Consider the following 115,343-nt stretch of genomic DNA (forward strand, 5'->3'; position numbering starts at 1 on the left):
GTAGATCTCCCTCAGAGAGCAGAAGCTTATCAGCGTGTAGGACACGCGATGCCGCAACCAGTTCCACTGAACGGAGATCGATTTCGTTATTTTCCCGGAGATTACCCATCTTCAGTAGACCGTAATTCGCGGCATCTTCGCTCGCACCGCGAACACCCACACCGAGCAATGGCTGGAATTGCAGAGCAGAGAAGCACGGAGTCTCCCAATCAGTAGGAATCCAACCCAGCAACGATGACTTGTAGAGATGAGGCGCCTCAGACTGCGGCAGGCGTAGTTCGCCATTGGCGTCGATGCCCCGCGTCAGCAGGTCGTGCAGCAGGCCCTGCTTGACGGCCTTGAGCTTGACGATCAGTGCCTCGGTTTCGTGGATGGCGGTGTCGAGGACCTTCAGGACACTCCCAATAACTTCTTGCTGAGGCAGCGGAGGCAACGCGAGCCAGCACAACTTCATATCGCTAGGCTTGATGAAAGGCTGTGCGGAGCCGGACCGAGGCCAGTAGTCATCGCGATTAACTCTGTAATGCAAGAATCTGGCGCTCGCCTGCTCGGCGCTCGGCACCACTGCTTGCACATTGGCGAGCGTTGTCCAGTCCCCACTTGCCAAGAAGCAGCGTCCGCAGTTGGCGCCGATAGCTGAAAGAATAACTGCGTCGGTGTCATGGAACTCCGGGACGTCAACAAACCCGTCCTGCCCCGCTGCGCTGAACGCAGGAAATCCGCTGCTTAGATAGTTCTGCTTTGTCAGCCCTTTGCGTCCGCCTTGGATGAAATCACAAAAGCTCTTCAGTTGCAGCGCCTGCCAACCCTCGGGTAGGTCCTCTGGATGAATCGGCAATGTTCCCGGACCAAGACGGACCTCAGACATACCCCAACCCCTTCAAGAACCCTTGCAACGCTCGCGCCGCCTCATCGCGCTTGCCTTCGATATCCGCCAGCGTCACCCGGTACTTGTCCCACCACGTCTCGAACGCGGCCACGACATCCTTGCGCTGCGCGGCGACATAGCGCTCGACAATGGCGCGCATGTCGTCGTGCAGGATGGTCAGCAGCAGCGCTGCGGCTGCCGCGTCGTCCAACGCATCGACCTTGCGGTCGAGCTCATTCGTGAAGCTGTCCTTCTGGACCTTGAGCTGCTTCTTGACTGCAGCCAGGTCTTTCTTCCAGGCCTTGAGCTGTGCCTCATCGAAGGTATCTTCGTTCTCGTCCGCATCGGCCGGTTCGGTATCGCCGTCCTCGCCATCGGCGTCTTTCGATGCTTTGGGGTCGGCCGCCTTGATCTGGCTGTCCAGCTCGGCCTTCTTCGCCTCCAGTTCGGCGATGGCTTCGACGAACTCGGCCATCAGGAAACGCACCAGCTTGTGGTCCAGCGGGTTGTCCTTGCTGGCCTTGTCCTCCAGCGCGGTGACGATGCTGGTGCGCCAGGCGTCGATGACGCCGCGGGCGCCGCGCGCCATCAGGGTCTGGAATTCGTAGCGGCTCTGTACCCAGAAGCCGGCGATGATGCCGCGCACCTGGAACGGATCGAGCAGGCCAACGGCTTCCAGCGCGTCGCTGAAGCTGGCCAACAATTCGTGGCGTAGCGCGACCAGCGCAGCGGCATCGTTCTGGCGCCCGGCCAGCGCGGTGATGCGGGTGCCGTGGGCCTGCCACCATGCCTCGAACACGTCGCGCAGCGCCGCCTCCTTCGCTTGCAGGCCGGGATTGCCTTCGACGGCGGGCTTGAGCTCGGCGCGGGCGGTCAGCATCGGCGCAAAATCGAAATACGCCGCGTCACGCACGACGAATAGCTCCTGCGGGTCGAGGCCATGCGCAGCGAACAGCGCGGCCTTGGCCTGCACCTCGGCTTTCGGCACGCCGCCAACCAGATGCGCGCGCACGTCGTGCGGTTCCGGTGCCGGGGCGTTGTCGGCATACCGGCGGATGTTGAGGTTGCAGCCGTTCTCCAGCAGCGTGGCGTTATCGACGATGGCGGAAAAGCCGTCGATGGCCCGGAATTCGTCGAACGTGGTGACGATCTTCTCGATGTGCTCGGGCAACAGGTAATTCTGCGCACGCCCCTCGAAATACTCTCGGTCGGCATTGATGAAGAGCACCTTGCCCTGGCGCTGCACCGGCTTGCCGCTGACGCGGTTGCCACCATGCTGCACCTGTTGACGCAGCACCAGGATGCAGGCGGGGATGCCGGTGCCGTAGAACAGATTGGGCGCCACGCCGATCACCGCTTCCAGCAGGTCGTCGGCAATCAGCCCGGCGCGGATGCGTGCCTCATCACCACCGCGAAACAGCACGCCATGCGGCATGACCGTGGCGATCATGCCGCCATCGCGGGTCACGGCCACCATGTGCTGCAGGAACATCAGGTCGGCCTTCTTCGCGCCCAGCGGCACCTGGCCGTAGCGGAAGCGTTCGGGGAACTTCGGTGCCCAGGCCGGCGTGCCATCGGCGTTCTTGTCGGCGGTGCCCCAGTTGATCGAGAACGGTGGGTTGGTCAGCACGCGGTCGAAGCGCTGCAGCTCGCCACCGGCGACATGCTGCGGCTCGGCCAGCGTATCCTCGTTGCGCAGATCGGCGGTGCTGATGCCATGCAGCAGCATGTTCATTTGGGAGATCGACCAGACCGTGCCATTGAACTCCTGCCCGAACAGATTGGCCTTGCGGCCGTCGCCGCCATGTTCGTCAATGTAGTCCTTGGACAGGATCAACATACCGCCCGATCCGCTGCAGGGATCATAGATGTCGTGATGCTGCTCGGGCTTGAGCAGCTGCACCATCATCCGAACCACCGAGCGGGGCGTGTAGAACTCGCCGCCTTTCTTGCCGGCGGAGTCGGCGAATTCGCCGATCAGGTATTCATAGGCCGCACCCAGCAGGTCGGGAAACTCGAAATCCTCGTTGCGCAGGCGATGCAGAGCGAAGTGGGTGATCAGCTGGCGCAGCTTGATGTCGGGGAGCTTGCTCTGGCCAACCTTGCGGGTGAAGTCGATGTGCTCCAGCACGCCGTCAAGGCTGTTGTTGGTGTCTTCGATCCCGGACAGCGCCTTGTTCAGCGCGTCGCCCACGTTCTGGTGGGCATCGTTGACCAACGTCTGGTAGCGCGAAATCCGCGGAACCCAAAACGCACCTTCGACCTTGTACCAGCGCGGATTTTCGGCAGAAGCGTTGGCTTGCGCATCGCTTTCACCGGCGCGCTTGCGCTCGGCGATGACCTGCTCGCGGCGCTGCTCGAACACATCGGAGCAACGCTTGAGGAACAACATCCCGAAGATGTATTCCTTGAATTCGGACGCATCCATCTTACCGCGCAGGATGTCGGCGGCCTTGAACAGATGGCGTTCCAGCTGGGGGAGGGTCAAGGGCATGAATCAAACGTCTCTTTAAGTAATGCTTAAATTCGAGTGAAAGATTGGCATCAGTTTCGCCTCTCAACGCGGATCGACGGCGCCAGATGATGGATTTTTTACAGACAGCTCACTGAGACCACCAGCTTTCTTCGCAGGGCTTTTGTCAGCTTTCTGGAGCAAGGAACCAAACCGGCTTCAATGGCAGTTGTGTGCGGGCAGCGTCACTGAGCTGTGCATAGTGCGTGGTCCATAGCTCCACCAACTTCCGCGCATCAATCAGATTGATGCGACGATGCGACTGCCGCGCCTCATAGTCGGCGTCCTTGGTGAAGCCGGACAGCGCGACGTACAGCCCGACATCACCCTCCCCCAGAACCGCCATAAAGCTGCGCAGGCCTGTTACATCAATCCGCGGTGAGTTGGCATTGCGCTTGACCTGCACCTTGATGCGCGGCGGGCGGGTGCCGAGTGGGTCGTTGTAGGCAATGATGTCGGTGCCACCGTCCTTGCCGGGTGGTGCGACCCAGGCGACGTGGTAGCCCATCGCCCGTAGCAGCGACGCCACGAGTTCCTGGAAGTCATACGGCGGCATCGCAGCAAGGTAAGCCTCGATCTCGGCCCATGCCATTTCTTCGGCTTCTTCCAGCGTGATGCTGGCCGATTCCTCGGTAAGTTCGCCTTCGGGATCGTCGACCTCGTCGGCAACGGGCTGGGCACTCTTCCATTTCTTGTACAGCTGCCCAACCGCACGGATGAATTGCTCCGGATCCGGGTAGGCGTGCAGCGCCGCTTCCCCCTCTGGCGTGAGGGTCCAGATGCCTTTGTCCTTGACCAACCAGCCGGCCTTGACCGGCGCCACGGTGCTGAAGCGCACGATCTTCTCGAAGCGACGGCCGCCGGTTTCGTAGTCGCCCGCTTCGTACTCGGTGAGCACGACCTGCTTTTCCAGTGCGGCCAGCGCGTCTGCGGCGCGCATGCCCTCCGGCTGGGTCTTGAGGATATGGAACAGCGCACGGGTCAATTCCCCCGTGCGGCGCCTGCTGATATTGGCCATCTACTTCCCCTGTGGCGCGACGTTGGCGCTAACGCCGTGCTTAATGATAGTCGTCTTCACGCTGATGCCTGACTGCCAAAACGGTGACGACCTGATCGCTCTCAACCTCGAACAGCAGCACGTAGCCGCTGGCACCGAAGCCGATCACCAGCTCCCGCAAGAACGGATCCGCCACCCTCGCCTTGCGGCAGCTCAACGGCGCCAGTTCAAGCACGGTGACGCCATCGCCGATGGCCTGCAGCGCACGCTCGGCCACGGTGAAGTCGCCTTCGGCACGCTGTAGCAGCCAGTCGTAAAGGCGCGCGGGCTCGTTGCGCGCTTGATGAGTGAAGCGGACGGAAAATCCCACGCTGGCTCAGCCCTTGCGCGCCTTGTCCAGTTGGGACTGCAGCCCGGCCAACACATCCTTCGCGTCGATGTACTGGTTGGATGCCTTGGCGCTGTCACGCGAGGCCAGCCCGCGCGCAATGAAGGCTTCCTGCTGCTGACGCTGCTGCACCTGGGCGCGCACGGAGTGCTCGACGAAGCTGGACAGCGTCTCGCCCTCCTGCAACACGGCTTCGGCCGCTACGCGCAGCGCCGGATCTACGCGTAGCGATGGAAGAGATGCGGATTTCATGGCGGACCTAGTGCGTTGCAATTGCGATGCATCATCGCAAGCGGGCGGCGGTGCTTCAAGGTTTTCTTTGCAGACCTAAGCCGACGATGCCGCAGCTACGCTGATGCAATGGTGCGTAGACGCTGAAGCACGATGCTTGCGCGCTGCGGGTCGGCGACCAATCCCGGCAACGCGTTCACAAACGCCGGGTTATACACTAGCCCCGCAAACACGTCGGCAACCCACTGCCGAAGGTCTGCATGCTCCACGGCAAACTCTTCCACCAACTCGGCCCGGCCATCGACGACATTGAGGACGTCCTCCAGGTCGTGACTGGAAAGGAAGTCGCTGTTGCCTCGGGTAACGAAGGCTTCGAGCTTGGTCGCCACGAATGCAGTCGCTGTCACCAAGCGGATGGAAAGGCGATCGCTCAAGGCCACCACTTGGGCCGTCTCTACAGCATGGGCGTACCAGCGGTTGGAGAAGCCAAGCACGCCGGCATCCACCGGCATCAGGTCGAAGATGACGCCCGACGCTTGGTGTACCCAGCGGCAGACGACACCGCTGCGCATCTCGCGCGCAAAGCCCTGCGACTCCACACGCGCCTCGATACCGCGGAATCGTGCCCAATCAAGATCGACCACCGCATCGACGTCATAGGTGGCGCGGACGCTTTCCGCCAATGGATCCGACACCAGCAGGCCAACAACTGCTCCGCCGAGGAAGACTACGTGTTCGCAAAGCTCGCCCAATGCATTCGCAATCACAAGCAGGTGCGGCAAATTAGGATCGTCAGAGCGCATCGCCAAGCCTCAGCAATTGTTTGAGATAGCTCGCTGCCAGCGTGCGCTCGCGGGCACGCCCGCTGCGTAGGGCGTCCTGCAGCGCCAGCAGTTGGTGCAAGGCAGGGTCGGCCAGCGCAGCGCTGGGCACACCGGTCGACAACGGCGACAAGCTGGGGCCTTTAGCCGCGCCCTGCGCGCTTGGCCACACCGGTGCATCCCCTGGGGAGCTGGAAATGGCAATGGACAGTGGGGGCACGCCGAAGGCCGTAGGAATGCCACGCCTTAGCGGCCCGATGACGGCAGGAAAGGCGTAACGCACGCCGTGGACCGCAAACTCGTGCAGCGCGGTGCGCACCGTTTCCCACTCGCCGCGGCCTTTTTCCAGCGCCAAGCCGGATGCCACCGCGCGCTTGACGCTGCGATGCACCTGAGAAGGGCTCATGCCCAGCGCTTCTCCAAGGGATGCATACGTCCAGGCCTGGCCAGCCTGGGCGACTTGCTTGTACAGCACCACCAGATCTTGGGGCTTCAATTCCACCGCTAGGTCCGCCCATATTCCATATTCCGGAATATGGAATATCCGTCTAGCGACTGATTTTTGCAAGCGGGTTTTTCAGAAGCGAACCCGAGTACTGATTACGCCCGAAGGGTGGAAGCTGACTACCTCACCCAATACTTCGGGGCCTGACAACCTCTTCCTGCGCCATCGATCTTTCCTGCCCCTGACTCTGCGCTTGCGCCAACGTACGCGCGTCGAGCTCTTGCAGCTTTGCCAGCGAGTGCTCCACCGGAGTATTGACTGCCATGTCAGTGGGCATGCTGGCACGCAGATGGGCCGGGTTGCTGGGTTCGCCCTGCACCACGAACACGGTGGCACCGGCCGCTGCACGCGATGTTTGATTGCTCAGCATTACGTGGTCGATGCGCTCGAGCCCGTGCTCTTTTGCCAGATGGGCCAGGCTGGCGCTCATCCGCTCGCTGTGCGCATCGCTGGCGCGGCCCATGCTGGCGTCCAACTGGCCAACCAAGGTGCTGGCCTGTGCATGCAACGGGTGAGGCGCGGGCTGGGCGTCTTCTGAGTCTGCCTGTCGCGGCCTCCCAGGCACGGGCGCGGCAGGCCCGCCGTTCTGCCGCTGCAGCTGGGCTGGAGGATGTCCCCGCTCCTCCTGCCCTGGCTGTACCCCTTCACGCCCTCGCCCTTGGTCCTGATGCTGCTCCCGCACCGGCCCGGGTGTGGTGCTGGTCAACACGTATTGCCAGCGCGTCTGCGCTGGGTTGCCTTGCACCGCCGCGATGAACCCATCGTACTCGGCTGGATGAATTGTCTGGCAGCCAGCCGAATCGGTACTGCCGCTGGAACCGCGATGAATCTTGAAGGTGTCGTTGAGATTTTGCACACCGTTGAGATCGGCTTGATCAAACCAGCCGTCCGCATTGCTATCCCGCTGTACCCCGCCCCGCCCTGCATCGACTGCCGCCTGACTTGGGCGTAATGCGTTGTCTTGGGTGCCTGGCCGGCTGGGATTTGGGTGCTGCCCCATCCGCATCTCGATGGTGCCTTCGCTCAGGCGACCGAGATCCCTGATGCCATCGGCATTGACATCCTCGCCTTCGATCTTCCTGGGCCTGGTGATGCTTTCAAAGCCTGGCGACGGTGCAAATGTCCTGTTCTCCATGCCGCCTTCCGCACGCGGGCGCCGCCCCGTGTTGCCTGCATGATGATCGTACTGCGCAGTCGGCTCGGTGTTTGCTTGTTGGGCGACCTGCGTATGCCGCGTGCCATCGGCATCCTTCCACAGTACGACCAGGCGGTCGTTGTAGACGCCCGTGCCGCCCTGGGCTTCGTTGATGGCAGGGGTTGCCGGATCGTCGCTCCGCAAGCTTCCGGCATGCGCGCGATCCTGCATGGCCGCAAGCGTTGAGTTTTCCTGGCGAAGGCCTAATACCACGCGCTCGTTGGGTCGCGAGAGTGCCTCGTGCGCGGCTTCGTTACCTCGCACCTGTACGATGCTGGCGTAGACGTCATAGCGCTGTGCGTCGCTCAAGGCAGCCATTTGCGCTTGCGGCGGAATTGCTGGCTGATTTGACGCGGCTAGTTGCAAGCGTTGCAGCACACTGGCATCCGCAGCGGCGACCGGCCCTTGTTGATGATTGGCGATTGCACCGGCGGACGCTGCGCCGATATAGCGATCCAGTGCGTCACGCACGACCTCTGCCTGGCCTTGTCTGCGCTCATCAAGCATGCGCAGCGCCTCGGCCTGTCGATTGGCGTTGAACAACGCAGAAATCTGGTCGGCAGTCGCACGGATGTCTAAATCGTTGGATCTCGCCATTTCGATGCTCCTTGCAGAAGTGGTCACTCGCTGATGAAACGGTCCTCACCATCTGGATAATCCGCACATGCCGGTTCGCCTGTGCGCTGCTGGCGACACGGCCACTGCGCTCTAGCGACTCGTTCTACCAGCTCGAAGCGTTCGCCTGTCCACCGAAGAAAACCAAAATGGGCGTAAGACCCGACGCGCTTCGGGTCATCGGTGGCCAGCGGCTGGTCAGGGTCGAATTCCATCAACCATCGCATTGTCGGCGCCAAGGGCAGCTTGTCATCGAACAGAAAAAGCTCCGAGCCGCCGTGGTCGTTTTGCCGGGCAACATCTTCTGCAGTCAAGCTAGGCGCTGGTGGAAACACCGCTGCACTGACATCGCGTGCGGTGCCGTCCTTGGTGACGCGATACGCCTTTCGCCCTTTGCCTGACTGGCACGCAAGGCCTGCCTCGCCCGCGCCACATTTCACCGACCAGACCAGGTACACCGTTTTGTCGGGATCAGCACTTTCAAACGAACGGATCGTCAGTTCACCCGCCACCACGGTGAAGTCCGCGCGCCGTCCCAATCCGGGTGCGGCCACGTATACGGCATCGCGCAGGCCCGCTTCGCGCGCTTGCGGCGAGGCATCGACCGCATCTGCAGGCAGGGCAAGCAATGCAGCCGCCATATGCGCAGGTGCCGGGCCTTTGCAAAACCCGTCCCTTAGCAAAGGCGCAGGTGAGGAGCCCTGTGATTGCCTACGGTCCACACAGACGGCGCCCATCTGCCGTTCCAGCTTGAAGGACACCCAAGGTGAAGGCGTGGCAGCAGGCGCCTGAGGAAAAGACGATGCTTTTTGTGCACCACTTGGGGGTTTTGCGGCAGCCTGTTCCATCGAAAGCCGTGCACACCCAAGCGTCATGATGGGCGCCAGCGCGGTCGCCACGATGCAATGCGTCAGCTTCTTCACGGGCATCCTTGAACGGAGAGGGCGAACGCCACGGACTGTGGCCGTATGAGCAGGCTCGGTCAAGTGATTGATCGCAGACGAAAACGGTTCAGCGACACTCTCATTTCGGGACCGAAATAGACGCTGCATCCCGCAACGACGCCATCTGGCATGGACTCAGCGCGACTGTCCGGGGTGAGCAGCAATTCGGATAGTTTGAAACGTTTAACCAACACGCTGCGCGCGGCTCCATGTGCTCATCAGCATTGCACAAGGAGGTTGAAGTGGCCTGTGTTAAAGCCAGCCTAGAACATGGATGTCCCACAGGCGCTGCCCCGTCCCTTCCTGATTTACAGCACCAATCATCCGACAACGACTTCGCCTGAGCGACGGCCAATCACGATCGTCTCGTACCACCTGCCCATTGACCGTACTGGGTAGCGGCAAGCGCACCTCGATTAGCGAGCAGGTGCGCGCACGCCATCGAAAGCCCTCTGCCCGCTCGCACCTTGCCTACCCGCGCCCTGCCTACCCGCGCAGCGCCGCCCGAATCCCCTCTCCCGCCAACCGCGCACTCGCCAGCAGACGCTCCAGGCTCTGCCCATGCCGGGCACTGGCGGACAGGCCGGCCATGGTGGTGCTGACGAAATCCGCCAGCCGGTCTGCGTCGTGCGGGCACTGCTTGGCGATGTGGGAGCGGATCAACTCCTGGGCGGCGACATGAAAGCTGCAGGCCGCCTCGCGTGCCTGCGCGTCGTTGCTGCGCGTGCCTTCCAGCACCAGGCAGCCGGTGGCGGCGGGGTCTGCGGCGTAGCAGCGGGCGGCCTGCTCCAGTAGGTCGGCCAGGGCGTCGGCCAGCGGACGGTTGGCGTCCAGAATCTGCGGCAGCGGGATGGCACCGGTCTGCGCGTAGCGGTCGAGGATGCGCGCATACAGGCCGGCCTTGCTGCCGAAGGCGGCGTAGAAACTGGGCGGGTTGATGCCCAGCGCCGCGGTGAGGTCGGCCACGCTCAGTGCGTCGTAGCCACGCGCATGGAACAGCTGCTGCGCGGTGGCGATCGCTTGATCCGGGTCGAACGCCCGCGGCCGGCCGCGGGACCGAGAGATTTCTGTAGTCATTGTTACAAAACCCTTGACGGCAGACGAGATCTATTATGTATTACCCGCTACATTAATAGCGAGGTGGGTGCATGTCAGCGTTCAAGGACAAGTCCGTGTTGGTGCTCGGCGGCAGCCGGGGAATTGGGGCCGCCATCGTGCGGCGCTTCGTGGCCGACGGCGCGCGAGTGGCGTTTACCTACGCCGGCTCCGCCGAAGCGGCGCAGCGCCTGGCCGGCGAAACCGGCAGCACCGCGGTGCTGGCAGACAGCGCCGATCGCGATGCGGTCATCGACACGGTGCGACGCAGTGGGCCGCTGGATGTGCTGGTAGTCAACTCCGGCATCGCCTTGTTCGGCGATGCGCTGGACCAGGATCGGGACGCGGTGGACCGGCTGTTCCGCATCAACGTGCACGCGCCCTACCACGCCGCCGTGGAGGCCGCGCGGCAGATGCCACCTGGCGGGCGGATCATCGTGATCGGCTCGGTCAACGGCGACCGCATGCCGCTGCCCGGCATGGCCTCTTACGCGCTGAGCAAATCCGCGCTGCAAGGGCTGGCGCGCGGCCTGGCGCGCGATTTCGGGCCGCGCGGCATCACCATCAACGTGGTGCAACCGGGCCCGATCGATACCGACGCCAATCCGGAAAACGGGCCGATGAAAGACCTGATGCACAGCTTCATGGCGATCAAGCGCCACGGCCGCGCCGAGGAAGTGGCCGGCATGGTGGCCTGGCTGGCGGGCCCGGAAGCGAGCTTTGTAACCGGCGCGATGCATACCATCGATGGTGCGTTCGGGGCGTGACGCGTCGTCGCTTGGATTGATGCCACTGCAGCTCGACATGTAGCGCAACGGATGGCGGCAAGCGCCCTCCGTCGACGTGCAGAGCGAGCTGCTGTTGCATCGCCAGCATCGTGATCCACACGCATGATGCTGTTGGCCGTGATGGATCGTCTTCGCATGTCTTGCGCCATATTGCACATGCAATCGCTGGCTTGAGCTTGCATACCCTGTTGACCCTGCGTTGCCTATCGTTCGCGACGAACCCAGCAATGGATTGACCAATGCGCATGATGTCATCCGGTCGGTGCTTAACCCTGCCCACTTGCGTGCTGCCATGCCCACCGATGTGGCGGTGCGCACACCGGTTGAGCAGTCGCTGCAACAACTGGAAACCGCCAGCGTGCAGCGGCAGCAGGCGCTGGCGCAGAGCCAGCAGCAAGACATGGACAATCGGGTTCGCGAGAATATGTCGATGCGCATGACGTGATGCACGCAGCCAACCGCAGCCGGTCGGCCAGCGCGCAGCACCCAGGTGCGGCGCGCAGAGTGGCAGCACGCAGCACCGCGCGGAATCGCTCGACACCGAAATCGGCAGTCACCCCGCAGGCGTTCCACTTTCAGGCATCTAACCACTGGATCCCTTCGCTACTGTTGCTGGCCAACGCGCTTCACCTGCACTGGTGGCCCCTGCACCAAACAAAAAGCCCGGAAAATTCCGGGCTTTTTGTGTTTAAACGCAACTCGTCAGTTTTTGTGCCGCTTCAACCAGGCCGCAATCTGCGGCACACGCCGCTCGCGCAACGTCACGCGCGTCTGGATTGTGCTGATGGCGGTTTCGGCATCGCGGCGTGAGGTGGGGGCCAGGTAGGTGTCGGCATACGCCTTGATCTTGTCGATGGTCTCCAGCTTGTTCGAGCCTGCAGCCAGGTGCGGGTAATAGCGGGCGCGCGAGGTGGAGTCGATCAACGTGTCCACCTGGGTGCGATGCGCCAAGGCGAAGTCGAATGCCAGCTCCGGGTGCTCGCTGGCGACATCGCCGATCATGCTGGCGCCAGTGGTGGCGCCGGGTTCGTCGGTGAGTGCAAGTTCAAGGGCGCGCTGCGCCAGCCCCGGGTCCTTGGCGTAGGCGAGCAACGCATACGACTGGTCGCGCAGCATCGAGGAAGTTTCCTTCTTCGCCATGGCATGCAATGCGTCCCAGGTAGCGGAGTCGGCGTGGCGGGCGACGATGCGCAGCACCGTGCTACGCAACTCCGGCGACAACGTGCCCGGGTCGGACTGGAACGCAGCGAAACGACGCTGCGCTTCGGCAATCACCTGTGCATCGTCCAGCGCGCTCAGGCTGTTGAGCAGGCTGGCACGCAGCTGCTTGGTCTGTGCACTGTCGTCCTTGCGCTCGTCCCAGCCGAGCGTGGCGAACTCGGGAGCAAGCCGCACGCGCGCGAAGCGCCGCCAGCTGGCCTGTGCCTTGAGGTCGCCCGCGAACAGGCGATCGATATTGGAATACGTTTCGGACACTACTTTCCACAGATCCGGCGAGCCACCGACCGGCACCTTGGCGGTGAGCTCAAGCAGGTCCGCTTCGGGCTGCAGCCCCACCGGTGCCAGCGCAGCGGTATCCATCAGCACACCCAACTGATCGACCACCGGCAAGGCGTCGAACCCCTTGGTGAGCGCGGTGAATTGCGCCGGTGCATACAGCGTGCGGAAGTAGCCCTTCTGCCCGGCATTGACCACGACAGGCGCATCGCAGCCGGGTAGCTGCACCTGCGCGCTGCCATCCACCAATACGCGCACCGGCGTGCCTCTGGCGCCGCGCACCGTGACGGGCACATGCCAGCGCAATGGCTGTTTGTCGGGTCGGTCGACAGTGTATTCGCCTTGTTTCAGCTGCACGGTCGTGGTGCCGGCCGTGCAGCTGGCGCTGACCTGGATCAACGGCACACCCGGCTGCAACGTGAAGTCGTGCGCCACCTGGGTGAACTGCTTGCCCGGTGCCACTGCATCGATCTGCTGCCACAGCGCATCGGTGATGGCGTTGCCGTACTGGTGCTGCTTGAGATAGCTGCGCACGCCGCTGCGCCAATTGTCCGCGCCCACATAGTCTTCGAGCATGGCGATCACCGCTTCGCCCTTGTCGTAGGTGATCTGGTCGAATGCCTGGCTGGCCTGCTCCACCGTGGCGACGTGCTGCACCACCGGATGGGTGGTGACATACGCATCGCGCTGCATCGCCGCCCGGCTTTTGAAGGCTGCGCCGGTGTTGTCGATATCCCACTCCGGGTGCAGCTTGTGCGTGGTGCGCGCCTCCATCCAGTTGGCGAACCCTTCGTTGAGCCACAGGTCGTCCCACCACGCCATGGTCACCAGGTTGCCGAACCACTGGTGCGCGATCTCGTGCGCGGCAACGGTGAAAACGTCCTGCTTGTCGTTGATGTTGGACGTGGCCGGGTCCAGCAGCAGCGAGTACTCGAAGGTGAAGATCGCCCCCCAGTTTTCCATCGCGCTGAAGAACTGGCTTTGCCCGGGTGCGGCGATGTTGTCCAGCTTCGGCAACGGATATGGAATGCCGAAATAGGCGTTGTATTCATGCAGCACGTCGCGCCCGGAATCCAGTGCGAACTGCGCCTGGTCCACCTTGCCCTTCTGCGCGATCACGCCGATCTCGGTGCCGTTGTCGGCCTTGCGCGTCGCCCGCTCGAAGTCGCCGACACTCAGGAACAACAGGTACGTGGACATCTTGGGCGTGGTCTGGAACGCCACGCGCTTCATGCCGCCAGCAGCATTGCTGGACGAGGCAACCGGCATGTTGCTCACCGCCATCTGCGCGGCCGGCGCATTGACTGCCAGGTCGAAGGTGGCCTTGAAATCAGGCTCGTCCCACGAGGGGATGAAGCGGCGCGCATCGGAGTTTTCGAACTGGGTGAACAACGCGCGGCGCTGGCCTTGCGGGGTGGCGTAATCCAGTGCGAACAGGCCGTTGGCCTGGGTATTGATCACACCGCTGTAGTCGATGGACAACACGTAGTTGCCCGGTGCCAGCGGTTTGTCGAAGGCGAAGGTGGCGGTCTGCGCCTGCTCATCGGTGCTGACCTTGGCCGTCTGCGGCTTGCCCCCCTTGCGCTGCGCCAACGTACTGCGCGCGAAGCTGAGGTTGGCCGCCTGCAACACGATGCGGTCGGTGGCTTGTAGCACCACGATGTCGATGGCCACCTTGCCGTCGAAGGTCATCTTGTCGGCATGCGGGGTGATCTCCACCGCGTAGTGGGTGGGCTTGGCCGTGCGCGGCAACTGGCTGGTGACCTGCGCGGCCGATGCGCTGACCACCTCCGGTGCAGCCACAGCAGCGTGAGCCGGCGCAACGGCGCAGGTGCTGGCCAGCGCCAGCGCAATAGCAGTCACCAGGATCTGGCGCATGACATTCCTAAAAAGAGTAATGAAGTAAACGAAGTCGTACAGCGGCCAGCATCATGGCGCCGGCCCGCAAGACCACACACGGCCGAAAGTCATGCGCCTGCCTGACAGAGGCGAAGGCACTCACGTCAAAGAGAAGCCACGGCAACGACAAGGCACGCACGCATCAAACCAGGGCAAGGCAATCCCGGCTGGCGCGAGCATGCTACACGGCCATGCTGAACCCGCCCCGCATCGATCAGGCGGGGGCGGCCAGCAACACCTCACCAGCGGCCGTCAGACAGGTGCCGGGCGCGTGGCCAGGCAACGCAATGGCATTGCGCAAACAAAAGCCCCGCTTTCGCAGGGCTTTCGTCGGTTCGATCACGCATCAGCCGATCAGGCGAACGGGTCCTGCAGCACCATGGTGTGGTCGCGGTCCGGGCCGGTGGAAACGATCGAGATGGGGCAGCCGGCCAGTTCCTCCAGCGCGCGCAGGTAGGCGCGGGCGGCCGGCGGCAGGTCATCCCACACGGTGATGCCGTGGGTGTTCTCGCTCCAGCCCGGGAACTCCAGATACACGGGGGTGCACTCTTCCCAGCCCTGCGCGTCCAGCGGCGCGTACTCGGTGCGCTTGCCGTGATATTCGTAGGCGATGCAGATCTTCAGCTTCTCCATGCCGTCGAGCACGTCGAGCTTGGTGATGCACAGGCCGGAAATGCCGTTGATGGCCACGGCACGCTTGAGCGCCACGATATCCATCCAGCCGCAGCGACGCGGGCGACCGGTGGAGGCGCCGTATTCGGCACCGCGGTCGCGGATGCCCTGGCCCACTTCATCGTCCAGTTCGGTCGGGAACGGGCCGCCGCCGACGCGCGTGGCGTATGCCTTGGCAATGCCGAGTACGTAGTCGATCGCATCGGCGCCAACGCCGGTACCGGCCAGTGCGCCGCCCACGGTGGTGTTGGAGCTGGTGACGTACGGATAGGTGCCGTGGTCGATGTCCAGCAATGCACCCTGCGCGCCCTCGAACAGCACGCGCTTACCCTGCTTGCGCAGGTCGTGCAGGATGCCGGCCACGTCCGACTTCATCGGCTGCACGTACTCGCCGAAGGCCAGCGCCTCGTCGTAGGTCTTCTGGAAATCGACCGCTTCCACGCCCAGGTACTTGGTCAGCACGAAGTTGTGGTAATCCAGCGCGGTGCGCAGCAGTTCTTCCAGCTGCGGCGGGTAATGCAGGTCGGCGATGCGGATGCCGCGACGCGCCACCTTGTCTTCGTACGCCGGGCCGATACCGCGACCGGTGGTCCCGATGGCCTTGCCGCCGGCCGCCTTCTCGCGCGCCTGATCCAGGGCGATGTGGTACGGCATGATCAACGGCGCAGCCGGAGAGATCTTCAGGCGCGAACGCACTTCCACGCCGGCGTCTTCCAGCTCGCTGATTTCCTTGATCAAGGCAGCCGGGGAGATCACCACGCCATTGCCGATCAGGCACAGCGCGTCGTCGCGCAGGATGCCGGACGGAATCAGATGCAAGACGGTCTTCTTGCCGTTGATGACAAGCGTGTGGCCGGCGTTGTGGCCGCCCTGGAAGCGGACCACCGCACCGATTTCCTCGGTGAGCAGATCGACGATCTTGCCTTTGCCTTCATCGCCCCACTGGGCACCGAGCACGACAACTGACTGACCCATGACGGGTGAACTCCTAAGTTTTGCTGCGGCCATCGGGGCCGCGGGATGGGACCGCTGCAGGGCTGGCCGCGACACCCTGCGCGCGGCTCCATCGGGGAGCGTTGCAGTGGCGCGATAGCCCTGACACGGAAAAAGCCGAACCGAGTGCTCTGGTTGGAGCGTGCCCGGCCGGCTTTTGTGCATTATCCGGGTTTCCGCTGGCCTGCACTACCCCTGGCGGACGGCGGATCGGGGGCGGGTCAGATTGCGGCTGGCAGTCGGTTGCGTGGTGCTCCGAGCGCTGCCGGCCACCAGGGTCCCTAGGGGCCCTAGCCTGCCGGATCACCGTAGCGACATCCCAATTGGGTCGTAGGGACGGCAACGTAGCGAGCCTTGGCAAACCTGCAGACCGCCCAAAGCGGCCATCGCCCGATCCACGACGGGCAGCCCTAACCACCACCCCGATAACCCCCCCCGTAGGAGCGCACCCGGGCGCGACAGGCATTACCGGTGAAGCCATCGCGCCCAGGTGCGCTCCTACGGCAGATGTGTCTCACAGCCAGACTGCGTCCCAGAACGGATAGTCCCCGGCCCGCGTCACCAGTCCGGCCCGTCGCGGATTGGCAATGATGTAGCGCGCCGCAGCGGTCAGATCATCGTCCGTGCGCAATGCGTGGTCGTGATAGCTGCGGCTCCAGACCGGTGCACGAGACTGACGCTGCGCATTCGCTGCGCGGGCTGAGCAAGCTTTCATGCGTGAAACCGCGTCGCTCAATGCGGTGTCGCTCCCAAGTTGCAACAACCAATGGACATGATCCGGCATCAACACCCAGGCCAGCAGCCTGGCATCGCAAGGCGTCGCTTTGGTGAATGCTCGACAGGCGGTTGCCGCAATCAGAAAATCTGCGAACACGGCGCGACGCTGCCATGTCGCGGTAGTCAGCAGGTAAGCGCTGTGGGCCGAAGACTGCCTACCGCGGCGCAGCGCGCGATGCCCGGGAGAGTCGATATTGGCCATACCGCAATGCTGATGGCCTTGGACCACGCGGGATATCGGCGGTTGCCGTGTTCTGCGCTAGGAATCCATGTGGCGACTGACTGTCAGAGGCCATCAGCGGGTCGACCGGTGAGGCCCGTCGCGCCCAGGTGCGCTCCTACGATGGGGCGCGCGCGTCTGTCTACCCTGCGGTGACAGGCACATACAAGAACGCCCGCATGATGCGGGCGTTCTTGGTTCAAGGCAGAGCGATGTTTCAAGACAGAGCGATCAACGGTCGCTCTTGAGGTACTGCAGGAACGGGTCGTTCTTGTCCAGCACCACTACGCCGTTGCCGTCTGCCATGGAGCTGCGGTAAGCCTCCAGGCTGCGGTAGAACGCATAGAACGACGGGTCCTTGGAACCGGCCTGGCCGTAGATGCGGGCCGCTTCGGCATCGCCTTCACCACGCAGCTTCTGCGCGTCGCGCTCGGCGTCGGCCACGATCACGGTGGACTCGCGATCGGCTTGCGCGCGGATGGTCAGGGCCTGCTCTTCGCCTTCGGCGCGCAGCTTGCTGGCTTCCTGCTTGCGCTGGGCGCGCATGCGCTCGTAGACGTCGGTGATCACCTGGCTGTCGGTCGGCAGGTCGATCTGCTTGATGCGCAGGTCGGTGATCTGCATGCCTAAGCCCTTGATGGCGCCATTGATGCCCTTGAGCTGGTTGGCGATCAGTTCGCTGCGGTCGCCGGAAACCAGCTGTTGCAGGGTGCGCGAGTTGATCTGGTTGCGCAGCGAATCGGTGATGATCGGGGCCAGGCGCGAGTTGGCCACCGATTCCTCGCCACCGGTCGCACGATAGAACGCCCGCACATCGGAGATGTAGCCGATGGCGAAGAAGTCCACGCTCACGTCTTTCTGCTCGGCAGTGAAGTAACGCGCCGGCGCGGTGTCCAGTACCTGAAAGCGGCGGTCGAACACGCGCACCGATTCCACCACCGGAATTTTGAAGTGCAGGCCGGGCTTGAGGTCGGCACGCACGACACGGCCCAGGTTGAGCACCATGGCGGTCTGGTCTTCGCGCACAACGAATACCGAGCCCATCAGGGTCAGCAAGACGGCGATGATCAGGCCGATGACTAGCGAATTCTTCATTATTCGGTTCCCTCACGGCCGGTCGGGCGCGGGCCGCGCTCCGGGTTGCGGATGGCCTCGCTACTGGCGCTTTGCGGCGGATTCAACAGCACGTCCTGGGGCACCATCGACGGCATGCCGGCATTGCCACCGGTCGTGGCCGGCTTGCTGGCATCGGCCGGCAGCGGCACGTAGATGACCTGGCGGCCATCGCTACCGATGACCTTGCGGTTCTCCGACAGCACCTTCTGCACGGTTTCCAGCCACAGACGCTTGCGGGTGACTTCCGGCGCGCCGGCGTACTGCGCCTGCAACAGCGTGAAGCGATCGGCGTCGCCCTCGGCCTTGGAAATGGTGGCCTGCTTGTAGCCCTCGGCGCCGGTACGGGTGCGCGCACCCTGGCCGCGCGCTTCCGGCACCACCTTGGCGGCATACGCCTGGGCTTCGTTGATCAGGCGCTCGCGCACCTGCTGGGCACCGTTGACCTCATCGAAGGCCGGCTTCACCTCTTCCGGCGGACGGGCGTCGGGCAGGGTCACGCCGGTGACGGCCAGGCCGGTGTTGTAGGCATCCAGCGCCGCCTGCAGACGGTCCTTGGACGCGATCGCCAGCGGGCCGCGATTGTTGAGCACGGTATTGAGGTCCGAACGCCCCACCTGCTCGCGCACGGCACTTTGCGCGGCCTGCTCCAGCACCAGATCGGCGTTGCGCGAACCGAACAGGTATTTGCGCGGGTCGTTGATCTGGTACTGCACGTTGAGCGAGACGTTGACGATGTTCTCGTCGCGCGTCAGCACCGGCACCTGGTTGCTGAAGGTCTTGATCTCGGTGGCATTGACCTTGCGCACCGACTCGATCGGCCAGGGCAGCTTGAAGTTCGGGCCGGGCTGCAGGATGCGCGAGAACTGGCCGAAGCGCAGCACCACGCCACGCTGCTGCTCGCCGATGAGCTGGAAGCTGGAGAACAGCACCATCAGCACCACCGCGACCAGGATCCAGCGCCCCACGCCGCCATCGAACAGCTCCTTCAACGGAGCGGGCAGATTGCCCCAACCGCCACCGTTGCCACCACCGCGCGGGCCCCAGGACCTGCGACGGTTGGGATCCGGGCCGTCTCCGCCCTTGTTGCCGGGTGTGTTCCAGGCCATGCACGCTCCATGATCGAGGGGCTGTGCGGGCCAGTCCCGCAGTGCCGCCATGTTGTTTGATTCGCCGATTCTACTAGATGGGGCAGACCCACCGTTTTGAAAGGCCCGGTGCGATGCATTGTTGGTTTAGCCGGCGGGGCGGATCGGGCCGACTGGGGACACACGCAGCGGCTGGCCGGGAGGGGCCTTTGCGCTGAAGACCTGGAGACAAGGTTGCACGTGGCGGCGCCGGGCACCGGGTGCGCCTGCCGAGCGCTGCGTGCGCGTCCATTGGATGCAGCCGGGTACCTGATTGGTCTTGGGCGGCTGAAGACCATTTACCGGGCGCATGCCTGCTGGCAGGGATCCGGGCACGGATGGTGATGGGAGGGACGTCGCACGCGTGCGGGCCAAGCGGCGATTGCGTCCTTGGCACCCATTCTTTCAACCACACCTTGTCCCAGGCAATGACGGCTGCACCGCCTCACCCCAACTGATCTCCCCTGGCCCGTTGGCAAAAGATGGAGCTCGGCGCAGGCTGAGGGGTGCAGTTGCCAAGCGATGGTGCACGACGAGGTCGAGTTGCGCATCGCCGGGCTGCCGACCCTCACCGGCTCCCCAGCGCGCAGCAGAGGGTTGGCCCGTCTCCCGCTACTCCCACCTCTGCATTGCCGAAATCCGACTGCGATCACGGCTGGCCGGTGCACTTACGCTTTCGGCGGCTCGTCTTTCTGGTTGAACACGCGCTCCATCACTTCCAGCAGTTCGTCTTCGGAGAACGGCTTGGTGATGTAGGCGCGGGCCCCCTGGCGCATGCCCCACATGCGGTCGGTGTCCTGATCCTTGGTGGTGACCAGGATGACCGGAATATGCTGGGTGGTGGGCTCGCGCTTGAGCGTGCGCGTGGCCTGGAACCCGTTGAGGTTGGGCATCACCACGTCCATCAGCACCAGATCCGGCAGCGATTCCTTGGCCGCTTCCACGCCGGCGGCCCCATCGGTGGCGGTGATGGTTTCGTGGCCCAGCTTCTCGACGATGCGCTGAATCCCCAGCAGCTGCGACGGCGAGTCGTCGACGATCAAAATACGTGCCATGTGTTTCCCCTAGTGTGCGCGGCGAGTGTAGTGCGCCGGCCGCGCTTTCGATAGCTGGGCCAGGTGAGTTGTGTGCTGGTTCGAGGTTTGCGAGCGAGGCCAGAGGTGATGGAACGACGCGCTGTTTTTGCGAGTCGCTGGAGCCATTACGTCCAATAGCCCAGGCTGGATTCAATACAGGGCTTACCGAGCCACCGCGTCGATTCGCTGCCCCGCTACTCCCCTTTCGGGACAGGGAAAGGGGCGCGTGGCGCTGGATGGGGTGGGATCCCGATGCGCCGGAGGCAGATCGAGTTGATGATCACGTTGCGGGGCAACCGAATCCCCGCCCCGCTCGCCCAAGGGAGAGGGGCTGGCTCCCCTCTCAGGGGCCGACTGAGGCTGCGGCCAAGACTCGACGCTGTCGGGCGACATCAACGGCCGCATCGCAGGGCGACCCTAGCCTTCCTCACCCCTCATGCGCGCAGCTGATCCAGCCCGCGTCGACCGGCTCAGCCCACGGTCTCGCCGAATGCCTTGGCCAGATTGCGGTATGCCTTCTTCTGCGCGTCGTCGGTCGGGGCCGGGGCGAGGATTTCCAGTTCCACGATCTGGTCGCCCGGGGTGGTGCCCGGCAGGCCGCGGCCGCGCAGGCGCAGCTTGCGCCCGGCATCGGAGTCGGCCGGCACCTTCAATTCGACCGAGCCGCCCAAGGTGGGCACGCTGATGGTGGTGCCCAGCGCCGCCTGCCAGGGCATGACCTGCAAGGTGTACAGGATGTTGCGCCCGTCCACTTCGAAATGCGGATGCGCCGCGTATTCGATCTCCAGCAACAGGTTGCCGCCGCCGTTGCCCTGCCCGCTCAGGCGGATCACCTGGCCGGGCTGCACGCCCTTGGGCACGCGCACGTCCAGTTGCTTGCCATTGATGGTGATGCGCACGCTGTCGCCCGAATGCACCGCTTCCAGCGGCACCGCAAGCTTGGCGCGGGTGTCGCCGCGCGCCTGCGGACCGGCGCCTGCACCGGGCCCGGCGCCCGGACCGCGCGGCCTGCCACCGCGCTGGCCGGCGAACAGGCTTTCGAAGAAATCGCTGAAGCCGCCACCGGCACCGCCGTTGCCGAACACCTCTTCGAAATCGAAGCCCTGCCCGCCACCGTAATTGGGCGGGGCCTGGAACTCGTCGCCCGGCCGGAATCCCTGCGCCTTCAACTGGTCGTAGGCCTTGCGCTTGGCCGGGTCGCGCAGCGCTTCGTAGGCTTCGTTGATCGCCTTGAACTTGTCTTCGGCGCCGGCTTCCTTGCTGACGTCGGGGTGATATTTGCGTGCGAGCCGGCGGTAGGCGGTCTTGATCTCCGCATCGCCTGCACTGGGCTCCACGCCGAGCGTTGCGTAGTAATCCTTGAATTCCATCTAATCACCTCTGGAAAAAAAACGGCCCGCAGCCGAGGCCACGAGCCAGTCCGAACGGCCAGCGCTGCGGCGGACAGCGCGAGTGCGGCGCGGCAGGCACGCAACCCTGCACCGTACGGACGTACGTGCCGGGTTCGCATACCAGCCGCGTCCACAAGCGGTCACGCCATGGAGCTGTTGGCCAATCTATTCGCAGCCGGGCGGGCAACCGCGCCTATTCTACGGCGCGACTGTCGCCGGAGAGCGAAGCTGCGGCCTCGCTCCAGGTCCAGCGTCGCGCGACGGCCAGTTCCGGCATGGCATGAGGTGCCATGCGAAACTGCCGGGCGCCTGGCCAGCCTGCACGCACAGTACAGGCCGGCCCAGCGGACACCGCGCGCCTGCACAGCGCGCCGCCGCGACGTTCCTTACGCTTACTGCACGGTGCTGCCGCTGGTGCTCTGACCGTTGCCTACCTGGATACGGCGCGGCGTGGCGGCCGGGCGCTTGGGAATGCGGATTTCCAGCACGCCGTTATGACCCGCAGCCGTGATGCCATCGGCATCGGCGCTGTCGGGCAGCGCGAAGCGGCGATGGAAGCTGCCGTGACGGCGCTCAATGCGCGAAAAGCGCTCGGTTTCGGTGCTGGATTCGCTCTTGCGCTCGCCCTTGATCGACAGGATGCCCTTGTCCATCTGCACCTCGATCTGGCTCGGGTCGATGCCCGGCAAATCGGCGTACAGCACGAAGTGATTGGGCTCTTCCTTGATGTCAACGCGCGGCACCCACTGCGCGGTCACCACGGCCGATTCGTCGGTGTCGCCGTTCTGCTCGAAGAAGCGATCGAACACATGCTTGATCTCGTTCTGCAGCGCGTGGGTGGGAAATTGGGGATAACGAACGATGTTCATTGAAAGCCTCCAAACAGGTTGATGACGGGGCCGGCGACTACGCGGTGCGCGGTTGCGCCGGCCATGTGCGTCAGATAGGCGTGGCCGCACGGATTTCAAGCGCGTTGACGCGCTTTTCCCCTACCCCTTTCTAGAATCCGTTCAGCCACAGGAGCTAGCCGCATGACCATCCACGTTGGTGACCGCATTCCCGAAGTCGTGCTCAAGCGCCTGCGCGATGGCATCGAGGCTATCGACACCCACAGCCTGTTCGCAGGCCGCAAGGTGCTGCTGTTTGCGGTACCGGGGGCCTTTACCCCCACCTGTTCGGCCAAGCACCTGCCGGGCTACGTGGAACACTTCGAGCAATTCCGCAAGCGCGGTATCGAGGTGTTGTGCACCGCGGTCAACGACCCGTTCGTGATGCAGGCCTGGGGACGCAGCCAGCTGATTCCCGACGGCCTGCACCTGTTACCCGACGGCAACGCCGAACTGGCGCGCGCCCTGGGCCTTGAAATCGACGCCAGCGGCTCGGGCATGGGCCTGCGCTCACGCCGCTACGCGCTGTATGCAGACGACGCCGTGGTCAAGGCGTTGTTTGTTGAAGAACCCGGCGAATTCAAAGTCTCTGCAGCCGATTACGTGCTGCAGCATCTGCCGGATTGAGACCCCTTTCTCCCATCACTCAGAAGGAAAACGGCCAGCCATGTCTGATCAGCCAGCCACCAAAACTCCCGCCGGTATCACCGACACTGCCACCTTGCGCGCCCGCGCGCGCCAGAGCATCGAAGACGGCGCCATCACCGAGAGCTACCACGCCGATCGCGAGAAGGTGATCGAATTGCTCAATACCGCGCTTGCCACCGAATATGTGTGCACCTTGCGCTACTACCGCCACTATTTCATGGCCAAGGGCATGCTTGCCGACGCAGTGAAGGGCGAGTTCCTGGAGCATGCGCAACAGGAGCAAGAGCACGCGCACAAGCTGGCCGAGCGCATCGTGCAGCTGGGCGGCGAACCGGATCTCAATCCGGACACCCTGACCAAGCGCTCGCATGCCGAATACAAGGAAGGCACCGACCTGCGCGACATGGTCAAGGAAAATCTCATCGCCGAACGCATCGCCATCGATAGCTACCGGGAGATGATCGACTTCATCGGCGACAAGGACACCACCACCAAGCGCATTCTCGAAAGCATCCTGGCCCAGGAAGAAGAGCATGCCGATGAATTTGCCGACATGCTGGAAGGCTGGATTGGCGAGTGAGTTGAGTTCTGCGATGTAGCGATGCGTTGCGATGAAGATCGCAGCGAGTTGAATTAAAATCGATTCGCTGATGAGACAGACAGGGCAGCGCCTCGAGCGCCCTGTCTGTCTTTTTTTGTGCCGCCAGATTGCGCGTAAACGGTCGCGCCTTGAATGAGCAACGACCGCATGAGGCGGCCAGATCCCGACACGCCGCCACCTTCGTCAACGCCTCTGTAGGAGCGCACCTGGGCGCGATGACGCATTCCCGGTAAGGCCTCTTCGCGCCCAGTTGCGCTCCTACACGTTTGTCGCGCACAGCAGGTCTGCCGCCAAGCACGGGACGGTCGCACTTGGTTGGCAACCCGGTCAGCGCAATACGCGAAAGCGCACCTGCGTCCATGCGCCATCGCTGGCCATTGCGGTGAGCGTGTGCAACCCCACTTCTTCGAAATCGCGCTGAAACCCTTGTCTTCCGCTGGTTTGCGCAATCCAGCGGCCATCCAGCAGCCAATCGATTCGCGCCTCGCTGCCCAGCGCTCGTAACTGCAACCGTACCGGGCGCGCGGCGTCGTTGGCCCGCGCAAGCGTGGCGCGGTCGCTCAAGCCGTCGATGCGTAGCACCCCACCACCGGTCATGCGCCCGTCCGGCACGCAATCGTCAGCCAAGGGCGGCAGTTGTGCGGCGGCGCGTTCGGATGTACTGAGCCAGGGCGAGACCAACGCCGGCCAGCGCGCCACCGCGCGCGGTGCACGCGCATGCGGTTGGCTGCATTCCTGCGACAACCGCTGACCGCTGCGCGCATCGACCTCGAAGCGCACCTGCCCGCTTTGCCAAAGGCGCGCATCGCGCTCGGCAAAGGTGGGCGGCACCGCACCGTCGAGTGCATATGCATCGGCACGACGTGCGCACAGAGCCGGTGGCGTCTGATCGGCAGCGCCGCCCAGCGGCCAGCAGATGTCGATTGCCTGCACCGACGGCGGCATCGGCAATGGCGCACTGTCGCCAGCGCTGCGGGGCAAGGCATCGATGACTTCGAACATCAACGGCAATGCGGTGACCGCACCGTATTGGCCCGGCAACGGGGTGCCGTCCGGCCGTCCTACCCAGACGCCGACGGTGTAACGCCGCGTTCCGCCAATGGCCCATGCATCGCGGTAGCCGTAACTGGTGCCGGTCTTCCACGCCACGCCGGGGCGTGCAGTGGTGTCGAAAGTACCGCTGCCGTATCCGGGCCGCGGATTGCTTTGCAAGATTTCGCGCACGATCCACGCCGCACCCGGCGACATCAGGCGCCGATCGATGCGCGCGTCATCCGGCGTATAGCGCACGCGTCCGGCAATGCCGCCGCGATTGAGCGCGGCGAACGCGCCCACCAACTCCTGCAACTGTGCGCCGGTGCCGCCCAGTATCAAGGCCAGCGACGGCGTGCTGCCGGAGGGAAAATGCAGCGCAATCCCGGCATTGGACAGTCGCGCAGCAAAGCGCGCCGGGCCGATGCGATCAAGCAGATCCACCGCCGGTACGTTCAACGACAGCCGCAACGCCGTGGCCGCGCTCACCGGGCCGTTGAACGCCGCATCGAAGTTGCCGGGCCGGTAGTCGCCAAAGCTCTGCGGCGCATCCACCAGCAGGCTTTCGGAATGGATCAGGCCATCGTCCAGCGCCATGCCATACAGGAAGGGCTTGAGCGTGGAGCCGGGCGAGCGCCATGCCTGCACCATGTCGACATGACCCAGGCGCTTGCGGTCGCCAAAACTGGCCGAGCCCACATAGGCGCGCGCCTCCATCGTGGCGTTGTCCACCACCAGCAATGCCGCGGAAGTGCGCTCCGGCAGCTGCGAAAAATACGTGGACACGCGCTCTTCCAGCGTGCGCTGTAATTCCACATCCAGCGTGGTGACGATACGCGCCGCACGCGGCTGCGCACTGTGCAGGCGCTGCGCCAGCAAGGCGGCATGCAACGGTGGTTTGAGCGAGCGGGTGACCACCGGTTCGATGCGCGCATCGTCCACCTGCGCGCGCGACCACACGCCCAGCTCGACCATGCGATCGAGCACCTTGTCGCGTGCGCGCTGCGCGGCTTCGGGATGACGGTCCGGGCGCAACCGGCTGGGCGACTGCGGCAATACCGCCAGCAACGCGGCCTCGGCGTGCGACAAGGCCCTGGCCGGCTTGCCCAGATACGCCCAACTGGCCGCCTCCACCCCTTCGATGGTGCCGCCATAGGGCGCACGCTCCAGATACAGCATCAGAATCTCGTGCTTGCTCAGGTGCGCTTCCAGCTGCAACGCGCGCAACAATTGCTTGGCCTTGCCCCACGGTGTGCGCGTATGCGGGTCCAGGATGCGCGCCACCTGCATGGTCAGCGTGGAGCCACCGGACACGATGTGGCCCTGCCCGATCCACTGCCCACCGGCACGCAGCAGACCCCAGGGATTGACGCCCGGGTGACGCCAGAACCAGCGGTCTTCGTAGTTCAGCAGCGCCTGCAAATACAGCGGCGAGACGCTCTGCGGCGTGGCGGGATAGCGCCATACGCCATGACGGTCGGCGAATGCACGCAACGGCGTGCCGTCGCGCGCAACCACCAAGGTGGAGGTGTCGCGGGACTTGGGCAACGGCAATGGGAAAGCCAGATCGAGCAACAGCATGACGCCCAGCAAGGCCGCCGCACTCAAGCGCAGCCACCGCAGCCAGCGACGTCGGTTGCGGGCCTGATGGTTCGGCGCTTGCGGGCGCGGCTGCGTGCGATCCATCCCTGTTGGTGCCTGCGGCTGTTCATCCATTGCGCAAAGCATGCAGGGCAAAACGCGTTTCGGCCACTCCTACGCGGCTCGGGCCTGGCGTATCGGCAGCGCGATCAGCCGCACAGCCAGCCGGACAAGCGACGGGCGCAAGGCCAGGCACAGCCCGTGAGCCACATGCGGACCTGCCTGCGCGCAACCGTCTGATCCTACCTGTGGCCACCGCATGCAGGTGGCTGCGATGATCAGGCCACTCACACCGAAGGCGCGGCCGGCGGCCTTCGGCAGCAGCACGCATTGGCGGCAGCTGGTGGCGATGCCCACGTGCGCACTTCGGTAGACGTTATGTCTCGTCCGTCGATTTGTCTGGTGCACGGCGCGCCGTGCCAGACCTGGTTGCCGCCGCCTGGGACGGCGGCATAGTCACTTCCGCTCAGCGCTTTTCCAACGTGGCGCGGTAGCGCAACAAGGCTTCCGGTGCATCGGTCTGGATGATCGACACACCGTCGCGGTACATCCGGCCCCAGACCCTGCCAGGGTCGCGCTCGGCGTCCGCATCGCCGCCATAGCCGGCAATGAAACCTTCCCACAACGAATTGACCATCAGCCGCACGTTGTGCCCCTTGCTCACCGCTGCCAGGGCCGGCAATTGCGCGGCGGTCATCTTGGGCAACTCGAATGCCATCGGACGCGCATTGCGCGTCTGTGCCGTTGCAATGGCCACAAGATCGGCATTGCCATGCGCGTTGATCAGGATCGGGAAGAAGTACACGGTGTTGAAGGGCGGCATCGCAGCCAGTGGCGCGGTAGAAATACCGGCTTCGGCCTTGACGATCACCTGATGCTGCATGCCGGCGCGTGCGACCGCGTCGATCACCTGCACGTAGATCGCGTCCTTGACATCCAGGTTGAGCAGGATGTTCCCCTTGGCCTTGGCCAGCATCTGCTCGAGCGTGACCACGCGCTGGTCGGTCAGCGGTGCCTGTGCACCGCCTTCGTCGCTGCGCAGGCGTAGCTTCTGCAGATCGGCCAGGGTCAACTCGGAGAGCTTGCCGGTGCCATCGGTAGTGCGGTCCACGGTGGCGTCATGCAGCATCACCAGGCTGCCGTCGGCGGCACGCCGCACATCGGTTTCCATCACATCGGCGCCGATGGCGATGCAGCGCTCCAACGCCGCCAGCGAATTTTCCGGTGCGGTCTCGGTGAAGCCATGCTGTGGCGCAGCGGCATGACATCCGCGGTGCGCCACCACCACGAGGCCGCCCAGCGGGTTGGTCAGGCGCGCCTGGATCGCGGCCACGCCTGTCGGTGCGGCACTTGCTGCAGTGGTCACGACTGTGCACAGCACGGCGGCGAGGACGGCAATAGGGCGTGATGTCATCGAACAACTCCAAGCAGATGTTTGCAAACGGTAGCGCGGAGGACCGGCGTTGCCGCGCGTCGCACACGCGGCTGAAATTAAGCGGGTGGACGGCAGGCATCGAATTCAGGATGGCAGGCTTCGCCACCTCTTGCCTGGCTGCCCTCACAACGTGGGCGTGAACCGCAGACCCACCCAATAGGTGGTGGGCACCGAGTAACTGTCCTTGAGCAGATTCTGCCCGGGGCCGGTCACGCTGGTGATGCGGCTGTGGGTGATGTTGCTGACCTGGCCGATCAGGCTCAACTGCTTGCTCACCGCATAGGTGGCGGTGAAATCCAGTTGCGAACGCGGCGACCAATACAGGTCCTGCCAGTCGATATTGCTGACGACCGAGCGCAGCGCCTTGCCTTGCCGGTTGTAGGCCGCGCGCAGTTCCAGCCCGCCGGTGTTGTAGAACAGCGTCGCGTTGGCGGTGTAATCGGGTTGACCGACCAGATTGTCGAGCGTGCGCTCGCGCTGGGTCAGGCTGCTGCCGCTGCCGACGCTGTAAGGCACGTCCAGGCTGCCATCGAGCAATGCGAGGTTTGCGCTGAAACCGACGCCGCTCAACCACGGCGCGACCGGCCCTAACGTGTTGACGATGCCGTTGAACTCCACACCACGGATGCGCGCCTTGGCGGCATTGGCCGGTGTGCTGATCAACGCATTCGCATATGTGGTGCCGTCGAAGGTGAAGCTATCGGTGCGCGAGAGCGTGAAGATCTCGTCCTGGATATGTTTGTCGAAGACGGCAGCGGACGCGAACGCATCGAAATCGCCGGGAAGGCGCCATTCCAGCGACAGGTCCAGGTTGTTGGACACGCGCGGCTTGATGTCGGGGTTGCCGATGGTGACGGTGACGCCCTGCGCATTCGGGTTGCCGGCGTCTGTCGTATTGACGAAGCCGATGGAGGTGCGCGCCGCATAGGCGTCGTACGGCGGGCGGCCCAACGTGCGGCTTGCACCGGCACGCAGATCCAGCGCATCGGTCAGGTGATAGGTCATCACCGCCGAAGGCAGCAGATAGTCGTAATCCGCACTGGTCGGGTTATCGACGTACACGTAGTGATTGGTTGCCGCATCCAGCTGCCGCTGGCGGCCCACCGTGTCGAGCTTGGTGCTGTCGAAATGCACACCGGCCTGCGCGTTCAAGCGATCGCTGCGATAGCTGACCAAGCCATAGCTACCGAAGATTTTTTCGGTATGCGTGAAATTATCCTGGTTGCTGAAGGCCTGCTGGTCGGTGCTGTTGAATGCGCTCAACGGCGTGGCCGCCAGCACGCGATTGGCCTTGTTCGGGTCGATGCTCAGCAGGTTCAAACCGGCATAGCGCATCGGCGCCCTGCCGGTGCCTACCACGTCGGCCAGGCCGAACGCCGGCGCCGTCGTATTGGGCTGATACTCGACGCGATAGATCTCATAGGACGGCTTGTCGGTGGTATACGACACGCCTGCCGCAAAACCGATGCCTTGATCGCTTTCGCCTTGGTTGAAACCGTAATCGAGCCGACCGGTGAGGATGCGGTCGGACGCGGTGCGTTTATAGTCCGGGCGCCAGTACGACAGGCTGTAATTGTCCAGGTCGTCATACGCCTGCGGCGACACGCCGAAGCGTTGATCCAGGCCGGAAGTGTCGTAATTGAACGCATAATTGGGCGTGGCATTGATGGTCACGCCACTGCCGGTCTGGCCCACCGGCACCGGTGCCGGACGCGTGATGCCGGTGGCGTACTTGATCATGCGAATCGGCTCGTCATAGGTCGCATCCGACCACGCGCCACGCGCGGAAAGCTGTTGGCGATCGGTGGGCCGCCAGATCGTTCCCAGCTGCGCCACCTTGGTACGCGTGGTGACGATCTGGTTCGAATAGCCCACCTCGATGTCGCCACCGGGATAACTGCCGGAGGTTGCGGTTTGATTGAAGACCTGGCCACGGTTGCGCGGGTCGATGATGACCTCGTTGCGCTCCATGTCGTCCTTGAAATAGTAGTAGCCGGCCATGGCGTAGGCTTCGAGCGCCGCACTGGGCCGCATCTCGAACTTGCCGGTGAGGCCATAACGGTCGCGCTGATCTTGCACGTACCAGTATTTATCCTGCTGCGGCACCGCCCAGCCATTGCCGAGATTGTCGCCGGTCTGCAACACACCGCTGTTGTCGTAGAACCCGTAGTGCACCGTGTCGGTGGTCATATGGGTTTCGGTGTAGCTGCTCAGCGTTTGATAGTTGGCAGACACGGTGAGACCGTACTGCTGCTCGCTACCGAAGGTGCGGCTGCCGGTGGCGTTGACGCGATAGCCCGGATCGTCCTGATCGCGCGGCTTGCCCACATCGTTGGCGTGGCCTAGCGCCGCCTCGGCGCTGAAGAACGGCTTGCCGCCGTTTTCGAACGCGCTGCGGGTTTTCAGGTTGATCGCACCGCCGGTGGCGTTGGGGTCCAGGTCGGGCGTGAAGGTCTTGACCACCTGCAATTCGCTGACCATCGAGGCCGGCAACAGATCCAGGCGCACACCGCGGGTGATCGAACCGAGCGTGCCGTTCGGTGTACCGGGCGAGGCGATGGTGAGCCCGTCGATGGTGACGTTGTTGTATGACGGCCCCAGGCCACGCAATACCGGCGTGGCCGCTTCATCGCGCGGATGCTCGTTGTCGGTGGCAGGCAAGACGGACAAGCCCGGCACGCGCCGCAATGCCTCAACGATGGTGCTGTCGGGCAAGGCACGCACGTCGGTGGCGCTGATCACATCGGTGATATTGGTGGCCGCACGCTTGCTTTCCACCGCAGCCGCGTTGGCGCGGCGCACGCCGGTGACCTGCATGGCATCGAGGGTTTGTACGCCGGTTTTGGCCATGTCTGCGGCAGTTGCATCTCTGCTAGGTGCGTCGCTGTTGGGTGCGTCGCTCGGCGAGGCTGCGGTCGCGAGGCCAGAGAGTTTTTCAAAGGCTGACGCTGTCTCGACAGGTCGCTGGCTTTCGTTGGATGAAGCACCGGCTGGGCGCATCGATGACGCCAGGCGCGCGGAGTCGGATGAGGTAGCGACACTTCGAGCCTGCACGCCAGGCGAGCATGCTGCGATGGCCACAGCGAGAACGGACAGGTGCATACGGTACGGATCGAAGCGCTGCATGGAATCCCGTAAGTCGCGCAGCAATCATGCTGCGCTGATGAGAAAGCACGCCACCGTAGAGCGTAAAAATGACCTTTGCGTGTCGCTACCATCGCACCGAGAAGACAAGGCGCAGCGATATCGCTGTATGCGAAGCAAGCACTCAGCGGCTACCGGGAAACATCGCAAGCGCGCTGCAAAAGCCCCTCTACTTGCGGGAGAGGGGCTGGGGTGAGGGTACGGGCGAAGCCACTCATGCCATGCCAACGACACCAGGCTTCGCTCGTCCCCTCATCCGCCCCTGGCAGGGCCCCTTCTCCCGACGGAGAAGGGCGAACGCGTCACCTTACGGCTGCACCACCGTCATCGTGGCTGGCGTGCTGCGCCCCACACCACGCAACTCCGGCCGGTACATGTCTTCCACCAGCGAGGGCGGCACCGTGTAGGTCCCCGGGGTGACGGCACGCACCAGGTAGTACACCTGCGCCTTGCTGCCCGAAGACAGCGCCAGCGCGGCCACATAGCGGTCGTCGCGGAACTCTTCGTGCTTGACGTCGGCGGCGCTGGACCGCTCGCTGATGCCGATGCCGTCCACCACCACGTCGGCCCACTGCTTGGCATCGCCCAGATTGAAATTCTCGATTTCCAAACCGGCCGGCAACAGGTCGGTGAGCAAGGCGTCGGGCATGCTGCTGTTGGCAGTGATGCTGACGCGCACGATCAACGCTTCGCCTTCCTTGAGTGGACGCGGGGTCCACGGCTTGCCGTCGGTGGTGTACCAGCTGCGCTCCACGCTGAGATTGCGCGTGTCCGGTTCCGGTGCGCTGCGCGGAATGCCGGCCACTTCCAGGCTGGCGTACATCGGCGCCTCGCCTTGTGGCGCGAACTGCACGCCGCGCGCCAGGGCGGCACTGTCGAAACTGCGCCCGAACACGCGTGCCGGTGCGATCTGCTGTACCTGGTCGCCCACCGTCAAGCTGCCGGACACCTGTTTGCCCTGCCCGACCATCAACGCCTTGCCCAACCGCGCAAGCGCCACTTGCTCCTGCGTGCTCAGCCACAACCAACCGGTCGCGCGACGTGCATCCAGCGCGCGGCCCAGGGCCACCGCGCGGGTGTCGTACTCGGGCATGGACAAACCGCGTTCGTGCAGCAACGCCATCATCAACGCGTCGTCGCGGATCGCGCTGCCGTAATCGCCGAAGTACGGCGGACGCTCGCTGCTGTCCTTGGCAAACCCGGCCTTGATCGCCGCATCGCCACGCTTGGTATCGCCCTGCAGCGACAAGGCGATGCCCAGATGCACCAGCGACAGGCCCGTCAGCGCCTTGTCGCGCTGGTTGTCGTACAGCGCGCGCAGCGTGCCCAGCGGCGCGCGGTTGACGCGTGCCAGTACGTAGCCGGACCAGGCCTGATTGGCGAACTTCAAGTTGTCGCGACGGTCCTGCCCATAGAACTCGTTGCCACCGGACAACAGATCTTCGCTCAGGCGATTGAGCGCCTTCTGCAGCACCGTGTCGGGCACCGCAAAACCGGCCTCCTTGGCGTCGAGCAGGAATTCGGCAATGTATGGGGTCAGGCCCGGATTGACGTGGCCATCGTCGCCCCACATCGAAAAATGCCCGCTGGCGATCTGCATCGACGCCAGACGCCCGAACGCGCCTTCCATGCGCTCGCGGCGCTTGGCCGCCTCCAGCCCCTTGGTGCCGAGCGTTCTGGCGGCGGCATCGTCGAGCAGCAGCGCCGCATAGCCCTTGCTGGTGGTCTGCTCGGCGCAGCCGTACGGATACTCCAACGCGCCCTGCAATGCGCTGGCGAACGGAATCGGCGGCAACGCGCTGACCACCATGCGCGCGGTCACCGAGCCGGCCATCAGGCCATCGGCAAAGCCGCTGTCCAGGGTGATCGGCGCCAGCGGGTCGAGCACGCGGGTCTGTGCCCGCAACACCTGTGGCCAGCCGGCGCGCACCGGCAGCTCGTAGCTGCGGTCGGCCTTGAAGCCATTGCCATCCACGCGCACGCGCACCTTGGCCACGCTATAGCCTTCGGTGGCGCTCAGCGGGAAGCTCAGCGTCTGCTTGGCGTCCACGCCGAGCTTGACGCTGCGCGACGCCTCGCCGATGGCGAGCGGGCCAATGCCCTCCACACGCACGCTGAATTCGCCCAGCTTGCCGGTGAAATTCTGCACGTCCAGCGTCACCGTGCTGCGGTCGCCCGGTGCCATCACGCGCGGCATGCTGGCTTCGGCCAGGATCGGCGCACGCACGATGGTTTCCATATCGCGGTTGCCGTAACGGGTATCCGAGTACACCAACGCCGACACGCGCAAGCTGCCATTGAAATCCGGCACCGGCAGTTGCACGCGCGCATTGCCCTTTGCGTCGAGTTTTACCGAGCCGGAAAACAGGTCAACCGTCTGCACGCGCGCGGTCGGGCGCTTGGCCTGCGGCAAGGCTTCCAGCGCCATGTCACCGCCGAACTTCAGCTTGCCGCTGGCGCCTTCGAAACTTTCGATCACCCGCCCATAGATGTCGTACGCATCGGTCCCCAGACGACGCTGCGCGAAGAACTGTGCGTTGGCATCGGGCACCGGGAAACGGGTGATGTTGAGGATGCCCACGTCCACTGCCGAAATGGTCACGTGCGCGGCCTTGCCCGCCAGTTCGGGCACGCTCACCGTCACCGGCAACGGCTGCTCGGGCCGCATCTGCTTGGGCGCGGACAAGCCCACCGCCACCCGCCGCGCCTTGCGGTCCATCGGCACATAGGCCACGCCCACCGCGCGTGCCGGGGTGATCTTGCTGGGCGCACTGCCGCCGCGGAAGACCAGTGCGGTGACATACACATCGTGGCGCTCCCACGCCTCGGTCACCGGAATCTCGAAGCTGCTGCCGGGCTTGACGTCGATGTCCTGCACGTACAACAGCTTGTCGCTTTCCACCAGCAGCACGCCCTTGCCGGCATGCGGCGGAGTCAGCGTGACCTTGAGCGTGTCGCCGGCACGGTAGCCGGTCTTGTCCAGCGCCAGCTTGACCTTGTCCGGGCGCGCATCCAGGCCACGGTTTTCATCGTTCCAGCTCCAGCCGGCGCGGAACGGGTAACGCGTGGTCAGCCCGCTCGCCGGGTCGAATACGTCCAGGCGGTACTCGCCCCACTCCACCGGGAAATCGATCTTGGCATTGACGCTGCCCACATCCAGCGTGCGCGTGTCCTTGTTTTCGAAGCGACGGGTGAAGTCGTAATCCCAGTGGTTGTCGGTGTAGTTCCAGTGGTAATCGCGCAGCTCGCGCACCAGCGTGACCTTCAGGCCCTTGGCCGGCTGCGGCTTGCCATCGGCATCCACGCGGGTCACTTCGAAGCGCGCCGTCCCATTGGCATCGGCGCCGTCGGCGTCGTCGAACAACGGGCGCACGCCGACCAGGGCCTTGGCCGGCCACAGCACGCGCTTGAGGGTGCGGGTGACCGTGCGCCCGCCGGTTTCGTACACGCTGCCGGAGACGACCGCGGCAATCGTGCTGACCGGCTTGGCCTCGTCCGGCAATGCGATGTCTTCGCGCAGGATGCCGTCGCCACCGAATTCGGTGTCGATCACATCCCTGGCTTCGCGCGGCAGCTCCAGCGTGGGGTCGCCGAAGAACCAGCCGGGCAACGCTTCGAGCGGATGCTGCTCGACGCTCACTGCCAGCTTGGCGGTGAAACGGTTGCCAGCGGCCGGTGCGCCGTACAGATACGCGGCATTGGCCACCAGCTTGAACGGCTGGCCGGCGCTCAAGGTCTTTTGCGTGCTGTCCAGGTCCAGCTTCATGCGCTCGGGCAGGAACTCTTCCACGCGCACGGTCATGCCCTGCACGGCATCCTTGCTGGCCGGATCTGTGCGAAATTCCACCTGCCAACGGCCGGTCGGTGCATCGGCCGGAATCTGCTGGGCGAATTCGAAGTAGCCCTGCTCGCCCGGCAGCAGTTTGGTCTCGCGGAAGGTCTTGCCGTCCGGCTGCTTCAGGCGCAGGAACACCGGTTGCGGCTTGGTCGGTTTGCCGTCGTTGTCGCGCAGGATCGCCGAGACGCGCATGGTCTCGCCGGGGCGATACAGATCGCGACCGGCCCAGGCGAACACATCGAACCACGCGCCCTGGCGCCCGGCCACGGCGAACTCGCTCAGATCCAGTGCGGGCTGGTTGAACGGCAGCAGCGTAATGTCGGTCTTGCTGCGTGCGGTCAGCACATGGCCGGCGTCGAGCGTGTAGTTGAGCAGCGCATTGCCGTTACCGTCGGTCGCCCCTTTCAGGAACAACTCGCCCTTGGCATCGAGGATGCGCAGCTCCACGTTCTTGACCGGCTCGCCGCTCTGCAACGAGGCGGTGTGGACGAACAACTTGTCCTTGTAGGCGCGCGTATGCAGGCCGATGTCGCTGACGGTAAAGAACGCGGTGTCGAATTCGTTCTCGAAACTGCCGGCGCGCTTCATCACCGCGAAATACAAACCCGGTTCCTGCAGCTCCTTGATGTCCTGCGTCGGCAGGTAGGTCAGCACACGCTCGTTCTGCTTGCCGCCAAGGATGAAGCGATTGACGTAGACCGGGTCGGCCAGCTTGGACAACGGCTGGTTGCCGCTGTATTCGCTCTCCAGATCCCAGCTGCCACGGCGCCCGCCACGCTGGAACTGCTGGAAGAACGCCGGCAGCGACTTCTCGCGCACGCGCAGGAACTCGACGTCCACTTCCGGCACGTTCACCGACACCACCGGCAGGCCACGGCTCTCGCGCGCCGGCAGCACGCTGCCCTGCGAAGCGAACCCGGCCACAGGCTTGAGTTCGCCGGTGTAGACCTTTTGCTTGAGTGGCTTGCCCAGGCGGCTGCCGTCGGCGGCCAGCAGGTTGGCGTCGACCAGTACGGTGTAGTCCTTGGCCGCTTCGACGTACGGGTAGCGCAGCGTCTTGCCGTCCTCGGACAGCGTCCAGCTACTGTCGCCCGTGCCCACCTTTTCTTCGAAGCGCACCAGCGCATCGAAATCCTGCGTGCCGACCAGTGGCCGCGAGAATTCCAGTGCCAGCGACAGGCCGTCGCTGGTCTGGTCGGGATAGGCACGCGCCAGCGCGAAACCGGTGATGGCCTGCTTTTCGGCCTTGATCGCCTCGCCACTGGCGGCGGGTAGCTGACCGCTTTCGTTGCGCTTGCACGCCACCGCGCCGATCGCCACGGCCAGCAACACCGCCCACAGCACAACCCGCCGCGTGCCCGACCGCATCATCCGTGATCCCTGGCTGTCCATTCGTGCTACTCGCAATGTGAGAACGCAAGTATAACGACGCTGCGCATCTGGCTGATGGCGCCGATGCGACGACGTGGCTGCTTGCCGATGGGCGGCAAGCGTGCGCTGCTGGCGAGCGATGCGATGGCAGACTGGCGGTGAGCGCAGTGGTCTGGTACTCGCGCTTGGAGCGACCGCCGAACCACGTCATGCCGCCTGGCGCAGGCAGCTGGACTGCGACTTGCCTGCAGGGCCTCGCTCGTTCTGTCATCGCGTCCATCGAATGCCAACAATCGATCCGCGGCAGCACGCGAGCGAAGTGACCCGCGTTCAGTTGGTCAGCAGCCAACTGTTTAGCGCGGTGCCCTCACCGCTTGCGGGACCGATGGCGGCATGGATGACGCCATCGATCCCCCACGGACAGGTTCACGGCGTGTCCCGTGATCGGTGAGGGCACCGCGCTGTCGACCAACCCGGCTTTTGGCTAGATCACAAAGAGCTGCAAAGAAGCACTCGCCGCGGGATCAGGCATGACTCTTTGTGTTCCTCATTCTCCGTGCAACTCCAACAACGCACGCATGTACATCTCGATCAGCGCCGGCTTGTCCACGTGCAAACAGGCCTGCACATTGGGCGCACCAGCCCCTTCGCGGGTATAGCCTTGCGCATCCACGTCCAGATGCAAGGGCGTGGTCGGGCACAGCGCCGGACGTAGCAACCAGGCCACCGGCACCACATCGAACAACGTGGGCGTGGCACTGGCCCAGGGCTGGTCGGTGTTGCGCCACTGGTAGTACAGCTGCGTGAGCGCATCGGTCAGCCCGTCGCCATGCGCAAACAGTGCGATGCGCTCGGGTTCTTCCAGGCTGATCTGCGTGGCATCCAGTGGCAACAGCACGATTGGCACACCAGATGAGAACACGCGCTGCGCTGCAGGCACATCGGCCAGGATGTTGTACTCCGGCGCCGGCGCACTGGCCGGACGATACGCAGACTTGCCATAACCCACCCGCACCGATCCGCCCATCGCCACCACACGCTTGAGCTTGGCAAAGCCGACCGGGTCACGTTGCTGCGCCAGCGCCGCATCGGTCATCGGCCCCAGCACCAGCAAGGTGACCTCGCCCGGATGCTGGCGCGCCTGCTGCAGGATCATCGCGGCCGCATCCGGCAGTGCCGCCGGCAACTGCCCCTTGGCCGCCCAGCGCGCCTGGCTGAAGGCGATGGTGCTGGTGGTACGCGCGCCCGCTGCCAGCGGAATCTCGCTGCGCCCGGCCTGCTGCAACAACCGCTGCAGCAACTGCGCACGCAACGCGGTGTCGCCCCATGTCGATGCGATGCCCAGCACCTGCAACTGCGGGCGACGCAGCAATAGCCCCAACGCGAAGGCATCGTCGATATCGTCGCCAACGTCGGTAGAGACCACCACTTTCTCGGCCTGCACCGATGCCAGCGTGGATTGCACGGCCGCGGCCGACTGCTGCGCCCCCGCGGTTGTCGCCACGCACCACATCGCCATCGCTACCCACGCGCGTTGCCAGGTCCGCTGCATCTGCCCACTCCTGCTGCCATAAAAAAACCGCCGGCATGATCGCCGGCGGTTCGATAGTGCTCCACCAAAACGCCGATCAGAAGTTGGCGCGGAACTGCGCACCCACGATGCGCGGGTCGTTGATGAAGCCGGTGAGGTTGTTGAAGTCGATCGCACCGGTCACGCGGATCTGATTGGTGCAGTTGCGGCAGAACACCGACAACTCGTACGCACCCGCGCCCCAGTTGTAGCCGATCTTGGCGCCACCTTCGACCAGCGGCTGGCCGGTGAATTCCTTGGAGTCGTACAGGAAGAAGTTCACTTCACTGCGGTACGACCAGTCCGTGTAGAAGAACAGCTCGCCGTCGTTGCCCATCGGAATGCCGTAACGCAGGGTGGCGTTGGCCATCCACTTGGCTGCCTGCGGCAGGTCGTTGCCGTCGATCACCGCACGGCCGGCCGCGTTGATCGGGTCGGTGACCGTGCAGGTACGGCAGATGCCCACCGACAGGTTCGGGTCGTCGATGCGGGTCCAGTTGTAGGCGCCGCCGGCGGTGACGCGCAGGTTCTGGGTGAGCAAGGCTTCGAAATCGAACTCCGCGCCGCGGGCCTTGGTCTTGTCGGCATTGAGCAGGCGGATGTCGTTGGACGCGCCACCCACCGCCGTGAGCTGCTGGTTCTTCACCCGGAAATCGTAGATGTCAAAGCTCAGGCGCGCGCGGTTGTCGAACAGGTCCGACTTGATGCCGACCTCGAACGAATCCACCGTCTCCGGCTCGGCCACGGTCAGCGGCGCGGTGCCCGACGGCACGCCGAAGCTGGCGCCGCGGAAACCGCGTGCGGCACGTGCGTACACATTGACGGCGTCGTTGATGGAGAACGTAGCCGCCAGATCGCCGGTGACCTTGGAGTTGTCGGTCTCGCCGCTGGACGGTTCGACCAGGGTGACGCGGTCCAGCGCCAGCACGTCGAAGGTCTTCTTGTCGTAGGTGTAGCGGATGCCGGCGCGCAGGTTCAAACGGTCGGTGGCCGCGTAGTTCAACGAGCCGAACGCCGCCCAGGAGGTATTGCGCTGGCGGGTCAGCTGATAGCTGGCCAGATCACCGCCGCTGAGGGTGTTGTAGGTGTAGTTTTCGCCTTCCACATCGTCGTGGAAGTAGTACAGGCCGGCCTGCCAGTTGAGCGGGCCGTCGTACTGCGATTCGGCGCGCACTTCCTGGCTGTACTGGTCCAGGCTCTTGATGCCGCCGGCGGTTTCCACCGGGAACGGAATCACGCCCGGGCCCGACGGCGGCGCGAACACCGCGCCGAAGCCACCGTCGATATCGCCACGGCTGTAGTACTTGCCGATCCCTTCGTAGGCGGTGATCGAGTGCAGCGCGATGTCGCCCAGGTCCCAGGTCAGGTTGGCGCTGCCGCCGTAGGTCTGCAGTTCCTGGCGGTTGGCACCGTCGATGAAGGATTTTTCCGCATCGAAGCCATCCACCAGCTGATTGGTACCGGGCTGGATGATGTTGGCGCGGAACAGGCGCGCGGTACCGTCCAGATGGCGCGCATGCGCATTGAACAACGCGCTGAAGTCGTCGCTGGCCTGGTACAGCAGCTGCAGGCGCACGGCCGAATCGGTATAGCCTTCCAGGTCGCGGCCGTCGCGGTTTTCCACCCAATCGTCGCGGCGCTGGCCCAGCGTGGACAGACGCGCTGCCCAATGGTCGCCCATCGCGATGCTCAGGCCGCTTTCCAGGGTCATGGTGCCGTAGGTGCCGTACGACAGGCTGGCGTAGCCGTCATTGGCGCCGATGGTCGGCTTGACCGAATTGAACTTGACCACGCCTGCCGGCGTGTTGCGGCCGAACAGCGTGCCCTGCGGGCCGCGCAGCACTTCCAGGCCTTCCAGATCGAAGATCGGGAAGCCCTTCAGGAAGGCGTTTTCCTGCACCACGTCGTCATAGATCAACGACACCGGCTGCGAGGCGTAGGTGTTGAAGTCCGTATTGCCGTAGCCGCGGATGTACACGCGCGGGAACACACGGCCGTTGGACGATTCGATGTTCAGGCTGGGCGCCTTGCCGGCCAGCACGCGGATGTCCGAGCCGCTGGTGGAGATGGCATCCAGGAACTCCGGGCGCAATACCGAGGCGGAAACCGGCACATCCTTGGAGTCTTCCGAACGCCGCTCGACCGTGACCTTGACCGCATCCAGACGCACGACGCCGTCGTCGCCGGACGTCTGCTGGGCAGCGGCATAGAGCGGAAGAAGGGAAACGACGGCAACGGCAAGCGCGCTGATCTTGAGCGACCGGCTGGCGGACATGGGAAGAACTCCGGATTCTGGTGGCGGGGCGGCCCGGCCTGCGTGCCGCGGTGCAACAGAATTAACACGATTTACACAATTATGGCAGGGCGCGTGCGAAAAAGTTTCCAGAATTCGAAACAGCGTTCGAATTAATGCAACACGGCAGTGCGTTTTACACGATGGCGAAAAAGGAGGCTTGGTTAGCGACGCTGGCCACGCTGCCATTTACTGCGCTGTGGTGGCCAGCGCCAATCACTTGGGGGCGCAACAACATCGATCAATGGCATTGGGAATGACCATCCAGCGTGGACATACGCCGGACTGAAACGCAGATGTTCCGGGTTCTACGCGCATGCCTGGAAGAGCCGATGCGGAGCAGATCCGGCTAATGCGGGCAGCGCGACGCCGGCTCCGCATCGCCACCAGGCGTGCCCGACCGACGCGATGCCGCTATCGCACACCAGCACCAGTGAAGTGCCTCGCACGCCAGGCATGTGTCGCGTGCATCCACGCGCGCCAACACCCTGCGCAGGCCTATCCAACCTCGGCAACCGGCGCCGGCACCCTGACCCACCCCTCCATCAACACCCGCGCACTGCGGCTCATCAGCGCCTTGGTCACCTGCCACTGGCCCTCGACCAGCTGCGCCTGCGCGCCGACCCGCAAGGTGCCGGATGGATGCCCGAAGCGCACCGCCGAGCGCGCCGCACCGCCGGCAGCCAGATTGACCAGCGTGCCCGGCACGGCTGCAGCGGTGCCGATCGCCACTGCTGCAGTGCCCATCATCGCGTGATGCAATTTGCCCATCGACATCGCACGCACCAACAGATCGATTTCGGCCGCGTGCACCGGCTTGCCGCTGGACGCGGTGTAGTCGGCCGGCGGCGCCACGAAGGCGACCTTGGGCGTGTGTTGCCGTGTCGCGGCGTCTTCCACCTTCGCAATCAAACCCATCCGCACCGCACCGTGTGCGCGCAATGTCTCGAACATGGTCAAGGCGCGCGGGTCGCCATTGATGGCGTCCTGCAGCTCGGTCCCGGTGTAGCCCAGGTCGCGCGCGTTGACGAAGATGGTGGGAATGCCCGCATTGATCAGCGTGGCATCGAGCGTGCCCAGCCCGGGAATTTCCAGTTGATCGATGACGTTGCCGGTGGGAAACATCGCCCCGCCCTCGCCTTCGGCATCGTCGGCCGGGTCGAGAAATTCCAGCTGCACTTCGGCTGCAGGAAAGGTCACGCCGTCCAGTTCAAAGTCGCCGGTTTCCTGCACCAGCCCATCGGCCATCGGCACATGCGCCACAATCGTCTTGCCGATATTGGCCTGCCAGATGCGCACCGTGGCCACGCCATCGCGTGGCACGCGTGCGGGATCGATCAAACCGCCGGCGATGGCGAATGGTCCCACCGCCGCCGACAGATTGCCGCAGTTGCCGCTCCAATCCACGAACGCGCTGTCGATGGACACCTGCCCGAACAGGTAGTCCACATCATGCCCATCGCGCGTGCTGGCCGACACGATCACGCTCTTGCTGGTGCTGGAAGTAGCACCGCCCATGCCATCGATCTGCTTGGCATACGGATCCGGGCTGCCGATCACCCGCAACAACAGCGCATCGCGTGCAGCGCCCGGTTGCTGCGCGGCCGCGGGCAGATCCTGCAGACGGAAAAACACGCCTTTGCTGGTACCGCCGCGCATGTAGGTGGCGGGGATGCGGAGTTGGGGAGCGAATGCCATGCATGTTCCTTGGAAACGACGTGCGGACGTGATGTCAATGATTTTGCCTAATGCATCTGTACGGCCTGGTCAAGCGTCACCATGACAGTCGCAGGCACGCCTTGCTGCTCAGGTCATAGCGGCAGTTGCGTCTGCTCCGGCATGAGCCCCTCAGGTCGCAATGGCCAAGATCCGATGGGTACATAGCGATACGGTCGCCCACCGCCTTCAACCAACAGCACCTCGGTGGCGTGCCAGATGATGGGCACGATTGGCTGGTTGAGCTTACCGGGCGCTGCATAGCTGATCGTTATGTGTGGCGTGTGTCCGCCCCCGCCATGCAGGCCTTCCGCACACAGCGCTGCTGCGATGGCAGCCTGCAATGCAACGAAGGCAAATGGCGTGCCCTCTGCCCGGAATGCCCAATGCACCGGGTCGGTTCCGCCACTGGTGATCCGATTCAAGCAGAACGTCACTGCCTGAGCATCGAGACGATCGCCCGCGCGCAGCATTGCGGCACGCGCAGCCGACCCTTCAAACCGATCCGAAACCGATTGATGCCAGTTGCCTGGATCGAAGTACGCCTCACCAAGCAGTGCATCCAGGCGGTGTGCAGCCACGACACCGGCCATCGCTTCAAGCACCTGCGGTGGCGGCTTGAGCATGAAGATCAATCGCGAAGAATCGGCCATGGTGCTGCCCTATGCGGCCTTGTTTGCCTCGAGAAAATCCTGCGCAAACCGCTGCAAGACGCCACCGGCTTCGTAAATCGACACTTCCTCTGCAGTATCCAGGCGGCAAGTCACCGGCACCTGCAGTTGCTCGCCATTGCGCCGGTGGATCGACAACGTCAGCGTGGCGCCGGGCGTGCGCTCACCCACCACGTCGAAGGTTTCGCTGCCATCGATGCCCAGGGTCTTGCGATCGGTGCCCGGCTTGAACTCCAGCGGCAGCACGCCCATGCCGATCAGGTTGGTGCGGTGAATCCGCTCGAAGCCTTCGGCGACGATCACTTCCACACCGGCCAGCCGCACGCCCTTGGCCGCCCAGTCGCGCGAAGACCCCTGCCCGTAATCGGCGCCAGCGATGACGATCAGCGGCTGCTTGCGCGTCATGTAGGTTTCGATCGCCTCCCACATGCGCAGCACCTGGCCTTCCGGCTCCAGCCGCGCCAGCGAGCCGGCCTTGACCTGCCCATCGACCACCGCCATTTCGTTGATCAATTTGGGGTTGGCGAACGTGGCGCGCTGTGCGGTGAGATGGTCGCCGCGATGGGTGGCGTAGGAATTGAAGTCCTCCTCCGGCACGCCCATCTGCGCCAGGTATTGCCCGGCCGCACTGCCGGCCATGATCGCGTTCGACGGCGACAAGTGGTCGGTGGTGATGTTGTCGCCCAGCACGGCCAACGGGCGCATGCCGCGTAGCGTGCGCGCACCGGCCAACGCGCCTTCCCAATACGGCGGACGCCGAATATACGTACTGGTCGGGCGCCAGTCGTACAGCGGGTTCACGCTGATCCCCTGCCTCACGCTGCGCTTGAACATCGGGTCGTATACGCTGCGGAAGTGTTCCGGCTTGACGCTGCGCGCCACCACCGCGTCGATCTCGGCATCGCTCGGCCACAGGTCCTTGAGCGTGACCGGCACGCCGGCGGCGTCGATGCCCAACACATCCTTCTCGATATCGAAGCGCACCGTGCCGGCAATGGCGTAGGCAATCACCAGCGGCGGCGAGGCGAGGAACGCCTGCTTGGCATACGGATGGATGCGCCCATCGAAATTGCGGTTGCCCGAAAGCACCGCTGTGGCATACAGATCGCGATCGATGATTTCCTGCTGGATCGCAGGATCCAGCGCCCCGCTCATGCCATTGCAGGTGGTGCAGGCAAACGCCACGATGCCGAAGCCCAACTGCTCCAGCTCGCTCAGTAAACCGGCCTCTTCCAGGTACAGCTGCACGGCCTTGGATCCGGGCGCCAGCGAGCTCTTCACCCACGGCTTGCGGGTCAATCCGCGTGCATTGGCGTTGCGCGCCAGCAAGCCGGCAGCGATGACATTGCGCGGGTTGGAGGTATTGGTGCACGAGGTGATCGCTGCGATGATCACTGCGCCATCGGGCATCTGCCCCGGCACCTGCTCCCACGCACCGGCAATCCCACGATCCGCCAGCTCGGTAGTGGCCACGCGTTTGTGCGGATTGGACGGCCCAGCCATGTTGCGTACCACGCTGGCCAGATCGAACTGCAGCACGCGCTCGTACTGCGCGGTGGCCAGATCGTCTGCCCATAGGCCGGTATGCTGCGCATAGGCCTCCACCAACGCGACTTGCGCATCGTCGCGACCGGTCAAGCGCAGGTAATCGATGGTTTGCTGGTCGATGTAGAACATCGCCGCCGTCGCACCGAATTCCGGTGTCATGTTGGAAATGGTCGCGCGGTCGCCGATGGTCAGTGCGCGTGCACCATCGCCATAAAACTCGAGATACGCGCCGACCACGCGCTGCGCGCGCAGGAATTCGGTCAATGCCAGCACGATGTCGGTGGCGGTGATGCCCGGCGCCGGCCGGCCGGTCAGTTCCACGCCGACGATGTCCGGCAGGCGCATCCACGAGGCGCGCCCCAGCATCACGTTTTCCGCTTCCAACCCGCCAACGCCAACCGCAATCACGCCCAGCGCATCCACGTGCGGCGTATGGCTGTCGGTGCCCACGCACGTATCCGGAAACGCCACCCCGTCCAGCGTGTAGATCACCGGCGACATCTTCTCCAGATTGATCTGGTGCATGATCCCGTTCCCCGGCGGAATCACTTCCATGTTCTCGAACGCACGCTTGGTCCATTCGATGAAGTGGAAGCGATCGGCATTACGCCGATCTTCCACGCTGCGATTCTTGGCGAACGCCTGCTTGTCGAAGCCGGCGTATTCCACTGCCAGCGAGTGATCCACGATCAACTGCACCGGCACCACCGGATTGACCTGCGCCGGGTCGCCGCCCTGCTCGGCAATGGCATCGCGCAAGCCCGCAAGATCCACCAGGGCGGTCTGGCCCAGGATGTCGTGACACACCACCCGTGCCGGAAACCACGGGAAATCCAGATCGCGCTTGCGCTCGATCAATTGCCGCAGGTACGCCTCCAGCAGTTGTGGCTCTGCCCGCCGCACCAGGTTCTCGGCATGCACGCGTGCGGTGTATGGCAAGGTTGCATACGCACCGGGCTGCAGCGCATCGACGGCGGCGCGTGCATCGAAGTAATCCAACGAGGTGCCCGGCAAGGGCTTGCGGTACTGGCTATTCATGGCTGGCGATATCGAAGCGGGCGGGGGGAATCGGGAATCGGGAATCGGACTTGGCGTTGCAGAGGTTTGCAAGTCTTGCTGCTGACCTGGCTTGCGAGGTCCGATCGCCTTCATCGAAGGCGACCGAAACGCAGAAGTCGGCGGCTGCGCAAAGCATCGTCAGCTGCGCTGATCCAGCGGCACGAACACCTGATCTTCCGGCCCGGTGTAATTGGCCGAGGGGCGAATGATCTTGCCGTCCATGCGCTGCTCGATGATGTGCGCGCTCCAGCCGGCTGTGCGCGCCAGCACGAACAAGGGAGTGAACATCGCCGTCGGCACGCCCATCATGTGGTAGCTCACCGCACTGAACCAATCCAGGTTCGGAAACATCTTCTTGATGTCCCACATCACGCTCTCCAAACGCTCCGCGATGTCGTACATCTTGCGGCTGCCCTGCTCATCGGACAGCTCGCGCGCCACCTCCTTGATCACCTTGTTGCGCGGGTCCGACACCGTGTACACCGGATGTCCAAAGCCAATCACCACTTCCTTGCGTTCCACCCGCGCCTTGATATCGGCTTCTGCTTCATCCGGGGTGTCGTAGCGCTTCTGCACTTCGAACGCCACTTCGTTGGCGCCGCCATGCTTGGGGCCACGCAGCGCACCGATGCCGCCGGCGATGGCGCTGTACATATCGCTGCCGGTCCCGGCAATCACGCGGCTCGCAAAGGTGGATGCATTGAATTCGTGCTCGGCATACAGGATCAGGCTGGTATGCATCGCGCGCACCCACGAATCCTTGGGTGCAAAGCCGTGCAGCAGGTGCAGGAAATGGCCGCCGATGGAATCGTCGTCGGTCTCCACCTCGATGCGCTTGCCGTTGTGGCTGTAGTGATACCAGTACAGCAGCATCGAACCGAGTGAGGCCATCAGTTTGTCGGCGATGTCGCGCGCACCCGGGTGATTATGGTCGTCTTTTTCCGGCTGCAGGCAGCCCAGCACCGACACGCCGGTGCGCATCACATCCATCGGATGCGCCGACGGCGGCAACTGTTCCAGCGCAGTTTTCACCGCTGCCGGCACACCGCGCAGCGAGCGCAGCTTGGCCTTGTAACCGCGCAGCTCGCCGCTGTTGGGCAGCTTGCCGTGCACCAGCAGGTACGCGATTTCTTCGAACTCGCTGGTGGTGGCCAGATCGAGAATGTCGTAACCCCGGTAATGCAGATCGTTACCGCTGCGCCCCACCGTGCACAGGGCCGTGTTACCGGCGGCAGTGCCGGACAGGGCAACGGACTTTTTCGGCTTGAAACCAGCAATAGCAGTGTCGTTCATGCGATGAGCTCCCAAACTGTGTGGTGTCGCGGTGTGGCGTGCGAGGTGGCAATGAGATGATCAGCAGCGCGCAATCATGCGCCTTTGCGCGCAAACAACGCATCCAGGCGCTGCTCGTAATCGTGATAGCCGATGCGTTCGTACAGCTCTTCGCGCGTCTGCATGCTGTCCAGCACGCCCTGCTGATGACCGTCGTGCCGAATAGCGGCATAGACCGCCTCGGCCGCCTTGTTGGCTGCGCGAAATGCCGACAGCGGAAACAGCTGGATCGCCACGCCAGCCTGCGCCAGCTGGTCGCGCGTAAACAACGGGGTCTTGCCGAACTCGGTAATGTTGGCCAGCACCGGCACGCCTACCGCATCGACGAAGCGCTTATAGGTGTCCAGGTCGTAGGCAGCTTCGGCGAAGATGCCGTCCGCACCCGCTTCCACGCAGGCGATGGCACGTTCGATCGCCGCATCCACGCCTTCCATCTGGATTGCATCGGTGCGCGCAATCAGGAAGAACGCCGCATCGGTCTTGGCATCGGCCGCGGCCTTGACCCGATCCACCATCTCGCCCTGGCTCACGATCTCCTTGCCCGGCCGGTGACCGCAGCGCTTGGCGCCCACCTGGTCTTCGATATGGCAACCGCCTGCGCCGGCCTTGATCAGCGACTTGATGGTGCGCTCGATATTGAACGCGCTCGGCCCGAAGCCGGTGTCCACGTCCACCAGCAGCGGCAGCTCGCACACGTCGGTGATGCGGCGCACGTCGATCAATACGTCTTCCAGCGTATTGATGCCCAGGTCCGGCAACCCCAAGGACCCGGCCGCCACGCCGCCGCCGGACAGGTAGAGGGCCCGATAGCCGGCGCGCTGGGCCAGCAGCGCATGGTTGGCATTGATCGCGCCGATCACCTGCAGCGGCGATTCGGCAGCCAGTGCAGCGCGAAACCGGGTGCCAGCAGAGGGAGTGGACGAGGACGTCATGGCGGTTCCTTGGATGGGATCACCGTGCAGGCGCAAGCACCATGCCAAGTACAAGTTGTTGATTTGATGACAATCCCACGCGCCAATCGTTGCAAAAATGCAACAACTGATTCACGATGAAACGCCACTGAAACGCGGGATTGTCATGCGCACCCCTGCCCCTCCGGAAACCGCAGACGCCTCCTTGCCCATCATCTGGACCGTCAGCGTCTCGCGCCTGACCGGCCTGCTGGCCGATGTCATCCCCGAGTTCGACCAGCGCGCGCGCATCGAGCAGATCAACCTCGGCTTTGCCGAAGCGGTCGAGGTCATCGGCCAGCGCCTGCGCCGCGAGCGCTGCGACGCGCTGGTGGCCGGCGGATCCAATGCGGCGTACCTGCGCAGCCGGCTCGCGCTGCCCTTGGCGCCCATCCAGGCCACCGGGTTCGATCTGATGGAAGCGCTGGCGCGTGCGCGCCGCATTGCGCCACGCATCGGCGTGGTCACCCACGCCACCGATGTGCCGTCGTTCCGCGCGTTTCAGCACAGCTTCGATCTGGAGATCGAACACCGCCGTTTCGTCACCGCCGAAGACGCACGCGACTGCATCGCCGATCTGCGCGCCAGCGGCATCCAGGTCATTGTCGGCACCGGCATGGCGATCGACTTCGCCGAGCAGGCGGGGCTGCCTGGCGTGCTGCTGTATTCGGCCGATTCGGTGCGTCATGCGCTGGAACAGGCCATCACGCTGGGCACCGCTCCAGGCATCGATCGCGTCGCCGGCCGTGCCGCCCCGCGCCGCGCACGACGCGCCGACGCCCTGCTGGGCGAAGACGGCGCAATGCGGCGCGTGCGCGAGCTGGTGCAGCTCTACGCACCGCATACCGGCACCGTGTTGATCAGCGGGGACACCGGCACCGGCAAGGAACTGGTCGCAGGACAACTGCATGCCGGCAGTCGTCGCCGCGGCCGTTTCGTGGCGATCAACTGTGGCGCCATCAGCGAATCGTTGCTGGAGGCGGAACTGTTCGGCTACAGCGACGGCGCCTTCACCGGCGCACGTCGCGGCGGCCACACCGGCCTGATCGAAGCCGCGCAGGACGGCACGCTGTTCCTCGACGAAATCGGCGAATTGCCCGTGCCGTTGCAGACTCGGCTACTGCGCGTCCTGGAAGAACGTGAAGTAGTGCGTGTCGGCGCAACGGTGCCCGTTGCGATCGACGTGCGCGTGGTCGCCGCCAGCCTGCAGGACCTACAGCAGTTGGTCGAACAAGGCCGCTTCCGCCGCGACCTGTTCTATCGTCTTGCCGCGCTGCGCATCGCACTGCCTCCGTTGCGCAATCGCCGCAACGACATTGCGTTGTTGCTTGCGCATTATTTCCAGCAACTCGGCAGCATCGCATCGCCGTTATCGCCAGCGGCATTGCAACGCCTGCAACAGCACACCTGGCCCGGCAACGTGCGCGAACTGCGCAATCTGGTCGAACGCCTGTGCATTCACTGGAAATCCCAACCGCACGACAGCCTCAGCCTGGAGCAACTCCAACGCTGGGCGCCGGAATTATTCGATACGCATTTCGGCAACCACGAAGCACCGCGTGAGCTTGCCGATTTGGCAACCTCTCGCCTGCAGCTCACTGCCACCGCAGTCCGCGCAGCGCTCGACCGCGCCAACGGCAACCGCGCCCTTGCCGCGCAAGCGCTCGGCGTCTCGCGCACCACGCTGTGGCGCTGGATGCAGGCGCAGGCGGTGGCATCGCGTGCATAAGGCAAGCGCGAACTCGCGCGGCTGACCAGGCCACACATGAATGGCATGCACGCTCGGCGCATGAATGCCCGAGCCACGCTGATCGCGATATGGGCGCACTCAGAACGACACGAGGCAGCGATCTGGTGAAACGATCAACTCGCCGACCGCAAACGCCGCGCGCCTTCATCGCATGCCTTTGAAAAGCGTCTCGCCGTCACTTGACCCGCGTGTACTCGGTATCGCCCGTGCTCAACTTGCCGGTCGCCTCATCGATCGCGTAGTTGACCGTGCCGACCCCGTTGGACACCTGCAGCACGCCCTTGGTCAGCAGCGCCGGATGGTTGCGGGTCTTGACGCCATTGCCGAACAGCTCCGGCTGGGTGTCGCGAATGATGAAACTCTCGCCATTGTGCTCGATGCTCAGCACATTCTTTTCCGACTTCACGTTGACCCACTTGCCCACGTACTGCTCGCCAACGTCGCGCGCGCACCCGGCCAACAGCAATGTCGCAACCAGCGCACTTCCAAGCAGCGTCTTCATCGCCACTCCATCTCGATCCGGGGCCTTGAAGGATGGCAAGTCCCTGTCGAGCTCGCAAGGCACCGGCCTTAGCGAAAAGTGCTTAAATGCAGCGTCTGTCGCCAATAGTGCCGAACGCCGCTCACAATTAAGCATGGTGATACCAACACCGGAGCCAGTAGCTCTGGCAGTCGATAGGCCGAGCAAACCCTGCAGCGCCCAGTTCAACGATGAACCCGTGTCGTCAAAGCGCTGTCGGGATCGAGCAGATGGATCGCGTCGTTGATGAGTAACCGTTGTTCATTGAGAAAAATCATCTCGCTGACTGTCAGACCCTGCATTCCAGCAACAAGATCCAGCTACCGCCACCGAAGCGGCAACTTTGCATTCCCGAAATTCCAGTCGTCCCTACGATGGGCATATGCGTTGCGCAAGGCGCGCAGCAAGACAACGGCGGGCTCACTTTGATAGCTCCGCTTGGGGCCTGATGCGCATACCTTCACATGGCATCAGAGATGTAGACGATTGCTTGACGCGCGGTATATCGAACCACTTCCTGCGCACGCTCGCGCCACTGCTCCGGGTAGACCTTAAAGGTCCAGTTCACGCCAGGACTGGGAATGGCTCGGTGGCAATGTCGTCGCCGTCGAGAATGAGCTCAAAGGGGACCCCTGCGTCCCCAGCCTCCCGCGTGTAGCGGAAGCCAGCGATCGCATGCCATACCGCCGAGTTGGCGGCAGTGATTGCCTGTATCGCTGCATCGAAAGGTGGAGTGCCGTGCAGTCATATCACCAAGCCTGGGGTTGATGCCCTGCAACTACGAAAAAACCGGCTTTCGCCGGTTTTCGTTTGACTCTGAATTCATGGTGGGCGGTACAGGGTTCGAACCTGTGACCCTTGCCGTGTGAAGGCAATGCTCTACCGCTGAGCTAACCGCCCGGTGACGCGAGCCGCACATTATAGGGCAGCGGCGGCGGTCGTCAACAACTGTTTACCTGCCCTCTTTCACGCCAGCCAGATCGCACCTTCATCGCACCGGTCTGCCGCGATGACCTAGCAGCTTCACCGCGAGCCTCACTGGCGTCTTGCCGTGCCCCTGGCGCTTACATCGTATGCGTCGGCTTGTCCGAGGTGGTCAATCCGGCCAGCAGCGTCTCGATCTTGTTGCGTACCGCCTCGCCTTCCGGGCCGTCGGGGAACTGCACGCCGATGCCGGCGGCGCGGTTGCCCTGCGCGCCGGCAGGCGTCGTCCAGATGACCTTGCCGGCGACCGGCAAGCGCTCGCTGGAGTCCGGCAGGGTCAGCAGCAGGAAGACTTCGTCGCCCAGCATGTAGCGCTTGGGCGTGGGCACGAAGATGCCGCCGCCTTTCACGAACGGCATGTAGGCGCTGTAAAGCGCTGGCTTGTCTTTCAACGCCAGCGACAAAATGCCTTGGCGTGCATTCATTGCACTCATCGAGTTCCCCTAGAACGTGGCTGGCGCTCTCCCTCGCGCCAGGACAGCAATAATTCCGTCACTGCCAGGTCGGCGCGGACGGTGGTGCGCAGCAGATCGCGGGTGCGGTTGGCAGCGTCGAACCAGGTCGCCAGCTTGTGCAACCGCGATGGATCGGTCAAGCCGGCCGATGCCTGTGCCAATGCCAGATCGGCGGCATGGCGCAGGCGCTGGTCGGCCTGGCCATCGCTGGTCCAGCGCTGCGCGACATCGACTGCGCCGGCGCGGCCACTGGCGATCTGCTCCAGATCCTGCGCGACCGCACGCCGCACGGCCAGGCCGTCTTCGCGCAACCACTGCGCGGCCAGGCCGGGGTGGCCGCGCGCGGCGTCCAGCGCTTCCTGCGCGGCGCGCTCGCTCACGCCTTGCGACAGCAGCCAGGCCAGTGCCTCGTGCGCAGGCGGCAGCTTGAATTCCAGGCGCTGGCAACGGCTGCGGATGGTCGCCGGCAGACGCGCCGGTTGCGCGCTGATCAACCACAGGTAGCGCCCCGGCGACGGTTCTTCCAGGGTCTTGAGCAAGGCATTGCAGGCCGAGCGATTGATCGCATCGGCCGGGTCGACGATCACCACCTGGGCGATGCCGTACTGCGGGGTCAGCGCGAGCTTCTGCGAAATCTCGCGCACCTGCTCGATGATGATCTCGGTACGCAGTTTGTCGCCGGTGCGATTGGGAATGAACGAGACCAGTTGCAGGTCCGGATGGGTACCGGCGGCAATCAGCTGGCGCGTGCGCTGCGCCAGCGTCGGGTCGGGCGAGGCGGCCAGGACGTGCTCGGCCAGGGCCAGGGCGACGGCACGCTTGCCCAACCCTTCCGGGCCGCAGATCAGCAGCCCATGTCCAAGCCGCCCCGCATCCAGCGCAGCCACGGTCTGGTCGAAGGCGCGCTGCTGCCAGGGCGAAAATGCGGCGGTCATGGCGTGGTCTCCGTCTGCGGCGTACTCGGCAGGCGGCGGCGCTGCAGATAGCGCGCCACCGCTGCGTTATGTTCGGCCAACGTGGCCGAAAACGCGTGCGCGCCGGTGCCATCGCCCACCGCCACGAAATACAGCGCCTCGCCGGGCGCCGGCCGCACCGCCGCCAGCAGCGCCTCGCGCCCCGGCATGGCGATCGGCGTCGGCGTCAGGCCGGTGCGGGTATAGGTGTTGTACGGCGTATCGGTGGTCAGGTCGCGGCGACGGATATTGCCGTCGTAGCTGCTGCCGATGCCGTAGATCACGGTGGGGTCGGTCTGCAGCTTCATACCCAGCTGCAAGCGGCGCAGGAACACCCCGGCAATGAGCGGGCGCTCGGAGGCCAGCGCCGTTTCCTTTTCGATGATCGAGGCCAGGATCAATGCCTGCTCCGGCGAGACGAGCGGCAGGTTCGGGGCGCGCTGCTCCCAGGCCTGTGCCAATGCCTTGTCCATGGCCGCATGCGCGCGCTTGAGTACATCGATGTCGCTGTCGCCACGCTGGTAGACATAGGTTTCCGGCAGGAAGCGCCCTTCCGGATGCTGCTTGGCAAATCCCAGGCGGGCCATCAGTGCCGCATCGTCCAGCGCATTGATGGAATGTTGCAGCGGCGTGGCGGTCGCCAGTGCGGCGCGCAGCTGACGGAAGTTCCAGCCTTCCACGATCGTGAAGCGGTACTGGATCACCCGTCCCTGGCGCATGCGCGTCAGCAGTTCCCGCGGCGACAGCGCTGGCGACAGCGCGTATTCGCCCACCTTGAGCTTGCCGGCCGCATCGACCTGGCGCGCCAGCAGCTGCCACTCCAGCTCGGTGCCCTGCACCAGGCCGGCAGCGCGCAGTTTGCGCAATGTGGCCTTGAGCGAATCACCGGGCGCAATCACCACGCTGGGCGCGCTCGCAGGCACGGGGGTATCGGCGAAGTGCAGGTAATGCCGCCACGCCACCACGGCGGCAATCGCCAGCAGCGCTGCAAGCAGCAATGCCGTGCCCAGCACGGCCAGACATCCGCGTTTGCCAGTCACCGCCACACCCACCTCGTCATTGCCCCTGCGCCGCGCAGGATACCGCGCGCCGGTGATGTCCCGTTGAAGCGCTCATGTCTGCTCGATCGCACGCAATACGCCCCGTGCCTTGGCGCGGGTTTCGTCCAGCTCGCGCTGCGGATCCGAATCCACCACGATCCCGGCCCCGGTGCGGAACCGCACCTGGTGACCGGCCACCTCGGCCGTGCGGATCAGGATATTCAGATCCATGTCGCCGTCGCGATTGAGCCAGCCGAATGCGCCGGTATAGGCCCCACGCGCGGTCTGTTCGAGCTCGGCGATGACCTGCATGCAGCGCACCTTGGGGCAACCGGTAATGGTGCCGCCGGGGAACACCGCGGCAATCACCTCACCGGGCGTCACTCCGGCACGCAGGCGCCCGCGCACGTTGCTGACGATGTGATGCACATGGGCATAGCTCTCCACGCACATCAACTCGTCCACCTCCACGGTGCCCGGCGCGCAGAGGCGGCCCAGGTCGTTGCGTTCCAGATCGATCAGCATCACGTGCTCGGCGCGCTCTTTCGGATGCCCGACCAGCTCACGGATACGTGCGGCATCGTCGTCGCCGGCAAACCGCGCGCGGGTGCCGGCGATCGGGCGCGTCTGCACCACATCGCCCTGTACCGACACCAGCCGCTCGGGCGAGGAACTGGCCACTGCACGCCCGGCCGCCACGAACAGGCCGGCGAACGGCGCCGGATTGGCCGCACGCAGGCGCGCATGCAACGCGGCCGGATCGACCACCGCAGCGAATGCCGCGTGCCACGCGCGCGAGATATTGGCCTGGAACACATCGCCGGCGCGCAGGTAATCGAGCACGCGCTCCACCGCCGCGGTGAAACGCTCGGGAGCATCTTCGTCCACGGCAAGCGGCCCGGCCCAGGCAGGCAGCGGCGGCAGTGCGGCGCAGGCAGCAATGTCCTCGCCGATCTGCTGCAACAACTCCTCGCGGCCCGGCTCTGCCAGCGCCACGCAGTGCCCGTGCAGGCGATCGCGCAGCACCGCTGCCGGCGCGCGCAAGGCCAGCGCAGTGGGCAAGCCATCGGCGCGCGTCGGCAGTTGCAGAATCGGTTCGACCTGCGCGGCCAGTTCGTAATCCAGCAGCACCGCCCAACCGCCGCGAAACGGCCAGGGGCTTGCAGGCGCGTGCGGCACCCGCTCGGCCTGCCAGGCGGCATCCAGCGCCGCCAGAAAGCCGCCCTCCAGCACTTGCCCAGCGCCATCGCGCGTGCATCCGTCCGGATCCAGCCGCAGGCATGGCCCCTCTGCCAGCAACAGCACATCCCAGCGACCGTGCTCGGTGCCGGAAGCGCTGGATTCCAGCAGGGCCGGATAGCGTTGCGGTGACAGCCGATGCAGCGCCAGCAGGTCGATGTCCGCGTGCAGTGATCGGGTAAGCGTCATCGGTCCGGCATGGCGTGGGATACAGACGCGCCGCTGCCTTACGCAGCGCGCGAGGAGTGAATCAAAGGGTGATCGCAGGAGTGAACATCAACCCGCAAGCCGGCAGTGCATGCGGCAGCCAGGCAGGTCGCGCGCCGATGACGGCCACGCGACCGATATGCAGGGTCAAACGCGCTTGAACACCAGCGTGCCGTTGGTGCCGCCAAAGCCGAAGCCGTTGGACATCACCGCATCCACCTGTACCTCGCGCGCCACGTTCGGCACGTAATCCAGGTCGCAGCCTTCGCTTGGCTCTTCCAGGTTGATGGTCGGCGGGATGATGCCGGTGTGCAGCGCCATCACCGAGAAAATCGCTTCCACACCGCCGGCCGCGCCGAGCAGATGCCCGGTCATCGACTTGGTCGAGCTCACCATGGTCTTGTAGGCGTGATCGCCCAGGGCGCGCTTCATCGCCATCGTTTCGGCCAGGTCGCCCAGCGGCGTGGAGGTGCCGTGCGCGTTGAGGTAGCCGATCTGCTCGGGGTTGAGCTTGGCATCGCGCATCGCTGCCGCCATGCTGCGCGCCGCGCCCTCGCCGTCTTCGCTGGGAGCGGTCATGTGGAACGCATCGGAACTGGCGCCAAAGCCCACCAGCTCGGCATAGATGCGTGCGCCACGCGCCTTGGCGTGTTCGTACTCTTCCAGCACCAGCACGCCGGCACCGTCGCCCAGCACGAAGCCATCGCGCTGCTTGTCCCACGGCCGCGAAGCGCCGGTCGGGTCGTCGTTACGGGTGGACATCGCCTTCATGGCGCAAAAGCCGCCCACCGAACTGGGCGACGAACCGCGCTCGGCACCGCCAGCCAGCATCACATCGGCATCGCCGTGCTGGATCATGCGCATCGCGGTACCGATCGAGTGGTTGGACGTGGCACAGGCCGATACTGCCGAGAACGTCGGGCCTTTCAGGCCTTTGATCAGGCTCACCTGGCCGGGCAGCATGTTGATGATGGTGCTGGGCACATAGAACGGCGAAATCTTGCGCGCGCCGCCCTCATGGAATTTGATGGTCTGCTCTTCGATGCCGAGCAGCCCGCCGATGCCGGAGCCGAGAATGGCGCCCACGCGTTCGGCATTGCTTTCGTCGATTTCCAGGCCGGAATCGTCCAGCGCCATGAACGAGGCGCCGACACCGTAGTGGATGAACGAATCCATCTTCTTGACGTCCTTGGCGGACACAAAAAGCGTGGGGTCGAAATTCTTGATTTCACCGGCGATCTTGGTGGTGAACTGCGAGGCATCGATCTGCGTGATCGGGCCAATGCCCGAGCGGCCGTGGACGATTCCATCCCAGCTGGTGGCCAGATCATTGCCCAGCGGCGACACCATGCCCATGCCGGTAACGACAACACGACGACTCATTGCAGATCTCCTCACCACGGAACGGACGGTGCTTGGGGTTTGCGGGTGACACTTGAAAAACACAGGGCCGCATCAGCGGCCCCATGGAATGTCTGATGCGGCAGCGGCTCGATGCACGCCGCCACGATCAGGAACAACGCATCAGCTCTTGACGTGAGCCTTGACGTAGTCGATCGCCTGCTGCACCGAGGTGATCTTCTCGGCCTCTTCGTCCGGGATCTCGCACTCGAACTCTTCTTCCAGCGCCATCACCAGCTCGACGGTGTCCAGCGAGTCGGCACCCAGATCATCGACGAACGATGCGCTGGTGGTGACTTCCTCTTCCTTGACGCCGAGTTGTTCGACGACGATTTTCTTGACGCGTTCTTCGATGGTGCTCATTGGGGATATCGCTCCAGCTGGAGTAGTGGTGGTTCGAGTTTTAGGATCCCCGCACACGGATGTGCGGTGCTCCTGTGAGGGACTCACAAAACGCCATCGCCGCTGCGATGGCCGCGTTGGATAGTGTAGTGGAAGCGACCGGGCCTTGCATTGCATCACAACTCCCGGCCGATCAGCCACTTAGCGCCTCCCGGCGCCGCACGCTTACGGCATGTACATGCCACCGTTGACGTGCAGGGTCTCACCGGTGATGTAGCGGGCCGTCGGGCCGGCCAGAAACGCCACCGCATTGGCGATGTCTTCCGGCTCGCCAAGATGGCCCAGCGCAATCTGCTGCAGCAAGGCGGTCCTGGCCTCGTCCGGCAGCGCCTTGGTCATGTCGGTATCGATGAAACCGGGCGCCACCACATTCACGGTCACCCCGCGCGAGCCGATTTCCTTGGCCAGCGATTTGGAGAACGCGATGATGCCGGCCTTGGCGGCGGCATAGTTGGTCTGGCCAGGATTACCGGTCACGCCCACCACCGAGGCGATATTGATGATGCGGCCCTTGCGCGCCTTCATCATGCCGCGCATGACCGCCTTGGAGGTGCGGAACACGCTGGTCAGGTTGGTGTCGATGATCGCTTGCCAGTCGTCGTCCTTCATCCGCATCAACAGATTGTCGCGGGTGATGCCGGCGTTGTTGACCAGGATCGAGATGGCGCCGAACTCCTTGCCGATGGCATCGATCAGGCCATCGACTGCAGTCGCGTCGGTGACGTTCAACTCACGGCCGTGTCCGCCGTGGGCGGCCAGACGCTCGCCGATCGCCGCGGCGCCGGAGGCCGAGGTGGCGGTGCCGATGACCGTGGCGCCCTGGGCGGCCAGGGTATCGGCAATGGCCGCACCGATGCCGCGACTGGCGCCGGTGACGAGGGCGATTTCGCCCTGCAGGGGCTTGCTCATGATTGCTGTTCCTCGATGGGGGACGCCGCAACCGTGGCCGCGAACGTCGAGGGATGCCGGCACGACCGGCAGCGGCGTTGGATCAGTGCGCCCACGCGTCGAGTGCGCCGGCATAGTCGGCAGGCGTTGCCAGCGGCCGCGCGTCCAGGCTCTTGTCGATACGCTTGATCAGCCCGCTCAGCACCTTGCCCGGGCCGCATTCGGCAATGCGGGTGATGCCCCGGCTTGCGAGCGCCTGCACGCAGCCGGTCCATTGCACCGGCAGGTAGAGCTGCTCCACCAAGGCCTGGCGGATGGCCGTGTTGCCCTCATGCACGCGCGCGTCCACGTTCTGCACCACCGGAATCTGCGGGGCGTGCCAGGTCAGCCCGGCCATCGCCTCGCCAAGCTGATTGGCGGCATCGCGCATCAGCGGGGTATGCGAGGGCACGCTCACTGCCAGCTTGACCGCCTTGCGCACGCCGCGCTCGGCCAGAAGCGCCAACGCGCGATCCACTGCCGCAGCGTGGCCGCCGATCACGATCTGACCGGGCGAATTGAAGTTGGCCGGCACCACCACGTCGCTACCGGACGCCTGGTCACAGACCTCCTGCACCACGGCGTCTTCGGCGCCCAGCACCGCAGCCATCGCGCCAACGCCCGCCGGTGCCGCAGCCTGCATGAACTGGCCGCGCAACCGCACCAGATGCGCACCATCGTGCAACGACAGGGCGCCAGCCGCGACCAGCGCGGTGTATTCGCCCAGGCTGTGTCCCGCCAGCAGCACCGGGCGCTGCCCGCGCTGGGCCGTCCACAGACGCCACACCGCCACGCCCGCAGCCAACAAGGCGGGCTGGGTGTATTCGGTGCGATTGAGCATTTCTTCCGGGCCGCCCTGGGACAATGCCCACAAGTCGACGCCGGCGCCCTCGGAGGCTTCGGCGAACGTTTCACGAATCTGCGGGTGCAGTTCGGCCAGTTCGGCCAGCATGCCTAAGGACTGCGAGCCCTGGCCGGGAAACACGAAGGCGAGAGTGGATTCGGTCACGCGTTGCTGCCTACAAAAATCGAGCCGGGATCATACGTGCGAAATCGCTCCGGCGTCTGTACTGCCGCGTATGCAGAAGGCTCCGCGAACGGGTCGCGACGTCGCGAAACCGCACACCGGGCCTGGTCGGGCCGGGCGCGCGCAACGGCAACCGTCGCGCTGACGCGCCGCTATTCGGGTTTCGATGGTGAAAGCGCTGCCGGCAAAGGCGGCGCGGCCAACGCCCGCAAGGCCGGCGGGCGAGGAAGTGAAGGGCCAGGCGCACCCGGTGCTGCCACCTGCGCCTCGTCTACCCTGGCAATGGGAATGTTGCCGCTTGTCCACGCAGCATCCCGTCCTCATCGACGAGTTGCCAGACCACACCGTCGGCGATCCGGAAGCGGGAACCATCCTTCGCGATCCGCACACCCGCGTAGTCCCTGACGACGCCATCGCGGGTGACCGCATCGAGCAAACGCTGACGTTCCGCGCGTTCCGGCAATTCTGCCGATAGCCGCGATGGCATGCCGACGAACTCGCCCCAGCTGTAGCCGAATACGCGCTGCGCCGCCTGGTTCGCATAGACAAACCGCGGATCTGCCGCGATATCGTGCGCAAGCAGGGCGAACGGCGCATCGCGATACAGCCAATCGGGCTCGATCTGTCGATCTGCGACCAGCGGGCGGCCTGCAAACCGCTGGTAACTGCCAGTGAGCAAGGCGACGAAAACGGGGTCGTGGGCGGGGTGCATGCGCAGACTTTACTTGCCGGCCGGCCTGTCCGACGCCCCGGCCCGCAGACGGGTCGCATCCAGCGAATCAAGCCACTCACGTGACCTAAAACCGGGCGCTACCCTTCACGGAATTCAAGCGCTCCGGAAACCTACACAGGCACCAGGCGGCAAGATTGCCACCATCGCAAGGAAAGACGAGTGTCCCGCCATGCACGCATCCGCGTGAGTGAACGTGCGCACCTGCTCGGCGCAGGACGCAGAAACGTCAGTAGCGCAGCAGCGCCGAGCCCCAGGTAAACCCGCCGCCGAAGGCTTCCAGCAACAGCAACTGGCCGCGCTGCACGCGACCGGAGCGCACTGCCTCGTCCAGCGCCAGCGGCACCGACGCAGACGACGTATTGCCATGGCGATCCACGGTGACGACCACCTGATCCATCGGCAGCTCCAGCCGCTTGGCGGTGGCTTCGATGATGCGCAGGTTGGCCTGATGCGGAATCAGCCAATCCAGGTCGTGCTTGTCGAAGCCATTGGCCGCCAGGGTCTCATCGACCACCGAGTCCAGCGCCTTGACCGCATACTTGAAGACGTCGTTGCCCTTCATCAGCAACGCGCCGCCGCCATTCTTGCCTTCGCCGAAGCCCACCGAGACCCCAACCGGGTCCCACAGCAGTTCTTTCTTGCTGCCATCGGCGTGCAAATGGGTGCTGAGGATGCCGGTTTCTTCGTCGGCCTTGAGGATCACCGCGCCGGCACCATCGCCGAACAGCACGCAGGTGGTGCGATCGGTCCAGTCGACGATGCGGGTCAGGGTTTCTGCGCCCACCACCAGCACGGTCTTGGCGTCGCCACTGCGCACGAACTTGTCGGCCACGCTGAGCGCGTAGACAAAACCCGAGCAGGCAGCGTTGACGTCCATCGCACCGCAACCGACGTTACCCAGCCGGGCCTGCAACAAGCAGGCGGTCGACGGAAAGATCAGGTCCGGGGTGGTGGTGCCGATGACGATCAGATCGATCTCGTCGGCGGTCACACCGGCCGCTTCCATCGCCTTCAGCGAGGCGAAATACGCCAGATCGCTGGTGGTCTGGTCGTCGGCAACGATGTGACGTTCACGGATGCCAGTGCGCGAGAAGATCCATTCATCGCTGGTGTCGACGATCTTCGACATGTCGTCGTTGGTCAACACCTTTTCGGGCAAATAACTACCCGTGCCCGCGATTCTGGAATAGATCCGCTTGCTCATACTGTTCCCTGTTGCAAGAGCCGCGGTGACCGGCGGCTCCTGAAGAAGCGAGAGTCACCCGGCCGCGTCGAACGCGGCGGGCGCCACGGATCAATCTTCTTGGACGGCCGACGACTTGGTCGCGATCACCTTCTTGCCACGGTAGTAACCGTCGGCGGTGATGTGGTGGCGCAGATGGATCTCGCCGCTGGTCGGGTCGGTCGACAGCTGCTTGGCGGTCAGGGCATCGTGCGAACGACGCTGGCCGCGACGGGACGGGGTGACACGGGATTTCTGCACAGCCATGGGATTGCTCCAACTTTAGTTCGATAACTTGTCTGTTGAGTCGAACAGCACGCTCTACGCCCGCGTCGACCTGTCTTACCGCCCTTAACAGCGGCGGTTACTGTTTCTTCAACGCTACCAGCGCCGCGAACGGACTGGCCTTGTCCTGCTCTTCCTGGGTCGGAACCCATTCGGCGTCGATCGCTTCGCTGCCCGGCGCCACCGGCACCACCGGCACCGACAGCACCAGTTCGTCCTCGACCATGTCGACGGCCCGCAGCATGCCATCTTCCGGTACCAGCAACGCTTCGTACTCGGCCGGCAATGCAGCTTCGTCGGCCTCGTCACGGATCAAACCAAGACGCTGTCTGATTTGCACCGGATACAGGAAGCGTTGCAGGCTGCGCTGGCAGGCCAGCGGAAGCTCCACATCGATACTGAGTTCGACATAGGCGACCTTGAGCAGGGGGTCTTGATCGAATTGAAGCGAATAGACACATTCGCCATCGGTATCGACAAGGCTTCCCTGCAGGCGGGTCATCGCAGATAGCGGGATGCGGCCATCGAAGCGCCTGCGCGCTGCGACCATCCGCCAAGCATCCAGCATTTCGGGCACGTTCGCGGACATAAGCCGCAGAATGTTAAAGACCCGCGGCAGCCCTGTCAAATGACCCCATTCATGCGATTGCCGCATGGGCCGCAGGACGGCAGACTCCCGTGACCACCCCGGTAGCGCCCCATGATGCCACGCCTGATCCTTGCGTCCACCTCTGTCTATCGGCGCGAGCTGCTTACCCGCCTGCAGCTCGACTTCGACACCGTCCGGCCGGAGGTCGACGAGCAGGCGCAGCCGGGCGAATCCCCGAGCGCACTGGCCAGCCGCCTGGCCGTGGAAAAAGCCGCCGCGGTGGCAGCCCGCTTCCCCGCCGCCTGGGTGATCGGCTCGGATCAGGTCGCCGACCTGGACGGCCAGCTGCTGGGCAAACCCGGCACGCGCGAGCGGGCCCGAATGCAGCTGACTGCCATGTCTGGCCACACCGTGCGCTTCCATACCGCCGTCAGCCTGGTCGGCCCGGAGCGCCAGCTGCACGCGCTGGACCTGACCGAGGTGCAGCTCCGCGCGCTGACGTCCGCCGAGATCGAACGCTACCTGGACGCCGAACCGGCTCTCGATTGCGCCGGCAGCTTCAAATGCGAAGGCCTCGGCATCAGCCTGTTCGACGCGATCCGCTCGCAGGACCCCACCGCCCTGGTGGGCCTGCCGCTGATCGCGCTGGCGCGGCTGCTACGGGAGGCGGAATTCGACCTGCCTTGAGTGATCGACAGCGATGACTCAGAAGGGCGCAAGACCTCACTTGCCAGGCAAGCAGGGCGCCAGAACCGCTTCAGCCGCTTGAACCACCAGACGCGAAGGCAAGCCTAAAACCAGGTGCTCCCTCTTACCTTGAAAGCACGAAGACACGAGGGAGCAACGCTGCGTGCCGACCAACCAACCCACTGCGCCCCTCCCACACGCGTTGCCATGCCTAGCGGAGCTTCATCGCATACCAGTACCAGCCGCGACGCCGATGTCTCTGCCTTGAAATCAAATCGAACCGCCGAGGCATCTTTCAAGAGGTTACGGACAGGTGTCGCAGCAACATCGTCGATGGCAACTGGATCGGTGGGGACCTGCGCGCCCTCCAGATAGCGCGTTTCTGGCCAAGCGAAGATGGACGTATCTGCTGCCTTCAGTACCGGCAGCGCGTCGGCAACTTCCGCAAGAACCGTCTCTCCGTGGATGGCATCGACATCAATCACGCCGGCCGCTGCTGCGGTTGCCGTCATGTTGGCGGCAGTCTGCATGCGCTGCGCAAGGAGCGCCATCCATAGCGTGCTCGGCACCAGGCAACAGGCCAGCGCCAGGCCCGCCAACGCGACACGGCGCGGGTGCAAATTTCCATACCGAACGAACGACCACAACAATAGACCGCTCCAGAACAGGACCGACCAAGGCAAGTAGCGCGCCGCGAGCAATTGCTCGGGAAACGACTGAAAATACACGGCTCGCGCCAACGCGATTGCCGCTCCGACGGCAAGCGCAAACCAGGCCATCGAGATCGCCGTCAGCTCTGCAGCCGATTCGGCCCGCTGACGCCAGCGCGAGTAGGTAATGCCCATCAACCCACTTACGCCCAACAGCCCGACCACTCTGTGCGGCCAGGCCGAGATCATGACCGGGCCGAATACCGATGTGTACCCATGTGAGATTGCAACGGCCATTGCCCTCAATGATTCCACCGGCAATTTTTCTGCAACGCTCACGTCAACCAGTGGCAGCAAGGCATAGATAAACGGCGCCGACAGCCAACCCAGCACAATATCCAATTGAGAAAGTGGCGCGATGACGCGCGCATTTTGCATGTGCGCATCACCAAAGCCCACGACCAGCAGCAGGGATACAGAAAAGCCCGTTAGCACAATGCACCACTGGAGCCATGACGCCCTCCGCAGCAACAACATCACCAGCAAGGCAACGAAGGTGGCAATCCCCGCACCAAAACAGAAGGTCGCCGCGAGCCCGCACAGTGCCGCAAGCACGGCACGCCACCAACCGCCACCGCGACCGAGCAAGCAACAACCGCCGACCAGAAACGTGGTAATCAGATAGACATGCACCGACTCATTTGCATGCGCCAGTGCCCGCTCGTTTCCCAGCCAGAAAACACTCAGCGTACAAACCAGCCCGGCGGCAGCGTACGCCATAGCACCCAGACGCTCAGTCCGAACCAGACGTAGCAGCATCCACACTGTCAGCAAAGCCAGCGCAACACCCGCCCAGATCTGCAGCCATTGATTTCCATCAAACCATCTGAGCTCGGCAAGACGCAGCAGATTGGGCAGGACCTCACGATGTCCGTTATCCACCGCAAGTACGTTGCGCGGCCAAGGCTGGCTCAGCAGGTTGTTTGCGAATCGCCATGGATCGGCATAGAGCACCTTGGGCGACAGCGCGACCATTGCCAGCACGCCGACCGCGAGATAGAACCACTTTGCACCAACCAGCAACTGGCGCGAGAGCCTGTTCCAAGCCCGGTCTGCTCCCAGCCGGTCGCCGGAGTCGCTGGATAAATCCCTATATTTGCGCTGCAATTGCTTTTCCTTTATTGCCTTGTCGGCCAGCGCCGACCCTGTCACGACGGGGGAGCCAAGCACAAGGCCTGATGGGTGCATCTTGGCGACCGCCAGCGCGGCCAAACGTTTTCGCTCAGTATCTCTGATCGAGTTGCAACGCTCCTCACCCACAGCTACGTCTTCGGCCCGAGAAACAGGACAACGTAGAAGTTTGCTTGAACAGCGTGGCGACTCTTGCCGACCGCTCTAACGGGCGCTCGATCGGTGCAACTGGGCATCATTTCTGACAGTAAGCGGTTGCTCCCACCAATCTTCAACGCTGCCGTCGCGGCCGTGCAGGCGTAGCCCCAACCAATGAGTGCCGGGCGGCAAGGCGTGGGTGTCGAGCGCGGCGGTGAAGCCGACGTTGGGGTGCTGTGGGTCGTTGGAGATTTTCCAGTATGGGCGCACATCGAGCGGCGTGCCGTACCTAGCCTGCGCGACCGGGCGACCGTCGAGCAGCAGCTCGACATTCGCCAGCCCGACGCCATCCTTGAAGGCCCAGCCGCGCACCTCAAACTTGCCGGACACCGAGACCTTCGGCAGCGGCGCATCGATCCAAGCCATCGCCGGGGCCACGCACGGGCCCGGCTGGCGTTGCGCAGGCAGTGCGAACAGCAGAAAGCGCTGATAGCCGTGATCGGTGGACACCACGGTGGGCGGCGGCAGCGGGCCGACCATGTCGCAGATGGCGTGGTAGCGCTTCAACAGCTCGCGATAGCGCTGATCGCTGGGTGAGAGCACCAGCAGCCGTGGTCCGGTGCGCGTGCCATCGCTGAGCAGGCCCCACTGCTGCAGCTGCGCGCTGCGCCCGTGCTTGTCGTTCAACGCGGCATGCAGCACCTCGATCTTGGCGTCGTGCAATTGGAAGCCGAGCTCGGCGCCAACCTTGAAATTTTCTGCCAACACGCGCGTGCCTGGCGGCATCTGCGCCAATCGGGATTTGACCGCATGGGCCAGATCGTTCCAGCCGGCGAAGTTGCGCGGGTAGTACTTTTCGCCAGCGGCATGCGCGCGGATCGACGGCACCGACACCGCCAGGTAGTAGCCGTATGCGCCAAGCATGCCCAGCAGTGCGATAAGCCACGCCGCGCGGCGCAGCGGATGCGGCCAACGCATCAGGATCACCGGCACCGCCACCAGCAACGCCAGGTAGCCGGGCAATGGCCAGTGGAAGCTGATCCGCTCGGCATCGCTGAAGAAGCCCAGCACGAAGATCGCCACGGTCGAAATGCCGCCGAGCAAACCGAAATAGCGCCACTGCGCGCGCGAGCCGCCGCCGCTGCGGGTGCCGGCCAGACCGACCTTGACCATCGCCCAGGCCAGTAGCGGCGTCACCGCCACCGTCTGGATCAGCACAAACCACAGCCCGCCGATCTGGAACCGCCACGGGTGCCGGTCGACCAATTGAAAACGCAACCCGGCATCGTCGTGGTCGGTATTCCAGAACAGCAGCGGCAGCCAGCTCACCGCGCCGACGGTCAGTGCCATCCAGATGCGTGGGTCGCGCAACACCGCACGCCCCTGCGGGATGCACAGCAATGCGATGCAGCCCACCCCGATCACCCCGACAAAGCGGTAGTGGCTGAGCGCGCCGATGACCAGGCCGATGGCGAGCTCCAGCGCACTGGTGGCATCGACCTCGCGCAACAAGCGCGCCCCGGCATCCATGCACAGCACCGCCGCCAACGCCATCGGCACATCCGGCACGGCCAGAATGCCCAGCGTTGCAGACAGCGGCATCAGCAAGGTCAGGCTGCCAGCTTGCCACCCCATCGTGGAGCCGAACCAGCGTGTGGCGATATGCGCGATCAACCAGGGAATCAGCGCGGAAATGGCCAGAAACGGCAGCCGCAGCGCCAGCAGATGATGTCCGCCCAGCTCCACGCCCAGCCGCGCCAGCCAGGCGGTCATGCCCGGCAGATCCGAATACGCCGCCGCCAGATGCTGGCCTTCCTGCCAGTAGAAGGCCTCGTCAACGAAGAGCGGCAAGCGTGCGGCGATCAACAGCTTGACGGCTGTCGCCAGTGTCCACAGGATCACGAAGGTGCGATGTGCGCGTTGGTCCCCCTGCATTGCCCTGTGCACTCTTTTCACCTACGGAATTGTGATGTCGACACCGCTGCGTTCCACGGAAATGCTAACCGATGCGCTGCGCCAATCGCTGCGGCGCGCGCAAGACCAGGTCAATTCGCTGCTGCTGGGCAAGGCGCAGGAAGTGCGGCTGGCATTCGTGGCCTTGCTGTCCGGAGGACATTTATTGATCGAGGACCTGCCCGGCCTGGGCAAGACCACGCTCGCCCACGCGATGGCCTCCAGCCTGGGGCTGGGCTTCCAGCGCGTGCAGTTCACCTCCGACCTGCTGCCGGCCGATGTGCTGGGCGTGTCCGTTTACGACGCCGCCTCGCGGCAGTTCCAGTTCCATCCCGGACCGGTGTTCACCAACGTGCTGCTGGCCGACGAAATCAACCGGGCCCCGCCGCGTACGCAGAGCGCGCTGCTGGAAGCAATGGCCGAGCAGCAGGTGACCCTGGATGGCGTGACGCATGCATTGCCGGAGCCGTTTTTCGTGATTGCCACGCAGAACCCGGTCGATCTGTCCGGCACCTTTCCGCTGCCCGATTCGCAGCTGGACCGTTTTCTGCTGCGGCTGAGCCTGGGCTACCCCAGCGCCGATGCCGAGCGTGCGCTGCTGTCGGGTACGGATCGGCGCGAACTGATTGCCCAGGCCGCCCCGCAACTGAGCGACGCCGACGTGGTCGCGCTGCGCGGTGTGGTCAACCAGATCCATGCCAGCGATGCGCTGATCGGCTATGTGCAGGCCCTGTTGCTGCGTAGCCGCCAGCATGCCGGGGTGCGCGTGGGCCTGTCGCCACGCGCCGGGATCGCCTTGCTGCGCGCGGCCAAGGCCTACGCACTGCTGCTTGGGCGCGAGCACGTGCTGCCCGAAGACGTGCAGGCGCTGTTTGTGGCCGTGGCTGGGCACCGGCTGGTGCCGGAAGCCGAATCGTCGTCCGGGCCGGCACTGGCCAAGGCGCTGCTGCACAGCGTGCCGGTGGACTGACCTGGTGCGCGCGCACCTGCGCGGCATCGTCCGCCGACTCAGCCTGCTGGCGCGGCCGCGGGGCGCGGAGGGCTTGCCGATCGTGCTGGATCGGCGGCGCATCTATGTGTTGCCGACCCGCTTCGGGCTGTTCGTCACGGCGTTACTGCTGGCGATGCTGCTCGGCGCACTGAACTACAACAACAATCCGGCGCTGCTGCTCGCGCTGTTGCTGGCCACGGCCGGGATCGCCAGCAGCATCATGGCGCACCTGCAGCTATCGGCACTGCGTATCGAAGCGGTCTCGGCAGAACCGGTGGTCGCCGGCGAACCGCTGCGCATGCGGGTGTCGCTGGCGCGTCGCGATACCCGCGCGCGACGCGGGCTGCGGCTGGATCATCTGGACAGCAGCGGCTTCTGTGCGTTGATCGAGCACGACATGGCCGAGATCGACCTGCTGGTGCCGACCGAGCGCCGCGGCTGGCAGGATATCGAGCGCATCCGCCTGTCCAGCACCCAGCCGCTGGGCCTGGTGCGCGCCTGGTCGTGGGTATGGCCGGAAACGCCGTTGCTGGCCTACCCCCGGCCCGAAGAACAGGGTCCGGCGCTGCCCGAGGGGACGGGCTCGCCCAACAAGACGCGTCTGCATGCGCAAGGCGAAGAGCTGCACCAGCTGCGCCCGTATCGCGCTGGCGACGCTCCGCGCACCATTTCCTGGAAACACTCGGCACGGCGCGACACCCTCTTGGTGCGCGAATACGAACAACCGCTGGGAATCGACGTCACACTGGACTGGCGGGCGCTCAGCGCGCTGCCGTACGAGCGCCGCATTGCGCGCCTTGCCCGCTGGGTCAACCTGGCCGAGCGCGACGGGCGCCGGTATCGCCTGCTGTTGCCTGGCCAGCCACCGTTAGGTCCCGCGCAAGGACCTTCGCACCACCACCTGTGCCAACGCGCCCTGGCCCTGCTTCCGCATGACTGAGCCCTCGCCCCCGATCAGCCAGGCCAGCCGCGCCTGGGTACTGGCCACCAGTTGGCTGGCCTTGACCCCGCTGCTGTTGCAGTTGCCCGGCCTGCTTGCGGCCACTGTCGCGGTGGCGGCGGTGCTGGTCGGCGTGCTGAGCTGGCGCGGCACCTTGATGGCGCCGGTGCGGCTGTTGTTGGTGATCGCAATGCTGGCAGCGGTGTATTGGCAGATCGGCATGCGCTTTGGCCGCGATACCGGCTGCGCGGTGCTGGCATCGATGCTGGCGATCAAGGCCTCCGAACTGCGCACCTTGCGCGATGCCCGCAGCCTGTTGGGTTTTGCGTTGTTCGCACCGTTTGCCGCCTTTCTGCTCGACCAGGGCCCGGCAACGATGGGCCTGGCATTGTTGGCGGTGGTCAGCGCCTTGCTGAGCATGCAGCGGCTGGCCGACGAAGAACACCACGCCGCCACGCCGGCCCTGCGCCTGCAATTGCGCAGTATGGGCAAGCTGGTTGCCATCGGCGTGCCGCTGGCGCTGGCCACGTTCTGGTTGCTGCCGCGGCTGAGTGCGCCGCTGTGGGGCGTGCCCGAGCGCGCGCTATCCCGGCCTGGCCTGTCGGACAACATGTCGCCGGGCGAATGGATCGACCTGATGGCCGACGACAGCCCGGCCTTGCGCGTGCAATTTGCCGGCAAGGCGCCGCCGCCGCAACAGCGCTACTGGCGCGGCCCGGTGATGTGGGACTTCGACGGCCGCACCTGGCAGCGCGCGCGCTGGACCGGCCGCGGTCAGCCCGCTTCGGTCACCGCAGGTCCGCAAACCTACCGTTATCGCCTGGATTACGAGCCCACCGATCGCCGCCAGCTGGTGTCGCTGGATCTGCCTACCCAGGGCGTGCCCAACGCCGAGTTATCGCCGGACTACGAACTGTTCGCGCAACGGCCGTTGAGCGCACTGACGCGCTGGGACCTGCAATCGGCACCGCCAACGCGCTTCGATACCGACCTGCCCGACCAGTTGCGCAAGCGTGCACTTGCCCTGCCGCCCGGTTTCAATCCGCGTACGCTGACGCTGGCACGGCAATGGCGTGGCGAGGCCGGCAACAACGACGATGCGGTGGTGCAGCGCGCACTGCAGTGGATCACCCGAGAATTCGCCTACACGCTGGACACGCCGCTGCTCGGCCGCAACAGCGTCGACGAGTTCCTGTTTCAGCAAAAGGCCGGTTTCTGCGAACACTTCAGCTCCTCGTTCGTGGTGCTGATGCGCGCGGCCGGCATCCCGGCGCGCGTGGTGACCGGGTATGCCGGCGGCACCTACAACCGGTTGGGCAATTACTGGGTGGTACGCCGCATGGACGCGCACGCCTGGGCCGAAGTCTGGCTGGCCGGGCGTGGCTGGGTTCGCGTGGACCCCACCGCCGCAGTGGCGCCGGAACGCATCTATGACACCCTCGAAGATCGCCTGCAAGCCGGCGGCGGCAACGACTTCGCCGACCTCGGCACATGGGCCAGCCTGGGCCAGGTCAGCGACTGGCTGCGGCGCGGCTGGAACGAGCTGGTGCTGTCCTTCGACGCCGACCGTCAGCAACGGCTGCTGCAACCCTTCGGCATCGATCGCCTGGACACCTCGCAGCTGGCCGCCATCTTCGGCGTGTTCGCGGTAAGCGCGCTGGCGTGGATGGGCTGGCTGCTGGCACGTGGCGAACGTGAGCGCGACCCGTTGCTGCGCGCCTGGCACCGGCTGAGCCGCCGCTACCGCAAGCTCGGCCTTGCCCGTGAACCGCACGAACCGGCCGGTGTGTGGGCGCAACGTGTCGCCCGCTCACACCCGAATACGGCACTGTTGGCACTCAGCCAACGTTTCGCTGCCGCGCGATACGCTGGCGCTGATTCGGACAGCGCCACTCTCTTGAAAGACTTGCTGCAGCATCGCCCGCGAACCGGAGCTTCCTCATGAGTACCCGTTTTCTTGTTCCTCTTATCGCTGTGCTCGGGCTCGCAGCCTGCGCCACCGCACCCAAGCCGCTGCAGGGCCAGTTCCCCGCGGTCAGTCCGAGTGATTCAACTGCCAGCGCCCAGGTCGGCACGTCCGTGCGCTGGGGTGGCAAGATCATCAAGACCACGCCTGGCCAGGGCCAGACCTGCTTCGAGCTGATCTCGCGCCCGCTCAATGCCAGCGGTCGCCCCGACCGTAATGCCGTGGATGCCAGCGATGGCCGCTTCCTGGCCTGCCGCTCGGGCTTCTACGATCCGGCGGTGTTCGAGCCGGGCCGCGAAGTGACCTTCATCGGCAAGATCGAAGGCTACGAAACCACCAAGATCGGCGAATACGACTACAAGCTGCCCAAGGTCAATGCCGACGTGGTCTACCTGTGGCCGGTCGTGCGCGACGTGGAAGTCGTGCCGGCTTACCCGTATGGCCCGTGGGGCGACCCGTGGGGTCCGCGCTGGGGCGGCGGTTGGGGCTGGGGCCGCGGCTGGTGGTAATGCGCCGCTGAGCTGTGTTACTCGCAAAAACGCCGCTCGCAGGGAGCGGCGTTTTTGTTTGTGCACGACGATCGCTGCATGACGCGGCTTGCGCGCAACGCGCGATCCGACGACGCGTCAAGGCGTGCCGAAGCGGCCCAGCGGCGCACCGGCCAGCAAATGCAGATGGAGATGGAACACCGTCTGGCCGGCATGCTCGCGGCAATTCATCACGATGCGGTAGCCGTCTTGCGCCAGCCCTTGTGCACGCGCATAGGTCGCCGCTGCGATGGCCAGCTTGCCAACCAGCAGCGCCTGCTCCGGCGGCACATCGTCCAGGGTCGGAAAGGCGTGCTGCTTGGGAATGAAGAGCACATGCACCGGCGCCTGCGGCGCGATGTCTTCGAAGCCCAGCACCTCATCGTCCTCGTAAACGATGGTGGCCGGAATTTCGCGACGAATGATTTTGCCGAAGATGGTGTCGGTCATAGACGGGATTCGGGATTCGGGATTCGGGATTCGGGATTGGCCAAAGCTTACCGCGCGCGCCGACCGGCTTTTGCGAATCCCCAATCCCGACTCCCCAATCCCGGCCCTCAAAGCACCTCACTGCGGGTGCCGAAGGCGTGCGACAGGGTGCCGCGGTCCACATACTCCAGCTCGCCACCCAGCGGCATGCCCTGGGCGAGCCGGCTTGGGCGTACTGCGTGCTGGCGCGCCAGTTGCGCCAGGTAATGGGCCGTGGCTTCGCCTTCGACCGTCGCATTGGTGGCGATGATCATTTCGGTCACTTCGCCGGCAGCCAGACGCTCGCCGAGCCGATCCAGCCCCAGTTCGCGCGGGCCGATGCCATCCAGCGGCGACAGGCGCCCCTGCAGAATGAAATACAGCCCGCGGTAGCCGGTGGCATGTTCGATCGCCAGGCGATCGGCCGGCGACTCCACCACGCATAGCTGCTGCCGGTCGCGGCTGCTGCTGGCGCAAATGGTGCAGATTTCCGATTCGGTGAAGTCGCGGCATTGCACGCAATGCCCCACCTTTTCCACCGCGTTGCCCAACGCAGCGGCCAGCCGCCGCCCACCCTCGCGCTCGCGCTCGAGCACGTGATAGGCCATGCGCTGGGCCGACTTCTGGCCCACGCCGGGCAATACCCGGAAGGCCTCGATCAGTTGTTCGAGCAAAGTGGACATCGGGTGGCCGGGATTGGAAATTCGGGATTTGGGATTCGCAACGGCAAAGGCCTTTGCGCTTGGCTAATCCCGAATCCCCACTCCCGAATCCCCTCGCTTAGAACGGCAACTTCATGCCCGGCGGCAACTGCATGCCGGCGGTCGCAGAGCCCATGCGGTCCTTGGATTCGGCGTCGATCTTGTTGGAGGCGTCGTTGAAGGCGGCGGCGATCAGATCCTCGGCCATCTCCTGGTCGGAGAGGATGCTCGGGTCGATGCGCACCTTGCGGCACTCCTTGGCGCCGGTCAGCGTCACGCTGACCATGCCACCACCGGCGGTGCCGGTGACTTCCAGCTTGGCCAGTTCTTCCTGGGCGCGCTGCAGGTTTTCCTGCATCTTCTGCGCCTGCTGCATCAGTTGGGCAATATTTCCACGCATGGGTCGTTACTCGTCGTAAGGGCGGATGGAATCGGGCACGATCCGCGCGCCTTGCTGCTGGATCAGCAACTGCACCGTCGGGTCGTTCATGAAGGCTGTTTCGGCCGCGCTCTGGCGCTCGCCTTTCTGGCGGTTGGCACGCTCGTGCAAGGTTTCGACATCGGCGCTGCCGGTTTCGATGACGATGCGCGGCGGGTTTCCCAACACCGGTGCCAGCGCCTGCGCGAGGTTGGCGATGGAGCGCTCGGAGTTCAGATATTCGAAGCCCGGCGCCAGCGCCAGCCGCAGCACGCCATCGCGATGGCCGATAAATGCGGCGTTGGCGGCCAGCTGCCGCGACGGGCCATTCAAGCCGCTGCGCGTGACCAGCTCCAGCCATTGCTCGGCATCGGCGATGCGGCCGTCATCGAGCAGGGCCGTCGCGTCGGTCACCGAGTCTGATGCAGCCCCTGCCGTTGCCGGTGGCGCGACCACCGCTGGCTCCTCAAGCGACGAGGGCTCGACAAGCGAAGACACTGCGACCGAAGCCGGAGCCTCCACCACAGCGTCGGACGCAATCGCATCGGGGTGCGCGAGCTCGACGGTGGCAGCTGGCGGAGCCATCGCCGCTTCAGGCGCAAGCACGGCCATCGTGTCGGGTGCCGGCGCGACCTGCGCACGCACCGGCGCATCGTCCACTGCCCACGGCGGCGTGTCGTCATTACGCGCACTGGCTGCAGACGCACGGCTGGCCGGAGAAGACTCTTGGGGGGCAAGCACGACAACGGGAGGCGCAGCCGAAATCGGCGTTGCCCGGGTCGCTGATGCCGGCAAGGACGCTTCCGCAGCCGGCATCGTATCCGTCACCGCAGCAGGCGAGGCCACTACGGCGGGCGCTGCCGCTGCCGGCGCAGCAGCCTGACCGCCGGCAGCGCCAGAACGCGCACCACCGCCCGCCGTGGCACCGCGACCGTCGTCCGAGCCGCCAGCCGGCACCGCCGCTACGGGGCGGAAGGCAAGCATGCGCAGCACTGCCATTTCGAAACCGGCGCGCGGGCTGGGCGCCAGATACAGGTCGCGTCGCCCGTTGAGCGCCATCTGGTACCACAGTTGCACCACTTCCGGCCGCAGCTGCGCCGCAAACGGCGTCGGGTCGATCCCGTCGCCGACAAAGGCCACCGATGGCACCAACTGCTGCACCTGCACCCGGTGCAGGGCCTCGGCCAGGGCCTCCAGCACACCGCTCCAATCGGGCGAAAATTCGGCCAGCGCGGCCACCACCTGCAACAGGCGCGCGCCATCGCCATCGGCAAGCGACTGCAGCATCGCGCCGACCTGGGTGCGATCGACCGTACCCAGCATGGTGCGCACCACATCCTCGCGCAGCGCGCCGCCGGCATAGGCGATGGCCTGGTCCAGCAGCGACAGACCATCGCGCAGCGAGCCGTCGGCCGCCTTGGACAGCTGCACGATCGCCGACGGATCCGACTCGATCTGTTCAGCGGCCAGGATGCGCGTCATCTGCCCCTGAATCTGGTCTTCGTCCAATCGCTTGAGGTTGAACTGCAGGCAGCGCGACAACACCGTCACCGGCAATTTTTGCGGGTCGGTGGTGGCCAGCAGGAACTTCACGTGCTCCGGTGGCTCTTCCAGCGTCTTCAGCAGCGCGTTGAACGCCGCCTTGGACAGCATGTGCACTTCGTCGATCAGGTAGACCTTGAACTTGCCGCGCGAGGGCATGTACTGCGCGTTTTCGATCACCTCGCGCACATCGTCCACGCCGGTGTTGGATGCGGCATCGATCTCCAACAGGTCGATGTAGCGCCCGGCGTCGATGTCCAGGCAGGCCGGGCACGTCCCGCAGGGATCGGCACTGGTGCCGGTCTCGCAATTGAGCGATTTGGCGAAGATGCGCGCGATGGTGGTCTTGCCCACGCCACGGGTGCCGGTGAACAGGAACGCGTGATGCACGCGCCCACTGTCGAGCGCGTTACTGAGCGCGCGGACCACGTGTTCCTGGCCTACGAGTTCGGCAAAACGCTTCGGGCGCCACTTGCGGGCGAGAACGAGATAAGACATCGGGCAACCGGCTCTGTTTGAGCCGATATTGTGCCATGCCCGGTCTCAGCGACTGCGGCTGGAAGATTCAGCTTGTGGTACGGGCCGGCGACCGCTAGAATTTGCGGCCCTGTTCGACCACGGTCGGGCAGGCACGGAGAGGTGTCCGAGTGGTTGAAGGAGCACGCCTGGAAAGTGTGTAAGCGTCTAAACCGCGCTTCGGGGGTTCGAATCCCCCTCTCTCCGCCAGAATACGCAAACCCCTGAGAAATCAGGGGTTTTTTGTTAGCGTAAACACTGGCTGCAGCTGCGCAAGTCGGAACACACGACGCCCATGCGCATCCCTCATCATCTTGTTCGAGCCCCCTCCGGACTCTGGTCCTACCGACAGCGTGTGCCGGTCGATTTGCAGCCCATCGTGGGTCGCCAGACCTTCAAACGCACCCTGCACACCTACGACATGCGCGAGGCAAGACTGCGCGCGCTGACCCTGGCCGCCCGCTATGCTCAGGTCTTCACTGTGTTGAAGGAACGACGCATGCAAAGCCAAGACGACGACCTGGACGCGCTTCTGGCGCGCCTGACCGGCACCCAACGCCCGCAGGAGCTGACCTTGAATCGGACGCGCTCGGCGGACGGGTCGATCACCGAGCAATGGCAGATCGACACCCCAGAGGACGTCACACTCTTCCAGCAGCTGATGGCGCTCACCGCCCCGCAGCCCAGCGCGCTGGGGGAGCTGATTCAACAGCACGTGCCGCCTCTCCCCACGCCGAGGCGGGTAACCAAACCTTCCCTCGAATCAATCACGCTCGGGAAGGCCCGAGACGCCTGGCTGAACAGCCTCAAGGGCAGCGCCCTGCCCAAGACCTGGACCATCAAGCGGACCGCCATCGAGCTGTTGACCAGCTTCTTGGGCGAGAAGACCAAGCTGCACACGGTCACCCGCTCGGACTTGGCGCGTTGGTATCAGGACATGCGGGAAAAAGGCGCCTCTACACCCACGCTCACCAACAAGCAGTCATACATCGGCGGCAAGGGCGGGTTCTTCGAGTGGGCCCAAGCCTCCGGCCACTACCCCCGCGGCGACAATCCTGCGTCTGGGCACGTGAGCTACTCCAACCGCGAGAAGCGGGCCCGGCGCAAGTTCGCCTTCAAAGCCTACGACGCCCACCAGGTCCAGGCCTTGTTCGCACCCGCAGCCTTCGAGGGCCTGCCCCTGACCGCGCGGTGGGCCTCCCTCATTGGCTTGTATACGGGCGCCCGCGCTTCGGAGGTCGGCCAACTGCTGACCGCCGACGTGGTGGAGGACGGCGGTATCCCTTGCATCCAGATTTCGGACGAAGGCGAACACCAGAAAGTGAAAACCGACGTGAGCTTGCGGACCGTGCCGGTTCACCCCGACCTGCTCGCCCTGGGCTTCCTAACCTGGGTCGAGCGGGCGCGAACCGAGGGCCAGGAGCGCTTGTTCCCGGCGGCCAAGGCCGACGCTAAAAATGGGCAAGGCAACTGGATCTCCAAAGCCTTCAGCCGGCACCTGGTCGAGGTGGGCAAGAACTGGCCCACGGCCAAGCGCGGCTTCCACTCGCTCCGCAAGACCTTGATTCAAGAGTTGCAGGGCGCGGGCGTGGTGTCCGAGCTCCGGGCTCAGTTGGTCGGCCACGAGTTGGACGACGAGCACCACGTCACTTACAGCCGGGCGTTCACCGCCAAGGAGAAACTCAATGGCCTGGGGAGCGTATCGCCGGGGCTCTCGGTGTTGGCCTACGGCCTCGGTCTTCCTGCCCTCCTACCGTTGCTCAAAGAACCACCGCCGAGCAAGAAACCCTCGAAGCCAAGGAAGCAATCCACATGAGCACACCCAGACTTCCGCACGAATCCCGCGCCGCCGTGATGGCAGATTGCGACAAAGTCCATCGACCTGCCGCTCGATGTGAAGGTCTAGAGCCTTTACGAGGAACGTTCTAATCGAGGGATTGATCAAAAATTTTACCTGATTAGCCCTGACCTTCAGCCGCCAGTCGCAGGATCTGCGCCGCGCTGGGTGGATGCTGCTGTCACTCTGAAGCCAACGAGGTGACGTGATGAGCATCAATGCGGTGCAGTTCCAGGCTGGATTGTCGATGCCTGAGTTCTTCGCGTTCTACGGCACCGAGGCCAAGTGCTATCGCGCGCTCTACACGTGGCGTTGGCCGCAGGGCTTTCGTTGCCCTGTTTGTGCCGGGCGCGTGCGCTCGCGTTTCAAGCGGCGTGCTGCGATCTACTACCAATGCAGCGCGTGCCGGCATCAGACCAGTCTGATGGCAGGCACGATGTTCGACGGCACCAAACTGCCGCTGCGCACCTGGATGCTGGCCTTGCACCTGTTGACCTCGACCAAAACCAACATGGCCGCACTGGAGCTGATGCGTCATCTGGGGGTTAACTACAAGACGGCCTGGCGGGATGAAGCACAAGATCATGCAGGTCATGGCCGAGCGTGAAGCCACGCGGAAATTGGCGGGTTTCGTGCAGATCGACGATGCCTATCTCGGCGGCGAGCGTAACGGTGGCAAGGCCGGACGCGGATCAGAGAACAAACAAGCGTTCCTGATTGCGGTGCAGACCGATGCCACCTTCACCGCGCCGCGCTTTGTGGTGATTGAGCCGGTGCGCAGCTTCGACAACACCTCGCTGCAGGACTGGATTGCCCGTCGCCTGGCGCCCGAATGCGAGGTCTACACCGATGGGCTGGCCTGCTTCCGCCGGCTGGAAGACGCCGGCCACGCGCACACCACGCTGGACACTGGCGGTGGTCGTGCCGCGACCGAAACGGCCGGTGCACGTTGGCTCAACGTGGTGCTGGGCAATCTCAAACGCGCCATCAGCGGCGTGTATCACGCTATCGCGCAAGGCAAATACGCAAGGCGCTACCTGGGAGAAGCGGCCTATCGTTTTAATCGTCGATTCCGCTTGCGCGAGATGCTGCCGCGACTTGCCACGGCCATGATGCAATCCAACCCATGTCCAGAGCCGGTCCTGCGTGCAGCGAGCAATTTTCATGGCTGAGAGTCAGGGCTAATCAGGAAATTTTAGGAGGCAATGGACTTTTGAGCTCGCAATGGAATCCTCTAAATAAAAAGCTACTCACTGGGAACTACTGACAATGACCCATCCTAGGTAAACGTCTCCCTTCGCTATCGACTGAAAATTGCGACAGAGACATCACTCGTCTTTTCGCACTCGAAATCACCATGACCAAAAATCCACGAATAATGCCAACGACAAGCACATCAGCAAGATTAAATTTTCACTCGCCGATCACCGCCCTCTTCACAGCTCGGCGCACTTAGCTAAATCGTCACAAGGAGCGCATGACAGTTGGTTAAATACTTCATCGACACTAATTCACTTCCTTAAGTAATTATTTAACCCATGCTGGGCAGTGAAGATTACTGCCACCGCCATTACTATAGAAAGGAATCCAAAAAATATAAAAGGAACATCAATTATTTTTTGATATTTCAAAAAAAACAGGAGTAGCGCTGTTATCAGGCAAACACAAAATGTGCCGGCGCCGGCCAGCAGAGCCTTATCGCCTCTTACGGATTTGTATTTCATTTAGTGCACCACATTTTAGTTGCGCATTGTTGTAGTCCGCCTGAAGCTTGGGCTCCCACGCCACCGTTTAAACCCACGCTCGCCCCACCACTTTTCCCAATTTCCACGGACCCCTTCAAACCGCCCCCTTCAAAAGCACCAAGCTGGAGTTGCATTGATTGGCTTTTACCAGAAGACAATTCGCCAGTTCCGCAGGAACCGCTAACTGAGCCCGCCAGCCCCCCAATGAACCCGCCGGCTACCGGGGATGCCCCGCAACCCTTCACGTAAACGCACACTGTTAGAGCCGTATCGAGAGCAACACCTGCCTCGCCGCCCCCGCCCGCAGCAAAATTACCGTAAGAAGCTGCAACGCCAAACTGAGCATTGAGCTCCCCTTTATAACCAGATGTTTGGGCTCTCCGCCAGTCCTCTCGTTGCTTTCCAGGAGGGAAAGACCACCAACCAGGCGATTCAAGCCCAAAAAGGTCACTGGCATAGAAGGGGTTTAGGCCTACATAGGCGTATGTGCTAATTCCGCCTCTCAAGCCGAGAGGATCACTCTGCCCATATCGCCCGGTAGCAGAGTCGTAGTCCCTGAAGTAATTTTGATTCAACCCGCTAGCCGCATCAAACCGCTGCCCCGGAAAACGCATATCCAACACCAACGCCGCACCATCGCCATCCGGATCCTGATTCGGCGCAGTGTTGCCGAAGGCCTCACCCTTTAGGCTCCAGCTCCACACCGCCACGTTACGAGCCGGGTCAACCACCACACGCGGGCTGCCCAGGTGATCGGGTTCGATGTAGTGCAGCCTGTTGGCGTTGGCCAGCAGGCCTACCGGCATGTCGTCCAGCCAGATCGCCTGCTGCTTGGGCGCGCCATTGTTATCGTAGTCGCCCAGCCAATGGCCGGCTTCGTCATAAAGCGTGTAGGTGTTAGTTGTGCCCAAGAAGCGGCGCACCTGTTCGCCTTTACCGTTGTAGCGATAATTCATCACAAGCACGCCTGCACGCTTGACCATGCTCATGCGGCCGGATGCGTCGTAGGGGAACTCCCTCGCCTTGCCACCGATGCTCAGCGTATTGCCTGTCTTGTCGTAGGTGCGCGCCACGCCTGCTACCGCACTCAGGCGATGATTGGTCGTTGGATAGGTGTAAGCCTGTATAACGCTGCCGACCTTGGCGCTAAGGCGATTGCCGGTGGCGTCATAGCTATAGCCATCAATGACGGTTCCGGTGACCCCGTCGGCGAGGGCTGTGAGGCGGCCGAGCGTGTCGTAGCCCAGGCCGATCTCCGGCGTTAGATTGCCAGCTGGGGTCAGTGCGGTGAGATTGCCCACCGCATCGAACCCGAACCCGACATCCAGACCGCCAACCGCTTTGTCCTGAATGGCCTTGGGGCGGTAATCCTGGTCGTAAGCTCGGGTCAGCACGCGCCCGTTGCCGTAGGTCCAGCCGGCCACCGGGCCCATGGGCAGATACGTGGCACCCTTGACCAACACCTCGCGCGAGCCGCCAGGCGCGGTATAGCCAACCTCGGCGATCTGACCCAGCTCATTGCGGACATAGTCAACCATCGCCCCGTCCGGATAAACCATGCTCGTCAGGCGCCCGCCTGCCGTGTAGGCATAACGGACCGTCAATGCCTTGCCATTGGTCGTCTGGACCTTGCGCACCAGGTCGCCGAATCGGTTGTAGCAATACTGCGTCGTGCCGCTGCCGTCCTTCATGCTGGCCAAGCGCCCGGCTGCGAATTGCTCTCCCGCCACGCAGACGGCCGGGGCCACGTCGTAGACAAAACGGGTCTCGAGCGCTGCATCGGCATAGGTCACCGACACTGGGCGGTTCAATGCATCGTAGGTGTAGGTGGCTTGCCGGTTAGCTGCGTCCTTCCTGGACAGCACGTTGCCTGCGTCGTCGTAGGTGAAGCCGGTGCTGCCCGTGTCGGGACTCTGTAACGCCAACAGTTCGCCCAGACCATTGCGCTTGTAGGTCGTCTTCAGGCCTTTCGGGTCCGTTACCACTGACGGTTGTCCAAGCACGTCGTATTGGAAAGCGCTCGTCGCCTTGATGCCGGCGGTGTCTTCAATACTCTGCTTCAAGCGATGCAATGCATCATAGGCATAGGTGCTTGACCTACCCATGGCGTCTATCCGCTCCTTCAACGTGCCCACTGCATCGTAGGTAAAATCCGTTGGGTTGCCTTGCGCATCCGCCTGCGTCTTCAGGCGACCGAGTTCGTCGTAAATACGGGACACCGTGAACAGCAAGGTGTTTTTGGCATCCGTGATGTCTTCCTTGATCCGGTGTCCCGACGTGTCCAGCGTGTAGACGAAGGAGTTGCCGTAACGATCCGATACCCGGGTCAGCCGGAATGCGCTGTCGTAGGTGAAGTTAGACACGTCGCCGCCCGGCAGCGCAACCTGCTTGACCAAGCCGGTGGGCCAATAGCTGTAGCGCGTAATGCGGTCATCCGTCTCCGAGCCGCTGTCCTGTCCCCGGACCATGCTTGCCGTCAGCCGACCTCGCGCATCGTAGCTGTAGTCGGTCACAACCCCATTCGGATCCTTCTGCGACAACACACGGCCGGCGCTATCGTAACTGAGGAGTTGGGTGACCTGGCCCACTGCATTGGTGATCGTCTTCAGGTCTCCGCCCTGGGCCGCGGGATAGTAGTCGTAGGTGGTGGCGTCGCTGAGATCCGTGCGCGCTCCGTCCACACGCAGCAGCACTCCCACCAGGGGGCAGCTTCCTGCGGTTACGTCGGCCTGCTCGCAATAGGTGAGGGTCTGCTGACGCTGCTTCCCGGAAACGGCATCTTGCTCGACCTGGGTCAGTGCTTGGCCACGCTCATTGCGAGTCCATCGCTTGGACACAACCAGCCCCTGCGCCCCCTTCACATTGAGCTCGGTCAATTGGTGGGTCAGCGCATCTCTCACGCTCTCGGTGCGCACCGCCTCCGGCGTGCCGTCGCCGACCGTCACCGCCGATTGATACGCCGGCGCGTATTCGTAGGAAACCTTGCTGCCCGATGCGTCCGTCACGCTTTGCAGCCGACCATCGCTGAAGTAGGTGTTGGACGTGCTTGCTGGGCCTTCGGTTACGTTGTTGACCGGGCGACGCCCCCCCGATTTTGAGTAGCACCTCAGTTTGGAGTCCAATTCCCTAACTCGAGGAGATTGGACGTGAAGAAGCGTTTTTCTGAAGAACAGATCATCGGCTTCCTGCGCGAAGCTGATGCCGGTGTGGCGATCAAGGACCTGTGCCGGCGGCATGGCTTCAGCGAGGCTTCCTATTATCTGTGGCGCAGCAAGTTCGGCGGGATGAGCGTGCCCGATGCCAAGCGGCTCAAGGACCTTGAGTCCGAGAACGCGCGGCTGAAGAAGTTGCTGGCCGAGCAGCTGTTCGAGAACGACCTGATCAAGGATGCACTGCGAAAAAAGTGGTGAGCGCACCGGCGCGTCGCATGCTGGTGCGCGAGTGGATCGGGCGTGGTGCCAGCGAGCGTCGTGCGTTGGCAGTGATCGGCATGAGCGCCAGTGCGCTGCGATATTGCCCGCGCGAAGATCGCAACGTCGAACTGCGCGAACGCATCTGTGCGTTGGCGCATCGCCATCGCCGTTATGGTGTGGGGATGATCTATCTCAAATTACGACAGGAAGGACGCATCGTGAACTACAAGCGTATGGAGCGGTTGTACCGCGAGCAGCAGCTGCAGGTCCGGCGCCGCAAGCGCAAAAAGGTGCTGATAGGAGAGCGTCAGCCGCTGCTGCGGCCATCGCAGGCCAATCAGGTGTGGTCGATGGATTTCGTGTTCGACCGCAGCGCCGAAGGCCGAGTGATCAAGTGTCTGGTGATCGTGGACGATGCAACCCACGAAGCGATCGCCATCGAGGTGGAGCGCGCAATCTCGGGCCATGGCGTGACACGCGTGCTGGATCGGCTGGCGCACAGTCGCGGCTTGCCACAGGTGATCCGCACAGATAACGGCAAGGAGTTTTGCGGCAAAGCGATGGTGGCCTGGGCACATGCGCGTGGCGTGCAGTTACGGCTGATCCAGCCTGGCAAGCCAAACCAGAACGCCTACGTCGAATCGTTCAATGGCCGGCTGCGCGACGAATGCCTCAACGAGCACTGGTTCCCAACCCTGCTGCATGCGCGTACCGAGATCGAACGCTGGCGACGCGAATACAACGAGGAGCGACCCAAGAAGGCCATTGGCGGCATGACGCCATCTGCGTATGCCCAACAGCTGGCCAACACCGATATCATCAACTCCGGACTCTAAACCCGGCCGCTACTCAGAGCGGGGGGACGTCGCGGGCTGAAAATGGTAGACCCATACTCGAAGCGCTTGACCGCGCCAGAAGCTTGTGTGACTTCCGTAACGCCTTCGGCCACGTAGTTCAGGGTCACTCCATCGACCACCTCGGTATCGCCATGGAGAACGCTGCTGATCACGCGTCCATAAGTGTCGTAACCAAACGAAGCGTAACGCTGTCCGTTCTCCCCGGTGATACCAGTCAAATAGTTGACCAGCTGGGGCTCCGCAAGCCCCTTCTCATGATAGTGGTAAAGGCGCTTTTCGCCGTCGGGATACGTTGCGACAATCAGATTTCCATCCACATCGTAGTCGTAAAGGACGATGCCGCCACCAGGAATCTCCATGCCTGTGACACGCCCGTCGGTATAGGTGAACGTCACGGCGCGGCCATGGCCATCAACCAATCGCGCAATGCGCGTGCCCTCGTAAACCACGGTTACATCACGATCCGGAGAGGCTGGATTGCGCACCGCGAGCAGCTGGCCATCCTTACCGAAATCGCGGTATTCGCCAGTTTCTTCGATGACCCGGTAATAAGTAGTGCTGTTGCTGATGCGGCGATATAGCCGCCCCGAATTCTGAGCACGGCCGGTGCCAGCAGCAACCGTGGTGAAAACATCCCTGTTGCCCGCCTCGTCGAGATAGGCTGTGTTGGAACTATCGAATCGATCGCTGCGTTAGCTCCCCCGTCAAGCAGGCACTTCAAAAGTAGAGCTTTCGGCGTACTTGTTGCGGTACTCGACCGGGGTCATTCCGCCGAGCGAATCATGGGATCTTGCTTCGTTGTAGTCGATCATCCACCAGTGGGCGGCTTCGCGCACATCGTCGAGGCAGGCGAAGAGATTCAGGTCGAGCACTTCCTCGCGGAACGTGCGATTGAAGCGCTCGATGAAGGCATTCTGATTTGGCTTTCCCGGCTGGATGTACTGTAGTGCGACGCCATTGGTCTTGAGCCAGCTGGTGAACGCTTCGCCCAGGAACTCGGGGCCGTTGTCCGAGCGCACCACCTGCGGCAAGCCATGATCGCGTTTGATCTGCTCGAACACACGCACAAGCCGTTGCGAGTTGATCGAGGTGTCAACCTCGATGTGCAGCGCCTCGCGATTGAAGTCATCCACCACGTTGAAGGTGCGAAAGCGTCGTCCGCATGCCAGCGCATCGCTCATGAAGTCGACCGACCAGACCGTGTCTGGCAGCCTCGGCACGTAGAGCGGCACCCGCTCACGCTTGGGAAGGCGACGCTTTGCAGCGCGGCGTAGGTTGAGCTTCATGGCCTTGTAAACGCGATAGATGCGTTTGGGATTCCAACCTGGTTGCTGCTTGCGAAGGTAGTCGCTGCACTTCCAGAAGCCACGACTGGGGTGCGCTTCAACGTAACGCGCGATCTCGGCAATCAGCTCGGCATCGCGCACCGTCCAGTCCAGAGGCGGTGCATACCAAGCGACACGCGACAGCCCGACGCATGCACAGGACCGGCGCAACGGCCGCGCGTGGACCTCGATAAGGAACCGCACCGCCTCGCGTTTACGCGCCGGCCCTAGAGTTTTTTTGCGATCAGGTCCTTCATTGCCGCGTTGTCGAGCGCCAACTCGGCATACATCCGTTTGAGCTTGGCGTTCTCGGACTCGAGCTCCTTGACCCGCCGCAGCTCGGACGCCTCCAAGCCGCCGTACTTGCTCTTCCACTGGTAATAGGTCGCCGTGCTGATGCCGACTTGGCGACAGATGTCTTTGACTGGAACGCCTGCGTCGGCCTGCTTGAGCGTGGCGATGATCTGTGTCTCGGTGAACTTCGATGTGCGCATGGAACCTCCTGACTTGGGAACGATGCCAGAAAGATCTACTTATGCGGTGTCTGCGGATCGGGGGAGCTTACGGGAGTGGGTCAGTCATCAGCTCACTGGTACAGACTCTGAGCCAGACCTCATCACCATTCTAGGCTAGCGGCGAGCATGCCAGACCCGCTACAATGGCGAACCATAAAAAACAGGACGCCTTCCTGGTTTGCGTGGCTGCAGGAGAATCAGGACGTTCGGGCGGGATCAGCCCCCCTCCCCCTCTCTCCGCCAGTTTCATGATTTGCGCAATGACACCCATGTCGCAAATCGCAGGGCCATGCCAATGGCCCACGTCTTATGGTGGCCCCGTCGGTCCCTCGCGACGCTAGATCGAAAATCCCGCCAGGGCCGGAAGGCAGCAACGGTATCGATTGATGCGGGCGCCGAGGTCAACCGGCGGGGACACCACCCCAACTTTCGGCAATGCCAGGCGAACTAGCTGGAACCTCTGCCTTGGGCGCGATTGATCGAACAACTGCGATCATCACGTGCAGCGCTGCGCGCATGCGCAAAGCCGAGGCGAAAAGCCGACCAGTCATTCGTATCCGCCGTGGCGACGGCGCCCCCATCCCCGCAACGTGAGCGCTTCCCACGGCGCGATGCGGGCGCCGAGGTCAACCGGCGGGGACACCACCCCAACTTCGCAAGACTCCAGGCGAGCTACCCGGAGCATCGACTTGCGCACGATCGATCCAGCAAAAAGCGGCAGTCAGCTCGTGCTGCGCCGCGCGGCTATGCAAGGCCGGCGCCGGCTCGCGCGCAGGTGCGCGCCGGACCCGCATCCGCCTGCTACGGTTGCGATTGGGGATGCAACCAATCCGCGTCGCCTTCCAGGTAATGCTCGTGCTTCCAGATCGGCACGCGCGCCTTGACCTCATCGATGATGTAGCGGCACGCATCGAATGCGGCGCCACGGTGCGCCGCACTGACGCCGACCCACACCGCCATGTCGCCGATACGCAGCTCGCCCACGCGGTGCACGCAATGCGCGTGCACGATGGCGTATCGCTGCATTGCTTCGTCCAGCACACGCTGCCCTTCGGCCTGTGCGAGCGCGGCATAGGCTTCGTAGCGCAAGCCGGCCACGCCGCGGCCTTCGTTGTGATTGCGCACCCAGCCTTCGAAGCTGGCGAACGCGCCGGCATGCGGATGTTCCACCCCCGCACGCAGCCGATCGATCGGCAACGGCACCTCGGAAAGCGCAAAGATCGCTGCAACCTGTTCGCTCACGCTCAACCTCCCGACACTGGCGGAATGAACACCACTTCGCTGCCATCGCGCAGCGCATCCTCCCAGCGCGCGAATGCGCCATCCACGGCCACACGCAACTGCGCAGGCGTCCAGCGCAGGCCATGCCGCGCATCGAGTTCCGCGTACAGGCTGCGCAGATCCTGCGCGCCGCTCTGCACGCGCTCGTCGGCAATTCCTGCGGCCTCGCGCAGGCTGGCGAAATACAGCACCGTCACCGTGGCGGTCATTGTGCCGCTCCGATGTCGCGCTTGCCGCCGCGCTTGGATACCAATTTGGTAGGACCAATGCTCATGCTGTGCGACAACGCCTTGCACATGTCATACACCGTCAGCGCCGCCACGCTGGCACCGGTAAGCGCCTCCATTTCCACGCCGGTACGATGCACGCAGCGCACCGTGCAACGGATATCCAGCAGCTGCTCGCCCGCCCAGTCGATCTCGAAACGGCAGGCATCGATCGGCAATGGATGGCAGAACGGAATCAATTCGTGCGTGCGCTTGACCGCCATGGTGCCGGCAATCACCGCCGTCTCCACGATGCCGCCCTTGGCACTACGCAAGCCGTTGGCGCGCAACTGTGCGGCCACGGCCGCCGGAAAGCGCACGCGGCTTTCCGCAGTGGCGCTACGGGCGGTAACCGCCTTGTCCGAGACATCCACCATGGTGGGGAGCCCGGCATCGTCCAGATGGGTCAGGCGGGCGGAGCGGGAATTTGCAGGCATGGGAAGCGACGCGAAGACAGGCACTCAGGATGCGGGATTCTCGGTGAACAAGGTGCCTTGATGGAACAGCAGCTGCCATCCGGCAGCATTGCTGCGCCACAACGAGCTGCGCAAGGCCTGCCGTTCAACACCCTGACGGCGTTCCACCGACCGATAGCGCACCTGCGCAAGATCCGGTGCCAGCCGCGCGCATTCGAAGTCTTCTGCGCAGTACTCGGCAGCGACACCGGAGGCGCGCAGGGCCGCGATCACCTCGCTCCGCGTGTACCGGCGGCCCGACGTACCGAACTCGACAAAGGCCGGATCGAGCAGCGCTTCCAACACCTGCACATCGGCACGCTGCTGCGGATCGAGCAGACGCAGCTCCAGCGTGCGCAGTTGCACCAGCAGCGCGTCCTCGCTCATCCGCCGATCAAGAACATCTCGACCGGCTTGCCGCGCCGCGGCACCGAGGCGCGCACTTCGCTGTAGCGGTCGCCACGCACGCTCCAGCGCTGGCGCAGATGCATCGCCAGCGCAGGCTCGCCGTTGGCCAGGGCCGGCTTGAGGTCGTGGCCCTGACTGGCGAACAGGCAGGTATACAGATGCCCGTCGGCCGAGACGCGCGCACGCTGGCAATCGCCGCAGAACGGCACGCTGACCGAACTGACGAAGCCCACTTCGCCAGCGCCATCCGCAAACGCGTGGCGCTGCGCCACTTCACCGGTGTAATTGGCGTCCAGCGCCACCAACGGCCAGCGCGCGTGGATGCGTTCGTGCAATTGCGCCGAGGTCACCACCGCATCCGGCGTCCAGCCATTGCAACTGCCCACATCCATGAATTCGATGAAGCGCAGCACGTGCCCGGTGCCGCGGAAGTGCTCCACCAACGGCAGCACCTGATCTTCGTTGACGCCACGCTGCACCACGCAGTTGATCTTCAGCCGCTGGAAACCGGCCTGCTCGGCGGCGGCAATGCCAGCCAGCACCTGCGCAATTTCGCCGCGATCGCCGCTCATGCGCCTGAACAACGCCGGTTCCAGCGCATCCATGCTGACGGTGATGCGGCGCAGCCCAGCCTGTCGCAGCGCGACGGCCTGGCGTCCAAGCAAGGTGCCGTTGGTGGTCAGCGCCAGATCTTCGATGCCCTCGATCGCGGTCAGCCGTGCGATCAGGCTCGGTAAGTCGCGCCGTAGCAGCGGCTCGCCGCCGGTCAGGCGCACCTTGGTCACCCCGACCGAAACGAAGGCACGCACCAGGGTTTCCAGCTGATCGAAACTCAACCGCTGCTGCGAGTCGAACCCGTAATCGTCTGGCACGCGATCGGCCGGCATGCAATACCCGCAGCGGAAATTGCAGGCCTCGATCACCGACAGGCGCAGATCGCGCAGCGGACGGCCGTAGCGGTCCTGCATCGGCGCCGTGGCAAGATCCGGCAGCAGCAAGGCGCCCATCAGGGCACCGTCGCTGCGGTCGGGTTCGCCAGCGCAAGGTATTGGCCGGGCACGGCGACGCGGTGGCCACGTGCACGCAGCACATCGCCGTCGGCGTCGCTGGCGTAGTGGTACAGCAGCATGCGGTTCAACAGGTCCTGCGGGTATTCCCGCTCCAAATCGTCCACGCCAGTATGCGACGGGTTGCCGTGAACGCCGCAGTCATGCGCGATGAGCTCGCTGTCGTCCGCATAACGCTTCAGCATCTCGGGGATCGGCCGGGTATCGCCAGTCCAGACCAGCGCCCCCTGCAAACGCAACCCGTAAGCCGTCTCGGGCCAGTGGTGGCGGACCGGGAACACTTCCAGCCGCACGCCGTCGTGCCAGAACGCATCGCCGACCGGCACCAGCTGGAATGCGTCCCAGAAGTTCGCCCCGCCCTCGGCCAGCACATTCGGGTAATCGGCGATGCGCCGCTGCAGCAGCGGCACGACCGGCGCCGGCACGTACAGGCGCGTGCGCCCGCGGCGCTCGGAAAAATAACTGTCGACGAACACCCGTTCCAGGCCACCGACATGGTCCAGATGCACGTGGGTGATGAAGATTGCCTGTGGCAGCTGGCCATAGTGAGCCTGATAGGCGGTCAGCCCCTCGCTGCCGCAATCGATGGTCAGCCAGGGCGCACCGGCGCGCTCGAGCGTGGCCATCGGCGAGCCAAGGGCCACCGCCGACGCATTGCCGACTCCCTGCACCCGCAAGCCCCAGTCCATCAGTAGCCCCGGCCCCAGGCCAGTTCGTAGGCCCGATGCAGGCGCGCATAGTCCTTGTCGACGTCCTCGCGGCTGCGGTTGCCGCGCAGCTTCAACAGCGAGCGATGCAGCCGCCTGAGGTTGCGCTCGCGCCAGCGCGTGGCCGGAATGCGCAGCACGCCGCGGTCGAAATCGATCAGCCAGCCATGCCCGCCGGCATCGAACAGGATGTTGTGCGCGTTGAGATCGGCGTGATCCAGGCCAGCGCGATGGAAGCGTGCAATCAGCTGGCCGGTCGCCTCCCACGGCGCACCGCGACCGGCCACCTGGGCGTGGTCGGCCAATGAGCGCACGTTTTCCAGCCGCTCCATCAACAGCGCAGCGCGATAGCCCACGCCTTCGCGCAGATAGCAGGCGGCCAACGGGCGCGGCACCGGCAACTTGCGTTTGATCAGTTCGCGCATCAGCCGGAACTCGGCAAAACTGCGCGTGCGCCCTGCCCCTTTCCACAGGTAGCGATCGCGGCTCACGCGTGCGGCCATGCCGCCGCGCAGGTACTGCCGCAACACGCTATGCCCGAATGGCGCATCCACGAACCACGCGCCGCCACGCCCGCCCGCGTCCACCGGCCGCGCCCTGTCGCCCCATGATTGCGGCGAAAACAGGCTGGCATCGGCTTGCCGCAGCCGTTCGCGGTCGAACAGAATGGCGCCATACCCGCGACCTTCGCGGTACGGCGCCAGCGCTTCGGTGGCATCGAAAGAAACCATCTATCGAGTCTAACAACACCATGGCTGTAACGCCCGCATCGCTGTGTTTGCTGCGCTTGTCCGCCCTGGGCGATGTCACGCACGTGGTGCCGCTGGTACGGACGTTGCAGGCCGGGTTTCCTGAAACCCAACTGCATTGGGTCATCGACAAGGCCGGGCTGAAATTGCTCGAGGGTCTGCCCGGCGTGCAATTCCACGCCTACGACAAACGCAGCGGGGTGGCCGGCATGCGCGCACTACGCCGGTCGCTGGCACCGCTGGGCCGCTTCGATGCCTTGCTGCAGATGCAGGTGGCCTTTCGGGCCAATGTGCTGTCGGCCTTCGTGCCGGCGCGGCGACGCATCGGCTACGACCGCAGCCGCTCCAAGGACCTGCACGGCCTGTTCGTCAACGAGCGCATCGCCGATCGCCCCGGCATCCACGTGCTCGACGCCATCGGCAGCTTTGCCGAGCCGCTGGGCCTGCGCCAGACCCAGGTGCGCTGGGACCTGCCGGTGCCCGACCAGGCGCATGCCTGGGCACGCGCGCAATGGGACGACGATGGCCGCCCTGTACTGATGATCTCGCCCTGCTCCAGCCACCCGCGTCGCAACTGGTATCCCGATCGCCTCGCCGCGCTGGCCGATCATGCCGCCGCGCAGGGCTGGCGGATCGTGCTGTGCGGCGGCCGCAGCGACCTGGAACGCAGCACTGCCGATGCCATCGTTGCGGCCACACGCACGCCGGTGCTGGATCTGGTTGGCAAGGACACCCTCAAACAACTGCCCGCACTGCTTGCGCGCGCAGACCTGGTGGTCACGCCGGATTCCGGGCCGATGCATATCGCCAACGCCATGGGCACCAAGGTGCTCGGCCTGCATGCGGCCAGCAACCCGCGACGAAGCGGCCCGTATTCGGACGTGCGCTATTGCGTGGACCGCTACGACGCCGCCGCGCGCAAATTCCTGCACAAGCCAGCCGACCAGCTACGCTGGGGAACGAAGATCGAATTCGACGAGGTGATGGCGCTGATCACCGTGGACGATGCGATCGCCGCCTTCGAGCGTTATCGCGCCGACCACTCACGCTGATTCTCGGCACCGGCGATCGGCAATCGATCGCCGCCACAGCCACAGCGCCGCATAGTTGGTGCGGCAGACACCGCGCGCAGCACCACGACGCACTCGCTACAGGATCGAGCAAGACTGACCACGGCAGTTGCCGGGTGGCGTGGACGGCGGGCGCTCACCACCCGAGTCGACGCGTGACATGCAACGCCTACGCACCGACTACGCGCGCCTCGTTGCCGTTCAGTCATTTCATCAGCCGCTGTATGTGGCTCGGCAATCCAGCGTCGAGCAAGTTGCAGCGGCGCCTGCGCAAGTGGGCTGAGATCGAGCGAACGCGTCCTGCAACCAATCGCGCCGTTCAGACCACCCGCGCAATCACCACGTCAATGCGCTCAGCCGCCAGTGGCGCGATAGTCCTGATAGGACTTTTCTTCCACATACGAAGAACCCAGCGCCAGGTTGATCTCCTTCTTGATGCGCGCGCGCTCGTCGTTTTCGATATACACGCTGCGCGCCAGCTGCACGAAGGCGTCATCGAAGCTCTGCGCCTGCTCCTTGAGGCGGATGTCGTCCTCGATCACCCACAGTCGCTCATTGACGGCCTTGAGCTCGGCGCGCAGGCGCACGATGTCGTGGCCGGCGGCCGGATGCGCCATCCAGCTGGTTTCCAGCGCAGACAGCTCGTTGCGCACATTGGTCAACTTGGCTGCATCGCGCATGCGCTCGGACTTGATCTGCAGGATCGCGATCTTGTCGAGCAGTTCACCAAAAGACACGGGCACCAGGATCTCGGACATGACAGGCCTCCAACGGGGATCGGGCGGATTGTAGTCATCGCCGCGGCCGGCGACTGCCACACATAAACAAAAGCCCCCTTGCGGGGGCTGATGCGAATCTGGCGGAGAGGGGGGGATTCGAACCCCCGAGGCGCTATAAACGCCTGCCTGATTTCGAGTCAGGTACATTCAACCGCTCTGCCACCTCTCCAGATGGTCCCCAGTGTCCTGGGGCCGTGCATCATACGGGCACATGGCCCGCGCCACAAGCGGCCCGGGCCGGCGCAGGCAGGGCCAGCGCGCGTCCAGGCGTGAACCGGTGCTGCGGCACTCGTGCGAGGCGTGTTGCCGCTAACCGGCCGGGCCGCGATGATGGTGGCGCATCTTCTCCTTGGCGACCCGGCCCCATGCTCGAATTCGGACACCTCACCCATGTCGGCCTGCGCCGTGACCTCAACGAGGACACCTACTACGGCGACAGCGAGCTGGGATTGTGGCTGGTCGCCGATGGCATGGGGGGGCATGCCTGCGGGGAAGTGGCCAGCGCACTGGCCCGCGAAACCATCGTGCGCGAAGTCCGCGCCGGTACCCCGCTGGCGCAGGCGGTACGCATCGCCGACGAAGAGATCATCAAGACCTCGCGCCGCTGCAACGACACCTTGCCGATGGGCACCACCGTGGTCGCCGCGCGCGTACTCGGCCAGCGTTTCGAAGTGGCCTGGGTTGGCGACAGCCGCGCCTACCTGTGGCGCGATGGCCGGCTGGCGCAGCTGAGCCAGGACCACAGCTATGTGCAGGAGCTCATCGCCCAGGGCACGCTGACCAGCGAGCAGGCACGCGCGCACCCGCATCGCAACGTGGTGACCCAGGCACTCGGCGTGACCGACCCGGCGCATCTGAATGTCGCCATCATGCAAGGCGAACTCAAATCCGGCATGCAGCTGTTGCTGTGCAGCGACGGCCTGACCGAAGAAGTGGACGATGCCGCAATCGCGGCCACGTTGTCGCAGGCCGATTGCAGCGCGCAGGAATGCGTGGAATGCCTGGTCGCCGCCGCACTGGATGGCGGCGGTTCGGACAACATCACCGCGATCCTGGTGCGCAGTTACTGACGTAGCGCCGCGCGCGAGCAAAGTACCTCCGGCCAGACGCCTCACCCGGCGACCGCAATCTCCTCGACCGGCGGATCCCACAACGCACGCCCTGCCTTCTTGCGCAGCTGCGCCAAGCGTGCCTCGTGGGCCTGCAATTCGGAAGCGGTCACCGCAACGCGCGGACGCGGCAACAGCAGCGCCGGGTCGAACGCAATCACGCCGCTCGCCGCATCGGTCTGCTGACCGGCATCGGCACTGGCAAACCCGATTTCCTCCTGGCCCGAGGTCAGCGCGATATACACATCGGCCAGGATCTGGGCATCGAGCAACGCGCCGTGCAGCTGGCGATGCGAGTTGTCCACGCCCAGACGCTTGCACAGGGCATCCAGGGAATTGCGCTGCCCCGGATAGCGTTCGCGCGCCATCATCAAGGTATCGACCACCGTGGCGCGCTCGACGATGCGCCCGTAGTGATCGCCCAGCAGCGCCAGTTCGTTGTCCAGAAACCCCAGGTCGAATGCAGCGTTGTGGATGATCAGTTCCGCGCCGTCGATATAGGCGAGAAACTCATCCACCACCTCGCCGAACAGCGGTTTATCGGCCAGAAATTCCAGGGTCAGCCCGGTCACCTCCTGCGCGCCCGGCTCGAAGTCGCAGTCCGGCTTCAGGTAACGATGGAAATTGTTGCCGCTCGGGCGCCGCTCCAGCAGCTCCACCGCGCCGATTTCGACGACGCGGTTGCCCTTGCGCCATTCCAGGCCGGTGGTTTCGGTATCGAGAATGATCTGACGCATGTGTCCTCTTACGATGTCGCAAGACCATCGCGCTGGGCGATGGCCTGATTGCGGGCGAGCACGTCGACGCGCTCGTTGTCCGGGTCGCCATTGTGGCCTTTCACCCAACGCCAATCGATGCGATGGCGCTGCGTGGCCGCGTGCAACCGCTCCCACAACTCGCGATTTTTGACCGGATCGCCACCGGCGGTCTTCCAGTTGCGTCGCACCCACCCCGGCATCCATTCGGTGATGCCCTGGCGCACGTACTGCGAATCGGTATGCAACACGATCTGGCACGGCTCGGTCAGCGTTTCCAGCGCCATGATCGCCGCCATCAATTCCATGCGGTTGTTCGTCGATACCGCCTCGCCGCCGGCCAGCTCCTTTTCGCGGCCGTTGTAACGTAGCAAGGCCGCCCAGCCGCCCGGGCCGGGGTTGCCGAGGCAGGAGCCATCGGTATGCACTTCAATGGATTTCATCAGGTTCCAGAGTTGAACGTAAACAGGTCAGATCGTGGCCACCGGCTGTGGCCAGCGGGCAGGCAGGGCGATCGGCGTCGGCCCGATCGCCGCGGCAGCACGCTTTTCCACTTCCAGCAGATACACCGCGCGCCATGGTGCCCGGCCGGGGTCGGTGGACTCGCCGCTGGGGCGCCAGATCGGCCCCAGGTAGCGCTCGGCCTGCACGCTATGCAGACCGGCACGCTGGGCCAGGAGGCGCCAGCGATCCGGGCGCAACGCGACCGGCCCGCGCCGCGCCCAGCGGAAGCGGTAGGGACTCATCGGATTGAGCGTGAACAGCCACAGACGGCCGCCGGGCATCAGCAGACGCTCGCATTCGGCCAGAAAGTCCGCTGCCCCGCCAACCACTGCATGTTGCGCCACGATCGCCTGCAGGCTCTCGGTCGGCAGCGGAAACGGCAGCGCGCAGCGTGCGTCACCGGCAAAGCGCCCGGCACTGCGATGCAGGCGCAAACCGCGCCCTTGCAGCAACTCGCGCGCAGGCATGTCGGCGGTCGGCGTCAGCCACAACCACGGCTGCGACGGCCGTGTCTGTAGCGCTTCCAACGCCAGACGACGCTCCAGCTGAAGCAGGCCGCGCCCCGCGCCGGTTTCAAACCAGGATGAGACGCCAGCTTGACGTGAGAATGGCGGGGCAGGCATGGTCCCAATTCTATGCGACTGATCGCCCTGCCCGCATTCGACGACAACTACATCTGGGCGCTGATCGCTGCAGATGGCCGCGCCATCATTGTCGACCCCGGTCAGGCCGAGCCGGTCCTGGCTGCCGCGCAGCACCAGGGCCTGGTGCCGAGCGCCGTCCTGCTCACCCACCACCACGGCGATCACATCGGCGGCGTTGCCGAGCTCCAGCAGCGCTGGCCGAACCTGGCGTTGTTCGGCCCGGCCGACGAACGCATCCCGGCCCACGCGCGTCAGGTGGGCCAGGGCGAGCGCTTGCGCCTGCTCGATGTCGAGTTCCAGGTGCTCCAGGTGCCCGGCCACACCCGCAGCCACATCGCCTTCGTCGCTGACGGCTACCTGTTCAGCGGTGATACCCTGTTCAGCCTAGGCTGTGGGCGGATGTTCGAAGGTACCGCTCCCCAGATGTTCGACTCGTTGCAGCGCCTGGCCTCCCTGCCTGGCGAAACGCTTGTGTGTTGCGGCCACGAATACACCTTGGCCAACGCGGCCTTCGCGCTGCACGTCGATCCCACCAACGCTGCCTTGCAGCGCCGTCAACAGGAAGCCCAGGCCATGCGTCATGCAGCCCGTCCTACCCTGCCGATTTCGCTCAAGAGTGAACTGGCCACCAATCCGTTCTTACGCACCGGCCGCCCCGAGATCCGCGCTGCAGTAGCACCGCGCGTAGCCAGCGAGCTTTCCTCTGAAGTCGATGTTTTCGCCGAACTTCGGCGCTGGAAAGACGAATTTCGCGCATGAGGCGCCTGGTTTTGACAGTGCTGGCCGCCTGTTCGGCCATCGCACCGGCAGCCGCATCGTCCAACGACGCAAGCTCCGCCCCCGCCAGTAGCCAGGCCGCGCAAGTCAGCGCGCCAAGCCTCCGCAACGGGCGCGAGATTTTTTCGGCCTTTCTCGACGGTCGCGCCGACCCGGGCTGCGACAGCGCCCATAGCGATGCCCGCTGGGAACAGCATTTTTCGCGCGCCCCGGCACGTCTGGCAGACGATGCGCAGGATGTCCTGCCGTTATTCGGTTATGTCGTGGACGAGTTGCGCAAGGCCGACATGCCGACCGAATTTGCGCTGATTCCATTCGTTGAAAGCGGCTACCGCCCCGGGGCCCGCAACGGCAGCGGCCCTGCCGGCCTGTGGCAGTTCATCGCGACCACCGCGCGCAACCACCAGGTGCCGGTCGGTGCGCAATACGACGGACGCCTGTCGGCAGTGGACTCCACCACTGCGGCGGTGCGCTATCTCAAAACCCTTTACGGCATGTTCGGCGGAGACTGGCGCTTGGCCCTGATGGCCTACAACGCCGGCGAGTACCGCGTGCTGCAGGCAATGCGCAGCGCCGGGATGAACGCGCAAAACGCACGCCCCTCCGAATTGCCGGGCATGTCCAAGGTCACCTACGACTATGTGGAGAAACTGCACGCACTTGCCTGCGTGCTGGATCACGCGCAACAGCAGGGCAACCTGCTGACGTCGCTGGATCGCCAGGTGCCCGTCCTCACCGAACATGCGTTGCCGGCAGGCACCAGTCTCAACGCCTGGGCCGGACAGCGCGCGATCGAGCCGCAACTGCTCGCGCGCCTGAATCCCGCCCTCGCTGGCGCGCGCGCTGCGCCGCGCGGCGTGCACGTGCTTGCGCCGCTTGCGCCGCCGCAGCCCGGTGCAAATAGCGCCATGGTCGCCTCTGCCGAGGTGGGAACTGGCGCCGCCAGCAGCACTCCCGCACCGACCGCCGTTGCCTCTGCAGCCAGCAAAGCGTCGACCTCGCCAGCACGTACCCACACCGTGCGCAATGGCGAATCGGCCTGGGCGATCGCACGCCGCTATGGCATCACCGTGACGACGCTGCTCGCCACCAATGGCCTGGACAAAAGCGCCATTCTGAAGCCTGGCATGGTGCTGTCGTTCGACGACTCGCCCTAAAGTGACGCGCCAAGGTGCGACGCACCTTGGACGTTGTCGTGGGCACAGGCAGGCGGTAGGCGGTAGGCGGTAGGCGGTAGGCGGTAGGCGGTAGGCGGTAGGCGGTAGGCGGTAGGCGGTAGGCGGCATGATCGCGCCGATCCTGAACTTCGCTCACCAACCCAGCCTTCTCGTCAGGCCGCTTCGGTCGCGAAAGATGGATCTTGAGCGTTGCCGGGGTGCAAAGGCACAGTTAGCGCCTGCTGCGCGTCGCGCCGGGCAACCGACTTGGCGCTGTACGGGCCAGCCGAGCTCCGGCAAAACTCGAAGCTTGCAGGCCTCTCTGCAATGCGCGCCACGATGTGTGCGGTGCTCCCCGGCGAGTCAATCCCGCCTAGCCATTCAGCTGACCCGGCCACCAGAGATCATCAGCGGGACACCTGGCATGTCTGTCAGGAGCGCTCCCCGCGCGCGCCGTCGCCCAATCGAGCGTCAGCGACGACTGCCAGATCGTCAGGCGACTAGCCGACAACCGGCGATTGGCGCCCAGGAATCGCAGCTCCCGGCAGCCATGCAGCGCGCAGACACCGCCGGCAAATCGATATGCGCCGCGTAAGATCGACGGCGACTGCGCGCCAGCCGGCCGGTGTTCTCCACGACAAACGCCCAAAGAAAAAGCCCGGTTGCCCGGGCTTTTCTCACCAATCGATTATCCAGCCTTACAGCTGGGCTTCTTCGATCTGGATCTTGTAGCGCTTGCGCATTTCCTTGACGTAAGCCTGCGCAGCGTTGTTTCCGTCGATCTGGCTCAACTGCTCGCGCAGCATCGTCTGCTGCTCGGCCGGCATCTGCTTCAGATCGCCCGGCGTCGCCTTGCTGATGACAAAGACAGCAAAGCGCCCGCCATCCAGCTCCACCTTGCCAACCGACGGCTTGCCTTCGGTCGGTCGCGGCGCGCTGAAGATCGCACGGTTCGCAGCCGGGGTCGGGATCGGTGCCGTCCGCGGTAGCCCCGGGATCGGCTGCACCTGCAGCTTCTCGCTGTCGGCCAGCGCCTGCAGCGTCTCACCCTTCTGCAAGCGTGCCAGCAAGGCATCGGCAGCAGCCGCGGCGACCTTCTCGGCACGGTCCGCACGGATTGCCGCGGTCACCTTGTCGCGCACCTTGTCCAACGGCAGGGCCTGTTCGGCGGTGTGGTTGGTGACACGCAACACCACGCTATGGTTCGGCGCGATGGTGATGGGATCGCTCACCGTACCGTCCTGCACCAGCGTTTCTGAGAACGCCGCGCGCAGCACAGCCGGGTTGGCAGCAACACCGCTGGCATCACTGCGCGAGAACGGCCCCAAGGTCTGCACCGGCAAGCCGACCTGCTTGGCCGCCGGCTCCAGTGCGGTGGGGTTCTTGTAAACCTGGTCCACCAACTTGCCACTGACATCGGCAAAGGCCTTGTCTGCGTCAGCCTTGAGCTGCTCGGCAGCCAGTTGGTCGCGCACCTGCTCGAACGACTTGCCCTGGCCGCCCTTGACCTCACGCAGCTGGATCACGTGGTAGCCGAATTCGCTCTTGATCGGGCCGACCACCTCGCCAGCCTTCATCGAGAACAGCGCGTCCTCGAACGGCTTGACCATCGCGCCCTTCTCGACCCAGCCCAGGTCGCCGCCGGCATCCTTGGAGCCGGGGTCCTGCGAATTGGCTTTGGCCAGCGCAGCAAAGTCGGCACCCGGCTGCTTGGCCTCGGCAGCGAGCTTGGCGGCCTTTGCCTCGGCAGCCTTTTGCGCGGCTGCATCGGCGCCGGCGCTGATCAGGATGTGCGACGCAAGACGCTGCTCCGGCTCGACGAAACGTGCCTTCTCGTCTTCATAGCGCTTGCGCAGCGTGGCCTCGTCGGCCGCAGTGGCTGGCGGCATCGTGGCGGCGTTGAGCTCCACGTATTCGATCGTCACGGTTTCCGGCTGACGGAAATCCTGCGCGTGCCCGTCGTACCACTGCTTGATCTGCGCATCGCTCACCGGCGCGGTATCTGCGGCCGGTGGCGGCAGCATCGCCAGCTCCACATCGCGCGTTTCGCCCATCAGCTTGAGCAGGCGCTCGAACTCGGACTTGGTGGCAAAGCCGGACTCCGCCACCGCCTGCGGGATGACCGACTGCTGCAGGCTATCGCGCACCAGCGCATCGAACTGCGCTGGCGTGCGCGGCGGCGTGCCCTGCGCGAGTGCGGCGCGGTACTGGTCGGGACTGAACTTGCCATCGACCTGGAATGCGGGAATGTTGGCGATGTAATCGCGCACGGTCGCATCGCCGATGACGATTCCAGCGTCTTCCGCCCCCAGTCGCACCACCTGTTCGTCGACCAGTTGGTCGAGCACCTGCAGCTTGTTTTCGCGGGACTCGAAGGTGCGCGGATCGAATTTCTCGCCCTGACGCTGACGCTCCTGCATGCGCGCCTGCTCAAAGCGCGCGCGGAAATCCTGCGTGCTGATTTCATGGTGCTGCCACAGCAAAGAGACCGGCCACCACGACGGTGCCGATTTCCACCAGGTCGGCGGCGCCTGCACCTTGGCTACGTTGTTGGCGCCAATGCCGCCGAGGTAGCTGTTGTCGATGACGAACAGGAACGGAATCATCAGCAACCCCAGGATGGCGGTAGCGATCCAGCCTGACGTCTTGTCGCGAAGTTTCTGCAGCATTGGCAAATCACGGCCTGTGGGCGAGCCGCGCAGTGTAACGCGCTTGACGCCAGGCACCCAGCCCAATGCCCGTGACGATGCTGTCGTGGCGCATTTATCGGTCCAGGGCGAACGGCGCCAGCCGGGCCAGATACCCGAGCACCTTCAGACGCAGCAGAACGCGCCGCTGGCGGATGCGCTGCAATACGCCACACCGGCATGCCTGCATGCCTGCATGGCCCCACATCCATCAACCGACATCCAAAAAAAAAGCCCCCGGCACAGGGCCGAGGGCTTCGTATAACTGGCGGAGCGGACGGGACTCGAACCCGCGACCTCCGGCGTGACAGGCCAGCATTCTAACCAGCTGAACTACCGCTCCGCTTTAAACTTGGACATCTGCCCCCACTCCATTCGCATGACGAATTTCGTGGAGAAAACGAAGCCCCCAATTGCTCAGGGGCTTCGCGTGTAACTGGCGGAGCGGACGGGACTCGAACCCGCGACCTCCGGCGTGACAGGCCAGCATTCTAACCAGCTGAACTACCGCTCCGCGCTTGAAACATTTGCCTGGTGCTTAATGGTGGGTGCTGAGGGTTTCGAACCCCCGACCCTCTCCGTGTAAGGGAGACGCTCTACCGCTGAGCTAAGCACCCTAGCGAGTCGATTAGTTTACTGCATCCTTCAGGGCTTTACCAGCCTTGAATGCAGGATTCTTCGAAGCAGCGATCTTGATGCTGTCGCCGGTCTTCGGATTGCGGCCGGTGCGCTCGGCGCGCTCGCGGACCTGGAAGGTACCGAAGCCAACGAGGGTGACGGCGTCGCCCTTCTTCAGTGCCTTGGTGATTTCGCTCACAACCGCGTCAACAGCACGGCCAGCTTCAGCCTTGGAGATGTCAGCGGCAGCGGCAACGCCATCGATCAATTCGGTTTTATTCATTCTTGAAACTCCCTTTGCGGCAGATGCCGCGGAATCGACAATCGGCGCTCTTGCCGTAAGCGAAGAACCCGACACAAGTGGTATCGCATGACGCATCACATTTGCCGCGCCCACGAGTCGTGCATTTATACCAGCGCCCCCAACAGCACGCAAGCCAAAACCCAATAACGACGCGGGTTTTGGCTTGTTTTGGCGAGGCTCAGACAGCCCTCGTTAGTGCTTGACGCGGGTACCCGGCGTGCTACGCGACTTGCCGCGCACGGTCACGCGCGAGGCCGCCTTGCGTGCCTTTTCCTTGCCGGCCTTCTTCGGCGCGAGCGGACGTTCCAACGCCAGATCGAGCACCTCGTCGATCCACTTCACCGGCACGATCTTCAGATCGCGGGTCACGTTCGGCGGGATGTCGGCCAGATCCTTGCGGTTCTCGTCGGGGATCAGCACGGTGCGGATGCCGCCGCGCAGGGCCGCCAGCAACTTCTCCTTCAAGCCACCGATCGCCGATACCCGCCCACGCAGGGTGATCTCACCGGTCATCGCCACGTCGGCGCGGATCGGCACCCGGGTCAGTATCGACACCAGCGAGGTCACCATCGCGATACCTGCGCTCGGACCGTCTTTGGGCGTGGCGCCGTCAGGCACATGCACATGCACGTCCTGCTTCTGCAGGAAATCCACATCGATGCCAAGCCGCTCGGCGCGCGAACGCACCACCGACAATGCAGCCGATGCCGATTCCTTCATGACATTGCCGAGCTGGCCGGTGAGGATCAGGTTGCCCTTGCCCGGCACCAAGGTGGACTCGACCTGCAGCAGTTCGCCGCCGACTTCGGTCCATGCCAGACCCGTGACCAGACCGATCTCGTTTTCTTCTTCGGCACGGCCGAAGTCGAAGCGACGCACGCCCAGATACTTGTCGAGATTCTTCGCGTTGACGGTGACCAGTGCCTTCGGCTTGCCCTTCTTGGCTACCGCCTTTTTTGCCGCCGGCTGCGGACCTGCGAGCGCGATCTCCTTGACCACCTTGCGGCAGATCTTGGCCACTTCGCGTTCGAGATTACGCACACCCGACTCACGCGTGTAGTAGCGCACGATGTCCTGGATCGCATCGCTGGCGATTTCGATCTCTTCCGGCTTCAGGCCGTTGGCCTTGATCTGCTTGGGCACCAGGTAGCGCGTGGCGATGTTGAGCTTCTCGTCCTCGGTGTAGCCGGGGATGCGGATCACTTCCATGCGGTCCAGCAACGGACCCGGAATATTGAGCGAGTTGGAGGTGGCGACGAACATCACCTCCGACAGGTCAAGATCGACTTCCAGATAGTGGTCGTTGAACGAGTTGTTCTGCTCCGGATCGAGCACCTCCAGCAACGCCGACGACGGGTCGCCACGGAAGTCCATCGACATCTTGTCGATCTCGTCCAGCAGGAACAGCGGGTTCTTGCTGCCGACCTTGTTGAGGTTCTGCACCAGGCGGCCCGGCATCGAACCGACATAGGTCCGGCGGTGGCCCCGAATTTCGGCCTCGTCGCGAATGCCGCCCAGGCTCATGCGCACGAACTTGCGGTTGGTCGCCTTGGCGATCGACTGCCCGAGCGAGGTCTTGCCCACGCCCGGCGGCCCGACCAGGCACAGGATCGGCCCCTTCATCTGCTTCACGCGCGACTGCACGGCCAGGTACTCAAGGATGCGTTCCTTGACCTTGTCAAGGCCGTAGTGATCGGCGTCCAGCGTGTCTTCGGCAACCTTGAGGTCCTTGCGCACTTTGGTGCGCTTTTTCCACGGCACGCCCAGCAGCCAGTCCAGGTAGTTGCGCACCACGGCCGCCTCGGCGGACATCGGCGACATCTGCTTGAGTTTGTTGAGCTCGGCCTTGGCCTTGGTTTCGACCGGCTTGGGCATGCCCGCCTCGGCGATCTTGCGCGCCAGCTCTTCCAGCTCGCCGGGCGCATCGTCCAGGTCGCCCAGTTCCTTCTGGATCGCCTTCATCTGCTCGTTGAGGTAGTACTCGCGCTGGCTCTTTTCCATCTGCGACTTCACGCGGCCGCGGATGCGCTTTTCCAGCTGCTGCACGTCGATTTCGCCATCGACCAGGCCGACCAGCAATTCCAGCCGCTCGCCGATGTCGGTGATCTCCAGCAGGCGCTGCTTGTCGGCCAGACGCACACCGATGTGGGCGGCGATGGTGTCTGCCAGGCGGCCCGGCTCATCGATGCCGGCCAAGGTCTGCAGCAGCTCCGGCGGCAGCTTGCGATTGGTCTTGACGTACTGTTCGAACAGCGACATCAGCGATCGCGCAATCGCTTCCACCTCGCGCGGCTCACGCGCATCGCTGGCTTCGATTTCGGTGCCCTGCCCCTGCAACGCGCCGTCCTGCTCGACCACCTTGTCCACGGTGACCCGCGACAGACCCTCGACCAGCACCTTGATGGTGCCATCGGGGAGCTTGAGCAGCTGCAGCACCTGCGCCAGGGTGCCGACGGTATACAGATCGCCGGCAGCCGGGTCGTCGGTCTCGGCCGACTTTTGCGCAACGAGCAGGATGCGCTTGTCCGCCTCCATCGCTTTTTCCAGCGCACGCATCGACTTGTCGCGGCCGACGAACAGCGGGATCACCATGTGCGGAAACACCACCACGTCGCGCAGCGGCAACACTGGCAGATCGAGAATTTCTGGTTGGGACTGGGCCATGGGGCACTCCGCAGGAATGGGGGTTTTTGGGGCAGTAAAAAGCCGATGGCCCCGTTATGGGGCCATCGGCGAGGTGTTGCAAGTAGCGTTCGGAAAGCGGTTATCCACCAGCGAGGCCGAGGCCTGGCGAGGCGGCCAACGGACTCAGTCTCCGGACGCAGCCTTGGCGGGCGCCGGTTGCGCCTGGTAGATCAGATACGGCTCGGATTTATGCTCGATCACCGACTCGTCCACCACGACCTTGCTGACATTTTCCTGCGACGGCAGCTCGTACATCGTGTCCAGCAGCACCGATTCGACGATGGTGCGCAGGCCGCGGGCGCCGGTCTTGCGCTTGAGCGCCTTCTTGGCGATCGCAGACAGGGCATCGGGGCGGAACTCCAGCTCCACGCCTTCCATGTCGAACAGCTTCTTGAACTGCTTGGTGATGGCGTTCTTGGGCTCGGTCAGGATCTTGATCAGCGCCGGCTCGTCCAGCTCTTCCAGCGTGGCGACCACCGGCAGACGGCCGACGAACTCGGGAATCAGGCCGAACTTGATCAGATCTTCCGGCTCGACTTCGGCCAGGATCTTGCCCACTTCCTGCTTGCGCTCGCTGCTCTTGACCTTGGCGCCGAAGCCAATGCCGCCGGCATCGTTGGAACGCTGCTGAATGACCTTGTCCAGCCCGGCGAACGCGCCGCCGCAGATGAACAGGATGTTCTTGGTGTCCACCTGCAGGAATTCCTGCTGCGGGTGCTTGCGGCCACCCTGCGGCGGCACCGAGGCAACCGTGCCCTCGATCAGCTTCAACAGCGCCTGCTGCACGCCTTCGCCGGACACATCACGGGTGATCGACGGGTTCTCGCTCTTGCGCGAGATCTTGTCGATTTCGTCGATGTAGACGATGCCCTGCTGCGCCTTTTCGACGTCGTAATCGCACTTCTGCAACAGCTTCTGGATGATGTTTTCCACGTCCTCGCCGACATAGCCGGCTTCGGTGAGCGTGGTGGCATCGGCGATCGTGAACGGCACATTGAGCAGGCGCGCCAGCGTTTCGGCCAGCAACGTCTTGCCCGAACCGGTCGGGCCGACCAGCAGGATGTTGGATTTCGCCAGCTCGACGTCATCGTTCTTGCTGCGGCTCTCGATACGCTTGTAGTGGTTGTACACCGCTACGGCGAGCGTGCGCTTGGCGCGCAACTGCCCGATCACGTATTGATCTAGCACCTCGAGAATCTCGCGCGGCTTGGGCAGGCTGGAACGTGCCGACTGCGCCTTCTCTTCGAGTTCCTCGCGGATGATGTCGTTGCACAGCTCAACGCACTCATCGCAGATGAATACGCTGGGACCGGCAATCAGCTTACGGACTTCATGCTGACTCTTACCGCAGAACGAGCAGTAGAGAATCTTGTTGCTGTCGCCGGAACGACCTTGGCGGTCTTCGCTCATGCTTCTGTTACCCAGTTACCCCACCCGATGCACGGGGGTTCGATTTCGAGAATAGCACAGGGTCGGGAGGACATTCGCCCCGCCCGACCCTGCCGGTTTTTCCTACAATTTCAGTGGCTTGACGATCAAGAGGGCTGGATCGACTCTTCCGGACGACGCTCGAGCACCTGATCCACCAAGCCGTAGGCCTGCGCATCGACCGCGCTCTTGAAGTTGTCGCGTTCGGTGTCGCGCGCGATGGTCTCCAGCGATTGGCCGGTGTGCTTGGCCAGGATCTCGTTCAAGCGCGAACGCAGGGTCAGGATCTCGCGCGCGTGGATGTCGATATCGGTCGCCTGGCCCTGGAAGCCACCCAGCGGCTGATGGATCATCACGCGCGAATTCGGCAGCGCATAACGCTTGCCCGCCGCACCCGACGCCAGCAGCAATGCGCCCATCGAGGCGGCCTGGCCGACGCAGATGGTGCTGACGTCCGGCTTGATGTACTGCATGGTGTCGTAGATGGCCATGCCGGCGGTGACCACGCCACCGGGCGAATTGATGTAGATGCTGATGTCCTTTTCCGGGTTGTCCGCTTCCAGGAACAGCAGCTGGGCCACGATCACGTTGGCCATATGGTCGTCGATCGGACCGACCAGGAAGATCAGACGCTCCTTCAGCAGACGCGAGTAGATGTCGTACGCACGCTCGCCACGGCTGGTCTGCTCGACCACCATGGGCACCAGGTTCAGGGCTTTGGTCACAATGCTCATCAGTCTTCCCGTTGTGGCAGCGGCCTGTGCCGCTGCCCGTGTTCGACATCCGCACCCCAGACTGCGGGCGCGGTTCTTCTCTTACTGCCGGATCAGACGCGGATGGCGTCCTGGAACGACAGCGACTGCTCGGTGTGCTGGGCGCGCTCGGCGATCCAGTCGATCACCTGCTCTTCCATCACGCGGCTCTGCAGCCCGTTCATCAGTTGGGGGTCGTTGCGGTACATCTCAATGACCTGTTCCGGCTCTTCGTAGGTCGAAGCGATCAGACGCAGCGTTTCGCTGACGCGCTTGGATTCCAGGCGCAATTCGTTGCGGCGCGCCACCTCGCCCACGAGCAGGCCGACCAGCACGCGCTTGGCGGCGGCATCCATGAATCCTTGGTGCGCGTCCGCCGGCACCTGACCCGGATCGCGACCGCTGCGGCGGACCTGCTCGACCTGCTGGGCCAGCATCGAACGCGCTTCGTTCTCGACCAGGCGCGGCGGCATTTCGACATGCGCGTAGGCGGCAATCAGCTGCTCGCCCACTTCGCGACGCAGGCGGTTCATCAGCGCACCCTTGAGCTCACGCTCCAGGTTGGTACGGATATCGGCGCGGAACTGCTCGGCATCGCCACTCTTCACGCCAAAGCTCTTGATGAACTCCTTGTCCACTGCCGGCAACACCGGCTCGGAGACTTCGACCGCCTTGACGTGCACCTGCACGGTCTTGCCGGCCAGCTGTGGCACGCGCCATTCGGCGGGGAAATCGACGGTCAGGGTCTTTTCTTCACCCTTGGTGAGGCCTTCCAGGCCCTTTTCGATCTGGTCGAACATCACGCCCGAACCCAGCACGCTGCTGCCGGTCTCCACGCCTTCGGCGGGCAGACGCTCGTCGCCGGCCTGCGACCAGGTCTCCAGCGCCACCAGGTCGCCGACCTGCGCACCGCGCTCGACCGGATTCCAGGTGCGGCGCTGCAGGCGCAGGTTTTCGATCATCTGGTCGATGTCGGCATCGGTCACTTCAGCGGTCGCGCGCACCACCGACAGCTTGGTCACGTCGATGTCGCCGAAATCCGGCACCACTTCGAAGGTGGCGACGAAGTCGAAATCGGTCTCGCCCTGATCGATACGCGGGTTGCCGGCCAGGCGCAGCGAATGCTCGCGCACGGCCGAATCGAAGGTCTCGCGCAGCAGGCCTTCCATCGCCTCGGCACGCACCTGCTGACCGAAGCGCTGCTCGATCACCTTGGTCGGCACCTTGCCGGGACGGAAGCCCTTGATGCGCGTGGTCCGCGCAAGCTCGCGCAGGCGGCCACCAACGTGCGTCTCCAGGCGCTCCTGCGGCAGGGTGAAGGTCAGGCGGCGTTCCAGATTGCCGGTGGATTCGATCGATGCTTGCATGTTGACTCCTGCCACCGACAGCGCACAGCGTCGGCACGAGATGGAAGATGCGGGTTGACGGATGGCGAGAATGCCGCCGAGCCTTGTAGTTTCGCCGATAACGGCGGCCGCTGCCAGCGGCATGCGTGCAGCGGCCTCACGGACAGAAGCGACTGGTTTGCAGGAAATGCAGCGGCCGGAACCCACACGGCCGCGCGGCGTTGGTGCGAAAGGGGGGACTCGAACCCCCACGCCTTGCGGCGTCAGAACCTAAATCTGGTGCGTCTACCAATTCCGCCACTTTCGCAATGCCGTAGATGCCCGGCTATTGTTGCAGGGATGCCGGTAAAGAAAAAGCGCTGCGAGGCCTGGGCGCGTGATGACTGCAATGGGCATGGGCTGCTTGGCGCGATGACTTGAGGCTTCACGCAATGCAGGGGGCGGCAGCGGCTAGCCCCGCCTGAATCCAGACAAAGCCCATGTTCGCTACCGGCACATTGCAGCAACCGGATTTGCGAAAATTCCGTTAATTCCAGCCCGGGGGCAGCAATTGCAATGACAGACCGATATCGCCAGATCGTGGCACTGTCGCGCGATTGCATCAAAGAGATCGACCTGGATGGGCGAATCACGTCGGTCAACCGCAACGGACTGGTCGGACTTGGGGCCAGTTCTGCGGATCAGGTTGTTGCCCGCCCCTGGCGCGAGCTGTGGCCACCCGAGGCGGCGGCCATGGTGGATGCGGCCATGGCCGAGGCGGCCAAAGGCGCACCCCGGGAATTCGAGGCCAGCTGCGTGAACCTGGCCGGCGTACGCCAGACCTGGCAGGTCGTTACCAGCCCATTGTTCGACGAGCTGGGCAAGGTCGAGGCCATCCTGGCGGTGAGCAGGAATGTCTCCGACCGCCGCGCGCTGGAGGCAGCCTTTCACACCCTGGACAGCACCCTGTCGGCAGAACGCGCGTTTTCCACCAGTGCCCTGGTGCTGGCGCGCGCGCGCGAAACCTCGCTGTCGACCGAGCTGCACAGCCTGCGCGACTTGCACGAGCGCATCGAAGGCGACCTGGACATCGCGCGCGCCGCGCAGAACGCCGCCGAGAAGATCTCCGAGCAGGCGCAGAAAGGCGAAGCGGTAGGACAACTGCTGGCAGGCGTGGTCCACGACTTGAACAACGTGCTGCAGGCTGCCACATCGGCGATCGACCTGGTCGTGCAGCGCGCGCAGATCGACGCGCACGACGCCAAGTTGCTAAGCGTGGCCGACGCGGCGCTTCAACATGGCTCGGTGATGGCGCAGCGCCTGGTCGGCTTCTCGCGTCAGTACCCCTACAGCCCCGAAGCGGTGGACTTGGCCGAACTGGCACAACAGCTCAGCCCGTTACTGGAACAGGTGGTCGGCGCAGACCTGCGGTTGCAGCTGCGCACCGCAGAGGGCGGATGCTGCGCGATGGTCGACCGCCACACCGTGGAGCGCGCCATCTTGAACCTGGTGATCAATGCGCGCGATGCCTGCACCAGCGGCGACTGCATCAGTGTGGAAACTGGCGAAACCTTCGTCACCGAGGAGCAGGCGCGACTGGCCAAACCGGCCGGGCACTACATGACCATCGCGGTTGCCGATACCGGGCACGGCATGGACAGCGTGGTGCAGGCGCGGTTATTCGAGGCGTACTTCACCACCAAGCACGCCAATAAGGGCGCTGGCCTGGGATTGGCGCAGGTCTATAGCGCCGTGCGCCAGGCCGGCGGTTTTATAGACGTCTTCTCGGCGCCGGGCCAGGGTGCGCGCTTCGTGCTGGCATTTCCGCGCGTGCAGCGAGGCTAGACGCCTGTTGCGGGTGTTGCACGGACGCGCTTATGAGTGACATGGCTGCTTCCTGCAACTGCTTGCAGATCGCGCAGAGCAGTTCGCGCACGCGCTCAGCACAGGCAACGACGTGGTGCAGGAATGGCGCACGGCGCTACTTCTGGCATCGCCGACGATCTCACCGGGGTTCGATCGCTGACCGCGGCTGCGGCAAGCGCGCTCCAGCCAAGGCATTCGATAGCGAGCGTTGCCCAAGGGCGTTGTAAAGCCATTGGTATCCAGCCGGATCTTGCGCGGGCGACGCCAACTATTGCGGCCTCGATGCGTTCACAGCAGGCCAACGAGCGCGCCTCTGTTTTCAGTCCGGGAAAAAGAAAAGCACCTAGGCAGACGCCTAAGTGCTTTTATTTGGTGGGCCGTCAAGGATTCGAACCTTGGACCTATTGATTAAGAGTCAACTGCTCTACCAACTGAGCTAACGGCCCTGAAACTGGTCGCACATTGTATGTGCATTTTTGCTTCGTTGCAACACCCCGTGACACATCGGGTCGAACATTCCTGCAATCGCTCGTCATCAGTGGGGTGGCTGAGGGGACTCGAACCCCCGACATCTGGAATCACAATCCAGTACTCTAACCAGCTGAGCTACAGCCACCACTGAAAACCTGCTTCCTACCGTACCGCCGATGGCGCGCCCGACAGGACTCGAACCTGTAACCGCCGGCTTAGAAGGCCGGTGCTCTATCCGGTTGAGCTACGGGCGCCCGGACCGAACTTCGCATTCCCACGCCGTCGAAAGCTCGGAATGGTCGGGGTAGAGGGATTCGAACCCCCGACATCCTGCTCCCAAAGCAGGCGCGCTACCAGACTGCGCTATACCCCGGCGGGACCTTTCAATCCCGAAGGCTCGAAAGGTCGGCTATTTTGGGAATGATTGGCCTCGCTGTCAATCACCCTGTGTAACTTGAACGATCAGCTATCCTCACACCAACGTTCGCCAGTAGGCTGAGCACTATTTTCATGGAGAACATGCATGCGTAGCGGTAACCCTGCCCTTCGGGAATCCACATTCCTCGACTCCGGCTCCGGCTCGATCGTCACCCGCGACGGTCAGGCGATGACCCTCAACGGCACGGTCAACAAGACCGGCGCGTTGTTGCTGATGGCGGTGATCACGGCCGCCTTCGCCTGGTCGCAATCGATCGGGGCCGATGGCATGCCGCTGCCCGTCGCGCGCATCTACATGATCGCCGGCGCGATTGGCGGCCTGGTATTCGCGCTGGCCACCAGCTTCAAGCCGACCTGGGCACCGATCACGGCGCCGCTGTATGCATTGATCGAAGGCTTCTTCCTCGGCTCGATCTCTGCGGTGTACGAAGCGCGCTTCAACGGCATCGTGTTCCAGGCCGTCCTGCTCACCTTCGGCACCCTGTTCGCGCTGCTGTTCGCGTATCGCAGCGGCATGATCAAGGCCACCGAGAACTTCAAGCTGGGCGTGGTCGCAGCCACCGGCGGCATTGCACTGGTGTATCTGGCGACCATCGTGCTGGGCTTGTTCGGTGTGCGCATCCCTTTCATCCACGACTCGGGCCTGATCGGCATCGGCTTCAGCCTGTTCGTGGTGGTGGTGGCAGCACTGAACCTGGTGCTGGACTTCGACTTCATCGAGAGCGGCGTCGAGCACGGTGCGCCCAAGCACATGGAGTGGTACGGCGCATTCGGCCTGATGGTGACGCTGGTGTGGCTGTACATCGAGTTCCTGCGCCTGCTGTCGAAGCTGCAGTCGCGCAATTGAGCGGGGAATCGGGATTGGGGAATCGCAACAGCGTTTCCCCTGCGCTCGATGACCGAGGACGGCTCAGGAGGAATCCCGAGCAAACAGAAAGGGCGCTTAGGCGCCCTTTCTGTTTGTGCAATTTGCCAGTGCGCTCAGAGGCGGCTGGCGATGGCCTTGGCAAAGCCCATGGTGTTACCGGTGCCGCCCAGGTCGGGGGTCAACGAATCCTTGGCTTCCAGGGTAGCGACGATGGCTTCGCGCAGGCGCTCGGCGTTCTGCGGCTGACCGATGTGGTCCAGCATTTGCGCTGCGCCCAGCAGCAGCGCGCACGGGTTGGCCTTGCCCTGCCCTGCGATATCCGGCGCCGAGCCGTGCACGGCTTCGAAGATCGCCGCGTCCAGACCGATGTTGGCACCCGGGGCCAGGCCCAGGCCGCCGACCAGACCGGCGCACAGGTCGGAGATGATGTCGCCGAACAGGTTGGTAGTCACGATGATGTCGAACTGCTCCGGACGCATCACCAGCTGCATGCAGGTGTTGTCGACGATCATTTCCTGGAATTCGATGTCCGGATATTGCGCGGCGACATCGCGTGCCACCTTCAGGAACAGGCCCGAGGTCGACTTGATGATGTTGGCCTTGTGCACGGCGGTGACCTTCTTGCGGCCGGTGCTCTTGGCCAGCTCGAAGGCGTAGCGCACGATGCGCTCGGAGCCCTTGCGGGTGATCCGGGTGCCGGAGAACGCGGTCTCGCCATCCTCGGACACGGTCTGGCCTTCGCTCAGGTACGCGCCTTCGGTGTTTTCGCGGACGGTGATCAGGTCCACGCCGTCGGCGAAACGCGACTTGGTGTTCGGGAACGACTTGGCCGGACGCACGTTGGCGTACAGGTCGAACTTGCGACGCATGGCGACGTTGATCGAGCTGAAACCCTCGCCGACCGGCGTGGTCAGCGGGCTTTTCAGCGCCACCTTGTTCTTGCTGATCGACGCCAGAGTGGACTCGGGCAGCAGATCGCCATGCTTTTCCAGGGCGACCAGGCCGGCGTCGGCGTACTCGTAGGTCAGGCCAGCCTGCAGCGCGTCGAGCACGAACAGCGTGGCATCCATGATCTCCGGGCCGATGCCGTCGCCGCGGATGACCGTGATTGTCTGCGTCATAACGTTGGGTTTCCGAACTTGAAGGGGGGAGCGCCAGCCGCGATACCCGGCAGAGCGGCGCAAGGAGGTTTCACGGGCAATTATGCCCGATGCCGGTGAAGGCGCCCAAACCGACCTTGGTCTAAGGGTGCAGGCGCCCGAACGCAACGCGCCGCCTCGGTGGGCGGCGCGTGCGTTACTCGCTTTGACGAACCCCGACCGACACTTGCGTGCCGCAGCGACCCGTTCAGTCGTGTGCGTGCTGGGCCGGCGCCTGCGCGCCGCCTTCGAGCTGGTCCAGGAAATCCACCGCGCGGCGAAGATGCGGGATGACAATGGAGCCGCCGACCACCAGGCCGACCGAGAAGGTTTCGAAGAACTCTTCCCGGCTCACGCCGGCTTCCTTGCACTGGGCCACGTGATAGCTGATGCAGTCGTCGCAGCGCAGCACCATCGAGGCGACCAGGCCGAGCAGTTCCTTGGTCTTCACGTCCAGCGCGCCGGCCTGGTAGGTCTGGGTGTCCAGCGCGAAGAACCGCCGCACCACCTGGTTCGGCTCGGCCAGGATGCGCTGATTCATGCGCTGGCGGAATTGCGTGAACTCGCGCAGGCGGTCGGCGCTGCCGTCGTCGGGACCACTCATGCCTGGCCGCCCGCGCTGCCGGCCAGCAGCGGCTCGAGCTTGCCGGCACGATGCATGGCCATCATGTCGTCGTAGCCGCCCACGTGGACGTCGCCGACGAAGATCTGCGGCACGCTGGTGCGCTTGGCCAGGGCGATCATCCTGTCGCGTTCGGCCGGGTCCAGGTCGATCCGCACCTCGGTCCAGGTCTTGCCCTTGCTCTTGAGGAAGTTCTTGGCCGCCACGCAATACGGGCAGATGGCAGAGGAATACAGGGTGATCTGCGGGCCGGAGGCCGCGTCCTGCTCGGTATGGTCTTGGCTCACGGGAAACTCCGTGGTTGGTGTGAGGTCTGACACATGGTACCGGGCGACTGGAATTTCCATGTCGTCACCGCAACACTGTGGGTTAACCGATGATTCACGCCTCTGCGCCGGGCTGCCCGCATGCTCCGCGCACCACCTGGGAGTTCCACTTGCGCCTGCTACCGCTCGCCACTGCCCTCACGCTGGCCGTCGCCATGGGCGTGGCACCTGCGCAGGAAAGCCGCCTGCCCGATATCGGTTCGTCGGCCGGCGAGTTGCTGACCCCGACCCGCCAGGCCGAATACGGCCGGATGATGCTGGCCGAGTTGCGCAACTACGACTACGTGCTGGACGACCCGCTGATCACAGACTGGCTGCAGACCATGGGCACCCGGCTGGGCGCCAACAGCGACCAACCGCAGCAGCCGTTTACGTTTTTCATGCTGCGCGACCGCCAGATCAATGCATTCGCCACGCTGGGCGGCTACATCGCCGTCAATGCCGGGTTGGTGTTGACCGCCGAGCGCGAGGACGAAGTGGCGGCGGTGCTGTCGCACGAAATCGCCCACGTCACCCAGCAGCACGTGCTACGTGGAGTGGAGCGAGCGCAGCGCGACCAGATTCCGATCCTGCTCGGCATGCTGGCGGCGGTGGTGGCAGCGCAGCAGGCCGGGGGCAACTCCAAGGGCGACGCCACCATGGCCACCATCACCAGCGCGATGGGGCTGATGCAGCAGCGCCAGATCGACTACACCCGCTCCAACGAATCCGAAGCCGACCGGCTGGGCATCCGCACGTTGGCGCGCAGCGGCTACGACGTGGATGCGATGGCCGGCTTCTTCGAGCGCATGTCGGTGGCGATGCGCGCCAACGAGGGCGGCTACAGCGCGCCGGATTTCCTGCAGACCCATCCGGTGACCGTCACCCGCATCAGCGAGGCCAAGTCGCGCGCCGAACAGATGAAGAAGAACACCGTGGTGCTGACCACCTCGGTGCCGGGCGGGACGCGCCAGGAGCGCGTAGACCCGGCCGACCCGTCGCTGTCGGAGCCGCTCAGTCGCAATGGCAACGCGCTGCTCCCTTACGCGCTGCGGTTGCCGGTGGATGCGCTCAGCCGCGGCGGCGACCAGCAGGGTTTCGATTGGGCCAAGGAACGCCTGCGCGTGCTCAGCGCAGCCACGCCGGATGCGGCCATTCGCGAGTACGAAAACCTTCGCCGCAGCGCCAAACAAGGCTTGAGCGATCCGCAGCGCTATGGCCTGGCGCTGGCGCGGCTGCGCAACAGCGGCGGGCGGCCGGGCGAGCCGGTGGCCGAGCTGACCAGCCTGCTCGAGGCGCATCCGGACAATGTGTGGCTGGCGCTGGGCCTGAGCGAGGCGCAGGCGCGCGTGGGTCCGCGCGAGGCGGCCAATGCCCGCTTCGATGCGCTGCTCAAGCAATTGCCGAACAACCGCGCGGTTGCGCTGACCTATGCCACTGCGCTCAACGAGCAGGCCAGCAAGGAATCCGGCCAGCGCGCGCGCCAGGTGCTGGAACCGTTGTTGCACCGGAGCAGCGACGACCCATTGCTGCAACAGAGCTACGCGCGGGCCTGCGAGCTGTCCGGCGACCCATTGCGCGCCAGCGAAGCGTATGCGGAGGCGGCGTTCTTGAACGGCCGCGCCGAACAGGCCCTGATCCAGCTGGAAGCACTGAAGAAGAAAGATCTCGACTATGTGACACGGGCGCGCGTGGATGCGCGCATCGCCGCGATCACCCCAACCGTGCTGGAGCTGCGTCGCCAGGGGATCCGCGACCCGGATTTGTCCACGCGCTGATCGCCGATGCATTGCCGGCCTGTTCACGACGGCACGGTATCGCGCGGCCGCCGGCCGGTAACGGAACTGCCCAGTCCGCTTCACGCCCCTGTTTCGCCACGCAGGCGCCGCCGGCGATGTCACATTAGAGTCACAAAACCGTAGTCTACTGGCGATCAACCAAAGCCAGACGGTAAGCCCCGCGTGCAGAAACGCATTCTGATCGTCGATGACGAACCCGCGATCCGCGACATGGTGGCGTTCGCGCTGCGCAAAGGCGAGTTCGAGCCCATCCATGCCGGCGATGCCCGCGAGGCGCAGACCGCCATCGCCGACCGCGTGCCGGACCTGATCCTGCTGGACTGGATGTTGCCGGGCACCAGCGGGCTGGACCTGGCAAGGCGCTGGCGCAAGGAGCAGCTGACCCGCGAGATTCCGATCATCATGCTCACCGCGCGCGGCGAAGAAAACGACCGCGTGGGCGGCCTGGAAGCCGGCGTCGACGATTACGTGGTCAAGCCGTTCTCGGCACGCGAGCTGCTGGCGCGCATCCGCGCGGTGATGCGGCGCACCCGCGAAGACGACGAAGACGGTAGCGTGGCGGTCGGCAAGCTGCGCATCGACGGCGCCGCGCACCGGGTGTTCGCCGGCGATGCGCCGGTGCCGATCGGCCCGACCGAATATCGTCTGCTGCACTTTTTCATGACACACCCCGAGCGCGTGTATACGCGCACCCAGCTGCTGGACCATGTCTGGGGTGGCAGCGTGTATGTGGAAGAGCGCACCATCGACGTGCATATCCGCCGCCTGCGCAAGACGCTGGAACCGTTCGGGCTGGAAAACATGGTGCAGACCGTGCGCGGCTCGGGCTATCGTTTTTCCTCGGCGACCTGACGTGCCGCAAAGCCGCCCCGGCCGCAGTCCGGCCGGGTGGCTGCCTACCTGACGCTTCGTGGTAACGCCTTCCATGCCTCAACACATTCGTTCCGCCTGGCTCAAGACGCTCGGCACCCTCGCGCTGTTGTTGGGCGCTGCCGTCGTCGTCGGCGTGCTGATCGGACATGTGTGGATGGCGCTGACGCTCACCGCCCTGGGCGTGCTGGCCTGGCATTACTGGCGGCTGCGCCAGGTGCTGCGGCGGCTGACTGCACGCCAGCGTGCCGAGCCTGCGGCCGGAATCGGGGCCTGGAACGAACTGGACCGGCTGCTGTATCGCAGCCAGGACGAAATGCGCGCGCGCAAGCGGCGCCTGATCGAAATGTTGCGCACCTACCGCGCCGCAGCGCAGGCGCTGCCGGATGCAGTGGTGGTCGTGGATCGCAACAGCCAGCGCGTGCAGTGGTTCAACAAGGCGGCCGGCGGTTTGCTCGGCCTGCACCATCCCGGCGACATGGGCGTGTCGATCGTGGAGCGGCTGCAGCCGTTGCCGCTGGCGCATTGGCTGGCGGCCGGGCGCAACGCCGAGCCGATGCTGGATGCCGCCTCGCCGGCAGACCCGGATCTGCGCCTGAATCTGCGCCTGATCCCCTACTCCGACGACTACTGGCTGCTGGTGGCGCGCGATGTCAGCAAGCTGCTGCGGCTGGAACAGGTGCGACGCGATTTCGTGGCCAACGTCTCGCATGAACTGCGTACCCCGCTGACGGTGGTGCACGGTTATCTGGACATGCTCGACCCGGAAGACTTCCCCGATTCGGGTCCGATGCTGGCGGAAATGCGCAAGCAGTCCCAGCGCATGGCGCAGCTGGTCGAAGACTTGCTGACGCTGTCGCGGCTGGAATCGCAGGAAGAACTCGGCGAAGAACACGTGGCGATGGCGCCGATGCTGTCGACCTTGCGCCGCGAGGCCGAGGCGCACAGCCAGGGCCGCCACACCGTGGAGGTGATCGACGAGGCCGGCGTGGATCTGCTCGGCTCCAACAAGGAGCTGCACAGTGCGTTTTCCAACCTGGTGACCAATGCGGTGCGCTACACGCCCGGCGGCGGCACGGTGACGATCCGTTTCGTGCGCGAAGGCGATGGTGCGGCGCTGGCCGTGCGCGACACCGGCTATGGCATTCCCGCCTCGCACCTGCCGCGCATCACCGAACGCTTCTACCGTGTGTCCAGCAGCCGCTCGCGCGAGAGCGGCGGCACCGGGCTGGGGCTGTCGATCGTCAAGCACATCCTGGGGCTGCATCAGGCGCGCCTGGACATCGAAAGCGAAGTGGGACGCGGCAGCGAATTCTCGTGTCATTTCGTGCCTGCGCGCGTCGTGCAGCGCGAGCAATCGGTGCCACTGTCACGCTCGGCGTGATATGTAGTCAGTGCGCGCCGCAGCGCGCTGCGATGGACGCGCCTGCCACGCGCCGCTTTGCCTGCGTTGCGCGCCCCAGGCAATTACACAACCCGTCTTGACGATCGATTCCATGGGCCACGCCAAAGAACTGCACGACATCACACCCGGCGACGACATCGCCACCGATCCGTTGCGTGATCCGGCGCTGTACATCAACCGCGAGCTGTCGCAACTGGACTTCAACTTCCGGGTGCTGGCGCAGGCGCTCGACGAGCAGGTGCCATTGCTGGAACGGCTGCGCTTCCTGTGCATCTCGTGCACCAACCTGGACGAGTTCTTCGAAATCCGTGCGGCCACCGTGCGGCACGCACAGGAGTTCGGGCTGCCGCCGGCACCGGACGGGCTGAGCCCGACCGCCATCCTCAACGCCGTGCACGATCGCGCCGCCAAATTGGTCGAGCAGCAATACCACGCGTGGAACGAGGTGCTGCGGCCGGC

The 115,343-nt window shown here is 64.3% G+C and carries 95 protein-coding genes, 11 tRNA genes, 1 other RNA gene and 2 pseudogenes (2 of these 109 only partly in view); 26 read left to right on the top strand and 83 right to left on the bottom strand.

Features of this window, described 5'->3' with window-relative positions:
• The 8 genes from AC1POX_RS16310 to AC1POX_RS16345 all read right to left on the bottom strand — a co-directional run.
• Positions 1-868 carry the 5' portion of a restriction endonuclease subunit S gene (locus AC1POX_RS16310; RefSeq protein ID WP_372356388.1) on the bottom strand. 422 nt of this gene lie to the left of the window's left edge, so the window shows 868 of its 1,290 coding nt (coding positions 1-868); it begins with the start codon at positions 866-868; its stop codon lies beyond the left edge, outside the window.
• Positions 861-3,362: a type I restriction-modification system subunit M gene (locus AC1POX_RS16315; protein ID WP_372356389.1), complete on the bottom strand. Its 2,502-nt coding sequence runs from the start codon at positions 3,360-3,362 to the stop codon at positions 861-863. The genes AC1POX_RS16310 and AC1POX_RS16315 overlap by 8 nt, the downstream gene beginning before the upstream one ends.
• Before the next feature lie 145 nt (positions 3,363-3,507).
• On the bottom strand, positions 3,508-4,398 hold the full coding sequence (locus AC1POX_RS16320; protein WP_372356390.1) for a restriction endonuclease: 891 nt from the start codon (positions 4,396-4,398) through the stop codon (positions 3,508-3,510).
• Between the two features lie 40 nt (positions 4,399-4,438).
• Entirely contained in the window at positions 4,439-4,747 is a 309-nt protein-coding gene (locus tag AC1POX_RS16325; protein ID WP_219196352.1) for a type II toxin-antitoxin system RelE/ParE family toxin, read from the bottom strand.
• 6 nt (positions 4,748-4,753) lie between these two features.
• Positions 4,754-5,017, bottom strand: a complete 264-nt coding sequence (locus AC1POX_RS16330; protein WP_372356391.1) for a YlcI/YnfO family protein — start codon at positions 5,015-5,017, stop codon at positions 4,754-4,756.
• 95 nt (positions 5,018-5,112) lie between these two features.
• The gene (locus AC1POX_RS16335; RefSeq protein ID WP_372356392.1) at positions 5,113-5,799 is read right to left on the bottom strand and encodes a hypothetical protein; all 687 of its coding nucleotides are present in this window, start codon (positions 5,797-5,799) and stop codon (positions 5,113-5,115) included.
• On the bottom strand, positions 5,789-6,319 hold the full coding sequence (locus AC1POX_RS16340) for a hypothetical protein (RefSeq protein WP_082339449.1): 531 nt from the start codon (positions 6,317-6,319) through the stop codon (positions 5,789-5,791). Before AC1POX_RS16340 ends, AC1POX_RS16335 begins: the two co-directional genes overlap by 11 nt.
• A gap of 127 nt (positions 6,320-6,446) precedes the next feature.
• Positions 6,447-7,835, bottom strand: a complete 1,389-nt coding sequence (locus AC1POX_RS16345; protein ID WP_372356393.1) for an XVIPCD domain-containing protein — start codon at positions 7,833-7,835, stop codon at positions 6,447-6,449.
• 42 nt (positions 7,836-7,877) lie between these two features.
• On the opposite strand from AC1POX_RS16345, the gene AC1POX_RS16350 reads away from it, so the two are divergent.
• Complete coding sequence (locus tag AC1POX_RS16350) at positions 7,878-8,096, top strand: hypothetical protein (RefSeq protein ID WP_102256910.1); 219 nt, start codon at positions 7,878-7,880, stop codon at positions 8,094-8,096.
• Positions 8,097-8,137: 41 nt separating this feature from the next.
• On the opposite strand, the gene AC1POX_RS16355 is transcribed toward AC1POX_RS16350, so the two are convergent.
• Complete coding sequence (locus AC1POX_RS16355) at positions 8,138-8,773, bottom strand: hypothetical protein (protein ID WP_372357185.1); 636 nt, start codon at positions 8,771-8,773, stop codon at positions 8,138-8,140.
• A gap of 789 nt (positions 8,774-9,562) precedes the next feature.
• Positions 9,563-10,153, bottom strand: a complete 591-nt coding sequence (locus tag AC1POX_RS16360; RefSeq protein WP_372356394.1) for a TetR/AcrR family transcriptional regulator — start codon at positions 10,151-10,153, stop codon at positions 9,563-9,565.
• A gap of 71 nt (positions 10,154-10,224) precedes the next feature.
• Between AC1POX_RS16360 and bdcA the strand changes: the two genes are divergently transcribed.
• Both bdcA and AC1POX_RS16370 read left to right on the top strand, forming a co-directional pair.
• The gene (gene bdcA, locus AC1POX_RS16365; protein WP_372356395.1) at positions 10,225-10,938 is read left to right on the top strand and encodes an SDR family oxidoreductase; all 714 of its coding nucleotides are present in this window, start codon (positions 10,225-10,227) and stop codon (positions 10,936-10,938) included.
• Between the two features lie 313 nt (positions 10,939-11,251).
• Positions 11,252-11,404 carry a hypothetical protein gene (locus tag AC1POX_RS16370; protein ID WP_008578173.1) on the top strand — a complete coding sequence of 51 codons (153 nt, stop codon included), beginning with the start codon at positions 11,252-11,254 and terminating at the stop codon, positions 11,402-11,404.
• 257 nt (positions 11,405-11,661) lie between these two features.
• On the opposite strand, the gene AC1POX_RS16375 is transcribed toward AC1POX_RS16370, so the two are convergent.
• The 8 genes from AC1POX_RS16375 to AC1POX_RS16410 form a co-directional block, all read right to left on the bottom strand.
• The gene (locus tag AC1POX_RS16375) at positions 11,662-14,334 is read right to left on the bottom strand and encodes a M1 family metallopeptidase (RefSeq protein WP_372356396.1); all 2,673 of its coding nucleotides are present in this window, start codon (positions 14,332-14,334) and stop codon (positions 11,662-11,664) included.
• A 375-nt stretch (positions 14,335-14,709) separates the two neighbouring features.
• A complete protein-coding gene (locus AC1POX_RS16380) occupies positions 14,710-16,002 on the bottom strand; it encodes an adenylosuccinate synthase (protein ID WP_005913957.1) in 1,293 nt (430 codons plus the stop codon).
• Positions 16,003-16,534: 532 nt separating this feature from the next.
• Positions 16,535-16,999, bottom strand: a complete 465-nt coding sequence (locus AC1POX_RS16385; protein WP_029818844.1) for an REP-associated tyrosine transposase — start codon at positions 16,997-16,999, stop codon at positions 16,535-16,537.
• A gap of 249 nt (positions 17,000-17,248) precedes the next feature.
• The gene (gene hflC, locus AC1POX_RS16390) at positions 17,249-18,112 is read right to left on the bottom strand and encodes a protease modulator HflC (protein WP_008578171.1); all 864 of its coding nucleotides are present in this window, start codon (positions 18,110-18,112) and stop codon (positions 17,249-17,251) included.
• Entirely contained in the window at positions 18,112-19,239 is a 1,128-nt protein-coding gene (hflK, locus tag AC1POX_RS16395) for an FtsH protease activity modulator HflK (RefSeq protein ID WP_372356397.1), read from the bottom strand. Before hflK ends, hflC begins: the two co-directional genes overlap by 1 nt.
• Before the next feature lie 686 nt (positions 19,240-19,925).
• Positions 19,926-20,312, bottom strand: a complete 387-nt coding sequence (pilH, locus tag AC1POX_RS16400; RefSeq protein ID WP_008578169.1) for a twitching motility response regulator PilH — start codon at positions 20,310-20,312, stop codon at positions 19,926-19,928.
• A gap of 491 nt (positions 20,313-20,803) precedes the next feature.
• Positions 20,804-21,703, bottom strand: a complete 900-nt coding sequence (locus tag AC1POX_RS16405; RefSeq protein WP_109292132.1) for a DnaJ C-terminal domain-containing protein — start codon at positions 21,701-21,703, stop codon at positions 20,804-20,806.
• Positions 21,704-22,116: 413 nt separating this feature from the next.
• Complete coding sequence (locus AC1POX_RS16410; protein ID WP_008571577.1) at positions 22,117-22,593, bottom strand: Hsp20/alpha crystallin family protein; 477 nt, start codon at positions 22,591-22,593, stop codon at positions 22,117-22,119.
• Between the two features lie 162 nt (positions 22,594-22,755).
• On the opposite strand from AC1POX_RS16410, the gene AC1POX_RS16415 reads away from it, so the two are divergent.
• Entirely contained in the window at positions 22,756-23,238 is a 483-nt protein-coding gene (locus tag AC1POX_RS16415) for a peroxiredoxin (RefSeq protein WP_008571578.1), read from the top strand.
• A gap of 40 nt (positions 23,239-23,278) precedes the next feature.
• On the top strand, positions 23,279-23,839 hold the full coding sequence (locus AC1POX_RS16420; protein WP_008571580.1) for a ferritin-like domain-containing protein: 561 nt from the start codon (positions 23,279-23,281) through the stop codon (positions 23,837-23,839).
• Between the two features lie 348 nt (positions 23,840-24,187).
• Here AC1POX_RS16420 and pbpC read toward each other — a convergent pair whose 3' ends face one another.
• From pbpC to prpB, 11 genes are all read right to left on the bottom strand, one after another.
• Positions 24,188-26,608 (bottom strand): penicillin-binding protein 1C, encoded by a 2,421-nt coding sequence (gene pbpC, locus AC1POX_RS16425; RefSeq protein WP_071118352.1) that lies wholly within the window; start codon positions 26,606-26,608, stop codon positions 24,188-24,190.
• A gap of 391 nt (positions 26,609-26,999) precedes the next feature.
• Complete coding sequence (locus tag AC1POX_RS16430) at positions 27,000-27,947, bottom strand: glycerophosphodiester phosphodiesterase family protein (protein ID WP_372356398.1); 948 nt, start codon at positions 27,945-27,947, stop codon at positions 27,000-27,002.
• A 144-nt stretch (positions 27,948-28,091) separates the two neighbouring features.
• Complete coding sequence (locus AC1POX_RS16435; protein WP_372356399.1) at positions 28,092-31,094, bottom strand: TonB-dependent receptor; 3,003 nt, start codon at positions 31,092-31,094, stop codon at positions 28,092-28,094.
• A 325-nt stretch (positions 31,095-31,419) separates the two neighbouring features.
• On the bottom strand, positions 31,420-36,321 hold the full coding sequence (locus tag AC1POX_RS16440; protein ID WP_372356400.1) for an alpha-2-macroglobulin family protein: 4,902 nt from the start codon (positions 36,319-36,321) through the stop codon (positions 31,420-31,422).
• 547 nt (positions 36,322-36,868) lie between these two features.
• The gene (locus AC1POX_RS16445) at positions 36,869-37,873 is read right to left on the bottom strand and encodes a nucleoside hydrolase (RefSeq protein WP_046935140.1); all 1,005 of its coding nucleotides are present in this window, start codon (positions 37,871-37,873) and stop codon (positions 36,869-36,871) included.
• Between the two features lie 76 nt (positions 37,874-37,949).
• The gene (locus tag AC1POX_RS16450; RefSeq protein ID WP_372356401.1) at positions 37,950-40,166 is read right to left on the bottom strand and encodes a TonB-dependent receptor; all 2,217 of its coding nucleotides are present in this window, start codon (positions 40,164-40,166) and stop codon (positions 37,950-37,952) included.
• A gap of 516 nt (positions 40,167-40,682) precedes the next feature.
• Positions 40,683-41,882 carry a 2-methylaconitate cis-trans isomerase PrpF gene (gene prpF, locus AC1POX_RS16455; protein WP_218501734.1) on the bottom strand — a complete coding sequence of 400 codons (1,200 nt, stop codon included), beginning with the start codon at positions 41,880-41,882 and terminating at the stop codon, positions 40,683-40,685.
• A 113-nt stretch (positions 41,883-41,995) separates the two neighbouring features.
• The gene (locus tag AC1POX_RS16460; protein ID WP_218555045.1) at positions 41,996-42,553 is read right to left on the bottom strand and encodes a hypothetical protein; all 558 of its coding nucleotides are present in this window, start codon (positions 42,551-42,553) and stop codon (positions 41,996-41,998) included.
• Positions 42,554-42,562: 9 nt separating this feature from the next.
• Positions 42,563-45,157, bottom strand: a complete 2,595-nt coding sequence (acnD, locus tag AC1POX_RS16465; protein ID WP_372356402.1) for a Fe/S-dependent 2-methylisocitrate dehydratase AcnD — start codon at positions 45,155-45,157, stop codon at positions 42,563-42,565.
• Positions 45,158-45,316: 159 nt separating this feature from the next.
• The gene (gene prpC / locus AC1POX_RS16470; RefSeq protein ID WP_008571591.1) at positions 45,317-46,471 is read right to left on the bottom strand and encodes a bifunctional 2-methylcitrate synthase/citrate synthase; all 1,155 of its coding nucleotides are present in this window, start codon (positions 46,469-46,471) and stop codon (positions 45,317-45,319) included.
• Positions 46,472-46,545: 74 nt separating this feature from the next.
• On the bottom strand, positions 46,546-47,442 hold the full coding sequence (prpB, locus tag AC1POX_RS16475; RefSeq protein WP_372356403.1) for a methylisocitrate lyase: 897 nt from the start codon (positions 47,440-47,442) through the stop codon (positions 46,546-46,548).
• Between the two features lie 127 nt (positions 47,443-47,569).
• Here prpB and prpR point away from each other — a divergent pair, with 127 nt between their 5' ends.
• Positions 47,570-49,189, top strand: a complete 1,620-nt coding sequence (gene prpR / locus AC1POX_RS16480) for a propionate catabolism operon regulatory protein PrpR (protein WP_372357186.1) — start codon at positions 47,570-47,572, stop codon at positions 49,187-49,189.
• A 196-nt stretch (positions 49,190-49,385) separates the two neighbouring features.
• Here prpR and AC1POX_RS16485 read toward each other — a convergent pair whose 3' ends face one another.
• From AC1POX_RS16485 to AC1POX_RS16555, 15 genes and pseudogenes are all read right to left on the bottom strand, one after another.
• Complete coding sequence (locus tag AC1POX_RS16485; protein WP_008571594.1) at positions 49,386-49,712, bottom strand: hypothetical protein; 327 nt, start codon at positions 49,710-49,712, stop codon at positions 49,386-49,388.
• A gap of 203 nt (positions 49,713-49,915) precedes the next feature.
• Positions 49,916-50,435, bottom strand: a pseudogene (locus tag AC1POX_RS16490) (hypothetical protein).
• Positions 50,436-50,555: 120 nt separating this feature from the next.
• Positions 50,556-50,630: transfer RNA gene (locus tag AC1POX_RS16495), tRNA-Val, on the bottom strand.
• A gap of 164 nt (positions 50,631-50,794) precedes the next feature.
• Positions 50,795-51,148, bottom strand: coding sequence for a PilZ domain-containing protein (locus tag AC1POX_RS16500; protein WP_003483889.1), 354 nt, complete (start codon positions 51,146-51,148; stop codon positions 50,795-50,797).
• Positions 51,145-52,104 carry a DNA polymerase III subunit delta' gene (locus AC1POX_RS16505; protein ID WP_008571599.1) on the bottom strand — a complete coding sequence of 320 codons (960 nt, stop codon included), beginning with the start codon at positions 52,102-52,104 and terminating at the stop codon, positions 51,145-51,147. The genes AC1POX_RS16500 and AC1POX_RS16505 overlap by 4 nt, the downstream gene beginning before the upstream one ends.
• Positions 52,101-53,174 carry an endolytic transglycosylase MltG gene (gene mltG, locus AC1POX_RS16510; protein WP_014089547.1) on the bottom strand — a complete coding sequence of 358 codons (1,074 nt, stop codon included), beginning with the start codon at positions 53,172-53,174 and terminating at the stop codon, positions 52,101-52,103. The genes AC1POX_RS16505 and mltG overlap by 4 nt, the downstream gene beginning before the upstream one ends.
• 60 nt (positions 53,175-53,234) lie before the next feature.
• The gene (locus AC1POX_RS16515; RefSeq protein WP_011346637.1) at positions 53,235-54,590 is read right to left on the bottom strand and encodes an aminodeoxychorismate synthase component I; all 1,356 of its coding nucleotides are present in this window, start codon (positions 54,588-54,590) and stop codon (positions 53,235-53,237) included.
• Between the two features lie 165 nt (positions 54,591-54,755).
• Complete coding sequence (fabF, locus tag AC1POX_RS16520) at positions 54,756-55,991, bottom strand: beta-ketoacyl-ACP synthase II (protein WP_011346636.1); 1,236 nt, start codon at positions 55,989-55,991, stop codon at positions 54,756-54,758.
• A 141-nt stretch (positions 55,992-56,132) separates the two neighbouring features.
• Positions 56,133-56,372: an acyl carrier protein gene (acpP, locus tag AC1POX_RS16525; RefSeq protein WP_002814322.1), complete on the bottom strand. Its 240-nt coding sequence runs from the start codon at positions 56,370-56,372 to the stop codon at positions 56,133-56,135.
• A gap of 204 nt (positions 56,373-56,576) precedes the next feature.
• Positions 56,577-57,320 carry a 3-oxoacyl-ACP reductase FabG gene (gene fabG, locus AC1POX_RS16530; RefSeq protein WP_008571604.1) on the bottom strand — a complete coding sequence of 248 codons (744 nt, stop codon included), beginning with the start codon at positions 57,318-57,320 and terminating at the stop codon, positions 56,577-56,579.
• An 82-nt stretch (positions 57,321-57,402) separates the two neighbouring features.
• The gene (gene fabD, locus AC1POX_RS16535; protein WP_136733044.1) at positions 57,403-58,347 is read right to left on the bottom strand and encodes an ACP S-malonyltransferase; all 945 of its coding nucleotides are present in this window, start codon (positions 58,345-58,347) and stop codon (positions 57,403-57,405) included.
• A gap of 289 nt (positions 58,348-58,636) precedes the next feature.
• Complete coding sequence (locus tag AC1POX_RS16540; protein ID WP_277569213.1) at positions 58,637-59,077, bottom strand: MEKHLA domain-containing protein; 441 nt, start codon at positions 59,075-59,077, stop codon at positions 58,637-58,639.
• 247 nt (positions 59,078-59,324) lie between these two features.
• Positions 59,325-60,302 carry a beta-ketoacyl-ACP synthase III gene (locus tag AC1POX_RS16545; protein ID WP_008571607.1) on the bottom strand — a complete coding sequence of 326 codons (978 nt, stop codon included), beginning with the start codon at positions 60,300-60,302 and terminating at the stop codon, positions 59,325-59,327.
• Between the two features lie 90 nt (positions 60,303-60,392).
• Positions 60,393-60,587 (bottom strand): 50S ribosomal protein L32, encoded by a 195-nt coding sequence (gene rpmF / locus AC1POX_RS16550; RefSeq protein WP_003483870.1) that lies wholly within the window; start codon positions 60,585-60,587, stop codon positions 60,393-60,395.
• Between the two features lie 97 nt (positions 60,588-60,684).
• The gene (locus tag AC1POX_RS16555) at positions 60,685-61,194 is read right to left on the bottom strand and encodes a YceD family protein (RefSeq protein WP_031421438.1); all 510 of its coding nucleotides are present in this window, start codon (positions 61,192-61,194) and stop codon (positions 60,685-60,687) included.
• Positions 61,195-61,305: 111 nt separating this feature from the next.
• Between AC1POX_RS16555 and AC1POX_RS16560 the strand changes: the two genes are divergently transcribed.
• Positions 61,306-61,881: a Maf family protein gene (locus tag AC1POX_RS16560; RefSeq protein ID WP_338334916.1), complete on the top strand. Its 576-nt coding sequence runs from the start codon at positions 61,306-61,308 to the stop codon at positions 61,879-61,881.
• A 104-nt stretch (positions 61,882-61,985) separates the two neighbouring features.
• On the opposite strand, the gene AC1POX_RS16565 is transcribed toward AC1POX_RS16560, so the two are convergent.
• Complete coding sequence (locus AC1POX_RS16565; RefSeq protein ID WP_372357187.1) at positions 61,986-63,779, bottom strand: hypothetical protein; 1,794 nt, start codon at positions 63,777-63,779, stop codon at positions 61,986-61,988.
• 147 nt (positions 63,780-63,926) lie between these two features.
• On the bottom strand, positions 63,927-65,795 hold the full coding sequence (locus AC1POX_RS16570; RefSeq protein WP_277574293.1) for an ArnT family glycosyltransferase: 1,869 nt from the start codon (positions 65,793-65,795) through the stop codon (positions 63,927-63,929).
• A gap of 34 nt (positions 65,796-65,829) precedes the next feature.
• Here AC1POX_RS16570 and AC1POX_RS16575 point away from each other — a divergent pair, with 34 nt between their 5' ends.
• From AC1POX_RS16575 to AC1POX_RS16590, 4 genes are read left to right on the top strand one after another with little or no spacing between them, the layout of a single operon-like run.
• Entirely contained in the window at positions 65,830-66,783 is a 954-nt protein-coding gene (locus tag AC1POX_RS16575) for an AAA family ATPase (RefSeq protein ID WP_031421433.1), read from the top strand.
• A 4-nt stretch (positions 66,784-66,787) separates the two neighbouring features.
• A complete protein-coding gene (locus AC1POX_RS16580; protein ID WP_014089540.1) occupies positions 66,788-67,744 on the top strand; it encodes a DUF58 domain-containing protein in 957 nt (318 codons plus the stop codon).
• On the top strand, positions 67,737-69,689 hold the full coding sequence (locus AC1POX_RS16585) for a transglutaminase TgpA family protein (RefSeq protein WP_372356404.1): 1,953 nt from the start codon (positions 67,737-67,739) through the stop codon (positions 69,687-69,689). The genes AC1POX_RS16580 and AC1POX_RS16585 overlap by 8 nt, the downstream gene beginning before the upstream one ends.
• Positions 69,686-70,219: a Slp family lipoprotein gene (locus AC1POX_RS16590; protein ID WP_007968994.1), complete on the top strand. Its 534-nt coding sequence runs from the start codon at positions 69,686-69,688 to the stop codon at positions 70,217-70,219. Before AC1POX_RS16585 ends, AC1POX_RS16590 begins: the two co-directional genes overlap by 4 nt.
• 117 nt (positions 70,220-70,336) lie before the next feature.
• Here the strand turns inward: AC1POX_RS16590 and AC1POX_RS16595 are convergent, their stop codons facing one another.
• From AC1POX_RS16595 to dnaX, 4 genes are all read right to left on the bottom strand, one after another.
• A complete protein-coding gene (locus AC1POX_RS16595; protein ID WP_008571618.1) occupies positions 70,337-70,687 on the bottom strand; it encodes a histidine triad nucleotide-binding protein in 351 nt (116 codons plus the stop codon).
• 107 nt (positions 70,688-70,794) lie between these two features.
• Positions 70,795-71,388 (bottom strand): recombination mediator RecR, encoded by a 594-nt coding sequence (gene recR / locus AC1POX_RS16600; RefSeq protein ID WP_011346623.1) that lies wholly within the window; start codon positions 71,386-71,388, stop codon positions 70,795-70,797.
• Positions 71,389-71,485: 97 nt separating this feature from the next.
• Positions 71,486-71,806, bottom strand: a complete 321-nt coding sequence (locus AC1POX_RS16605; protein WP_005913896.1) for a YbaB/EbfC family nucleoid-associated protein — start codon at positions 71,804-71,806, stop codon at positions 71,486-71,488.
• Between the two features lie 6 nt (positions 71,807-71,812).
• Complete coding sequence (dnaX, locus tag AC1POX_RS16610; protein ID WP_372356405.1) at positions 71,813-73,864, bottom strand: DNA polymerase III subunit gamma/tau; 2,052 nt, start codon at positions 73,862-73,864, stop codon at positions 71,813-71,815.
• A 135-nt stretch (positions 73,865-73,999) separates the two neighbouring features.
• Between dnaX and AC1POX_RS16615 the strand changes: the two genes are divergently transcribed.
• The 3 genes and pseudogenes from AC1POX_RS16615 (at position 74,000) to AC1POX_RS16625 (ending at position 76,891) form a co-directional block, all read left to right on the top strand.
• Positions 74,000-74,092 (top strand) — tRNA-Ser (locus AC1POX_RS16615).
• An 85-nt stretch (positions 74,093-74,177) separates the two neighbouring features.
• Complete coding sequence (locus AC1POX_RS16620) at positions 74,178-75,698, top strand: DUF6538 domain-containing protein (protein ID WP_372356406.1); 1,521 nt, start codon at positions 74,178-74,180, stop codon at positions 75,696-75,698.
• 229 nt (positions 75,699-75,927) lie between these two features.
• Positions 75,928-76,891, top strand: a pseudogene (locus AC1POX_RS16625) (IS1595-like element IS1595 family transposase).
• A 339-nt stretch (positions 76,892-77,230) separates the two neighbouring features.
• On the opposite strand, the gene AC1POX_RS16630 reads toward AC1POX_RS16625, so the two are convergent.
• Both AC1POX_RS16630 and AC1POX_RS16635 read right to left on the bottom strand, forming a co-directional pair.
• Complete coding sequence (locus AC1POX_RS16630; RefSeq protein WP_143030868.1) at positions 77,231-77,443, bottom strand: hypothetical protein; 213 nt, start codon at positions 77,441-77,443, stop codon at positions 77,231-77,233.
• Entirely contained in the window at positions 77,440-80,052 is a 2,613-nt protein-coding gene (locus tag AC1POX_RS16635; RefSeq protein ID WP_372357188.1) for an RHS repeat-associated core domain-containing protein, read from the bottom strand. Before AC1POX_RS16635 ends, AC1POX_RS16630 begins: the two co-directional genes overlap by 4 nt.
• Before the next feature lie 558 nt (positions 80,053-80,610).
• On the opposite strand from AC1POX_RS16635, the gene AC1POX_RS16640 reads away from it, so the two are divergent.
• Positions 80,611-81,713, top strand: a protein-coding gene (locus tag AC1POX_RS16640) for an IS3 family transposase (protein WP_481108586.1) whose coding sequence is annotated in 2 segments (ribosomal slippage) — positions 80,611-80,869 and positions 80,869-81,713 — 1,104 coding nt in all. Because the reading frame shifts where the segments join, the coding sequence is not laid out codon by codon here.
• Here AC1POX_RS16640 and AC1POX_RS16645 read toward each other — a convergent pair.
• Both AC1POX_RS16645 and AC1POX_RS16650 read right to left on the bottom strand, forming a co-directional pair.
• Entirely contained in the window at positions 81,710-82,219 is a 510-nt protein-coding gene (locus tag AC1POX_RS16645) for a hypothetical protein (protein WP_372356407.1), read from the bottom strand. The genes AC1POX_RS16640 and AC1POX_RS16645 overlap by 4 nt on opposite strands.
• 219 nt (positions 82,220-82,438) lie before the next feature.
• A protein-coding gene (locus AC1POX_RS16650) for an IS3 family transposase (RefSeq protein ID WP_481108587.1) occupies positions 82,439-83,553 on the bottom strand; the annotation gives its coding sequence in 2 pieces (ribosomal slippage) (positions 82,439-83,296 and positions 83,299-83,553; 1,113 coding nt in all).
• Between the two features lie 339 nt (positions 83,554-83,892).
• On the opposite strand from AC1POX_RS16650, the gene ffs reads away from it, so the two are divergent.
• An RNA gene (gene ffs, locus AC1POX_RS16655) (signal recognition particle sRNA small type) lies at positions 83,893-83,989 on the top strand.
• A gap of 386 nt (positions 83,990-84,375) precedes the next feature.
• On the opposite strand, the gene AC1POX_RS16660 is transcribed toward ffs, so the two are convergent.
• The 7 genes from AC1POX_RS16660 to AC1POX_RS16690 are packed head-to-tail and all read right to left on the bottom strand — an operon-like array spanning position 84,376 to position 88,489.
• On the bottom strand, positions 84,376-84,822 hold the full coding sequence (locus tag AC1POX_RS16660) for a molybdenum cofactor biosynthesis protein MoaE (protein ID WP_008571286.1): 447 nt from the start codon (positions 84,820-84,822) through the stop codon (positions 84,376-84,378).
• Positions 84,819-85,064 carry a molybdopterin converting factor subunit 1 gene (gene moaD, locus AC1POX_RS16665; RefSeq protein ID WP_008571288.1) on the bottom strand — a complete coding sequence of 82 codons (246 nt, stop codon included), beginning with the start codon at positions 85,062-85,064 and terminating at the stop codon, positions 84,819-84,821. The genes AC1POX_RS16660 and moaD overlap by 4 nt, the downstream gene beginning before the upstream one ends.
• A complete protein-coding gene (moaC, locus tag AC1POX_RS16670; RefSeq protein WP_008571290.1) occupies positions 85,061-85,558 on the bottom strand; it encodes a cyclic pyranopterin monophosphate synthase MoaC in 498 nt (165 codons plus the stop codon). The genes moaD and moaC overlap by 4 nt, the downstream gene beginning before the upstream one ends.
• A 24-nt stretch (positions 85,559-85,582) precedes the next feature.
• Positions 85,583-85,963: a nuclear transport factor 2 family protein gene (locus AC1POX_RS16675; RefSeq protein WP_372356408.1), complete on the bottom strand. Its 381-nt coding sequence runs from the start codon at positions 85,961-85,963 to the stop codon at positions 85,583-85,585.
• Positions 85,960-86,991 carry a GTP 3',8-cyclase MoaA gene (moaA, locus tag AC1POX_RS16680; protein ID WP_218555370.1) on the bottom strand — a complete coding sequence of 344 codons (1,032 nt, stop codon included), beginning with the start codon at positions 86,989-86,991 and terminating at the stop codon, positions 85,960-85,962. Before moaA ends, AC1POX_RS16675 begins: the two co-directional genes overlap by 4 nt.
• Complete coding sequence (locus AC1POX_RS16685) at positions 86,991-87,740, bottom strand: MBL fold metallo-hydrolase (protein WP_031421420.1); 750 nt, start codon at positions 87,738-87,740, stop codon at positions 86,991-86,993. The genes moaA and AC1POX_RS16685 overlap by 1 nt, the downstream gene beginning before the upstream one ends.
• A complete protein-coding gene (locus tag AC1POX_RS16690) occupies positions 87,740-88,489 on the bottom strand; it encodes a 3-deoxy-D-manno-octulosonic acid kinase (RefSeq protein WP_008571294.1) in 750 nt (249 codons plus the stop codon). Before AC1POX_RS16690 ends, AC1POX_RS16685 begins: the two co-directional genes overlap by 1 nt.
• A gap of 20 nt (positions 88,490-88,509) precedes the next feature.
• Between AC1POX_RS16690 and AC1POX_RS16695 the strand changes: the two genes are divergently transcribed.
• Positions 88,510-89,559: a glycosyltransferase family 9 protein gene (locus AC1POX_RS16695; RefSeq protein WP_372356409.1), complete on the top strand. Its 1,050-nt coding sequence runs from the start codon at positions 88,510-88,512 to the stop codon at positions 89,557-89,559.
• Between the two features lie 371 nt (positions 89,560-89,930).
• On the opposite strand, the gene AC1POX_RS16700 is transcribed toward AC1POX_RS16695, so the two are convergent.
• Both AC1POX_RS16700 and AC1POX_RS16705 read right to left on the bottom strand, forming a co-directional pair.
• Complete coding sequence (locus tag AC1POX_RS16700) at positions 89,931-90,335, bottom strand: DUF6165 family protein (RefSeq protein WP_008571564.1); 405 nt, start codon at positions 90,333-90,335, stop codon at positions 89,931-89,933.
• A 99-nt stretch (positions 90,336-90,434) separates the two neighbouring features.
• Positions 90,435-90,525: transfer RNA gene (locus AC1POX_RS16705), tRNA-Ser, on the bottom strand.
• Positions 90,526-90,721: 196 nt separating this feature from the next.
• Here AC1POX_RS16705 and AC1POX_RS16710 point away from each other — a divergent pair.
• On the top strand, positions 90,722-91,426 hold the full coding sequence (locus AC1POX_RS16710) for a PP2C family protein-serine/threonine phosphatase (protein WP_003483822.1): 705 nt from the start codon (positions 90,722-90,724) through the stop codon (positions 91,424-91,426).
• A gap of 41 nt (positions 91,427-91,467) precedes the next feature.
• Here the strand turns inward: AC1POX_RS16710 and dnaQ are convergent, their stop codons facing one another.
• Genes dnaQ through AC1POX_RS16725 form a run of 3 tightly spaced genes read right to left on the bottom strand, consistent with a single transcriptional unit; the run spans position 91,468 to position 93,347 of the window.
• Positions 91,468-92,202, bottom strand: a complete 735-nt coding sequence (gene dnaQ / locus AC1POX_RS16715; RefSeq protein WP_014089516.1) for a DNA polymerase III subunit epsilon — start codon at positions 92,200-92,202, stop codon at positions 91,468-91,470.
• Positions 92,203-92,210: 8 nt separating this feature from the next.
• Complete coding sequence (gene rnhA / locus AC1POX_RS16720) at positions 92,211-92,663, bottom strand: ribonuclease HI (protein ID WP_008571574.1); 453 nt, start codon at positions 92,661-92,663, stop codon at positions 92,211-92,213.
• Positions 92,664-92,690: 27 nt separating this feature from the next.
• A complete protein-coding gene (locus tag AC1POX_RS16725) occupies positions 92,691-93,347 on the bottom strand; it encodes a class I SAM-dependent methyltransferase (protein ID WP_003483816.1) in 657 nt (218 codons plus the stop codon).
• Positions 93,348-93,359: 12 nt separating this feature from the next.
• Here AC1POX_RS16725 and gloB point away from each other — a divergent pair, with 12 nt between their 5' ends.
• The gene (gloB, locus tag AC1POX_RS16730; RefSeq protein ID WP_372173352.1) at positions 93,360-94,127 is read left to right on the top strand and encodes a hydroxyacylglutathione hydrolase; all 768 of its coding nucleotides are present in this window, start codon (positions 93,360-93,362) and stop codon (positions 94,125-94,127) included.
• A complete protein-coding gene (locus AC1POX_RS16735; protein ID WP_029818804.1) occupies positions 94,124-95,302 on the top strand; it encodes a lytic transglycosylase domain-containing protein in 1,179 nt (392 codons plus the stop codon). The genes gloB and AC1POX_RS16735 overlap by 4 nt, the downstream gene beginning before the upstream one ends.
• 698 nt (positions 95,303-96,000) lie before the next feature.
• Here the strand turns inward: AC1POX_RS16735 and AC1POX_RS16740 are convergent.
• The 10 genes from AC1POX_RS16740 to AC1POX_RS16785 form a co-directional block, all read right to left on the bottom strand.
• Positions 96,001-97,971: a peptidyl-prolyl cis-trans isomerase gene (locus tag AC1POX_RS16740; RefSeq protein WP_218498647.1), complete on the bottom strand. Its 1,971-nt coding sequence runs from the start codon at positions 97,969-97,971 to the stop codon at positions 96,001-96,003.
• 284 nt (positions 97,972-98,255) lie between these two features.
• Positions 98,256-98,332, bottom strand: a tRNA-Asp gene (locus AC1POX_RS16745).
• A gap of 94 nt (positions 98,333-98,426) precedes the next feature.
• Positions 98,427-98,503 (bottom strand) — tRNA-Asp (locus tag AC1POX_RS16750).
• 28 nt (positions 98,504-98,531) lie between these two features.
• A tRNA-Val gene (locus AC1POX_RS16755) sits at positions 98,532-98,606 on the bottom strand.
• 11 nt (positions 98,607-98,617) lie between these two features.
• Positions 98,618-98,890, bottom strand: a complete 273-nt coding sequence (locus tag AC1POX_RS16760) for an HU family DNA-binding protein (RefSeq protein WP_002806049.1) — start codon at positions 98,888-98,890, stop codon at positions 98,618-98,620.
• Positions 98,891-99,103: 213 nt separating this feature from the next.
• Positions 99,104-101,575, bottom strand: a complete 2,472-nt coding sequence (lon, locus tag AC1POX_RS16765) for an endopeptidase La (RefSeq protein ID WP_008575007.1) — start codon at positions 101,573-101,575, stop codon at positions 99,104-99,106.
• Positions 101,576-101,719: 144 nt separating this feature from the next.
• Entirely contained in the window at positions 101,720-103,006 is a 1,287-nt protein-coding gene (gene clpX / locus AC1POX_RS16770) for an ATP-dependent Clp protease ATP-binding subunit ClpX (RefSeq protein ID WP_003483788.1), read from the bottom strand.
• Between the two features lie 125 nt (positions 103,007-103,131).
• Positions 103,132-103,758 (bottom strand): ATP-dependent Clp endopeptidase proteolytic subunit ClpP, encoded by a 627-nt coding sequence (gene clpP, locus AC1POX_RS16775; RefSeq protein ID WP_002806026.1) that lies wholly within the window; start codon positions 103,756-103,758, stop codon positions 103,132-103,134.
• Between the two features lie 92 nt (positions 103,759-103,850).
• The gene (gene tig / locus AC1POX_RS16780) at positions 103,851-105,143 is read right to left on the bottom strand and encodes a trigger factor (protein ID WP_005913863.1); all 1,293 of its coding nucleotides are present in this window, start codon (positions 105,141-105,143) and stop codon (positions 103,851-103,853) included.
• A gap of 201 nt (positions 105,144-105,344) precedes the next feature.
• A tRNA-Leu gene (locus AC1POX_RS16785) sits at positions 105,345-105,429 on the bottom strand.
• 248 nt (positions 105,430-105,677) lie between these two features.
• On the opposite strand from AC1POX_RS16785, the gene AC1POX_RS16790 reads away from it, so the two are divergent.
• On the top strand, positions 105,678-106,946 hold the full coding sequence (locus tag AC1POX_RS16790; protein ID WP_372356410.1) for a PAS domain-containing sensor histidine kinase: 1,269 nt from the start codon (positions 105,678-105,680) through the stop codon (positions 106,944-106,946).
• A 391-nt stretch (positions 106,947-107,337) separates the two neighbouring features.
• On the opposite strand, the gene AC1POX_RS16795 is transcribed toward AC1POX_RS16790, so the two are convergent.
• From AC1POX_RS16795 to AC1POX_RS16810, 4 genes are all read right to left on the bottom strand, one after another.
• Positions 107,338-107,413, bottom strand: a tRNA-Lys gene (locus AC1POX_RS16795).
• Positions 107,414-107,506: 93 nt separating this feature from the next.
• Positions 107,507-107,583: transfer RNA gene (locus AC1POX_RS16800), tRNA-His, on the bottom strand.
• A gap of 32 nt (positions 107,584-107,615) precedes the next feature.
• Positions 107,616-107,692 (bottom strand) — tRNA-Arg (locus AC1POX_RS16805).
• A gap of 42 nt (positions 107,693-107,734) precedes the next feature.
• Positions 107,735-107,811, bottom strand: a tRNA-Pro gene (locus tag AC1POX_RS16810).
• 150 nt (positions 107,812-107,961) lie between these two features.
• Here AC1POX_RS16810 and AC1POX_RS16815 point away from each other — a divergent pair.
• Positions 107,962-108,723 (top strand): Bax inhibitor-1/YccA family protein, encoded by a 762-nt coding sequence (locus AC1POX_RS16815; RefSeq protein WP_008575005.1) that lies wholly within the window; start codon positions 107,962-107,964, stop codon positions 108,721-108,723.
• A gap of 134 nt (positions 108,724-108,857) precedes the next feature.
• Here the strand turns inward: AC1POX_RS16815 and AC1POX_RS16820 are convergent, their stop codons facing one another.
• The 3 genes from AC1POX_RS16820 to grxC form a co-directional block, all read right to left on the bottom strand.
• A complete protein-coding gene (locus tag AC1POX_RS16820) occupies positions 108,858-109,865 on the bottom strand; it encodes an isocitrate dehydrogenase (protein WP_008575004.1) in 1,008 nt (335 codons plus the stop codon).
• Between the two features lie 226 nt (positions 109,866-110,091).
• A complete protein-coding gene (locus AC1POX_RS16825) occupies positions 110,092-110,487 on the bottom strand; it encodes a carboxymuconolactone decarboxylase family protein (RefSeq protein WP_122273205.1) in 396 nt (131 codons plus the stop codon).
• The gene (grxC, locus tag AC1POX_RS16830; protein ID WP_033478922.1) at positions 110,484-110,792 is read right to left on the bottom strand and encodes a glutaredoxin 3; all 309 of its coding nucleotides are present in this window, start codon (positions 110,790-110,792) and stop codon (positions 110,484-110,486) included. The genes AC1POX_RS16825 and grxC overlap by 4 nt, the downstream gene beginning before the upstream one ends.
• Before the next feature lie 149 nt (positions 110,793-110,941).
• On the opposite strand from grxC, the gene AC1POX_RS16835 reads away from it, so the two are divergent.
• The 4 genes from AC1POX_RS16835 to ppk1 all read left to right on the top strand — a co-directional run.
• Positions 110,942-112,588 carry a M48 family metalloprotease gene (locus AC1POX_RS16835; RefSeq protein ID WP_481108609.1) on the top strand — a complete coding sequence of 549 codons (1,647 nt, stop codon included), beginning with the start codon at positions 110,942-110,944 and terminating at the stop codon, positions 112,586-112,588.
• A gap of 183 nt (positions 112,589-112,771) precedes the next feature.
• On the top strand, positions 112,772-113,461 hold the full coding sequence (phoB, locus tag AC1POX_RS16840) for a phosphate regulon transcriptional regulator PhoB (protein ID WP_003483753.1): 690 nt from the start codon (positions 112,772-112,774) through the stop codon (positions 113,459-113,461).
• Between the two features lie 73 nt (positions 113,462-113,534).
• Entirely contained in the window at positions 113,535-114,863 is a 1,329-nt protein-coding gene (phoR, locus tag AC1POX_RS16845) for a phosphate regulon sensor histidine kinase PhoR (protein ID WP_011346580.1), read from the top strand.
• A gap of 112 nt (positions 114,864-114,975) precedes the next feature.
• Positions 114,976-115,343 carry the 5' portion of a polyphosphate kinase 1 gene (gene ppk1, locus AC1POX_RS16850; protein ID WP_008571427.1) on the top strand. It continues 1,735 nt past the right edge of the window, so 368 of the gene's 2,103 nt are visible here — the first part of the coding sequence; its start codon is at positions 114,976-114,978; the stop codon falls past the right edge of the window.

The sequence above is a fragment of the Xanthomonas sp. NCPPB 3442 genome, assembly GCF_056725145.1.

What these genes read in the sequence shown, in the direction of transcription:
- AC1POX_RS16570 (WP_277574293.1), bottom strand. Translation starts at nt 65,795, where the DNA reads ATGCAGGGGGACCAACGCGCACATCGCACCTTCGTGATCCTGTGGACA.
- AC1POX_RS16545 (WP_008571607.1), bottom strand. Translation starts at nt 60,302, where the DNA reads ATGAGCAAGCGGATCTATTCCAGAATCGCGGGCACGGGTAGTTATTTG.
- clpP (WP_002806026.1), bottom strand. Translation starts at nt 103,758, where the DNA reads ATGAGCATTGTGACCAAAGCCCTGAACCTGGTGCCCATGGTGGTCGAG.
- AC1POX_RS16560 (WP_338334916.1), top strand. Translation starts at nt 61,306, where the DNA reads ATGATGCCACGCCTGATCCTTGCGTCCACCTCTGTCTATCGGCGCGAG.
- AC1POX_RS16630 (WP_143030868.1), bottom strand. Translation starts at nt 77,443, where the DNA reads ATGAAATACAAATCCGTAAGAGGCGATAAGGCTCTGCTGGCCGGCGCC.
- recR (WP_011346623.1), bottom strand. Translation starts at nt 71,388, where the DNA reads ATGTCCACTTTGCTCGAACAACTGATCGAGGCCTTCCGGGTATTGCCC.
- AC1POX_RS16590 (WP_007968994.1), top strand. Translation starts at nt 69,686, where the DNA reads ATGAGTACCCGTTTTCTTGTTCCTCTTATCGCTGTGCTCGGGCTCGCA.
- gloB (WP_372173352.1), top strand. Translation starts at nt 93,360, where the DNA reads ATGCGACTGATCGCCCTGCCCGCATTCGACGACAACTACATCTGGGCG.
- AC1POX_RS16460 (WP_218555045.1), bottom strand. Translation starts at nt 42,553, where the DNA reads ATGGCCGATTCTTCGCGATTGATCTTCATGCTCAAGCCGCCACCGCAG.
- moaC (WP_008571290.1), bottom strand. Translation starts at nt 85,558, where the DNA reads ATGCCTGCAAATTCCCGCTCCGCCCGCCTGACCCATCTGGACGATGCC.
- AC1POX_RS16605 (WP_005913896.1), bottom strand. Translation starts at nt 71,806, where the DNA reads ATGCGTGGAAATATTGCCCAACTGATGCAGCAGGCGCAGAAGATGCAG.
- AC1POX_RS16685 (WP_031421420.1), bottom strand. Translation starts at nt 87,740, where the DNA reads ATGGACTGGGGCTTGCGGGTGCAGGGAGTCGGCAATGCGTCGGCGGTG.
- AC1POX_RS16415 (WP_008571578.1), top strand. Translation starts at nt 22,756, where the DNA reads ATGACCATCCACGTTGGTGACCGCATTCCCGAAGTCGTGCTCAAGCGC.
- AC1POX_RS16515 (WP_011346637.1), bottom strand. Translation starts at nt 54,590, where the DNA reads ATGACGCTTACCCGATCACTGCACGCGGACATCGACCTGCTGGCGCTG.
- pilH (WP_008578169.1), bottom strand. Translation starts at nt 20,312, where the DNA reads ATGGCACGTATTTTGATCGTCGACGACTCGCCGTCGCAGCTGCTGGGG.
- rnhA (WP_008571574.1), bottom strand. Translation starts at nt 92,663, where the DNA reads ATGAAATCCATTGAAGTGCATACCGATGGCTCCTGCCTCGGCAACCCC.
- AC1POX_RS16445 (WP_046935140.1), bottom strand. Translation starts at nt 37,873, where the DNA reads ATGCAGCGGACCTGGCAACGCGCGTGGGTAGCGATGGCGATGTGGTGC.
- clpX (WP_003483788.1), bottom strand. Translation starts at nt 103,006, where the DNA reads ATGAGCGAAGACCGCCAAGGTCGTTCCGGCGACAGCAACAAGATTCTC.
- moaD (WP_008571288.1), bottom strand. Translation starts at nt 85,064, where the DNA reads ATGACCGCCACGGTGACGGTGCTGTATTTCGCCAGCCTGCGCGAGGCC.
- dnaQ (WP_014089516.1), bottom strand. Translation starts at nt 92,202, where the DNA reads ATGCGTCAGATCATTCTCGATACCGAAACCACCGGCCTGGAATGGCGC.
- AC1POX_RS16740 (WP_218498647.1), bottom strand. Translation starts at nt 97,971, where the DNA reads ATGCTGCAGAAACTTCGCGACAAGACGTCAGGCTGGATCGCTACCGCC.
- AC1POX_RS16450 (WP_372356401.1), bottom strand. Translation starts at nt 40,166, where the DNA reads ATGTCCGCCAGCCGGTCGCTCAAGATCAGCGCGCTTGCCGTTGCCGTC.
- AC1POX_RS16420 (WP_008571580.1), top strand. Translation starts at nt 23,279, where the DNA reads ATGTCTGATCAGCCAGCCACCAAAACTCCCGCCGGTATCACCGACACT.
- AC1POX_RS16380 (WP_005913957.1), bottom strand. Translation starts at nt 16,002, where the DNA reads ATGGGTCAGTCAGTTGTCGTGCTCGGTGCCCAGTGGGGCGATGAAGGC.
- AC1POX_RS16790 (WP_372356410.1), top strand. Translation starts at nt 105,678, where the DNA reads ATGACAGACCGATATCGCCAGATCGTGGCACTGTCGCGCGATTGCATC.
- AC1POX_RS16505 (WP_008571599.1), bottom strand. Translation starts at nt 52,104, where the DNA reads ATGACCGCCGCATTTTCGCCCTGGCAGCAGCGCGCCTTCGACCAGACC.
- hflK (WP_372356397.1), bottom strand. Translation starts at nt 19,239, where the DNA reads ATGGCCTGGAACACACCCGGCAACAAGGGCGGAGACGGCCCGGATCCC.
- prpB (WP_372356403.1), bottom strand. Translation starts at nt 47,442, where the DNA reads ATGACGTCCTCGTCCACTCCCTCTGCTGGCACCCGGTTTCGCGCTGCA.
- AC1POX_RS16320 (WP_372356390.1), bottom strand. Translation starts at nt 4,398, where the DNA reads ATGGCCAATATCAGCAGGCGCCGCACGGGGGAATTGACCCGTGCGCTG.
- dnaX (WP_372356405.1), bottom strand. Translation starts at nt 73,864, where the DNA reads ATGTCTTATCTCGTTCTCGCCCGCAAGTGGCGCCCGAAGCGTTTTGCC.
- AC1POX_RS16725 (WP_003483816.1), bottom strand. Translation starts at nt 93,347, where the DNA reads ATGCCTGCCCCGCCATTCTCACGTCAAGCTGGCGTCTCATCCTGGTTT.
- AC1POX_RS16540 (WP_277569213.1), bottom strand. Translation starts at nt 59,077, where the DNA reads ATGCACCCCGCCCACGACCCCGTTTTCGTCGCCTTGCTCACTGGCAGT.
- fabF (WP_011346636.1), bottom strand. Translation starts at nt 55,991, where the DNA reads ATGAGTCGTCGTGTTGTCGTTACCGGCATGGGCATGGTGTCGCCGCTG.
- AC1POX_RS16385 (WP_029818844.1), bottom strand. Translation starts at nt 16,999, where the DNA reads ATGGCCAATATCGACTCTCCCGGGCATCGCGCGCTGCGCCGCGGTAGG.
- AC1POX_RS16430 (WP_372356398.1), bottom strand. Translation starts at nt 27,947, where the DNA reads ATGACATCACGCCCTATTGCCGTCCTCGCCGCCGTGCTGTGCACAGTC.
- AC1POX_RS16700 (WP_008571564.1), bottom strand. Translation starts at nt 90,335, where the DNA reads ATGTCCGAGATCCTGGTGCCCGTGTCTTTTGGTGAACTGCTCGACAAG.
- hflC (WP_008578171.1), bottom strand. Translation starts at nt 18,112, where the DNA reads ATGAAGAATTCGCTAGTCATCGGCCTGATCATCGCCGTCTTGCTGACC.
- AC1POX_RS16335 (WP_372356392.1), bottom strand. Translation starts at nt 5,799, where the DNA reads ATGCGCTCTGACGATCCTAATTTGCCGCACCTGCTTGTGATTGCGAAT.
- prpC (WP_008571591.1), bottom strand. Translation starts at nt 46,471, where the DNA reads ATGAACGACACTGCTATTGCTGGTTTCAAGCCGAAAAAGTCCGTTGCC.
- AC1POX_RS16330 (WP_372356391.1), bottom strand. Translation starts at nt 5,017, where the DNA reads ATGAAATCCGCATCTCTTCCATCGCTACGCGTAGATCCGGCGCTGCGC.
- AC1POX_RS16760 (WP_002806049.1), bottom strand. Translation starts at nt 98,890, where the DNA reads ATGAATAAAACCGAATTGATCGATGGCGTTGCCGCTGCCGCTGACATC.
- AC1POX_RS16675 (WP_372356408.1), bottom strand. Translation starts at nt 85,963, where the DNA reads ATGAGCGAGGACGCGCTGCTGGTGCAACTGCGCACGCTGGAGCTGCGT.
- AC1POX_RS16815 (WP_008575005.1), top strand. Translation starts at nt 107,962, where the DNA reads ATGCGTAGCGGTAACCCTGCCCTTCGGGAATCCACATTCCTCGACTCC.
- AC1POX_RS16345 (WP_372356393.1), bottom strand. Translation starts at nt 7,835, where the DNA reads ATGGCTGCCTTGAGCGACGCACAGCGCTATGACGTCTACGCCAGCATC.
- AC1POX_RS16710 (WP_003483822.1), top strand. Translation starts at nt 90,722, where the DNA reads ATGCTCGAATTCGGACACCTCACCCATGTCGGCCTGCGCCGTGACCTC.
- fabG (WP_008571604.1), bottom strand. Translation starts at nt 57,320, where the DNA reads ATGAGCAAGCCCCTGCAGGGCGAAATCGCCCTCGTCACCGGCGCCAGT.
- AC1POX_RS16620 (WP_372356406.1), top strand. Translation starts at nt 74,178, where the DNA reads ATGCGCATCCCTCATCATCTTGTTCGAGCCCCCTCCGGACTCTGGTCC.
- AC1POX_RS16410 (WP_008571577.1), bottom strand. Translation starts at nt 22,593, where the DNA reads ATGAACATCGTTCGTTATCCCCAATTTCCCACCCACGCGCTGCAGAAC.
- lon (WP_008575007.1), bottom strand. Translation starts at nt 101,575, where the DNA reads ATGGCCCAGTCCCAACCAGAAATTCTCGATCTGCCAGTGTTGCCGCTG.
- AC1POX_RS16405 (WP_109292132.1), bottom strand. Translation starts at nt 21,703, where the DNA reads ATGGAATTCAAGGATTACTACGCAACGCTCGGCGTGGAGCCCAGTGCA.
- AC1POX_RS16690 (WP_008571294.1), bottom strand. Translation starts at nt 88,489, where the DNA reads ATGGTTTCTTTCGATGCCACCGAAGCGCTGGCGCCGTACCGCGAAGGT.
- AC1POX_RS16575 (WP_031421433.1), top strand. Translation starts at nt 65,830, where the DNA reads ATGTCGACACCGCTGCGTTCCACGGAAATGCTAACCGATGCGCTGCGC.
- pbpC (WP_071118352.1), bottom strand. Translation starts at nt 26,608, where the DNA reads ATGGATGAACAGCCGCAGGCACCAACAGGGATGGATCGCACGCAGCCG.
- acnD (WP_372356402.1), bottom strand. Translation starts at nt 45,157, where the DNA reads ATGAATAGCCAGTACCGCAAGCCCTTGCCGGGCACCTCGTTGGATTAC.
- AC1POX_RS16735 (WP_029818804.1), top strand. Translation starts at nt 94,124, where the DNA reads ATGAGGCGCCTGGTTTTGACAGTGCTGGCCGCCTGTTCGGCCATCGCA.
- tig (WP_005913863.1), bottom strand. Translation starts at nt 105,143, where the DNA reads ATGCAAGCATCGATCGAATCCACCGGCAATCTGGAACGCCGCCTGACC.
- AC1POX_RS16555 (WP_031421438.1), bottom strand. Translation starts at nt 61,194, where the DNA reads ATGTCCGCGAACGTGCCCGAAATGCTGGATGCTTGGCGGATGGTCGCA.
- acpP (WP_002814322.1), bottom strand. Translation starts at nt 56,372, where the DNA reads ATGAGCACCATCGAAGAACGCGTCAAGAAAATCGTCGTCGAACAACTC.
- phoR (WP_011346580.1), top strand. Translation starts at nt 113,535, where the DNA reads ATGCCTCAACACATTCGTTCCGCCTGGCTCAAGACGCTCGGCACCCTC.
- moaA (WP_218555370.1), bottom strand. Translation starts at nt 86,991, where the DNA reads ATGGGCGCCTTGCTGCTGCCGGATCTTGCCACGGCGCCGATGCAGGAC.
- AC1POX_RS16500 (WP_003483889.1), bottom strand. Translation starts at nt 51,148, where the DNA reads ATGAGTGCAATGAATGCACGCCAAGGCATTTTGTCGCTGGCGTTGAAA.
- AC1POX_RS16440 (WP_372356400.1), bottom strand. Translation starts at nt 36,321, where the DNA reads ATGATGCGGTCGGGCACGCGGCGGGTTGTGCTGTGGGCGGTGTTGCTG.
- AC1POX_RS16820 (WP_008575004.1), bottom strand. Translation starts at nt 109,865, where the DNA reads ATGACGCAGACAATCACGGTCATCCGCGGCGACGGCATCGGCCCGGAG.
- AC1POX_RS16360 (WP_372356394.1), bottom strand. Translation starts at nt 10,153, where the DNA reads ATGACTACAGAAATCTCTCGGTCCCGCGGCCGGCCGCGGGCGTTCGAC.
- AC1POX_RS16370 (WP_008578173.1), top strand. Translation starts at nt 11,252, where the DNA reads ATGCCCACCGATGTGGCGGTGCGCACACCGGTTGAGCAGTCGCTGCAA.
- AC1POX_RS16695 (WP_372356409.1), top strand. Translation starts at nt 88,510, where the DNA reads ATGGCTGTAACGCCCGCATCGCTGTGTTTGCTGCGCTTGTCCGCCCTG.
- AC1POX_RS16565 (WP_372357187.1), bottom strand. Translation starts at nt 63,779, where the DNA reads ATGCACCCATCAGGCCTTGTGCTTGGCTCCCCCGTCGTGACAGGGTCG.
- AC1POX_RS16585 (WP_372356404.1), top strand. Translation starts at nt 67,737, where the DNA reads ATGACTGAGCCCTCGCCCCCGATCAGCCAGGCCAGCCGCGCCTGGGTA.
- AC1POX_RS16485 (WP_008571594.1), bottom strand. Translation starts at nt 49,712, where the DNA reads ATGAAGACGCTGCTTGGAAGTGCGCTGGTTGCGACATTGCTGTTGGCC.
- AC1POX_RS16825 (WP_122273205.1), bottom strand. Translation starts at nt 110,487, where the DNA reads ATGAGTGGTCCCGACGACGGCAGCGCCGACCGCCTGCGCGAGTTCACG.
- bdcA (WP_372356395.1), top strand. Translation starts at nt 10,225, where the DNA reads ATGTCAGCGTTCAAGGACAAGTCCGTGTTGGTGCTCGGCGGCAGCCGG.
- AC1POX_RS16315 (WP_372356389.1), bottom strand. Translation starts at nt 3,362, where the DNA reads ATGCCCTTGACCCTCCCCCAGCTGGAACGCCATCTGTTCAAGGCCGCC.
- AC1POX_RS16595 (WP_008571618.1), bottom strand. Translation starts at nt 70,687, where the DNA reads ATGACCGACACCATCTTCGGCAAAATCATTCGTCGCGAAATTCCGGCC.
- prpF (WP_218501734.1), bottom strand. Translation starts at nt 41,882, where the DNA reads ATGGCATTCGCTCCCCAACTCCGCATCCCCGCCACCTACATGCGCGGC.
- AC1POX_RS16375 (WP_372356396.1), bottom strand. Translation starts at nt 14,334, where the DNA reads ATGCGCCAGATCCTGGTGACTGCTATTGCGCTGGCGCTGGCCAGCACC.
- AC1POX_RS16435 (WP_372356399.1), bottom strand. Translation starts at nt 31,094, where the DNA reads ATGCAGCGCTTCGATCCGTACCGTATGCACCTGTCCGTTCTCGCTGTG.
- rpmF (WP_003483870.1), bottom strand. Translation starts at nt 60,587, where the DNA reads ATGGCTGTGCAGAAATCCCGTGTCACCCCGTCCCGTCGCGGCCAGCGT.
- AC1POX_RS16355 (WP_372357185.1), bottom strand. Translation starts at nt 8,773, where the DNA reads ATGGCGGCTGCATTGCTTGCCCTGCCTGCAGATGCGGTCGATGCCTCG.